Source organism: Bradyrhizobium sp. SZCCHNR1015, assembly GCF_032489875.1.
Taxonomy (GTDB): domain Bacteria; phylum Pseudomonadota; class Alphaproteobacteria; order Rhizobiales; family Xanthobacteraceae; genus Bradyrhizobium.
Genome location: NZ_JAUEYW010000027.1, coordinates 1 through 82,423, shown reverse-complemented (window position 1 = coordinate 82,423; position 82,423 = coordinate 1). Strand labels below are relative to the sequence as shown.

The 82,423-nt window shown below is 64.8% G+C and carries 86 protein-coding genes, 1 tRNA gene and 1 pseudogene; 46 read left to right on the top strand and 42 right to left on the bottom strand.

Annotated elements, in window-relative coordinates:
* The first annotated feature begins 659 nt into the window (after window positions 1-659).
* The 9 genes and pseudogenes from QX128_RS32285 to QX128_RS32250 all read left to right on the top strand — a co-directional run bounded on the left by QX128_RS32285 (window position 660) and on the right by QX128_RS32250 (window position 8,214).
* Window positions 660-785 carry a hypothetical protein gene (locus QX128_RS32285; RefSeq protein ID WP_315803769.1) on the top strand — a complete coding sequence of 42 codons (126 nt, stop codon included), beginning with the start codon at window positions 660-662 and terminating at the stop codon, window positions 783-785.
* Window positions 786-912: 127 nt separating this feature from the next.
* Window positions 913-2,487 (top strand): 2-isopropylmalate synthase, encoded by a 1,575-nt coding sequence (locus tag QX128_RS32280; RefSeq protein ID WP_316239565.1) that lies wholly within the window; start codon window positions 913-915, stop codon window positions 2,485-2,487.
* Window positions 2,488-2,777: 290 nt separating this feature from the next.
* Window positions 2,778-3,794 (top strand): TRAP transporter substrate-binding protein, encoded by a 1,017-nt coding sequence (locus QX128_RS32275; RefSeq protein WP_316179869.1) that lies wholly within the window; start codon window positions 2,778-2,780, stop codon window positions 3,792-3,794.
* 121 nt (window positions 3,795-3,915) lie between these two features.
* Complete coding sequence (locus tag QX128_RS32270) at window positions 3,916-4,482, top strand: TRAP transporter small permease (RefSeq protein WP_315752772.1); 567 nt, start codon at window positions 3,916-3,918, stop codon at window positions 4,480-4,482.
* Window positions 4,479-5,804, top strand: a complete 1,326-nt coding sequence (locus QX128_RS32265) for a TRAP transporter large permease subunit (protein WP_315825214.1) — start codon at window positions 4,479-4,481, stop codon at window positions 5,802-5,804. The genes QX128_RS32270 and QX128_RS32265 overlap by 4 nt, the downstream gene beginning before the upstream one ends.
* Before the next feature lie 149 nt (window positions 5,805-5,953).
* The gene (locus QX128_RS32260; protein WP_316217029.1) at window positions 5,954-6,553 is read left to right on the top strand and encodes a Spy/CpxP family protein refolding chaperone; all 600 of its coding nucleotides are present in this window, start codon (window positions 5,954-5,956) and stop codon (window positions 6,551-6,553) included.
* Window positions 6,554-6,718: 165 nt separating this feature from the next.
* A tRNA-Lys gene (locus QX128_RS32255) sits at window positions 6,719-6,794 on the top strand.
* A 281-nt stretch (window positions 6,795-7,075) separates the two neighbouring features.
* Window positions 7,076-7,201, top strand: a pseudogene (locus tag QX128_RS33280) (IS256 family transposase); the annotation flags it as partial.
* A 500-nt stretch (window positions 7,202-7,701) separates the two neighbouring features.
* Window positions 7,702-8,214, top strand: a complete 513-nt coding sequence (locus QX128_RS32250; protein ID WP_316239564.1) for a glycosyltransferase — start codon at window positions 7,702-7,704, stop codon at window positions 8,212-8,214.
* Between the two features lie 160 nt (window positions 8,215-8,374).
* On the opposite strand, the gene QX128_RS32245 is transcribed toward QX128_RS32250, so the two are convergent.
* Together QX128_RS32245 and QX128_RS32240 are read right to left on the bottom strand one after the other, a co-directional pair.
* Entirely contained in the window at window positions 8,375-9,700 is a 1,326-nt protein-coding gene (locus QX128_RS32245) for an ATP-binding protein (protein WP_316179876.1), read from the bottom strand.
* Complete coding sequence (locus tag QX128_RS32240) at window positions 9,697-10,359, bottom strand: response regulator transcription factor (RefSeq protein WP_315803763.1); 663 nt, start codon at window positions 10,357-10,359, stop codon at window positions 9,697-9,699. The genes QX128_RS32245 and QX128_RS32240 overlap by 4 nt, the downstream gene beginning before the upstream one ends.
* A 168-nt stretch (window positions 10,360-10,527) precedes the next feature.
* Here QX128_RS32240 and QX128_RS32235 point away from each other — a divergent pair, with 168 nt between their 5' ends.
* The 4 genes from QX128_RS32235 to QX128_RS32220 all read left to right on the top strand — a co-directional run bounded on the left by QX128_RS32235 (window position 10,528) and on the right by QX128_RS32220 (window position 14,850).
* Window positions 10,528-10,932 carry a PepSY domain-containing protein gene (locus QX128_RS32235; RefSeq protein WP_316179878.1) on the top strand — a complete coding sequence of 135 codons (405 nt, stop codon included), beginning with the start codon at window positions 10,528-10,530 and terminating at the stop codon, window positions 10,930-10,932.
* Window positions 10,933-11,170: 238 nt separating this feature from the next.
* Window positions 11,171-11,641 carry a DUF2271 domain-containing protein gene (locus tag QX128_RS32230; RefSeq protein WP_315803761.1) on the top strand — a complete coding sequence of 157 codons (471 nt, stop codon included), beginning with the start codon at window positions 11,171-11,173 and terminating at the stop codon, window positions 11,639-11,641.
* 7 nt (window positions 11,642-11,648) lie between these two features.
* Window positions 11,649-13,862, top strand: a complete 2,214-nt coding sequence (locus QX128_RS32225; protein ID WP_316239563.1) for a PepSY domain-containing protein — start codon at window positions 11,649-11,651, stop codon at window positions 13,860-13,862.
* Entirely contained in the window at window positions 13,843-14,850 is a 1,008-nt protein-coding gene (locus tag QX128_RS32220) for an FAD:protein FMN transferase (protein ID WP_410053201.1), read from the top strand. Before QX128_RS32225 ends, QX128_RS32220 begins: the two co-directional genes overlap by 20 nt.
* Window positions 14,851-15,009: 159 nt before the next feature.
* Here QX128_RS32220 and QX128_RS32215 read toward each other — a convergent pair whose 3' ends face one another.
* From QX128_RS32215 to QX128_RS32170, 10 genes are all read right to left on the bottom strand, one after another.
* Window positions 15,010-15,861, bottom strand: coding sequence for a F0F1 ATP synthase subunit gamma (locus QX128_RS32215; RefSeq protein WP_316179881.1), 852 nt, complete (start codon window positions 15,859-15,861; stop codon window positions 15,010-15,012).
* A gap of 3 nt (window positions 15,862-15,864) precedes the next feature.
* On the bottom strand, window positions 15,865-17,397 hold the full coding sequence (locus QX128_RS32210; protein WP_316239561.1) for a F0F1 ATP synthase subunit alpha: 1,533 nt from the start codon (window positions 17,395-17,397) through the stop codon (window positions 15,865-15,867).
* Window positions 17,394-18,110 (bottom strand): ATP synthase F0 subunit B, encoded by a 717-nt coding sequence (locus QX128_RS32205; RefSeq protein ID WP_315803756.1) that lies wholly within the window; start codon window positions 18,108-18,110, stop codon window positions 17,394-17,396. The genes QX128_RS32210 and QX128_RS32205 overlap by 4 nt, the downstream gene beginning before the upstream one ends.
* A 27-nt stretch (window positions 18,111-18,137) precedes the next feature.
* Entirely contained in the window at window positions 18,138-18,383 is a 246-nt protein-coding gene (locus tag QX128_RS32200; RefSeq protein WP_315803755.1) for a F0F1 ATP synthase subunit C, read from the bottom strand.
* Entirely contained in the window at window positions 18,380-19,066 is a 687-nt protein-coding gene (locus tag QX128_RS32195; protein WP_410053202.1) for a F0F1 ATP synthase subunit A, read from the bottom strand. Before QX128_RS32195 ends, QX128_RS32200 begins: the two co-directional genes overlap by 4 nt.
* The gene (locus QX128_RS32190; RefSeq protein WP_315803753.1) at window positions 19,066-19,356 is read right to left on the bottom strand and encodes an ATP synthase subunit I; all 291 of its coding nucleotides are present in this window, start codon (window positions 19,354-19,356) and stop codon (window positions 19,066-19,068) included. Before QX128_RS32190 ends, QX128_RS32195 begins: the two co-directional genes overlap by 1 nt.
* The gene (locus QX128_RS32185; protein WP_316217026.1) at window positions 19,353-19,649 is read right to left on the bottom strand and encodes an AtpZ/AtpI family protein; all 297 of its coding nucleotides are present in this window, start codon (window positions 19,647-19,649) and stop codon (window positions 19,353-19,355) included. Before QX128_RS32185 ends, QX128_RS32190 begins: the two co-directional genes overlap by 4 nt.
* Entirely contained in the window at window positions 19,649-20,071 is a 423-nt protein-coding gene (locus QX128_RS32180) for a F0F1 ATP synthase subunit epsilon (protein WP_316179884.1), read from the bottom strand. Before QX128_RS32180 ends, QX128_RS32185 begins: the two co-directional genes overlap by 1 nt.
* Window positions 20,068-21,495, bottom strand: a complete 1,428-nt coding sequence (atpD, locus tag QX128_RS32175; RefSeq protein ID WP_316239559.1) for a F0F1 ATP synthase subunit beta — start codon at window positions 21,493-21,495, stop codon at window positions 20,068-20,070. Before atpD ends, QX128_RS32180 begins: the two co-directional genes overlap by 4 nt.
* A 255-nt stretch (window positions 21,496-21,750) precedes the next feature.
* Window positions 21,751-22,674: a LysR substrate-binding domain-containing protein gene (locus QX128_RS32170; RefSeq protein ID WP_316179886.1), complete on the bottom strand. Its 924-nt coding sequence runs from the start codon at window positions 22,672-22,674 to the stop codon at window positions 21,751-21,753.
* 221 nt (window positions 22,675-22,895) lie between these two features.
* On the opposite strand from QX128_RS32170, the gene QX128_RS32165 reads away from it, so the two are divergent.
* The 10 genes from QX128_RS32165 to QX128_RS32120 all read left to right on the top strand — a co-directional run bounded on the left by QX128_RS32165 (window position 22,896) and on the right by QX128_RS32120 (window position 32,658).
* Entirely contained in the window at window positions 22,896-23,927 is a 1,032-nt protein-coding gene (locus tag QX128_RS32165) for an ABC transporter substrate-binding protein (RefSeq protein WP_316239558.1), read from the top strand.
* A 117-nt stretch (window positions 23,928-24,044) separates the two neighbouring features.
* The gene (locus QX128_RS32160) at window positions 24,045-25,088 is read left to right on the top strand and encodes an ABC transporter ATP-binding protein (protein WP_316239557.1); all 1,044 of its coding nucleotides are present in this window, start codon (window positions 24,045-24,047) and stop codon (window positions 25,086-25,088) included.
* The gene (locus tag QX128_RS32155; protein WP_316179888.1) at window positions 25,085-25,966 is read left to right on the top strand and encodes an ABC transporter permease; all 882 of its coding nucleotides are present in this window, start codon (window positions 25,085-25,087) and stop codon (window positions 25,964-25,966) included. The genes QX128_RS32160 and QX128_RS32155 overlap by 4 nt, the downstream gene beginning before the upstream one ends.
* Window positions 25,963-26,772, top strand: a complete 810-nt coding sequence (locus QX128_RS32150) for an ABC transporter permease (protein ID WP_316239556.1) — start codon at window positions 25,963-25,965, stop codon at window positions 26,770-26,772. Before QX128_RS32155 ends, QX128_RS32150 begins: the two co-directional genes overlap by 4 nt.
* Window positions 26,773-26,780: 8 nt before the next feature.
* Entirely contained in the window at window positions 26,781-27,920 is a 1,140-nt protein-coding gene (locus QX128_RS32145) for an FAD-dependent oxidoreductase (protein WP_316239555.1), read from the top strand.
* Window positions 27,921-27,953: 33 nt separating this feature from the next.
* Window positions 27,954-28,250, top strand: a complete 297-nt coding sequence (locus QX128_RS32140; RefSeq protein WP_316239554.1) for a (2Fe-2S)-binding protein — start codon at window positions 27,954-27,956, stop codon at window positions 28,248-28,250.
* Window positions 28,247-29,653 carry an FAD-dependent oxidoreductase gene (locus QX128_RS32135; RefSeq protein ID WP_316239553.1) on the top strand — a complete coding sequence of 469 codons (1,407 nt, stop codon included), beginning with the start codon at window positions 28,247-28,249 and terminating at the stop codon, window positions 29,651-29,653. The genes QX128_RS32140 and QX128_RS32135 overlap by 4 nt, the downstream gene beginning before the upstream one ends.
* Window positions 29,650-30,783: an FAD-dependent oxidoreductase gene (locus QX128_RS32130; RefSeq protein WP_316239552.1), complete on the top strand. Its 1,134-nt coding sequence runs from the start codon at window positions 29,650-29,652 to the stop codon at window positions 30,781-30,783. Before QX128_RS32135 ends, QX128_RS32130 begins: the two co-directional genes overlap by 4 nt.
* Before the next feature lie 7 nt (window positions 30,784-30,790).
* Window positions 30,791-31,138, top strand: a complete 348-nt coding sequence (locus QX128_RS32125; protein ID WP_315752792.1) for a RidA family protein — start codon at window positions 30,791-30,793, stop codon at window positions 31,136-31,138.
* Between the two features lie 128 nt (window positions 31,139-31,266).
* Window positions 31,267-32,658, top strand: a complete 1,392-nt coding sequence (locus QX128_RS32120) for a M20/M25/M40 family metallo-hydrolase (protein ID WP_316239551.1) — start codon at window positions 31,267-31,269, stop codon at window positions 32,656-32,658.
* Window positions 32,659-33,067: 409 nt separating this feature from the next.
* On the opposite strand, the gene QX128_RS32115 is transcribed toward QX128_RS32120, so the two are convergent.
* Window positions 33,068-33,193, bottom strand: a complete 126-nt coding sequence (locus tag QX128_RS32115) for a hypothetical protein (RefSeq protein WP_315803740.1) — start codon at window positions 33,191-33,193, stop codon at window positions 33,068-33,070.
* Window positions 33,194-33,581: 388 nt separating this feature from the next.
* On the opposite strand from QX128_RS32115, the gene QX128_RS32110 reads away from it, so the two are divergent.
* Together QX128_RS32110 and QX128_RS32105 are read left to right on the top strand one after the other, a co-directional pair.
* Window positions 33,582-33,827: a fumarylacetoacetate hydrolase family protein gene (locus QX128_RS32110; RefSeq protein ID WP_410051426.1), complete on the top strand. Its 246-nt coding sequence runs from the start codon at window positions 33,582-33,584 to the stop codon at window positions 33,825-33,827.
* Window positions 33,812-34,588, top strand: a complete 777-nt coding sequence (locus QX128_RS32105) for a cyclase family protein (RefSeq protein WP_316239550.1) — start codon at window positions 33,812-33,814, stop codon at window positions 34,586-34,588. The genes QX128_RS32110 and QX128_RS32105 overlap by 16 nt, the downstream gene beginning before the upstream one ends.
* 20 nt (window positions 34,589-34,608) lie before the next feature.
* Here QX128_RS32105 and QX128_RS32100 read toward each other — a convergent pair whose 3' ends face one another.
* Entirely contained in the window at window positions 34,609-35,220 is a 612-nt protein-coding gene (locus QX128_RS32100) for a heme-binding protein (protein ID WP_316239549.1), read from the bottom strand.
* Between the two features lie 950 nt (window positions 35,221-36,170).
* Here QX128_RS32100 and QX128_RS32095 point away from each other — a divergent pair.
* Together QX128_RS32095 and ccoG are read left to right on the top strand one after the other, a co-directional pair.
* Window positions 36,171-36,965 (top strand): fumarylacetoacetate hydrolase family protein, encoded by a 795-nt coding sequence (locus tag QX128_RS32095; protein WP_316239548.1) that lies wholly within the window; start codon window positions 36,171-36,173, stop codon window positions 36,963-36,965.
* 533 nt (window positions 36,966-37,498) lie between these two features.
* Complete coding sequence (ccoG, locus tag QX128_RS32090; RefSeq protein WP_316239547.1) at window positions 37,499-38,980, top strand: cytochrome c oxidase accessory protein CcoG; 1,482 nt, start codon at window positions 37,499-37,501, stop codon at window positions 38,978-38,980.
* Window positions 38,981-38,987: 7 nt separating this feature from the next.
* Here ccoG and QX128_RS32085 read toward each other — a convergent pair whose 3' ends face one another.
* Window positions 38,988-39,926 (bottom strand): acetamidase/formamidase family protein, encoded by a 939-nt coding sequence (locus QX128_RS32085; RefSeq protein ID WP_316239546.1) that lies wholly within the window; start codon window positions 39,924-39,926, stop codon window positions 38,988-38,990.
* A 307-nt stretch (window positions 39,927-40,233) separates the two neighbouring features.
* Here QX128_RS32085 and QX128_RS32080 point away from each other — a divergent pair, with 307 nt between their 5' ends.
* On the top strand, window positions 40,234-40,608 hold the full coding sequence (locus QX128_RS32080) for a transposase (RefSeq protein WP_316179899.1): 375 nt from the start codon (window positions 40,234-40,236) through the stop codon (window positions 40,606-40,608).
* Window positions 40,609-40,679: 71 nt separating this feature from the next.
* On the opposite strand, the gene QX128_RS32075 is transcribed toward QX128_RS32080, so the two are convergent.
* The 6 genes from QX128_RS32075 to xoxF5 all read right to left on the bottom strand — a co-directional run bounded on the left by QX128_RS32075 (window position 40,680) and on the right by xoxF5 (window position 48,043).
* Window positions 40,680-43,013 carry a xanthine dehydrogenase family protein molybdopterin-binding subunit gene (locus QX128_RS32075; RefSeq protein WP_316239545.1) on the bottom strand — a complete coding sequence of 778 codons (2,334 nt, stop codon included), beginning with the start codon at window positions 43,011-43,013 and terminating at the stop codon, window positions 40,680-40,682.
* Window positions 43,014-43,015: 2 nt separating this feature from the next.
* On the bottom strand, window positions 43,016-43,468 hold the full coding sequence (locus QX128_RS32070) for a (2Fe-2S)-binding protein (protein WP_316217015.1): 453 nt from the start codon (window positions 43,466-43,468) through the stop codon (window positions 43,016-43,018).
* A 374-nt stretch (window positions 43,469-43,842) separates the two neighbouring features.
* On the bottom strand, window positions 43,843-44,406 hold the full coding sequence (gene gfa / locus QX128_RS32065) for an S-(hydroxymethyl)glutathione synthase (RefSeq protein ID WP_315713222.1): 564 nt from the start codon (window positions 44,404-44,406) through the stop codon (window positions 43,843-43,845).
* 33 nt (window positions 44,407-44,439) lie between these two features.
* Window positions 44,440-45,549: an S-(hydroxymethyl)glutathione dehydrogenase/class III alcohol dehydrogenase gene (locus QX128_RS32060; protein ID WP_316192879.1), complete on the bottom strand. Its 1,110-nt coding sequence runs from the start codon at window positions 45,547-45,549 to the stop codon at window positions 44,440-44,442.
* 78 nt (window positions 45,550-45,627) lie between these two features.
* Window positions 45,628-46,107 carry a c-type cytochrome, methanol metabolism-related gene (locus tag QX128_RS32055; RefSeq protein ID WP_316179903.1) on the bottom strand — a complete coding sequence of 160 codons (480 nt, stop codon included), beginning with the start codon at window positions 46,105-46,107 and terminating at the stop codon, window positions 45,628-45,630.
* A 133-nt stretch (window positions 46,108-46,240) separates the two neighbouring features.
* Window positions 46,241-48,043, bottom strand: coding sequence for a lanthanide-dependent methanol dehydrogenase XoxF5 (gene xoxF5 / locus QX128_RS32050; RefSeq protein WP_316179904.1), 1,803 nt, complete (start codon window positions 48,041-48,043; stop codon window positions 46,241-46,243).
* A gap of 406 nt (window positions 48,044-48,449) precedes the next feature.
* On the opposite strand from xoxF5, the gene QX128_RS32045 reads away from it, so the two are divergent.
* Window positions 48,450-49,397, top strand: a complete 948-nt coding sequence (locus QX128_RS32045; RefSeq protein ID WP_315803728.1) for a helix-turn-helix domain-containing protein — start codon at window positions 48,450-48,452, stop codon at window positions 49,395-49,397.
* A gap of 20 nt (window positions 49,398-49,417) precedes the next feature.
* On the opposite strand, the gene QX128_RS32040 is transcribed toward QX128_RS32045, so the two are convergent.
* Genes QX128_RS32040 through QX128_RS32030 form a run of 3 tightly spaced genes read right to left on the bottom strand, consistent with a single transcriptional unit; the run spans window position 49,418 to window position 52,384 of the window.
* Entirely contained in the window at window positions 49,418-50,353 is a 936-nt protein-coding gene (locus QX128_RS32040) for a transporter substrate-binding domain-containing protein (protein WP_316239544.1), read from the bottom strand.
* On the bottom strand, window positions 50,353-50,688 hold the full coding sequence (locus QX128_RS32035; protein ID WP_315803726.1) for a cytochrome c: 336 nt from the start codon (window positions 50,686-50,688) through the stop codon (window positions 50,353-50,355). The genes QX128_RS32040 and QX128_RS32035 overlap by 1 nt, the downstream gene beginning before the upstream one ends.
* Window positions 50,689-50,719: 31 nt before the next feature.
* Window positions 50,720-52,384 carry a methanol/ethanol family PQQ-dependent dehydrogenase gene (locus QX128_RS32030; protein WP_315803725.1) on the bottom strand — a complete coding sequence of 555 codons (1,665 nt, stop codon included), beginning with the start codon at window positions 52,382-52,384 and terminating at the stop codon, window positions 50,720-50,722.
* A gap of 260 nt (window positions 52,385-52,644) precedes the next feature.
* Here QX128_RS32030 and QX128_RS32025 point away from each other — a divergent pair, with 260 nt between their 5' ends.
* Together QX128_RS32025 and pqqA are read left to right on the top strand one after the other, a co-directional pair.
* Window positions 52,645-53,037, top strand: coding sequence for a hypothetical protein (locus QX128_RS32025; RefSeq protein WP_315803724.1), 393 nt, complete (start codon window positions 52,645-52,647; stop codon window positions 53,035-53,037).
* 223 nt (window positions 53,038-53,260) lie between these two features.
* Window positions 53,261-53,341 (top strand): pyrroloquinoline quinone precursor peptide PqqA, encoded by an 81-nt coding sequence (pqqA, locus tag QX128_RS32020; protein ID WP_009031067.1) that lies wholly within the window; start codon window positions 53,261-53,263, stop codon window positions 53,339-53,341.
* Window positions 53,342-53,509: 168 nt separating this feature from the next.
* Here pqqA and QX128_RS32015 read toward each other — a convergent pair whose 3' ends face one another.
* Window positions 53,510-53,818, bottom strand: a complete 309-nt coding sequence (locus QX128_RS32015; protein WP_316239543.1) for an EthD family reductase — start codon at window positions 53,816-53,818, stop codon at window positions 53,510-53,512.
* Between the two features lie 214 nt (window positions 53,819-54,032).
* On the opposite strand from QX128_RS32015, the gene QX128_RS32010 reads away from it, so the two are divergent.
* Window positions 54,033-54,245, top strand: coding sequence for a hypothetical protein (locus QX128_RS32010; protein WP_315713207.1), 213 nt, complete (start codon window positions 54,033-54,035; stop codon window positions 54,243-54,245).
* Window positions 54,246-54,275: 30 nt separating this feature from the next.
* Here the strand turns inward: QX128_RS32010 and QX128_RS32005 are convergent, their stop codons facing one another.
* From QX128_RS32005 to QX128_RS31990, 4 genes are read right to left on the bottom strand one after another with little or no spacing between them, the layout of a single operon-like run.
* Window positions 54,276-54,623: a hypothetical protein gene (locus QX128_RS32005; RefSeq protein WP_316179906.1), complete on the bottom strand. Its 348-nt coding sequence runs from the start codon at window positions 54,621-54,623 to the stop codon at window positions 54,276-54,278.
* Between the two features lie 36 nt (window positions 54,624-54,659).
* Window positions 54,660-55,370, bottom strand: coding sequence for an ABC transporter ATP-binding protein (locus QX128_RS32000; protein ID WP_315803721.1), 711 nt, complete (start codon window positions 55,368-55,370; stop codon window positions 54,660-54,662).
* A complete protein-coding gene (locus QX128_RS31995) occupies window positions 55,360-56,097 on the bottom strand; it encodes an ABC transporter permease (RefSeq protein WP_315803720.1) in 738 nt (245 codons plus the stop codon). The genes QX128_RS32000 and QX128_RS31995 overlap by 11 nt, the downstream gene beginning before the upstream one ends.
* Window positions 56,097-57,077, bottom strand: coding sequence for an ABC transporter substrate-binding protein (locus QX128_RS31990; protein WP_316179907.1), 981 nt, complete (start codon window positions 57,075-57,077; stop codon window positions 56,097-56,099). Before QX128_RS31990 ends, QX128_RS31995 begins: the two co-directional genes overlap by 1 nt.
* 86 nt (window positions 57,078-57,163) lie before the next feature.
* Between QX128_RS31990 and QX128_RS31985 the strand changes: the two genes are divergently transcribed.
* Window positions 57,164-57,523, top strand: a complete 360-nt coding sequence (locus QX128_RS31985; protein ID WP_316179908.1) for a hypothetical protein — start codon at window positions 57,164-57,166, stop codon at window positions 57,521-57,523.
* Between the two features lie 20 nt (window positions 57,524-57,543).
* Here the strand turns inward: QX128_RS31985 and QX128_RS31980 are convergent, their stop codons facing one another.
* Both QX128_RS31980 and QX128_RS31975 read right to left on the bottom strand, forming a co-directional pair.
* Window positions 57,544-58,365, bottom strand: coding sequence for a quinoprotein dehydrogenase-associated SoxYZ-like carrier (locus tag QX128_RS31980; RefSeq protein WP_315803717.1), 822 nt, complete (start codon window positions 58,363-58,365; stop codon window positions 57,544-57,546).
* 56 nt (window positions 58,366-58,421) lie between these two features.
* On the bottom strand, window positions 58,422-59,348 hold the full coding sequence (locus tag QX128_RS31975) for a quinoprotein relay system zinc metallohydrolase 2 (RefSeq protein WP_316239542.1): 927 nt from the start codon (window positions 59,346-59,348) through the stop codon (window positions 58,422-58,424).
* A gap of 161 nt (window positions 59,349-59,509) precedes the next feature.
* Here QX128_RS31975 and QX128_RS31970 point away from each other — a divergent pair, with 161 nt between their 5' ends.
* Entirely contained in the window at window positions 59,510-60,385 is an 876-nt protein-coding gene (locus tag QX128_RS31970; RefSeq protein WP_316239541.1) for a substrate-binding domain-containing protein, read from the top strand.
* Window positions 60,382-60,942 (top strand): PQQ-dependent catabolism-associated CXXCW motif protein, encoded by a 561-nt coding sequence (locus QX128_RS31965; RefSeq protein ID WP_315803714.1) that lies wholly within the window; start codon window positions 60,382-60,384, stop codon window positions 60,940-60,942. Before QX128_RS31970 ends, QX128_RS31965 begins: the two co-directional genes overlap by 4 nt.
* A gap of 32 nt (window positions 60,943-60,974) precedes the next feature.
* Here QX128_RS31965 and QX128_RS31960 read toward each other — a convergent pair whose 3' ends face one another.
* The 5 genes from QX128_RS31960 to QX128_RS31940 form a co-directional block, all read right to left on the bottom strand.
* Window positions 60,975-61,586, bottom strand: a complete 612-nt coding sequence (locus QX128_RS31960) for a hypothetical protein (RefSeq protein ID WP_316239540.1) — start codon at window positions 61,584-61,586, stop codon at window positions 60,975-60,977.
* Entirely contained in the window at window positions 61,583-62,437 is an 855-nt protein-coding gene (locus tag QX128_RS31955; protein WP_316179911.1) for an ABC transporter permease, read from the bottom strand. The genes QX128_RS31960 and QX128_RS31955 overlap by 4 nt, the downstream gene beginning before the upstream one ends.
* On the bottom strand, window positions 62,434-63,246 hold the full coding sequence (locus QX128_RS31950; RefSeq protein ID WP_410053200.1) for an ABC transporter ATP-binding protein: 813 nt from the start codon (window positions 63,244-63,246) through the stop codon (window positions 62,434-62,436). Before QX128_RS31950 ends, QX128_RS31955 begins: the two co-directional genes overlap by 4 nt.
* The gene (locus tag QX128_RS31945) at window positions 63,243-64,208 is read right to left on the bottom strand and encodes a YVTN family beta-propeller repeat protein (RefSeq protein ID WP_316239539.1); all 966 of its coding nucleotides are present in this window, start codon (window positions 64,206-64,208) and stop codon (window positions 63,243-63,245) included. The genes QX128_RS31950 and QX128_RS31945 overlap by 4 nt, the downstream gene beginning before the upstream one ends.
* A gap of 251 nt (window positions 64,209-64,459) precedes the next feature.
* Window positions 64,460-65,641, bottom strand: coding sequence for an ABC transporter substrate-binding protein (locus QX128_RS31940; RefSeq protein ID WP_316239567.1), 1,182 nt, complete (start codon window positions 65,639-65,641; stop codon window positions 64,460-64,462).
* Window positions 65,642-65,810: 169 nt separating this feature from the next.
* On the opposite strand from QX128_RS31940, the gene QX128_RS31935 reads away from it, so the two are divergent.
* Complete coding sequence (locus tag QX128_RS31935; protein WP_316239566.1) at window positions 65,811-66,290, top strand: DUF3280 domain-containing protein; 480 nt, start codon at window positions 65,811-65,813, stop codon at window positions 66,288-66,290.
* Window positions 66,291-66,922: 632 nt separating this feature from the next.
* On the opposite strand, the gene fghA is transcribed toward QX128_RS31935, so the two are convergent.
* Both fghA and QX128_RS31925 read right to left on the bottom strand, forming a co-directional pair.
* Window positions 66,923-67,768, bottom strand: a complete 846-nt coding sequence (gene fghA, locus QX128_RS31930; RefSeq protein ID WP_315803710.1) for an S-formylglutathione hydrolase — start codon at window positions 67,766-67,768, stop codon at window positions 66,923-66,925.
* Window positions 67,769-67,853: 85 nt separating this feature from the next.
* Complete coding sequence (locus QX128_RS31925; RefSeq protein ID WP_315803709.1) at window positions 67,854-68,474, bottom strand: response regulator transcription factor; 621 nt, start codon at window positions 68,472-68,474, stop codon at window positions 67,854-67,856.
* A gap of 154 nt (window positions 68,475-68,628) precedes the next feature.
* Between QX128_RS31925 and QX128_RS31920 the strand changes: the two genes are divergently transcribed.
* Together QX128_RS31920 and QX128_RS31915 are read left to right on the top strand one after the other, a co-directional pair.
* On the top strand, window positions 68,629-69,975 hold the full coding sequence (locus tag QX128_RS31920; RefSeq protein WP_315803708.1) for an ATP-binding protein: 1,347 nt from the start codon (window positions 68,629-68,631) through the stop codon (window positions 69,973-69,975).
* 200 nt (window positions 69,976-70,175) lie between these two features.
* Window positions 70,176-70,331, top strand: a complete 156-nt coding sequence (locus QX128_RS31915) for a hypothetical protein (RefSeq protein WP_315803707.1) — start codon at window positions 70,176-70,178, stop codon at window positions 70,329-70,331.
* 81 nt (window positions 70,332-70,412) lie between these two features.
* On the opposite strand, the gene QX128_RS31910 is transcribed toward QX128_RS31915, so the two are convergent.
* Both QX128_RS31910 and QX128_RS31905 read right to left on the bottom strand, forming a co-directional pair.
* Window positions 70,413-70,655: a bacterioferritin-associated ferredoxin gene (locus QX128_RS31910; protein WP_316179915.1), complete on the bottom strand. Its 243-nt coding sequence runs from the start codon at window positions 70,653-70,655 to the stop codon at window positions 70,413-70,415.
* A 65-nt stretch (window positions 70,656-70,720) separates the two neighbouring features.
* Window positions 70,721-71,587 carry a xanthine dehydrogenase gene (locus QX128_RS31905; RefSeq protein ID WP_315803705.1) on the bottom strand — a complete coding sequence of 289 codons (867 nt, stop codon included), beginning with the start codon at window positions 71,585-71,587 and terminating at the stop codon, window positions 70,721-70,723.
* A gap of 397 nt (window positions 71,588-71,984) precedes the next feature.
* On the opposite strand from QX128_RS31905, the gene QX128_RS31900 reads away from it, so the two are divergent.
* The 7 genes from QX128_RS31900 (at window position 71,985) to QX128_RS31870 (ending at window position 80,696) form a co-directional block, all read left to right on the top strand.
* On the top strand, window positions 71,985-72,833 hold the full coding sequence (locus QX128_RS31900) for an SDR family oxidoreductase (RefSeq protein WP_316239538.1): 849 nt from the start codon (window positions 71,985-71,987) through the stop codon (window positions 72,831-72,833).
* 425 nt (window positions 72,834-73,258) lie between these two features.
* Window positions 73,259-74,998: a nif-specific transcriptional activator NifA gene (gene nifA / locus QX128_RS31895; RefSeq protein ID WP_316239537.1), complete on the top strand. Its 1,740-nt coding sequence runs from the start codon at window positions 73,259-73,261 to the stop codon at window positions 74,996-74,998.
* Between the two features lie 558 nt (window positions 74,999-75,556).
* Window positions 75,557-75,751 (top strand): 4Fe-4S dicluster domain-containing protein, encoded by a 195-nt coding sequence (locus QX128_RS31890; protein ID WP_006609648.1) that lies wholly within the window; start codon window positions 75,557-75,559, stop codon window positions 75,749-75,751.
* Between the two features lie 38 nt (window positions 75,752-75,789).
* Window positions 75,790-77,307 carry a Fe-S cluster assembly protein SufB gene (sufB, locus tag QX128_RS31885; protein WP_316239536.1) on the top strand — a complete coding sequence of 506 codons (1,518 nt, stop codon included), beginning with the start codon at window positions 75,790-75,792 and terminating at the stop codon, window positions 77,305-77,307.
* A 37-nt stretch (window positions 77,308-77,344) separates the two neighbouring features.
* Window positions 77,345-78,106, top strand: a complete 762-nt coding sequence (gene sufC, locus QX128_RS31880; protein WP_315803701.1) for a Fe-S cluster assembly ATPase SufC — start codon at window positions 77,345-77,347, stop codon at window positions 78,104-78,106.
* 19 nt (window positions 78,107-78,125) lie between these two features.
* Window positions 78,126-79,451, top strand: a complete 1,326-nt coding sequence (gene sufD / locus QX128_RS31875; protein WP_316216998.1) for a Fe-S cluster assembly protein SufD — start codon at window positions 78,126-78,128, stop codon at window positions 79,449-79,451.
* A gap of 3 nt (window positions 79,452-79,454) precedes the next feature.
* The gene (locus tag QX128_RS31870; protein WP_315803801.1) at window positions 79,455-80,696 is read left to right on the top strand and encodes a cysteine desulfurase; all 1,242 of its coding nucleotides are present in this window, start codon (window positions 79,455-79,457) and stop codon (window positions 80,694-80,696) included.
* A gap of 289 nt (window positions 80,697-80,985) precedes the next feature.
* On the opposite strand, the gene QX128_RS31865 is transcribed toward QX128_RS31870, so the two are convergent.
* Complete coding sequence (locus QX128_RS31865) at window positions 80,986-81,447, bottom strand: SufE family protein (protein ID WP_316239535.1); 462 nt, start codon at window positions 81,445-81,447, stop codon at window positions 80,986-80,988.
* Between the two features lie 13 nt (window positions 81,448-81,460).
* Complete coding sequence (locus QX128_RS31860; protein WP_315803698.1) at window positions 81,461-81,886, bottom strand: response regulator; 426 nt, start codon at window positions 81,884-81,886, stop codon at window positions 81,461-81,463.
* A gap of 448 nt (window positions 81,887-82,334) precedes the next feature.
* On the opposite strand from QX128_RS31860, the gene QX128_RS33275 reads away from it, so the two are divergent.
* Window positions 82,335-82,423: hypothetical protein (locus QX128_RS33275; RefSeq protein WP_410051481.1), on the top strand; the 89-nt coding region annotated here is incomplete at its 3' end.

Genomic DNA, 82,423 nt, shown 5'->3' with positions numbered 1-82,423 from the left:
CAGCGACGGGCGGTTGGTCAGAACCGCCCGTTCGCACATTCTGGCAGGTTTCGAACACACAAGAGCGCGAAGTAAGCCGTAAAGCCGTTTTGCGCAGGGAAGGCCGGGTTGTCCTGGCCGAGCCTGTGGTTCCTGCCCCGTGCACTTCTTTCCGCACGGGGGCCGCGGGTGTCGGCAGACGCCCGGCCTTCCCTGCACCCTCGATTGGCGAGGGGCGATGCTGATGATCAGCCTGGGCACGATGGTGTCGCGGGAATGATGAGGTGCGTGCCGATGCAGATGTTGACGCCGCCAACCACACCCTCACCGTCATCCCGGACAAGCGCGCGGTCACGCGCGCGCAGATCCGGGATCCATAACCCCAGGGAGACCTGTGAGGCACAATGGCCGCTCCATCCCGCCCAGCCAGATCCGCCGCGGCGTATGGATCCCGGGTCAGCGGCCACCAACGCTAGCGCGTTGGCGGCCTTGCCCGGGATGACATCGTTGATGTGGGGAGCAGCATGGGCAGAAGTCCCCAATACGTCACCCCTTCTGACCCTTATTCGGCGTTGCGAGGCCCTCCCATTCCCGGTAAAAGTGCTGTCGAGGGCACCTCGGCAACACTCCATCAATGGTTTTGCCGCACCATTTTCGTGTCTTCGCAAAAGGGTTTGGCAATGCTGATTCGCAGCGCAGAGATCGAGGCCATCGCCGGGGCAGACGCCCGGTCGATCGCGCTCGCCCCGCTGCCGGCTCGCGGCCTGACCGGCGCGCTCGAGCTTCTGCTTCTTAGCTGCCCCTGAGGGCCGGCTGGGCGGGATGCGCCTGGGCACTCAGGGGGCTGCTTCGACACCGAAACACCCTTCAGCGCCCAATGTTCAGAGATCCTGACCGACAAGCGCACCACCCGACAAAATTCGAGGAAAGCCAATGTCCGATCCCGTTCAGTCCGACAAGGACCGCGTCGTCATTTTCGACACCACCCTGCGCGACGGCGAGCAGTGCCCCGGCGCCACCATGACGTTCGAGGAGAAGCTCAACATCGCGGCGATGCTGGACGACATGGGTGTCGACATCATCGAGGCCGGCTTCCCGATCGCCTCCGACGGCGACTTCGAGGCCGTCAACGAGATCGCGAAGCGCTCGAAGAACGCGGTGATCTGCGGCCTGTCGCGCGCCGGCGCCAAGGACATCGACCGCTGCGCCGAGGCGATCCGCCCGGCCAAGCGCGGCCGCATCCACACCTTCCTGTCCACCTCGCCGGTGCACATGAAGTACAAGCTGCAGATGGACCCGCAGCAGGTGTTCGAGCTGGTGGTCTCCTCGGTGACGCGCGCGCGCAATCACACCGACGACGTCGAGTGGTCGTCCGAGGACGGCACCCGCACCGAGTTCGACTTCCTGTGCCGCTGCGTCGAGGCCGCGATCAAGGCCGGCGCCACCACCATCAACATCCCGGACACCGTCGGCTACGCCGTGCCGGAAGAGTATTACGACCTGTTCAAGCGTGTGCGCGAGAGCGTGCCGAACTCCGACAAGGCGGTGTTCTCGGTCCACTGCCACAACGACCTGGGCATGGCGGTCGCCAACTCGATGGCCGGCGTGCGCGCCGGCGCCCGCCAGATCGAATGCACCATCAACGGCATCGGCGAGCGCGCCGGCAACGCGGCCCTGGAAGAGGTCGTGATGGCGATGCGCGTGCGCAACGACAAGCTGCCGTTCTGGAACAAGATCGACACCACGCAGCTGACCCACGCCTCGAAGGTGGTGTCGGCGGCGACCTCGTTTCCGGTGCAATACAACAAGGCGATTGTCGGCCGCAACGCGTTCGCGCATGAGAGCGGCATCCATCAGGACGGCATGCTGAAGAACGCGCAGACCTACGAGATCATGCTGCCGGAGACGGTCGGCGTGAAGCAGACCTCGCTGGTGATGGGCAAGCATTCCGGCCGCCACGCCTTCGTCCACAAGCTGGAGGAGATGGGCCACAAGCTGTCGAGCAATCAGGTCGAGGACGCCTTCGTCCGCTTCAAGGCGCTGGCCGACCGCAAGAAGCAGATCTACGACGAGGACATCGAGGCGCTGATCGACGAGGGCATGGTGAGCGCCCATGACCGCATCAAGCTGTTGTCGCTGTCGGTCATCGCCGGCACCCGCGGTCCGCAGCGCGCCACCATGAAGCTCGACGTCGACGGCGTGACCAAGATCGAGGAGAGCGAAGGCAACGGGCCGGTCGATGCCGTGTTCAACTGCATCAAGTCGCTGGTGCCGCACGAGGCCAAGCTGGACTTGTACCAGGTCCATGCCGTGACCGAGGGCACCGACGCGCAGGCCGAGGTCTCGGTGCGGCTGTCGCAGGACGGCCGCTCGATGACCGCGCGCGCGGCGGATCCGGATACGCTGGTGGCCTCGGCCAAGGCCTATCTGGGGGCGCTCAACAAGCTGGTCATGAAGCGCCAGCGCGACGTGGCGCAGGGGCAGGGCGCGACGGCGGCGGCGGGCTGATCGACAACGTCATTCCGGGGCAGCCGCGAGAGCGGCTGAACCCGGAATCCGGAGCTTGGTTTGCATCCTGCTCTGGCCATATCGAGGTTCCCCGATGCGCAAATTGCGCATCTGAGGTTCGGCGCTTCGCGCCGCCCCGGACGACGCGAGGATGGTGCGTTGCAGCACGGGAATCCCCGGCTCTGCGGCTAACGGTCAATGGCATTCCGGCCGGCGACCCGCTAACAATGTCCCTGGCATACAAAGCGGGGGCATCATTGCAATGTCCCCCGAAACGTCGGGAGGACACCTTGCACTTCAAGTTTCGCCATGTGATCGCCACCGCCGCCTCGCTCGCGGTGTTCGCGCTGGCCGGCCCGGCCCTGGCCGCCGACAATCCGATCGTGATCAAGTTCAGCCATGTGGTGGCCTCGAACACCCCGAAGGGCCTCGCCGCCGACAAGTTCAAGGAGCTGGCCGAGAAGTACACCGACGGCAAGGTCAAGGTCGAAGTCTACCCGAACTCGCAGCTCTATAAGGACAAGGAAGAGCTCGAGGCGCTGCAGCTCGGCGCGGTGCAGATGCTGGCGCCGTCGAATTCCAAGTTCGGCCCGATCGGCATCAAGGAATTCGAGGTGTTCGATCTGCCCTACATCCTGCCCGACCTCGCCACCCTGCGGAAGGTCACGGACGGCCCGCTCGGCGCCAGGCTGCTGAAGCTGCTCGAGCCCAAGGGAATGATCGGGCTGGCCTACTGGGACAACGGCTTCAAGCAGATGAGCGCCAACAAGAAGCTCGTCGATCCCGCTGACTACAAGGGCCTGAAGTTCCGCATCCAGTCCTCGAAGGTGCTGGATGCGCAGTTCCGCACGCTCGGCGCGATCCCGCAGGTGATGGCGTTCTCGGAAGTCTACCAGGCGCTGCAGACCGGCGTCGTCGACGGCCAGGAGAATACGCCCTCGAACATCTATACCCAGAAGATGCACGAGGTGCAGAAGTACATCACGCTGACCAATCATGGCTACATCGGCTACGTCGTGGTCGTGAACAAGAAGTTCTGGGACGGCCTGCCGCCGGATATCCGTGCCGCCTGCGAGAAGGCGATGAAGGAAGCGACCGCCTACGGCAACAGCCAGTCGGCGAAGGAGAACGACGACGCGCTCGAGGAGATCCGCAAGTCCGGCAAGAGCGAGCTGGTCAAGCTGACGCCGGCCCAGGACGAGGCGATGCGCAAGGCGATGATGCCGGTGTACAAGGACGTCGCGGGGCGCGTCGGCCAGCCGCTGATCGACGAGTTCCTGAAGGAGACGCGCGGCTCGACCAACTGATGGCGTGAGGCGAGCGGTGCGCGGGCCATGGTCCGCGCACCGAGGGGGCGACGCACTCGGCGCGCAAGAAGGCAGACGGCGCAGCCAAGCGCCGCGGACGTTTGATTGTGGGGGAGGGGACTTGGGCTTTCTATTGCGCATCCTCGATCGGCTCGAGGAGATCCTGATCGCATTTCTGATCGCGGCGGCGACCTCGATCATCTTCGTGGCCGTGCTGCACCGCTATCTGGTCGGCGTGCCCTTCCTCTATCCCATCCTGTTTCCGATCGACCTGTCCTGGGCGCAGGAGCTCTGCATCTACATGTTCGTGTGGATGGCGAAGTTCGGCGCCGCCTATGGCGTGCGCACCGGCATCCATGTCGGCGTCGACGTCGTGGTGAACATGATGCGGCCGTCGCTGCGCAAGGTGACGATCCTGTTCGGCCTGCTCTGCGGCGCGCTGTTCACCTCCATCATCGGCACCATGGGCGCCAAGTTCGTCTACGGCCTGTCGCAGACCGACCAGGTGACGCCGGACATGGAGCTGCCGAGCTGGCTGGTCTATCTCTGCATCCCGCTCGGCTCCTATCTGATGTGCTTCCGCTTCCTGCAGGTCGCCTGGCACTATCTCCGCCATGACGAGCTGCCGCATCACGACCACGCCTATGTCGAAGGCGTCGACCCGACGGCGACGGAGGCGCTGCGATGAGCAGCCTCCTCATCTTCAGCCTGCTCATCTTCCTGATGCTGACGGGCATGCCGATCTCGATCGCGCTCGGCCTCACCGTGCTGTCGTTCGTGTTCTTCATGACCAACGTGCCGACCGAATCGGTCGCGCTGAAGCTGTTCACCGGCATCGACAATTTCGAGATCATGGCGATCCCGTTCTTCATCCTCGCCGGCAATTTCCTGACCCATGGCGGCGTCGCCCGGCGAATGATCAACTTCGCGACCTCGATGGTCGGGCACTGGTATGGCGGCCTGGGGCTCGCCGGCGTCATGGCGTGCGCGCTGTTCGCCGCGGTGTCCGGCTCGTCGCCGGCGACCGTGATCGCGATCGGCTCGATCATGCTGCCGGCGATGGTCAAGCAGGGCTTTCCCAAGCGCTTTGGCGCCGGCGTCATCACGACGTCAGGCGCGCTCGGTATCCTGATCCCGCCTTCGATCGTGATGGTGGTCTATGCGGTGGCGACCGGCGGCAGCATCGCGCTCGATCCGGCCGGCCACCGCGTGTCATCGGCCTCGGTCGGCCAGCTCTTCATCGCCGGCGTCATCCCCGGCCTGATGCTGGCGAGCCTGCTCGGCTTCACCACCTTCTACCGGGCCTGGAAGAACGACTACCCCCGGATGCCACGGGCAAGCTGGGCCGAGCGCTTCACGGCCTTCCGCAAGTGCGTGTGGGGTCTGCTGCTGATCGTGATCGTGCTCGGCGGCATCTACACCGGCAAGTTCACGCCGACCGAGGCCGCGGCCGTCAGCGCCGTCTATGCCTTCGTCATCGCGGTGTTCGTGTATCGCGATATGTCGCTGAAGGACGTGCCGAAGGTCTTGCTCGGCTCGGCCAACATGAGCGCGATGATCCTCTACATCATCACCAACGCCGTGCTGTTCTCGTTCCTGATGGCGAACGAGAACATCCCGCAGCAGATCGCCAACTGGATGGCGGCGGCCGGCGTCAACTGGATCGTGTTCCTCCTGGTCGTCAACATCCTCCTGCTGCTCGCCGGCAACGTGATGGAGGCGACCTCGATCGTCTTGATCATGGCGCCGATCCTGTTCCCGGTGGCGGTCAAGCTCGGCATCCATCCGGTGCATCTGGGCATCCTGATGGTGGTCAACATGGAGGTCGGCATGTGTCACCCGCCCGTCGGGCTCAACCTCTACGTCGCCTCGGGCATCGCCAAGATGGGCATCACCGAGCTGACCATCGCCGTCATGCCCTGGCTGCTGACGATGCTGGGCTTCCTCGCGCTCGTCACCTACGTGCCGGAAATCTCGCTGTGGTTGCCGCGCATGCTGGGGATGCTTTGAGGCGCAGACATGAAATGACACCGAATTGCAAAAACAGAAAGGTATTTGAAGCAATTACATCTTCGTAAGGTCGTACACTCTGTCCAAACTGTAAGTTGAAGGTGCGGAACGGCGGGCTCATGCTGATCCGACTTTCCAAGGAGGTTGGCATGAGAAGGTTCACCATCGCCGCTGTCGCCGTGCTCGCCATCGCCGGCTCGACCGCGGTCTACGCCCAGCGCGGCTGGTTTCATGATCACATGCATCATGCGCGCATGAATCCGGAAGATCGCGCCGCCATGCTGGATGCGCGCATCGCTTCCGTCCATGCCGGCCTGAAGCTGACGGCGGACCAGGAGAAATTGTGGCCGCCGGTCGAGAGCGCGGTGCGCGATCTCGCCAAGCTGCGGTTCGACCGCGCCAATGCGCGGATGACCGACGCAGCCCAGGACAAGGACATCGATCCCGTGGCGCGGCTGCGCGAGCGTGCCGATACGATGGCGGTCACCGCGGATGCGATGAAGAAGGTCGCCGACGCTGCCGACCCGCTCTACAAGACGCTCGACGACGGCCAGAAGCGCCGGCTGTCGATGCTCACCCGGCCGATGGGGCGCATGATGGGAACGGACGGTCCGCGCCATCACCGCTGGATGGAGCGCGGCGAGGGCGGCATGGAGGACGGTCCGCGCTTCGGCGGGCATCGCTTCGGCCCGGGACCGATGGGCCACATGGGCTGGTCCGAGGAGGAACGCGAGTCCGGACGGCTCTGAGCGCCGGTTAACGATCCTTCTGATTTCACTTGGGGAAAACCGCCGCCCGCCGGCGGTGTTTCTGCATCGAAAGTGACGAAAAATCGTCATGGATCGCTGGACATCCCGGAATCGCTTTGCTAAACGACCGGCTCTCGCGGAAGGCTTTCTCCGGATGCAAGATCCGGGCGCATAGCTCAGTTGGTAGAGCAGCTGACTCTTAATCAGCGGGTCCTAGGTTCGAGCCCTAGTGCGCCCACCAAGCCTTCCAAAGATGTATGGCAAATCTGCAAAGCCATTCCGACAAGCGGGTCAGCGGCTATTCCGACACGCCGGCTGCTTCTGTTTGCTCCTGCCGCCGCTTCTTCGACCTGAGATCAACTGCTTGCGGGTCCGTTCTGGATAGGTCGGTAGCTGTCGACTTGAGCAGTGGCGGCCCGCGACACGCAGCTCGGCGTCTGTCAGATCGTGGATTGCGGTCGGGTCCCCGGGCGTGGTGTAACTCGGTAGAGCAAAGCCGTTCGCCCGCGCGCTCCCCTTCGCGTGCTCGCGGAGAAGGCCCCGGACACCGATCTTCTGCGCGAGATGATCGGCTTTGCTGCCCATCGCTTGATGGAGATGGAGGACGCCGGGCTGACCGGAGCGGCCAACGCCACGCCGGATGGTCGAGGCGCTGACGGCCGTTGTCCAGGAGGCCTGCGTACACGAGGGCGTTCGACCCGCTCGCGTTCACTTCGTCACATGTATGGCCCAACGCGTCCTGTTGGACGATATCGTTCGGCTCGCGCACGCCGGTGTACGCGGATGGTTGCGAGCCGCCGGCGCCGAGTGATCCTGAGCGGTACGACCTATCAGGAGCTGGCCGCCAACGCGGCCGAGGCCCAGGGGGTGCCGCTTGCCGCCCTGCATTACTTCCCCGTCAGGGCGAACAACCACATCCTGCCGATTCGATTGCCCCCGAGTTTGGTCGAGTCCTTGTGGTCAGTCGCCAAGTGGTCGCACTGGCGCCTATTGAGGCCGGCCTATGATGAACAGCGCCGGGTTCTGCGGCTTCCGGACTCCAGAATTAGCGCCGTGCGCCGTATCGTCGAATCGGGCGCGCTGGAGATTCAAGCCTATGACAAGGTGTTTTTCCCGGACTCGAGGCGCGATGGGGCTGGGAGAGACCATTGGTCGGCACCATGACCTTGGAATCAGCCACCGGCTTCGATGAGTCCGTGATTTCCTGGATCGGCGCCGGCCGCCCCCCAATCTACTTCGGGTTCGGCAGCATGCCGGTCGACAGACCGACGGAGACCGTTGCGATGATCGCAAATGTTTGCCGCGAACTCAGCGAGCGTGCGCTGATCTGTTCGGGAGTCCTGCGGCTTGAAGACACGGTCCCCACGCAGGACGTCATGATCGTGCCTGCGACCGATCACGCCGCTGTCCTGCCGCGCTGCCGGGCCATCGTTCACCATGGCGGCTCCGGCACCACGGCCGCGAGTGTTCGCTCCGGCGTCCCAACTCTTGTCCTCTGGATCGGCGCCGACCAGCCGGTATGGGCGACACGGATCAGACGCCTGGGTATCGGCACCTCGCGTCGTTTTTCGGCAACGACGCAAGCGACCCTTCGCCATGAACTGCGGACCGTTCTGGAGCCGGGATGCCCACTCGGGCGCGCGAGGTGGCCAATCAGATGACGCCGCCGAGCCGAAGCCTAGCGGCTACCGTAGCGCTTCTCGAAGAGCTGGTCGCCACGCGCTCATGATTCGCCCCCCCCGGCCTGCTAATTGGCCGCAATTGCCACGTCCCAATCTGCTCCCAATTTCTCAAAAAATCATCGACTGGCCGCCGATGAACTCACTGCGCGGAAAACCTCGCCTGGAAGCCGCCCTGCGCTCCAGGCAAAGGCGACGTCAGGACGAGCTCGGCACCAACTCCGGAGGCGATGGCTTTTGCGATGGCGAGGCCCAACCCCGAGCCGTCAGCATCAGTGCTGCCGCGCTCGAACGGACGAGACAAGCGTTCCAGCAACTCCGGCGGAACGGCTGTTCCCTCATTTGTAACGGTCAGCACGCCAGTGTTGGAAAGAGTTACAACGACTGGTGCGTGGGACGCTCCGTGCTTGAGGCCGTTCTCAATGAGATTGCGCGCTAGAATGGCAAAGGCATCCGTATCAATATCGAAGAGAACCGGCGTCGCAGGAATGTTGACAGCGAGTCGACCGGCCGCAGCCGGATCGCGCATCATCTCCCCGATGACCAGTTTCAGCACCGATGCTATGTCAGTCGTCTCCTTGCCCTGAAGCCGTCCACCCTCCGCCTTCGCGAGTTGCATCAACTTTTCAGACAATTGCGAAAGCCGCCGCAGCGCCACCTCGATCTGCTGGGCCCGGGTTCGGGCCGCGGTGTCCCTGGTCTCGGCGATGAGGCGTTGCGTCTGCGCGAGCGCGGCAGCCACCGGCGTACGTAGTTCGTGCGCGGAATTGGCCGTGAAACTTCGCTCGGCTTCCAGGGCGCGCCGAAGCTTCTCCAGCAGGCCGTTCACGGCGTCGGCGATCGGCCCGATCTCGGAGGGCAGTCCCGCGGCTGGAACCGGAGACAGGTCGCCGGTGCCGCGCGCTTCAATGTCGCCTCGCAGGCGCCTGACCGGGGTCATCGAAACGCGCACGACGCCCCATACGGCGAGAAGACTGAGGGGAATGAGCAATCCCAGCGGCCAGGCAAGCCCGAGGAGCGCCTGGTTCGCGACCTCGCGACGATGTGTCAGCAGCTCCGCCACCGCGATCGTCATCGTGCCTCGCACTGCAGTGTCGAAGTAGATTCGATGGGTTGGGGTGTCGACAAACCCCATTCTGGAGAAAGGAGGAAAGATCGCGTCATCGGCGCCGTGCGAGCGCAGCAGGACGGTGCCGCGGTCGTCGCGGACCACATAGGTGAAGTACTCGTCGTGCTGCCTGAGCGTGGCGATACGCTGAGACGTGCCGTCTGCCTCACGGCCGAGGATATCGAGCACCGCAAGCGGAAGAATCCGCTGAGCCGTCTCCTCAAGCGCGCTATCGAATACCTCGTTCATTTCGTGACGCAGCCTTTGGCCGGTCACGACGGCTGCAACAATCCAAAGGAGCGCGACGCCAAGCCCGAGCCACAGCGAGATCTGCCACTGCAGACTACGCGGTCCTTTCATGAGGCGATTCCCAGCCGATAGCCGAGACCTCGCACGGTCTCAATGACGGCGTGTCCGAGCTTCTTGCGAAGCCGGCTGACATGTACCTCGATGGTGTTGCTCTCGATCTCTTCGCCGAAGGAATAGAGCCGTTCCTCGAGCAGCGACTTGGACAAAACCTGTCGCGGACGCTGCAAGAAAGTCTCGAGCAGCACCCATTCCCGCGCCGTCAGGGCGATGTTCTTTCCTGCACGCGCAATCGACCGAGCGGCCAGATCGATCTGAAGATCGCCAATTCGGATCAGCGGGTTCGGATTGCCGGCATAGCGGCGAGCGACGGCATTCAGCCGCGCCGTAAGCTCCGAAAGATCGAAGGGCTTGATCATGTAATCGTCTGCGCCGGCGTTGAGCCCTTCGATCCGGTCGGACAATTGATCGAGCGCCGTCAGGATGATGACCGGCGTCACGTCGCCCTTGGCGCGTCGATCCCGCAGCAGTCCGATACCGCGGCCATCCGGCAGCATCAGATCCAGGAGCAAGAGGTCATAGGCCGCGGTGTCAAGATATTCCCTTGCCGCATCCAGGCGGGTCACCCAGTCCACGGAATGGCCATCCGACACAATCTGGTCGCGTACTGCCGCCCCCAGAATCGTGTCGTCTTCGATCAGCAATATCCGCATCGGGTCATTCCGCCCAGCCCGTCGACCTGTAAGCGATAATCATAGAGGAGATCCTGACGTTGACCTGAAGCAAAAGTCGCGGCGTCTTCAGGTCAACGTCAGGAAACCGGCTCAAGAAGAAGACGGGCAGGAGCCTTGAAGCGGGAGCAAGAGAACGTGAACAGGACAATGTTGATTGCCGCCATTCTGCTGGGGGCGCTGACGCCCGGCATGGCGCTGGCCGATGATGACGATTGCAACGTGCCCATGGCGCAGTGGCAGCCGCGCGAAGCGGTCGAGCAGATGGCGAAGGCGCGCGGCTGGACCGTGCGCAGAATCAAGATCGACGATGGATGCTATGAGATCAGGGGACAGGACGAAGCCGGTCGCGCCATCGAGGCAAAGATTGATCCTGCATCTCTGGCTGTGATCCGCGTGAAGCAAAAGCGCGGAGAGCACGACAAGGATCATGATCAAGGTGACCGAGAGCGGCGAGGCGATCAGTCGGGACCAGGACGAGCAGCCGCGCCTACGGCGCCGCCCACCAACGGACTTATTCAGGGCGGCGCGGCTCCCAAGGTCCAGGTTCAATAACGGTCCGGAAGCCGCGAGCATCCTGGGACGCAAAAGGCCGGCCTGACTGACGGACGTCGCCTGAATCGAGTGAACGCGACATCGCGTTCAAGCGCGCCCCGCCTCGTGCGGGGCGTTTTCTTTTGGGGAGAGCGCCAACCTGACGACAACCTGAAGCAGAATCGGATCGACCTTCAGGAGCACGTCAGCCGCGCCATTCAGTTAGGGCGCGATAGAAGCGCCACTGTCGGAGACAAAAATGAAATCGATGATTGCCGCCCTTGCCGTGACCACCGCGCTGACCGCCCCCGGGCTGGCCATGGCGCGACCTGTCACGTTGACCACGACGCTTAATAACTACGGCGGGAACGGCGCGTATTTGGCGCTTTACGTCACCGACGCGACCGGAGCTTACAAAGGCACGCTGTGGATGGCTGGCTCCAAGTCCAAATATTACAGCCATCTCAGCGGCTGGGAGCGCAGTTCTCGTGGAAACCTTGCAGATATCAACGGCATCACCGGCGCAAGCGTCGGAGCCGGCCGTACGCTGAAGATCACGCTCGATCTTGCGGATGCGCTCTTCGATGCGGGCTACAAGCTGCATATCGACGCCGCCGCCGAGGACATGCGCGACAGCCCGTCCGAGGTGGTGGTTCCGCTGACATCCGCGGGCGCGGGCCGGCCGCTGGCAGGGCGCAGCTACATCCGCTCGTTCACTTACGACAAGTAGCCTTGGGATGGGTGTGATGCTGCGCTTGATTCATAGGGGCCTGGCCCTTGCCGTCGTCCTGCCGCTGATGGTGCTTGTCCTAAGCGGCGCGGTGCTGTCGGTGATCCCGGCTTGGGAAAGAGCTGGGGCGATATCGCCAGACAGCATGAGCGTCGCCGACCTCGCCGGCCGGATCGCCCACAGATATCCTGGCGTCGAGCAGATCAAGCGACTGACCTCCGGCAAAATCATCGCCTTCTACTCCGGAACAGCCGGCCCGGCCGCGAGCGTGGTGGACCCTTCCAGCGGCAAGCCGGTTTCGGACTACGTGCGCTCCCCGTTCGAGCGCTGGATGACAAACCTGCACCGCTCGTTCTTTCTGAGCGATGGCGGACGCATGGCCGCAGGCGCGAGCGCATTCGCCATGCTTGTCCTGGCGCTGTCCGGTCTGCAGATGACGGCCCGGCGCATGGGAGGGTGGCGGCATGTTCTCGGCCGCTCCCGTGGCGGCGGCATGCAACGCCTGCATACCGATCTCGGTCGGCTGGCGGCCGTCGGGCTCGTGCTGTCGGCGATGACAGCGCTTTATCTGTCGCTCACGACGTTCGGACTGATCCCGGACGGCACGGCGCAGCTGTCCGCATTCCCGAGCGTGACAAGCAGCGGCCCGGCTCTTCCGGTCGAGCAAATCGAGGCTTTGCGTGGCATCGATCTTTCTCAACTGCGTGAATTGACGTTTCCCAACGCCGCGAATCCGAACGATCTCTTCCATCTGGTCACCGCTGCAGGCGAGGGCTACGTCGACCCGGCCAGCGGAGAGATGCTGGGCTGGCAGGACAATTCGGTCGCCCGGCAGATCTACGAATTCATCTACATGCTGCACACCGGCCAAGGGCTCTGGTGGCTTGGGTTGCTGCTCGGCGTCAGTGCCCTCGGTGTGCCGGTGCTCGGGTTGAGCGGAGCCGTGGTGTGGTCGAGCAGGAAGCACGCTCACGCTCCCATCACCGACAACGTTCCCGCCAAGGAAGCCGACACCGTGATCCTGGTCGGCAGCGAAGGCGGCAGCACATGGGGCTTCGCCCGCACGCTGCATGCCGCGCTGACGGCCAACGGGCACAGGGTTCACGCTGCTCCAATGGACAGCTTGTTGCGATCCTATCCGTCGACCCAGCGCATGTTCGTGCTGACGGCAACCTATGGCGACGGCGCAGCGCCGGCGACAGCCGGCGCATTCCTCAAACGCCTCGACGCGATCACCACGCCACCGCCGTTTCCGGTCGCAGTCCTCGGCTTCGGTGATCGGCAGTTCCCGCAATTCTGTCAATTCGCCCGCGACGTCGAGGCGGCCCTGGCGCGTAAAGGCTCGCGATCGTTGATTCCGCTGGACACGATCGACCGCCAGTCTGCGCAAGAGTTTGCGCGGTGGGGCAAGGCCCTGTCGGACGTCATGGGTGAGGACCTTGTGCTGATCCATGTGCCGGAGCGGCCGCGTACTGATATGCTGACGCTCATCGAACGCATCGATTACGGCGCGGAGGTGCAGGCGCCCACCTGCGTGCTGCGCTTCGCGCTGCCAGGACGCGGCATGTTCGCGCGCCTCATGGGGCATGGCTGGCCGCGCTTCGCCGCAGGCGACCTGATCGCGGTTCTGCCGCCAGACTGCAACTTGCCGCGCTACTATTCGTTGGCAAGTTCGACCCGTGATGGCTTCGTCGAGATCTGCGTCCGCAAGCATCCGGGCGGACTTTGCTCTGGTCTGCTTCACGGCCTTCAGCCGGGCGACAAGATCGAGGCCTTCGTGAAGGCAAATCCCGCTTTCCGTCCGGCACATGGACGAAAGCCGGTGATCCTGATCGGCGCTGGCACCGGCATAGGTCCGCTGGCAGGATTTGTTCGTGCCAACGGCGGGTGCCAGCCGATGCATCTGTATTTCGGCGGGCGCGATCCAGCCTCTGACTTTCTCTATGAGCGCGAAATCGATGACTGGCTCGGTGAGAAACGATTGACGAGCCTCACCACTGCCTTCTCGCGCGTGAAGGGCGGCGGCTATGTGCAGGATCGCCTGCGCGGTGACGCGGATCGCCTGCGCGCGCTCATCACCAACGGAGCACAGATCATGGTCTGTGGCGGGCGCGACATGGCAGCGGACGTCATGCAGGCGGTGGCGGAGGTATTGGCGCCCCTGGGTCTGACGCCTGTCGCACTCAAAGCCCAAGGGAGGTATGTTGAAGATGTCTACTGACCTGCACCGTCATGTATTGAGCGGCGCCACCATGGGAACGCGCTGGTCGGCGCTGCTCTATGCACCGCCGTCGACCAATCTTGCCGCGCTGGAAACCGCATTGGCTCACGCCGTCGATTGCGTCGACCATCAGATGTCCACATGGAAGCCGGACAGCGACCTGATGCGTTTCAATGCAGCGTCGCCGGGCACCTGGGAATCCTTGCCGATTGAACTCATGCGGGTCTTGGAGCGGGGAGTTGCAATCGGACGCGCCTCGGACGGAGCCTTTGACGTCGGGCTCGGAACTCTCGTGAATGCCTGGGGTTTCGGACCTCCCTGTTCGGCGACAGACGCGCAAGCGCTTCGCGCGGCTCTTCGCGAGCGGCTGCCACCAACCCACACTGTTCTTGAACTGGATGTGCCGGAACGAAGGGCGCGCAAGCACAGCCACTTCGCCCTCGATCTTTCGGGTATCGCCAAGGGTTTCGCCGTGGACGAGATGATGCGCGTGGTCGAGTGCTTCGGCGTCTCCAATGCGCTGCTCGGTCTCGATGGAGAGTTGAGAGCGCGAGGCGCCAAGGCAGACGGATCCTCGTGGCGAGTAGCGGTGGAAGCGCCTGACTATGAACTACGCGGTCCGCTCGGCGTGATCGAATTGCGTGATGCGGCGGTCGCGACCTCGGGCGACTATCGGCGCTGGGTCGATATCGGGCGAAAGCGCCTCTCTCACGCGATGGACCGATCGCGCGGCGGCCCGGTAGACAATGGAATTGCGTCGGTTTCAGTCGTTGCCGCCAGCTGCATGGATGCCGATGCTTGGGCCACTGCGCTCATGGTTCTCGGTCCGGAGCGAGGCAAGGCCCTGGCGCTGAAGCAAGGCCTCGATGCGCTGCTGATCCAGCGGCAAAACGAGACGTTCTCGGAGATTCCTGTCGGTCCCTTGTTCCATGAGCCTCGGGGCGCGCGGCAGGAAATGAGCCGGCACGAACGAGTGCCGGCTTTCTGAAACGGCCGGACGGTGGCGCCGATGTCCCGCCACAAGGATCTCCCGGTGCGCATGGTGGCCATTGCGGGCGAGAGCTCAGGCCGGCCGCCATCTCCACGATGCCAAAGGGGGCCGTTTGATCGCGGGGCCAGTTGTCCCTTTCAAAATGCGTCGTTCATTTCAGCGATCCGCCAGCGCCTCGGCTCCGGCGGCGAGCTCGACGATCTCATTTGTTATCTCTTCCTGCCGGAGCTGCTGCTCACGCTGTCCAAGCGTGACGAGGCGGGTCCCGATGTTGTGCCGGGCTGCCGTCATCGTCATCATGCGTGCCTGGTTTTCGGCTTCATAGGAATGCATGGCTGCCTCGCAAAGCCGGGCATAGACATACTCGGCCGTGAGTCGTTCGAGCAATTCCCGCGGCTCGAGTGTTGTCAACGGCGGCAGAGTCTCGGAGTCACTGGCAAAGCGCGCAAGATCAAGTGGAAGCAGCGAGTAGCGTTCAATCTGGACGCCGACGCCGGAGATTGATCGCGGCACGATCATTTGAACGGTTGATGGCGTACCGCTTGCGATCTGCGCGTACAAGGCGTCGGCGATGTTGTTCGCAAGTGAAGGAACAGCATCCACGTGGCTGGCCATCGGAGTCGACCAGGACGGGTTCAACCCACGCTCGCGGGCGATGACAAGGCCACGCGTTCCAATCAGGAATGTCGTTGCGTTTGCGAGATCGCCCCCTGCAGCGTTCAAAACACGTTCGCTGAATGCGCCGGCGAAGCCCTGTTCCGCGCAAAAGAGGATCACGCCGGTTGTCGCTCTTCTTCTTTCCGGCAGATGTCGAAAATCTGCCGGCAGCAGCGTCAGGGCCTGTCCGATGGCCCGGGAAACGACAGCGCTGTAGGAATCGATGCCGTCAAGGAGGGAGCGTGCTCGCTGCGCGCGCGACGCGGCGATGCCGCGCAAGGCAGTGACCACGGCCTCCAGTTGGCGGACGTTCTGGATTTGGACCGAGATCTCAGCGAGCCGTTCCACCATCATTCAGATCCGATCGGCGCGCGGTCGCGCACACTTGGCGGCAAGCCCCGTGAGCGCCGCTGTCATGGCTGCTCTCTGCGGGTCATCGAGTTCGCCTGTCCGCTCGATGGCCGCCACGGCCTCCTTTGCCTCCTTGTCGATCCAGGACGAGAGTTCGGTGCGAAACCTTGCGATGTCGTCCAACGCCACGCGGTCAAGAATGCCGGTCTGCAGCGCCGTGACGAGCGCTACCTCGTCCGCCAAACGAACCGGCGAATATTGTGGCTGGGCCAGGATGCTCCGGATGTGTCGCCCGCGAGCGATCTTGTCCTTGACTTGGGTGTCGGTCACTCCGCCAAAGCGCGTGAACATTTCCAGTTCCAGAAATTGCGCGTAGTCGAGGCGCAGAGCGTGTGCGGCTTCGCGCAAGGCTGGAGCCTGAGTCTTTCCACCCACTCGGCTGACGCTTGTGCCGACATCGACGGCCGGCTTGTGACCTTCGTGGAAAAGACGCGCATCGAGAACGATCTGGCCGTCGGTAATCGATATCAGGTTGGTCGGAATGTAGGCGCTGAGATTCCCACCATCGAGTTCAGCGATGGGCAGCGCGGTCAGCGAACCTCCCCCGGCCGCCTTGGAAAGCTTTGCCGCCCGCTCCAGCAGCCTGGCATGAACATAGAATACGTCGCCGGGGTAGGCCTCGCGACCGGGCGGTTGGCGCGTCAGCAAGGCGATTTCCCGATGGGTGGCCGCATGTTTCGTCAGATCGTCGATGGCCACCAGCGCATGCTGGCCACGGTCGCGGAAGTATTCGGCGATGGTGAAAGCGGCGAAAGGGGCGATCCATTGCAGGCCGGGCGAAGCGGAAGCGCCGGCAACGACGAAAATGCATCGCTCGGGAGCGCCGTGTGTCTGTATCGCCTGTATCGCCCGCTTCACGGTCGACGACTTCTGACCGATAGCGACGTAGACACAAACGATGTCGCTGAACTTCTGATTGATGATGCAGTCGATCGCTATTGCCGTCTTGCCGATTGCGCGATCGCCGATAATGAGCTCGCGCTGGCCGCGGCCGAGCGCGAACATCGAATCCAGCACAAGAATTCCGGTCTGCAGGGGCTCGCTGACAAGGTCGCGATCGATGATCGACGGTGCCGGCCGTTCGATCGGCTCATATGCGCCCGACTCGATCGGTGCTCCGCCGTCCAGAGGACGCCCCAGCGGATCGATCGTCCGGCCGAGCAGAGAAGGTCCGACGGGGACGCGGACCACTTCGCCGCTGCCGTGCACCTGATGGCCCGCCTTGAGGCCTGTGGGGTCGTCGAGCAGGACGCATCCCAGCAGATCGCGGTCGAGCGTGGTGGCGTAGCCGACCTGTCCGTGCTCGAAGCGTACGAGCTCATCAAGACGCACATCGGGCAGGCCTGACACCAATGCGATCCCATCGGCAACGGATTCCACGCAGCCAATCTGCTCGGTTGCCGGTGCAAGCGTCGCAGCATCAACGCGCGCCTCGGCTTCCCGTAGCCAGCTGTCGAGAGGGGCGATGGCCGTCATCGGTCCAGCTCTCTTCGAATGATCTCGAGGTCGGCCTGCCAGTTGTTGCGCACGACGATATTCCGGCCTCTGATTTCGAAACCAGCGATGAGCCTGGAATCGCACGAGAGACGTATCGGTGGCTCACTGCCGAACGCTGCGTGGATCGTCTCCCGCAAGCTGGCCGCCTGCTCGTCATCCAGTTTCGCCGCTGCGACGACGTCGAGCGGGTGAGCCGGATCCGATCCCGCAAGGCGATTGCGCGAGTCCACCGTCAGCCGGCCCAGTTCAGCACCAAGACCATCGAGAAAAGCGGAGAATGCAGCGCTTGCTGGAAGCCGTTCTAGTAGTCGGCGTGCAATCCGCACCGAGAGCTCGCTCGCTCGATCGAGCACAGCGTGCTGCATGGCGATGCGCTCTTTTTCGATCGCGACTGCCGCATCCTTTCGGTGCTGATCGAGCTCGCTCGACAGTTGGGCGAGCGCGGACGCTTTCTCCGCCTCCGCGTCCTTGCGGGCCTGTGCGAGCAAGCGATCGCGCTGCGCGTCGATCCCGGCGCGGAGTGTCGTTGCTTCGGCGCGAAGGTCCCCGGCCTCCTTTCGAGCCGCGTCGGCGTCCGCAAGGAGCTTAGCCGCCTCTTCTCGCCGTTTCGCTACGAGATCGGCGACCGGACGAAAGAAGAACCGGCCCAGGATCCAGATGAGGATGAGGACATTGACGGTCTGGAGCGCCAACGTCCACCAGTCGATATGCATATCGGCCTAATGGATGAAGGGGTTGGCGAACAACACGAGCAGCGCGATGACGAGACAGTAGATTGCCATGGTTTCGATCATGGCAAGACCGACGAAGAGGGTGCGCGAGATCGTCCCCGCCGCCTCGGGCTGCCGGGCGATGGCATCCATTGCTGCGGCGACCGCGCGACCTTCGCCAAGTGCCGGCCCAATCGCTCCAAAAGAGACCGCCATGGCCGCTGCAAAGATGCTGACAATCTCGATCCAGTTCATGATGACTTCCCTTTCGTGGGAGCGCGTCCCTCGTTCAACGCGCTGCCGATGAATACCATGGCGAGAACGGTGAAAATGTATGCCTGAACCGCGCCGGTCAGGAGATCGAGCGCCATGAGCGGAATAGGCACGAGTAGACCGGCAAGGGACAGAACAATGCCGACGACAAAAACACCGCTCATCACGTTTCCGAACAGGCGCACGATCAGCGAAAACGTTCGCGTGAACGTTTCGACGATGTTCAGGGGAACCATGATGAAGGTGGGCTCGGCGAAGGTCTTGAGATATCCGACCAGCCCCCGTGCCCGAACACCGAAGTAGAAGATGGCGACGAACACGATGAGCCCCAGCGCCGCATCTGTTTCAATGTGCGCAGTTGGCGGCTCGACACCGGGGATCAGCGAGCACCAATTTGCCGTCAGAATGAAGAGAAAGAGCGTACCGATCATCGGGACATATGGCGCCGGCGCCACGCGCATGGTCTCGTGGACTTGATTTTCGATGACGTCGACAACCGTCTCGACGATCGCCTGGGCAGCGGTGGGCCGCAGCGAGAGCGAGCGCGTGGCGAGCCAGCCACCCACGCCGAGGATGGCCATGAGCCCCCAGGTCACGACGACGGGCTCGGTGACTGCGACTGGCCCAATCGTGAACACGACCTTTGCGGTCAGGGGTGAACCGATCATCGTCGCGTCTCCGGCCGAAGAAGTCCGTTCCGCGCGGTCAGGAGGCCGAGGGTCCCGGCAAGGAGGGGCATCGCTCCAAACGATTTGGTGACGAGCACCATGGCTCCACCTGTCGCAGCGAAACGAAGCAATTGCAGTCCGAGCGAAGAGAATGGCTGGCCACCGATGAGGAAGCGTACGTTCCATCGCAAGGAGGCGAAATGCAGCAGCCCCAGCAGGCCACCAGCACCAATCCAGCCAGCTGCCTCAGCAATGAAGAGATAGTCGTGCATGACGGCATGGCTCATTGCTGATGCATCCATCGCCAGGCCGACCAGCAGCCGGCCGCCACCCCGAGCAAAAGGAGCGGCGCGCTCCAGAAGATGCCTGTCCCGAGCCAACGGTCGATCCAGCGGCCGACGAACAGGCCAATCAGCGCAGGTGCGACGATGATCCAGCCGAGCACGCCGATCTGGCCGACAAATCGCACCACCGATGAGTCGCCATCGCTACGCCAAGACTCCCATCGCGCGCGTCGGTCGCGGACCGCCTTGGTCAATCCATCAGGAGTGGGATCGCCGTTCGGCTTCGAACCGACCATCACGAGCCGCCCTCCATCAAACTGCGCTTGTCGGGACGCAGGTAGTGGACGATCTGCCGGATGGCCTTCATCTGCAGTTGGAGATTCTCCGTTCGGGACGCGCGCTCGGTTTCGCTTCGTTTGCGAAATTCATCGAGCACGATCACTTCAAGGCGATCGAGATCGTCGCCGGCAATCGCCTCACGTGTGGCGATGGCGATCTCGGCGCCGCCGGTCACGGAAAGCACGCCCCGCCGCACCGCACAGTAGCGTAGGCGCCTGTCGGCGCCTTGCCAACTGACCACCGAGATGTTCAGAGCAGTAAGAAGGTCGGCATGACCTGCGAGAATTCCAAAGCTGCCGCTGTCGTCCTCGGCGCGGACGCTCGAAACGTTTGCTTCGTCGATCACGATTGCAGTCGGTGTGGTGATCAGGAGCCTCATCTCGCCGGCTCCTCGGACTTTTCCTGAGGCTGCCTGGCCCTCGCGTCGTCGATGCCGCCGATCATATAGAACGAGCTCTCTGTCCACTGATCGCAGTCACCGCCAAGGATCGCCTGACAGCCCTTGAGCGTCTCTGCCAGGGGAACCGAGCGGCCAGGCACACCCGTAAACGCCTCGGTCACGGAAAACGGTTGAGTGAGAAAACGCTGCAGGCGTCGGGCACGTGCAACAGCCAGCCGGTCCTGAGCGCTGAGCTCTTCGATTCCGAGCAGCGAGATGATGTCCTGAAGTTCTCGATAGTGTGCAATCGTCTCGCGCACCTCTTCGGCGATCCGATAGTGCTCGTCGCCAACCACAGTCGGATCAAGCAGGATGGAGGACGAGTTCAAGGGATCGACGGCGGGATACATGCCCTCGGCGGCCATCGTTCTCGACAGCACGATCATGCTGTCGAGATGACTTGAGATCGCGGTCACCGCCGGATCGGTGAAGTCGTCGGCCGGAACGTAGACCGCTTCGATGGCGGTCACCGAGACGCCCGAAACCGAGGCGATGCGTTCGTGCAACGCGGCGACTTCCGTGGCAAGGGTCGGCTGATAACCGACGCGCGACGGCAAGCGCCCGAGCAGGCCGGACACCTCGCTCCCGGCCTGCACGAACCGGAACACGTTGTCCATGAGAAGCAGAACGTTCTGACGCTTCGTGTCGCGGAAGTATTCGGCGATCGTCAGCGCCGTCAGCCCGACACGCCAGCGGGCACCCGGCGGCTCATTCATCTGGCCGTAAACCAGCACGCTGCGATCGAGCACCCCGGATCGGCGCATTTCCAACAGCAGCTCATGCCCCTCGCGGGAGCGCTCGCCGATCCCGGCAAACACGGAAATGCCCTGGTAACTCTGAACCATGGCGTGGATCAATTCCATCACCACCACGGTCTTGCCGACGCCGGCGCCGCCAAACATTGCGGCTTTACCACCCTGCGGAAGCGGCGCCAGAAGATCGATGACCTTGATGCCCGTTTCGAAGATCGCCGTGGCCGGGCTCCGTTCGCCGAGTGGCGGTGCGGGATTGTGAATCGGCGCGCGCGCCAGATCGTCGGGCAATGCGGGGCCGTTGTCCCGCGTGCGCCCGGTCACGTCGAGCAGGCGCCCGAGCACTGCGTCGCCGACGGGAACGCTGATCGGTCCACCTGTCGATTGCACCCGCGCACCCCGTTTCAGACCGGCAGTTGCCTGTAAGGCGACGCCGCGCACCGTCGTCTCGTCCAGGTGGGCCTGAACCTCAACGATCAGGATTTCGGGCAGGTCCCAATCCACCAGAAGCGCGTCGCCTAGCTTGGGGAGCTCGGCGGCGGGGAACTCCACGTCAACCACGGCGCCGCGGACCGCAAGGACCCGGCCTTCTGATTGCAAAGGAAGCGCCATGGTGATCCGTCGGAAAATGTCAGTCTTGCACGTTGCTACCGCGCTGACGGCTCTCAGCCTTGATCAGAATCAACGAGCGACTCCCCCTTTCTTGGGCACACATGATCTTGATCGAACTGCGTCGAACAACGTCAGGGCGTACAACTAGAAGCATCATGACAGAGCTGACGAAGATTCCGATGCAATCAAATCCTGCCGTCAAACCGGCAGAACTCTCGATCACAATCCGCGGGTCCTAGGTTCGCCCACCAGGCCTCACCCGGTTTCTCCAGGGATCGACGACCGGCCGAGCTCTTCCAGGGCCTGTCGCACCGACTGGACAAGGTCCAGCGCCACCGGCGAGGGGCTGCGCTGCGGCGGAAACACCGCGGCAAATTCGAAGTCGATGCGCGGCGCGAAGGGCCGCATCACCACGCCACGGCCGTCGAATTCGCGCGCGGTGAACGGATCGCAAATCGAGACGCCCAGTCCCGACGACACCATCCCGCACATGATTTCCGACAGGGTCGTCTCGACCCGCAGCACGCGCCTGACATCCTCGCGATGGAAGATCTGATCGATCAGATGCCGGCTGGTGGAGCCAGACGACAGCGAGATGAAGGTCTCCCCATCGAAGTCGCGCGGCACCAAGATCGTCTTCGCGCAAAGCCGGTGGCCTGCCGGGAGAACGGCGACGCGCGGCAGCGCCGGCAGCTTGATGCTCGGCAGCCCGGCATGGGCGATCGGCACCTCGGCAAAGCCGACGTCGCATTGCGCGTTCAGCACCCAGTCGATCACGATCGGCGAGATCACGCCGAAGAAGGCGAGGTTGAGGTTCGGGCGCTCCTGCAGGAAGTGGCCTGCGAGCCGCGGCAGATAGCCATTGGCAAGCGCGGGGAGCGCGGCAATGCGCAGCGTCCCGGTGCGCCGGCCACGGATCTCCTCAGCGGCCGCGGTGATGCGATCGAGCCCGACGAAGGAGCGCTCGACCTCCATGTAGAGCGCCGTCGCTGCCGCGGTCGGCACCAGGCCGGTGCCGCGCCGCTCGAACAGCTCCATCTTGAGCAGCGCCTGCAGGTCGCGCAGCAGCCGGCTGACCGCCGGCTGCGTCACCGCCATCAGCTTGGCTGCCTCGGTGACGCTGCCGCTCAGCATCATCGCCCGGAAGGCTTCGACCTGCCGCGAGTTGATCCGCGCCATACGTCCTTACATCCATAACATTTACGTATGAATAGGGTGCCATTATTCATTGGACGATCAAAGCCTCTGCTGCGATCTTTTTTGGCAGGGTGAGGGAAGGCTCGTTTTTTAGGCTCTTCAGCTCCGGGTTTCCTGGATCTGCGGATGCCATCGGGCAAGCCGATCTCCCTGGGGCGGTTTTTTTATACCGTCTCGTATCCAAGATGATGGAGATCGGTCCAATGAAGCACCCTAAACTCCTGATGGCGGTCAGCGTCGCCGTCCTGGCCTCGGCCTCGCAGGTCTGGGCTCAGCAGAAGACGCTCTATGTCGCCGGTTATGGCGGCTCGTTCGAGAAGACGATCCGCGAGGAGGTGATCCCGCCGTTCGAGCAGGCCAACGGCGTCAAGGTCGAATACGTCGCCGGCAACTCCACCGACACCCTCGCCAAGCTGCAGGCGCAGAAGGGCAACCAGCAGATCGACGTCGCGATCGTCGATGACGGCCCGATGTACCAGGCGATCCAGCTCGGCTTCTGCGACAAGGTCACCGGACTGCCCGGCGATCTGCTGGAGGTCGCGCGCTTCAAGGATGACAAGGCGGTCGCCATCGGCCTCGTCGCCACCGGCCTGATGTACAACAAGAAGGTGTTTGCCGAGAAAGGCTGGGCCGCGCCGACCTCGTGGAACGATCTCAAGGATCCGAAATACAAGCAACTGCTCGTCATTCCGCCGATTAACAACACCTACGGCCTCAACGTGCTTCTGATGCTGGCGAAGATGAACGGCGGCAGCGAGAGCAATGTCGATGCCGGTTTCAAGATCTTCAAGAATGACATCAATCCCAACGTATTGGCCTACGAGCCGTCGCCCGGCAAGATGACCGAGCTGTTCCAATCGGGGCAGGCGGTCATCGCGGTGTGGGGCAGCGGTCGCGTGCAGAGCTTCGCCAACACCGGCTTTCCGGTCGATTTCGTCTATCCGAAAGAAGGTGCCGTGAGCCTGCTGACGACGGCGTGTCCGATCACCAAGCCGTCGGTCTCGCCGCTGGCCTCGAGCTTCATCAAGCTGCTGCTCGATCCGAAGATCCAGCTCACGATGCTGAAGGAATATGGCTACGGCCCGGTCGTGAAATCCGTCGTGATCCCCGAGGGCGTGGGCGCGATGGCGCCCATCGGCGAACGCGCCGCCAAGGTCTATGCGCCCGATTGGAGCGTGGTCAACGAGAAGCGCGAGGAATGGACCAAGCGCTGGAATCGCGAGGTCGAGCGCTAACCGGTTGCTTGTTGCGAGCCTCTCTCGTTGACGGCGGTGTTCTCCCTTCCCCTAAAGGGGAAGGGAGGTGCACCGTGCGCGGAGCGCCAGTATTCCTCGCCCATCTGGATCCAAAGCATGTCCCTCCTCGAACTCGACCGCGTCGGCAAGTCCTTCGGCCCCAACACGGCCGTCGAAGAGTTCAGCCTCGGCGTCGCCAAGGGCGAGTTCATCTCGTTCCTCGGCCCGTCGGGCTGCGGCAAGACCACCACGTTGCAGATGATCGCGGGCTTCCTCGATCCCTCACATGGTGCGATCCGCCTCGAGGGCAGGGATCTCGTCGCGGTGCCACCGGCGAAGCGCGGCCTCGGCATCGTGTTCCAGAGCTACGCGCTGTTTCCTCACATGACCGCCGCCGAGAACGTCGCGTTCGGTCTGGAGATGCGCAAAGTCGCGCGCAAGGAACGCGAGGAGCGCGTACGATCGGCGCTCGCGCTGGTCGGCCTTGCCGGCTATGAGGACCGTCATCCCCGCCGCATGTCCGGCGGCCAGCAGCAGCGCGTGGCGCTCGCGCGCGCGCTGGTGATCCGGCCGAGCCTGCTGCTGCTCGATGAGCCCCTGTCCAATCTCGATGCGCGCCTACGCGAGGACATGCAGATCGAGCTGCGCCAGATCCAGCGCGACCTCGGCACTACGACCATCCTCGTTACCCATGATCAGATCGAGGCGATGTCGCTGTCCGACCGCATCGTGGTGATGAGCAAGGGCAGGATCGAGCAGATCGGCACGCCGCAGCAGGTCTACGAGCAGCCGGCCTCGGTCTTCGTCGCGCAGTTTCTCGGCAAGACCAACGAGTTTGCCGCGACGGTGGATTGCGCCTCCGGGCAGGCCAGGCTGGTCGCGGGATCGTGGAGCGCGCCGGCGCCGGCCGGCGTGGCCGGCTCCGTCGCCGTCAGCGTCCGGCCCGAGCGTATCGGCTTCGGCGACGCCGGTCTTGCGGGGCGCATCACGAGCCGCATCTTCCAGGGCAATCACTGGCTGTTCCAATGCGACACCGAATGCGGGCCGGCGATCGTGATCCGCCAGAATGACGGCCTGCCGCAGCCGGAGCAGGGCGCCGCGGTGCATCTCGTCTGGCAGGTCTCGGACATGAGCCTGCGCGCCGCGAAGGCTGCAGCATGAGCGCGACCATCGCGTCCAACCCGTCGGAGACGCGGGCCGGGCTTTCCCTGGCGCTGCCGGCCTTGATGCTGTTCCTGGGCGTCGTCGTGATCCCGCTGGCGATGACCGTGATGCTGTCGTTCCACGATTGGGGCCAGTACAAGGGCATCGAGCCGGTGTTCATCCTGAAGAACTGGCGCGAGATCGTGGACGATCCCTACTACGCGGAGATGTTCTGGCGCACCTTCCGCGTCGCGGTGCTGGCGACCTCGATCACGGCGGTGTTCGGCGTGCCGGAGGCCTACATCCTCAACCGCATGCAGGGGCCGTGGAAGGGCCTCTTCCTGCTGGTGATCATCGGCCCGCTGCTGATCTCGGTCGTTGCGCGCACCCTCGGCTGGGCGCTCCTGTTCGGCGGCAACAACGGGCTTGCCAACAAGCTGCTGATGACGCTCGGCCTGATCGAGTCACCCATCAGGTTCATGTTCACCGAGACCGGCATGGTGATCGCGCTGGCGCATGCGATGATGCCGTTCATGGTGCTCGCGGTATGGACCGCGCTGCAGCGGCTCGATCCGCAGGTCGAGAACGCGGCGCTGTCGCTGGGTGCAAGCTCGCTGACGGTGGTCCGCCGCATCGTGCTGCCGCAGATCATGCCGGGCGTGCTGTCGGGCGCCATCATCGTATTCTCGCTGTCCGCAAGCGCGTTTGCGACGCCGGCGATCATCGGCGGCCGCAGGCTCAAGGTCGCGGCGACGCTCGCCTATGACGAGTTCCTCAATACGCTGAACTGGCCGCTCGGCGCCGCGGTTGCCGTGCTGCTGCTGATCGCGCTCGTCCTGATCGTCGTCGGCTCCAACGCGCTGATCGAGCGCCGCTACCAGGAGGTGTTCCGATGAGCAGGAACGGCCCACTGGCGCTGATCTTCCATGCCGTCTTCGTCGTCTTCATGGTGGCGCCAATCGTCGTCGTGTGCTGGGTCGCGTTCACACCGGAAGGTTTCCTGTCGATCCCGATCACCAGCTTCTCGCTGCGCTGGTTCAGGGCGCTCGCCGACTATCCGGAATTCGTCCACGCCTTCGGCGTGAGCCTGTGGCTCGGCGCGCTGTCGTCGTGCGTGGCGCTCTTGTTCGCGGTGCCGGCGGCGCTGGCGATCAGCCGCTATCGCTTCCGCGGCCGTGACGCGCTGTCGGCGCTGTTCCTGTCACCCTTGATGATCCCGCACGTCGTGCTCGGCATCGCCTTCCTGCGCTTCTTCACCTCCGTCGGCATCGGCGGCACGTTCGTGGCGCTGGTGATCGCCCATGTCGTCGTGGTGTTTCCGTTCGCGCTGCGGCTGACGCTTGCGGCCGCGACCGGCATGGACCGGTCGATCGAGATGGCCGCGGTCTCGCTCGGCGCTGACGGCTGGACGATGTTTCGCCGCGTCACCTTGCCCGCCATCCTGCCCGGCATCGTGAGCGGCTGGATGCTCGCCTTCATCCAGTCGTTCGACGATCTGACCATGACCGTGTTCCTGGCGACGCCCGGCACAGAGACCTTGCCGGTGCGCATGTTCCTCTACATCCAGGACAACATCGATCCGCTGGTGACGTCGGTGTCGGCAAGCGTCATCGCCGTCACCATGACCGTCCTGATCCTGCTCGATCGCTTCTACGGGCTCGACCGCGTGCTGACCGCCAAAGGCGGCGACGCCGGACGATAGGAGACCTTATGACGAAAGACTATGACGTCGCCGTCGTCGGCGGCGGCCTGCTCGGCTCTGCGATTGCCTGGGGATTGGGCCGGCTCGGCCAGCGCGTCGCGGTGCTCGACGAGGGCGATATCGCCAAGCGTGCCTCGCGCGCCAACTTCGCGCTGGTGTGGGTGCAGAGCAAGGGCCTGGGCATGCCCGCCTACACCGGCTGGACGGTGCGCGGCTCCAGGGCGTGGCCGAAGCTCGCCGAGGAGCTGAAGGCGCAGACCGGGCTCGACGTGGTGCTGCAGCAGAACGGCGGCTTTCATCTCACCCTCGGCGAGGCCGAGTACGAGCAGCGCACCCAGCTCGTCGCGCGCATGCACAACCAGGTCGGTGCCGCCGACTATCAGATGGAGATGCTGCCGGCGTCCGAGGTGAAGAAGATGCTGCCGCTGATCGGCCCGGAGGTCTCCGGCGGCAGCTTCTGTCCCTATGACGGTCATGTGAATTCGCTGCGCACCTTCCGCGCCCTGCACGCCGGCATGAGGCAGTTCGGCGTCGACTATCTGCCGGAGCGCGCGGTCGGTGCGATCGCGCGGGACGGCAATGAGTTCAGGTTGACGACGGCGCAAGGCGAGATCCGCGCGACCAAGGTCGTGCTCGCGGCAGGAAATGCCAACCAGACCCTGGCGCCGATGGTCGGGCTGTCCGCGCCGATGGGGCCGACGCGCGGCCAGATCGTCGTGACCGAGCGCACGATGCCGTTCCTGCCGCATCCGCTGACCACGATCCGCCAGACAGACGAGGGCACGGTGATGATCGGCGACAGCAAGGAGGACGAGCTCGACGACCGCGTGCAGAACTTTTCCGTCAACGCGGTCATGGCCGATCGCGCCCAGCGCACCTTCCCGCATCTGGCGCGGCTCAACGTCGTCAGAAGCTGGACCGGCATCCGCGTGATGCCGAAGGACGGCTTTCCGATCTACGAGCAGTCGGAGACCCACCCGGGCGCCTTCGTCGCCTGCTGCCATTCCGGCGTGACGCTCGCGGCGAACCACGCCTTCGACATCGCGCGCATGGTCAAGGACGGCGCGCTGGAGCCGGAGCTGGTCGGCGCGTTCACAGCCCGCCGCTTCGACAGCGAAGCGGGAGCGGGCGGCAGTGGCTACTACTGAGAGATGACGGCGCAGGGCGCCATGGAGACGATGATGTTCAAACGAACTGAGGGTGATGCGAGGGGATCGGTGACGATCCACGTCGAGGGCCAGCCGATTGCCGCGCGCGAGGGTGACTCCGTGTCGGCGGCGCTGCTCGCCTCCGGCCTCGACGTCCGGCGCGCCACTGCGGTGAGCGGCGCAAGGCGGCTGCCTTATTGCATGATGGGCGTGTGTTTCGACTGCCTCGTCACCATCGATGGCGTCGGCAACCGGCAAGGCTGTCTCGTGCCGGTCGCCGAGGGCCTGCAGATCGAGATCCAGAAGGGCAAGCGGGAGATCGGCAAATGAGCGCGGCGCCGAAGCATGATGAATATGACGTCGTGGTGATCGGCGCCGGTCCTGCCGGGCTGGCCGCGACGGCCGCGACCGCCGGCGCCGGCCTGTCGACCTTGCTGCTCGACGAGAATGCGGGCCCGGGCGGGCAGGTCTGGCGCGCGATCCATTCGACGCCGGTGAAGCGCGAGGCGCTGCTCGGCACCGACTATTGGTCGGGCGCCGAGATCGCGAAAGCCGCGGAGACCAGCGGCGCCGAGATCATCCCTCGCGCCACGGTGTGGAGCCTCGATCGCAATCTCGAACTCGGTGTTTCCATCGGCGGCGGTTCGGCCTTCATCAAGGCGAGGCGAGTCATCATCGCGACCGGGGCGCAGGAGCGGCCGTTCCCGATACAAGGCTGGACCCTGCCCGGTGTGATGACGGCCGGTGCCGCGCAGACGATGCTGAAATCGTCCGGGCTGGTGCCGGATGGTCCGACCGTGATCGCCGGGCAGGGGCCGCTGCTGTGGCTGCTCGCGGCGCAGATCCTGCGCCTCGGTGGCCGCATCGACCGCATTCTCGACACCACGCCGCGTGCCAACTACATCGCGGCGCTGCCGCATGCCTTCGCGTTCCTGACCTCGCCCTATTTCGGCAAGGGGCTTGCGATGATGCGTGAGGTGCGAGCCAAGGTGCGCATCACCAGCGGTGTGACCGAGCTCGTGGCAGAGGGCGATGGCGAGCTCTCGGCGGTCAGCTACGCCACGGCGGGCGGCAAGCGCGAGACGCTGGCGGCCGAGTTGCTGCTGCTGCATCAGGGCGTGGTCCCCAATGTGAATCTCGCGATGGCCGCCGGCGTGGAGCATCGCTGGAACGAGCTGCAACTGTGCTGGACTCCGGTGCTGGATGCCCTTGGTAACAGCTCCATTCCCGGCATCGCCATTGCCGGGGATGGCGCCGGCATCGGCGGCGCGCAGGCGGCGCTGTGGCGGGGCCGTATCGCGGCAGCAAGCGCCATCAAGGCGCTGCGGCCCCAGGCACAGGTTCTGGACCATTCAGCGCAGTTGAAACGTGCCGAGCGCGCTCGCGCCTTCCTCGACGTTCTATTCCAGCCGGCAAAGCAGTTCCGTATTCCTCAAGGCGACACCATCGTGTGCCGATGCGAGGAGATCACCGCCAGAGATGTGCTCGACTCCGTCGCGATCGGCGCCACCGGACCGAACCAGCTCAAGGCCTATCGCCGCACCGGCATGGGGCCGTGCCAGGGCCGGCTGTGTGGCCTCACGGTCACCGAGCTGATGGCGCAGGCGCGCGGCAAGACCCCGCAGGAGATCGGCTACTACCGGCTGCGCGCGCCGGTGAAGCCGATCATGCTGTCCGAGCTGGCAGGCCTACCAAAGACCGAAGAGGCGACCAAGGCCGTGGTGCGCGGATGACCGTGAAGACGGATGCCATCATCGTGGGGGGCGGCATCCACGGCTGCTCCACCGCGCTGCATCTGTGTCTCGCCGGGCTGAAGCCGGTGCTGATCGAGAAGGATTATGCCGGCCGCCACGCCTCCGGTGTCAACGCCGGCGGCGTGCGGCAGCTCGCGCGCGACGTCGCGGAGATTCCGCTGTCGATCCGCTCGATGGGCATCTGGGAGACCATCAGCGACCTCGTCGACGATGATTGCGGTTTCGAGAGTTTTGGCCAGGTGCTGGTCGCCGAGAACGATTCGGAGCTCGACGCCTGCCGCGTCCGCGTCGCCGATCTCAACGCACGCGGCTTCAGCCATGAGGAGCTGATCGACGGCTCGGAATTGCGTCGCCTCGTGCCGGCCGTGGCGGAGAGCTGTCCGGGCGGCGTTGTATCTCGCCGGGACGGCGCGGCGCAGCCCGCGCGCACCACGACGGCGTTCCGCCGCAAGGCTGAGCAGCTCGGCGCGCTCATTCGCGAGGGCGTGGCTGCGACGAACATCCGCAAGGACGGCAAGCTCTGGCATGTCGACGTCGGCTCCGAGACGTTCGCCGCCCCGGTGCTGGTCAACGCCGCGGGCGCCTGGGCGGGACGGATCGCCGCGCAATTCGGCGAGCCGGTCCCGGTCGAGACCATCGCGCCGATGCTGATGATCACCTCGCCGGTGGCTCACTTCATCGATCCCGTCGTGATCCTGCGCGGCCGCAAGCTGTCGTTCAAGCAGTTCCCCAACGGCACGGTGCTGATCGGCGGTGGACACCTCGCCATCCCCGATCAGGACCGCAACGAGACCGTGCTCGACTGGCGCAAGCTGTCGGAGAGCGCGCGCACCGTCGCGGAGCTGTTCGCTGTCATGCGCAGCGCGACCATCGTGCGCGCCTGGGCCGGCATCGAGGCACGCATGCGCGACGACATTCCGGTGTTCGGGCCGAGCGCCGTTCACGACGGGCTGTATCACCAGTTCGGCTTCTCCGCGCACGGCTTCCAGCTCGGCCCCGGCGCCGGCGCCGTGATGGCCGAGCTGATCGCCCATGGCGGCACCCAGACGCGCATCGGCGGTCTCAGCGTCGCGCGCTTTCAGACTTCCACTCTTTCATCAACGACATGAGGACATGATGACGATCACCCGCAAGATCCGCTCCGCCATTCATCACCGCATCGTCGAGGCCAATGGCTTCGTCTTCATCGGCGGCACCATCGCCGACGACACCTCGGTGTCGATGGGCGAGCAGACCCGCAACATCCTCGGCAAGATCGACGGCTTCCTGAAGGAGGCCGGCACCGACCGGTCGCGCGTCGTCTCCGGCCAGATCTTCGTCACCGACCTGTCGAAGAAGAAGGAGATGGATGCGGCCTGGACCGCGTTCTTCGGTGACGACCTGCCGGTCCGCGCCACGGTCGGCGTCTCCGATCTCGGCGGCGGCGCGCTGATCGAGATCGTGGTCACGGCCGTCAAGGGTTGAGCATCGCGCCGCATCGAGCGGTCAATCGATCACGCGCGCGGGGCTCGCTCCGCGCGTGATTTGCTTTTCGGTCCAATTCGATCGAACATCAGCCTGTCCTTCCATTGCACGCGCCGAAAGCCGACATCATGAATGAAGAGCGTAGCCTGCCGCGTCCATCTGCTGGCCTGAAGGCGGTGTTCGCTCACATCGAGAATCAAAAGCAGGATTTCCTGGCTCGCGTGATGGACTATGTCCGGCATCCCTCGATCAGCGCTCACAATGTCGGCATCGCCGAGGTCGCCGCGCTGCTGGTGAGGATGCTGCGGGAGATCGGACTCGATGCCGAGACGGTGCCGACGGCAGGACATCCGATGGTGCTCGGACGCTGGCAGAAGAAGCCGGGCGCACCGACCGTGCTGCTCTACGGCCACTACGACGTGCAGCCGCCGGATCCGCTGGAGCTGTGGCTGAGCCCGCCGTTCGAGCCGACCATCCGCGACGGCCGCATCTATGCGCGCGGCATCGGCGACAACAAGGGCCAGCATTTCGCGCAGCTCATGGCGATCGAATCCCATCTCCGAGTGCATGGCGAGCTGCCCTGCAATGTGATCTTTCTGCTCGAAGGCGAGGAGGAGATCGGCAGCCCGCGCATCGCCGATTTCGTCGCCGCCAACAGGGACCGGCTGAAAGCCGACTTCGTCGTCACCGCGGACGGGCCGATGCACCCTTCGGGGCGGCCGACCATGACCTATGGCGTGCGCGGCATGTGCTCGTTCGAGCTGCGTGCCAGGCACGCCAGCCGCGACGTGCATTCCGGCAATCTCGGCGGCATCGTGCCGAATCCGATCTGGACGTTGGTCCACCTGCTCGGGACGATGAAGAATGCCGCAGGCGAGATCACCATCGACGGTCTGCATGATGCGATCGTGCCGCCGAGCGAGCTGGACATTGCGGCCGTGAAACGCCTGCCGCTGGATATCGATGCCGCCAAGGCGAGCCTCGGTCTCAGCCATCTCGATGCGCCGCCCGATCGCGGCTACTACGAACGCCTGATGTTCCATCCGACGCTGACCATCAACGGCTTGCACGGCGGCTATGGCGGACCGGGCAGCAAGACGGTGCTGCCCTGCGAGGCGTTCGTCAAATGCGACATCCGCCTGGTCGAGGCGATGACGCCGGACGACGTGCTGGCGAAGGTGGAGGCGCATGTGAAGCGCCACGCGCCGGAGGTGGAGTTCATCCGGCGCGGCGGCATGCTGCCGTCGCGCGTGCCGCTCGATTCGCCCTTTGGCGCGATCGTGCGTGATGCCATCGCGCTCGCCCAGGGCGTCACACCGCTCGAATTTCCGTGCACCGGCGGCAGTCTGCCGGACTACGTCTTCACCAAGATACTCGGCGTTCCCGCCTTCGTCGTTCCCTATGCGAATGCCGACGAGGCCAATCACGCGCCGAACGAGAACATGACGATCGACTGCTTCTACAATGGCATCCGCACCGGTGCGGCACTGCTCGACCGCGTCGGCGCGCGCGAGCGCTGATGCCGGCGGAACGTCCATCACGATCCCGCGTGCAGTGCGGGAGGCGTCATCGCGCGGCCACGAACGGATGGCAAGCACACGCTGGTCCGTCGCGTTGCGGGCGAATCGGCCGCGGCGAGATCGCGCATGGATTAACGCAGTTGATATCGCCTAGTCTCGGAAGGGATTAGTAAACGCCGCTTCAGGGCTCGGAGCTGCCACATGCACGACCCCGTTGACCAGCCGAGTGATTCGGCAAGTTCCGCTTCGCCATGCGCGCGCGATCAGCGCAGCGCTCCGGAACACCCCGCCGCGGTTGCTGTGATCCAGCTCGACCACGCGCCCGCAATCGAACCTGAGCCCAATGTCGATCAGGCTGCACAAAGCCCTGGCGCTCTCGGTCGGAAACGGTCCGATGGCGCGCATCTTGTCACACCGACGATGTGGCGTTGAGAAGGTTCCGTTCTTGGCGGAGATCGAACTTGCGCCGTTCGGCGACGAGTTCCTGAAGAACACCTTCGCCACCGACGCATTCGATCAGTTTGAGATCGCCCACTATTTGAGATCGCCACCTACAAGTCGCTGCTCGCGTTGCGCCGCGCCGACGATGTCGAGGAGGTCTGCGCGCCGCTCGATCAGTCGCCGCAGCTGGAGCAACGGATGGCAGAGTGGGTCCACTCCAATGTCGGGAAGGTCACGGAATTCGTGCGTGCGGGAGCGTCAGGCGGCGTAGTCTAACGGTATCTCGGTCGGGATATGGAACCCGGCAGCGCGATGACAACCTCCGGTATCATCCGGATACCCACGACTCTCCTGATCTAGTAAGTAAAACCTAGCCCTTCTTGGGGCGTTTCCTCCCTGGACTTGGGCCGCCTGCACTTCTTGTGTCGGCGGCCTCTTTCTTTCAGGGGCTGGTCGGGTGCTCTTGCCCCGCAATCGGCCCCATGGGTGTTCCGTCCAGATCGTCCCAGCCGTTCAACAGTTTGAGCTGGCTCCGCAACGGCTCACCGCGGCCGCGCTCGGCCGGCATGCTGTTTTCGTTCGAGGAGCTGATCGCCTATACCAGCAAGGACGAGACCCTGATGCCCGGCGAGTTCATCGGCTCGGGCACGGTCGGCAATGGCTGCGGTTGCCGACGACGACAACCAATAATGACAATCAGAGAGGACCGCCCATGGCCCGCAAGCTGATCGACATCTCCGTGCCCTTGCAGAACGATGTGCCCGCCGATCCGCCCGGCAATCATCCGACCATCACCTATATCGACCATCAGCAGGGGCTGCCGCGCATGCTGCAGTTCTTCGACGGGCTGAAGGCCGAGGACCTGCCGGATGGGCAGGGCTGGGCGGTGGAGCAGGTGAATCTTTCGACCCACAACGGCACGCATCTCGATGCGCCCTGGCATTTTCATCCGACGATGAATCGCGGCGAGCGCGCCTGGACCATCGACGAGGTGCCCCTGGAGTGGTGCCTGCAGCCGGGCGTGAAGCTCGACTTCCGTCATTTCCCCGACGGCTATGTGGTGACCGCGAGGGATGTCGAGGATGAGCTCAAGCGCATCGGCCACACGCTGTCGCCGCTGGAGATCATCGTCGTCAATACCTCGGCCGGCGCGCGCTTCGGACAGGCCAACTACGTCAATTCCGGTTGCGGCATGGGCTATGAGGCGACCATGTATCTGCTCGAGCGCGGCGTGCGCCTGACCGGCACCGACGGCTGGAGCTGGGACGCGCCGTTCGTCTTCACCGCGCAGAAATATGCCGAGACCCACGACGCCTCGCTGATCTGGGAAGGCCACAAGGCCGGCCGCCACATCGGCTATTGCCACCTGGAGAAGCTGCACAATCTGGAGCAACTGCCGTCGACAGGGTTCACCGTGTCGTGCTTCCCGGTCAAGATCGAGCGCGCCTCGGCCGGATGGACGCGGGCGGTGGCGATCATCGAGGGGTGAGGAGAGGCGATCGGGAAGAGCTAACAAATACACGCCAGCATCACCTCGTTCCGCCGCAGCATGGGCAAGGTCCAAGGCGGATTGTAGAAGGCGAGCAGCGGTGCGCCGGACACGGCCAGTCCCTTCCGTTGCGCGTAGTCGCGCAGCACGCGGGTTTTCTCGGCCAGGATGCCGTCGGAATAGGAGCCCGAGAAGGTCAACGCGACCATGCGCTGTGCCGGGACGGGCGTCAGCTTGATCCTGCGGTCGGCCGGCGGCGGCAGCGTTTCCAGCGACCAACTCGACGGCATCACGAAGCTGACGCTCCACCGGTCGCTGTTCCCGCCATCCGTCGGTGGTGTGCCGCTGGCCTGCTGCTGCACCGGCGCCGTCATCGCGATCTTCGCCTTCGCACGGTTGGCGCCGAAGATGTAGCCGGCGATGATGCGAAAGCCTTCCTCGATCGCCGGCCTGCGCGCGCCCTGCACCTCCGCCTGCGCGATGATCATCGGCGCATAGGCGCGGATCTCGAACTCGCCGTCGCGCTTCACCACGTCATACTTGGGATGTTCGACCCGGCTCATGATCGGCCCCGCGGCAATGGCGGCGCCGGCCAGGACGAGCACGAGGAGGCTGGTGAGCCCAATCAGCATGCGGCGCCTCCTTGGTGGTGTCGTTTCGGTCATGGCGGTTGCGCCGTCAGGTTTGAGTAACGAGGGAACGCGAGCAAAGGTTCGGCAGATCACGTGCCGGGTGCTTGCCTGCGGGCGATCCTTCGCGACCCCTGCCTGCGGATCCGGATCAGCGATATCTGGGATCACACGCGTTGTGGGGGAGCGCCCCGGGTGACGCTGCGCTCGTCCGTGCTGCGCCTGGGCTGCCGGCAATGCGTGCCCGTCGGGCGACTCGGACCCGGGCGCCGCCAAGAGCGCTGCCCGCAACGCCTCTCATGATCGAAGATCGCGTGTGCGCCCAAAACGAAAAATCGCCCGCGCGTTCAACACGATCACCTCAGTCCAGATCTCGGCGTAAAAATTTCCTTCTTTCGTTTTATCGGAATACATGCTCTCCTCCCTCTATCCCGTCCTCATGCTGAGGGGCGTACGCGTCGTCACGATACGTTGAGGCGGGGAGCGGTGGCCGCGAGCCTGTCAGGTGCTGTTGCGCTGGACGATTGGCAACTCGCGGACGTTCAAGCCGTGTGGTCCTGGCGCCCCGATGCTGGCGCCAAGCCTGATGCCGACCTGACGGGTTGCGCAGGTGACGGGGGCAAACAAGCCGGTCCCCGGGGAGAGCGCGGAGCAGACGTTCAACCCACCGCGCAGGGAAGGCCGGGTCTGTCCGGCTGAACCTGTGGTTCCTGCCGCCTGCATTTTTTTCGCAGGCGGGCCACGGGCCTCAGTCGAGGTCCGGCCTTCCCTGCGCCCTCGCGCTTCCGGCGAGGGTCTCGAGCATCGCTTCGGGCGCGTGTTGCGTCGCGAGAGCGACCGCGCGTGCGCGCATGGTGGCGCTGGCATACTGGATATGCTTATCAGTTGGGGCGCCGATAGCGCTCAAGAACAACAGGCCGCCAGTCGCGACGGCTGACCCCAGGAGGACCCCAATGGCAGACACCTCACGCCGCAATCTTCTCGTTGCCGGCAGCGCCGCTGCAGCGGCCGCGATCATGACGGAGACTCATCCGGCTGCGGCTCAGGCCGGACCGAAGCCGATCTTCGCCGTGCCGGCGACCACGATTCCGATCGCCGGCGAGCAGGGCGTGTTTCCGGTCCGCCGCATCTATTGCATCGGCCGCAACTACGCAGCGCATGCGATCGAGCGCGGCTCCGATCCGAACCGCGAGCCGCCGTTCTTCTTCCAGAAACCGACCGACGCGATCCAGAACGTCGCGATCGGCGAGGTCGCCGATCATCCCTATCCGTCGCTGACCAAGAACTATCATCACGAGGTCGAGCTGGTGGCGGCGCTGAAATCCGGCGGCACCAACATTCCCGCCGAGTCCGCGCTCGATCATGTCTATGGCTACGCGCTCGGCCTCGACATGACTCGCCGTGACCTGCAGAACGGCATGGCCGCCGAGAAGAAGCCATGGGAGATCGGCAAGAGCTTTGATCATGCCGCCGTGCTCGGCCCGATCCATCCGGTCTCGAAGGTCGGCCACTTCACCAAGGGCGCGATCTCGCTTGCGGTCAACGGCACGGTCCGGCAGAACTCCGACCTGACCAAGATGATCTGGAACGTCGCCGAGCAGATCGCGAAACTGTCCGAGGCGTTCGAGCTGAAGGCCGGTGACATCATCTATTCCGGCACGCCGGAGAATGTCGGCCCGGTGGTGAAGGGCGACGTGCTCTTGTGCAAGCTCGAAGGCCTGCCGGACATGTCGATCAAGATCGTCTGAGGATCGTGGATATTGTCTACGAAGACGAACTTCTCCGCAGTTCGCTTCCCGCCTGTGGCTCATGGTTCGAGACGCGCCGCGAGCGGCGCTCCTCACCATGAGGCGCAAGCGGCGGGGCGGCCGCTGCATACGGGACTATGAACACGCTGTTGGCGTGTTCATGGAGAGGATCACGACTGTGACATGAGGCTCAAGCCTTTGACCGAGCATTCCGCCCTCATCCTGAGGAGCGCGCCGAAGGCGCGCGTCTCGAAGGATGGGCCGAGCAAAGAATGCCGATGTGGCGGCAATACGCTGTCCTCCTGCGGACCGCCGCCCAAAGGGCGGCAGCCGCCATCGTCGTCCCTCCGGATGCTGCGCCCGCCTCCGTCGCGCTCGCTGCGCCGCGCCTCTTGTCGCCTGCCGAACGGGAACTATCGTTGTTCCCGCGCAAACAGTCGCTGCCACCCGTTCGCAAGTTTGTGGCCCGACAAAGAGCGTCCCGGCCTCGCCGCCTATCGTCGCCTGCAACAGGCAAGCGAACGAGGGCAGCCGTGGCCATCACCATCGAGATCGATCACGCCAGGACGCGGCGCATGGCGGAGGGACGGGGACAAAGCCAGTCCCAGGCACCAGCGCGCAGCCCGGCACGATCGCCGCGCAAGGCGGGTGGTCCTGTGGTTCCGCAGGGCGTCAAGGGCCCGATCCGCCGGCTCAAATGGCTGATCCTGGTGTTCACCCTGTCGGTCTACTACGTCACGCCGTTCATCCGCTGGAACCGCGGGCCGAATGCGCCGGGCCAGGCCGTGCTGCTCGATTTCGCCCACGGAAAACTCTATCTCGGCCCAGCCGAGATCTGGCCGCAGGACCTCTACCTCATCACCGCCGCGATGCTGCTGGCGACCTTGATCCTGGTTCTGGTCAATGCGCTGGCCGGCCGTCTGTGGTGCGGCTTCGCCTGTCCGCAGACGGTGTGGACCGACCTGTTCCTGCTGGTCGAGCGCCTGGTCGAAGGCGACCGGCGGCAGCGGCTGAAGAACATCGGCGCGCCGCTGACGGCGAAACGCATCGCGCAGATCGCGACCAAGCACGCACTTTGGATGGCGATCGCGCTTGGCACCGGCGGCACCCTGATCTTCTACTTCACCGACGCGCCGGAGCTGGTGCGCGATGTCATCCATGGCGAGATGTCGGCGACGGCGCTGACCTGGACGCTGGTGTTCGCGGGCACGACCTACGGCCTCGCCGGCTTCGCGCGCGAGCAGGTCTGCACCTTCATGTGTCCGTGGCCGCGGCTGCAGGGCGCGATCTGGGATCCCGAAGCCTTCACCGTCAACTACCGTGACTATCGCGGCGAGACCCGGATGTCCGCCAAGAAGGCCGCCGAGGCGAGGTCGCAGGGGCTGCCGGCCGGCGACTGCGTCGATTGCGGCGCCTGCGTCGCGGTCTGCCCGATCGGCATCGACATCCGGCAGGGTCCGAGCTTCGCCTGCATCAATTGCGGCCTCTGCGTCGACGCCTGCGACGGGGTGATGGCCAAGCTCGATCGTCCGCGCGGCCTCATCGACTACGAGAGCTGGCGCAACATCGAGCGCGGCCGCGTCGGCGAGCCGCGTGTGTCGCGGCTGGTGCGGCCGAAGACGATCGGACTCGCGCTGGCCTGCGTCGCGCTGGCCGGCGTCATCGCGGTGTCGTTCGTGACCAAGACCACGGCCGTGTTGTCGGTGCAGCACGATCGTGATCCCCTTGCCGTGCGGCTGTCGGATGGTTCGGTGCGCAACGCCTACACCGTCAAGCTGCTCAACAAGTCCTCGGCCGTGCAGAGCTTCAAGCTCGGGATCAGCGGCGTCGACGCGGCGCTCGCCATCGTCGGCCATGCGGCGGCGGATGCGATCGAGGTCGAGCCCGACGGCTCGGAAACGCTGCGGGTGACGCTGACCATGCCAGAGCCCGAGGATGCCGACGTCACCTTCGAGGCGGTCGATCCGAGCGGGCAGGTCGTGCTGACCGCGCACGACCGCTTCGTCAACCGGTAGAGGAGGCTCAGAGATACGCCTTCGGCAGCAGCATGTGGATGCCCTTGTTGCCGTCGACCAGCTGGGTGACGCGCAGATTGCCGGCCAGCGAGCACAGCATGTAGGCTTGGTTGCGCGACAAATTGGTGCGGGCGCAGACGTGCTTGACCATCTCGCGCACCGCCTGCTTGGCGGCGTCGTCGAGATCCTCGTCGAGGCCGATCGACATCAGGTGGGTGGCGTTCTCGGCGAACGGCCAGGTGATGTCCATGTCCTTGCGCACGGTGAGGCGGAAGCTGCCGGTGACGCCGGTCTCGAGCGCGGTGATGCAGACCTCGCCGTCGCCCTGCACGCCATGGCCGTCGCCGGCAAAGAACAGCGCACCCTCGTTGAAGACGGGCAGATACAGCGTGGTGCCGGGCCGCAGCTCCTTGTTGTCCATGTTGCCGCCAAAACTGCGCGGCACCGGCGAGCCGCACCGCCCCCACGCCGGCGGCGGCGCAGTGGCGATGATGCCGAAGAACGGATCGAGCGCGATCTCGGTGCCCCAGGGCATGATGCAGACCTGGCGGTCGTGGTCGACCTTGGGGTGGATGGTCTCGTAGTCCGTGAACTCGTCGGGCAGGGTGCCGAGCAGCGGCAGGATCGAGACGAAGCCCCAGTCCTGGCTGACCTTGACGTTGAGAATGTCGACCTGAAGCGTATCGCCTGGCTGCGCGCCCTTCACATAGACCGGACCGGTGATGAAATGCGGTCCGGGCCCCTGGATCATGGTGTCGAGCGCGGTGAGGTAGTTGGCGGGAACGATGCTACGGTCCTCGGGCAAGGTCTCCTTCCCGCCGGCCGGAAAGGAATGCAGCGTCACGGTGTCGCCGGAGGCGACCTCGAGCACCGGCGGTGTCGTGCTGTCGAGATAGCCCCAGACCATGCTGTCATGCGTCGCGGGAATCTCGTGGCGTTTGGACATGGCAGGGCTCCTCGGGTCTCGGTCTTTGCAGCTGATATCAAGGCAGGATGTCGCGGTCGGCAACGCCAAAAACTGTTCAGCCTTGCTCACACGACCGGCAGCGGGCGACGTGTCTGGCGACGCGCGTCAATTTTGCCAATTGGCGGCGAGGCGCCGGCGGCCTGCGATGAGCCCGCATCGCCGCGCTTGACCTCGATCGCGGTGCGCCCACGCGGAGCGCGGTTGCGAGACCCATGCGTTGCCGCACTACCAAGCTCATGGAATTCATGCGAGATTGACCGCGTTGGCCGCGTAGGGGTACCTGATCATGCGACGTTCCCTGCACACCGAGCACGAAATTCTGGTTCTGCTTGGCGAGGCGGAGTCGGGCGTTCCGATTGCCGAAATTTGCAGCACGGCCGGCGTGTCGCTGCGCACCTTCTATCGTTGGCGTCAGCGCTATGGCGGTCTCAGCAGTCCTGCTCTGCGTCATCTGAAAGAGCTGGAGATCGAGAATCAGCGGCTGCGCTCGCTGGTGACGAAGCTCGTCGAGGGGCAGCCGAATGCAAACACGGCCATCAAGGCTGCGCCGGTGCCGCAGCGCCAGGACTGCGGCAGCACGCCTCACGGCGTGGCCGGCGCGCCGGGGCAGGGACGTGGCGCCGTCATTGGCCGCTATGCCTCGGTGCGCTACGGGCGCTGACTGATCCTGCGTCTTCCGGTGGGATCATCGGCCGGATCGCTCCGGCCGATGATCTGCTGATTGCTGCAAGCTTACGTCGCGAGCTGATTGCCGATTGGCAGCGCCCGCAGGCGCTTGCCGGTGGCGGCGAAGATCGCATTGGCGAGCGCCGGCGCGAACGGCGGCACGCCCGGCTCGCCGACGCCGCTCGGCGGCGTGTCGGCATCGGCAGGGACGATGTGCACGTTCGTGATCAGCGGGGCCTCGTCGATCCGGACCACCGGATGGTCGTCGAAGTTGCGCTGCTGCACCCGGCCGTTCTTGAAGCTCACCTCGCCATATTTGGCGAGGCTCAGCCCCATGATCGCGGCACCTTCGAGCTGCGAGGCGATACGCTCGGGGTTGACGAAGGTGCCGCAGTCGATCGCGGTGTCGACCTGGTGCACCACAAGCTTGCCCTTGTCGTCGACCGACACCTCCACGATGGTAGCGATGTAGCTGACGAAGCTGCGATGCGCGGCGATGCCGAGACCGTGGCCCTTGGGCACCGACCGGCCCCAATTGCCTTTCTCGGCGACGAACTCGACGACGCGGCGCAGCCGTCCGGTATCGATCGGGTAGCTCTCGTAGGGCTCGCCGTAGTTCCAGAGGTCCTTCACCGAGGTGAGCTTGAGCACGCGCGGGCTGCCGATCAGATCGAGCAGCGTGTCCTTCTGGTCGCGGCCGGTGGCGTGCGCGATCTCGCCGACCATCGACTGCACGGCGAAGGCGCGCGGGATGTTCGAGACCGACCGGAACCAGCCGATGCGGGTCATCGCCTTGGCGGCCGGATTCTCGCATTGGATGTTGGCGATCTCGAACGGCATGTCGACGAGGCCCATGCCGAGCTCGAACGGCGCGGCATGGTCGGCGCCGGCGGCGAAGGTCGACAGGATGGTCGGCGCGACGCTGCGGTGACGCCACGCCACCACCTTGCCGCTCTTGTCGAGGCCGGCCTCGATGCGCTCCACCGACACCGTGTGCAGGAAATCGTGATGGATGTCGTCATCACGCGTCCACTGCACCTTGACCGGCGCGCCCACCGTCTTCGACAGCAGGGCGGCCTCGAGCGCGAAGTCGCATTTGGACTTCCGCCCGAACCCGCCGCCGAGCAGGGTGACGTTGACGGTCACGTTCTCCGGCGGAATTTGCAGCGTCTTGGCGACATCCTCGTGCGTGCCGCCGGGGCTCTGCACCGGCGCCCAGATCTCGGCCTTGTCGCCCTTGACGTCGGCGACCGCGACCGGCGGCTCCATGCTGGCATGAGCGACGTGCGGCAGGTAGTACTCACCGATGACAACCTTGTCGGCCGACTTCAGCGCGGCCTCGACGTCGCCTTCCTGTCGCACGACGAGGCCCGGCTGGCGCGCGGCGGCCTCGAGCTCGGCCCGATAGGCGACAGAGTCGTAGCTCGCATTGGCGCCGTCGTCCCACTCGACCTTGAGCACGTCGCGGCCCTTGATCGCGGCACCGGTGTTGCGTGCGATCACGGCGACGCCGCCGAGCGGCTGGAACTTCGACGGCCACGGCCAGCCCTTGACCTCGATCACCTGCTCGACGCCGGGCACCTTCAGTGCCTCGGCCGGATCGAACGACTTGACCTTGCCGCCGGTCACCGGCGGCCGGGCGATGACCGCGTATTTCATGCCGGGCAGGCGGACGTCGGCGCCGTAGCGCGCCTTGCCGACGGTGATGTCGTGCAGATCGACGATGCTGACCTGCCCCTTGCCAAGATAGCGGAAATCCCCAGGCGACTTCAGCTTGATGGTGTCGACCGCAGGCACCGGCAGACCGGCGGCATCGGCTGCGAGCTCGCCGAAACCGAGGCGGCGGCCGCTGGCGCTGTGCACGACCTCATGATTGACGGCTTTCACTTCGCTCGGCGGCACGCCGAGGCGCTTGGCCGCCGCGGCTTCGAGCATCGCCCGCGCCAGTGCGCCGATCTGGCGCATCGGCAGCAGATAGTGCCGCGTGCTGCGCGAGCCGTCAGTATCCTGGTTGCCGAACTTCACCTCGTCGCCGGGGGCCTGCACGACGCGCACGCGCGACCAGTCGGCTTCCATCTCCTCCGCGACGATCAGCGGCAGGCTGGTGCGGACGCCCGTGCCCATCTCGGAGCGATGTGCAACGATGGAGACGATGCCGTCGGGCGCGATCGAAACGAAGATCTTGGGATCGACCACGGTGCCGTGCGGCATCTTGCCGGCGCCGGTCTCATAGGCGGCAAACGCCGGGCGCGACAGCAAGGGAGCCGCGAGGACGAACCCGCCGGCAAGGCCCAGCGTCTGTAGGATGGCGCGGCGCGAGACGTTCTCGACCTTGAGATGCCGCTCGAAGCCGCGGCGCGAGGAGGACTTCGCGATGTCGGGATTTGCGATGATGCTCATGATCACACCCCCGTCGAGGCCAGATGGACCGCATTCTCGATGCGCTGATAGCAACCGCAGCGGCAGATATTGCCGGACATGGCGTCCCGGATCTGGTCATGCGACGGCTTGGGATTCTGGTTGAGCAGCGCCGCCGCCTGCATGATCTGTCCGGCCTGGCAGAAGCCGCATTGCGGCACGTTGACCTGGCGCCAAGCCTTCTGCACCGGATGATCGCCGATCGGATGCAGGCCCTCGATGGTGGTGACCTCGCGGCCCGCGACATCCGAAATCGCCGTGATGCAGGAGCGCGCGGCCTCCTTGTCGACCATCACGGTGCAGGCGCCGCACAACGCCGCGCCGCAACCATATTTCGAGCCGGTCAGGCCCAGCTCATCGCGCAGGTACCACAGCAGCGGCAGGCTCGGATCGCCATCCCAGCTCTGCTCCTGTCCGTTGATTTTCACCTTGATCATGCTCGCCCTCGTTCTGTCGGACCAATGGTCGTTGGTTCTGATCGTTGGTGGACGCGCGCGGGACCACATGTCCTGAGTACACGCGCCGGATCAATTGGAAGTTGTCGGAAAACGATTCACGATAGCAGACCGGGACAGGCATCGGTCTACACAGGCGCGTGTGTTGGCAGAGCAGGTGCACGCCGTGCGCGGCCCGCTGCAATGCAAACGCGGAACAAGGACGATGCGCCGGCGACAATGGCGGCCGCCAGATCAAAACGACGGGAAAAAAAGAAACGACGGCAAAAAAGAATGCCTCGCCAGCGTGGGGCAGGCGAGGCACCAAGTCTTCAGGAAGGAACGCTTCAGTTGTACGCTTGGTTACGTTGCGGCCGTCAGGCCGCCTTTGCTTTCGCCACGTGGGTGGCAATCGCATCCATCAGGGCTGGCGACAGGCAGTCATAGGGCTCGAGCCCCAGCTCCTTTAATCGCGCCCGAATCTCGCCCATCTGTTCCGGCTTCACGCCCGACTCGATCACCGAGGAGACGAAGGCCGCAAAGCCCGGCGCGGCCGAACCCTGCTCTTGGAACAGCTCGGGGTGAATGAAGTCGAGGCCGTAGAACGGGTGACCCGTGTTCTCGATGCGGCCATACATGTGCGTGCCGCAGCCGGTGCAGGCGTAGCGCTGGATGACGGCGGAGGGATCGACGATCTTGAGCTTGTCGCCGTTCTCCAGCACCGTGACGTTCTGCCGCGGCACCACTGCAACGACCGAGAAGGTCGCGCCGGAGGGCTTCCAGCATTTGGTGCAGCCGCACGCGTGGTTATGCGCGACATCGCCCTTGATGCCGACCTTGACCGGCCGGTCGTGGCATTTGCAGACCAGCGTGCCGCCGGCGAAATGGCCGCTTCCCTGTTTGACGCCGTTATCGACGGACGGATGGATGTGGACAGTCATGGCGCAATCCTCCTCAGTTTTGCGTGCTTGGGGTCAGAACACGACGACGGAACGGATCGATTTGCCCTCATGCATCAGGTCGAAGCCTTTGTTGATGTCTTCGAGCTTCAGCGTGTGGGTGATCATCGGGTCGATTTCGATCTTCCCGTTCATGTACCAGTCGACGATCTTGGGAACGTCGGTGCGCCCGCGCGCGCCGCCGAACGCCGTGCCCTTCCAGACGCGTCCGGTGACGAGCTGGAACGGGCGGGTCGCGATCTCCTTGCCGGCCTCGGCGACACCGATGATGATCGATTCGCCCCAGCCGCGATGGCAGGCTTCCAGCGCCTGGCGCATCACCGTGGTATTGCCGGTGCAGTCGAAGGTGTAGTCGGCACCGCCGTCGGTGAGCGCGACCAGGTGCTGGACGATGTCGCCGGTCACCTTCTTGGGGTTGACGAAATGGGTCATGCCGAAGCGGCGGCCCCATTCCTCCTTGCCGTCATTGAGGTCGACGCCGATGATCTTGTCGGCCCCCGCCATCCTGGCGCCCTGAATGACGTTGAGGCCGATGCCGCCGAGGCCGAACACCACGACGTTCGCGCCGGGCGTGACCTTCGCCGTGTTGACGACAGCGCCGACGCCGGTGGTGACGCCGCAGCCGATATAGCAGCTCTTGTCGAAGGGCGCGTCCTCGCGAATCTTCGCAACCGCGATCTCCGGCAACACGGTGAAGTTGGAGAAAGTCGAGCAGCCCATATAGTGGTAGATGGTCTGGCCCTTGTAGCTGAAGCGCGACGTGCCGTCGGGCATCAGGCCCTTGCCCTGCGTGGCGCGGATCGCGGTGCAGAGATTGGTCTTGCGGCTGAGGCAGCTCTTGCACTGGCGGCATTCCGGTGTGTAGAGCGGAATGACGTGGTCGCCGGGCTTGACCGAGGTCACGCCAGGGCCGACTTCGCGCACGATGCCGGCGCCCTCATGGCCGAGGATCGAGGGGAAGATGCCCTCGCTGTCGAAACCGTCGAGCGTGTAGGCATCGGTGTGGCAGATGCCCGTGGCCTTGATCTCGACCAGCACCTCGCCGGCCTTCGGCCCTTCGAGGTCGACCTCGACGATCTCCAGCGGCTTCTTGGCTTCGAAAGCGACCGCGGCGCGCGTCTTCATGTCTCAAACTCCTGTTTCAGTCTGTCAGGCCCGCGACCCTGTCCAGGGAAACTGTCCAGGCGCGGTCCTCGTCGTCAGTCATTTCTTGCCCATGCAGGAGTTCTCCGCTTCCGTATAGGCTGGCGGCTTGTCCTCATGCTTGGCGGGGCGAACGCGGCCCACCGCGTCATCGCCGCGGGCGCGCAGGTAGACGTAGAGATCGTCCATGTAGCAGGCCACGTTCGGATTGTCGCCGAAGGCCGGCATGACGTTCTCCTGGGACGTGCTGACATTCTTGCGGCCGCTGGCAATGGTCCCGATGAAGTCGCCGTAGCTCATGTTCTTGACCGAGTCCTTGAGCGCCGGGGCGTAAGTCGATCCCATGCCGTCGGGGCCATGGCAGACATGGCATTCGGAATGATAGCGGCGGTATCCGGAGTAGGTGTACCAGTCGACCGTTCCGTCGGCGGCCACCTTGTAGGTCGGAATGCCATCCTTATCGAAGTATTTCCCGTCCTCGGATTTGACGGCCTTGGCATCGCCGGGACCTTCGGCCCAGGCATTTTCGGCGACAGTCATCCCGCCGGTTGCCAGGCTCAGAGCCGTGGCGACCGCAAACCAGATTCTACGCAAGGGCGTTTTTCCCATAATTTTTTGGAACAGGCGAACCGGCGCATGGATGAGATCCATGCGCCGGAGGCAGGTACCTGGCTTACTGCGGCAGCGAGAACACGGTGAGCGCGCCGCCAAGAGCGGTGTAGTTGCTGAGCGCGGCGTAGCCGCCGACGGCACCGAGACCGGCGGTCGGATCGGTCAGACCCGCCGCGAGACCAATGCCGGCCCAGCCACCGACACCCGAGAGAACGGCGACGTACTGCTTGCCGTTGGCCTCGTAGGTCGTGACGTTGCCGATGATGCCGGACGGGGTCTTGAACTTGTAGAGCTCCTTGCCCGTCTTGGCATCGACCGCCTTGAGGTAGCCTTCGAGCGTTCCGTAGAACACCACGCCGCCGGCCGTCGCGAGCGCACCGGACCACACCGAGAACGGCTCCTTGTTCGACCAGGCGATCTTGCCGGTCTTGCCGTCCCAGGCGATGAAGTTGCCCATATGGGTGTCACCCGCCGGCGGGTACATCGACAGGGTCGCGCCGACATAGGGCTGACCTGCGGTGTAGCTCACCTTGAAGGGCTCGTAATCCATGCAGACATGGTTGGTGGGCACGTAGAACAGCTGCGTGTCCGGCGAGTAGGCCGCCGGCTGCTCGTCCTTGGTGCCCAGCGCCGCCGGGCAGATGCCCTTGGTATTGACGTCCTCACCCTGCTTGTCGGTCGAGTATTGATCGACAACCTTCGGACGGCCGTAGGTCGCAGAGTTCTTGTCCATGTCGACGCCGGTGGTCCAGTTCACCTTCGGGTCGTACTTCTCGGCAACGAGCAACTCGCCCGTGGCACGGTCGAGCGTATAGCCGAGGCCGTTACGATCGAAGTGCGTGAGCAGCTTGCGCGGCTGGCCGTTGATGGACTGGTCGGACAGGATCATCTCGTTGACGCCGTCATAGTCCCACTCGTCGTGGGGCGTCATCTGATAGACCCACTTCGCGACGCCGGTGTCGGCATGGCGGGCGAAGATCGTCATCGACCACTTGTTGTCGCCGGGACGCTGCTTCGGATTCCAGGTCGAGGGATTGCCCGACCCGTAATAGACCATGTCGAGCTGCGGGTCGTAGGAAATCCAGCCCCAGGTGCAGCCGCCGCCGGTCTTCCACTGATCGCCTTGCCAGGTCTTCAAGCTCGAGTCCTTGCCGACCGGCTTGCCGAGCGCGGTGGTGTTGGCGTCGAACAGGATCTGGTCATCCGGACCTTCGGAGTACGCCTTCCAGACCTGCTTGCCGCTCTTGATGTCGTAAGCGGTCATGCTGCACTGGACGCCGAACTCGCCGCCGGAGGTGCCGACCAGCACCTTGTCCTTCACCACGAGCGGAGCCGAGGTTCCGGTCTGTCCCTTGGTCGGATCGCCATTGACGGCGGTCCAGACGTGCTGGCCGGTCTTGGCGTCGATCGCCACCAGCTTGTCGTCGGCCTGATGCAGGAAGATCTTGCCGTCACCGTAGGCGACGCCGCGGTTGACGGTGTCGCAGCACATCACCGGAATGACGTTCGGATCCTGCTTGGGCTCATACTTCCAGACGATCTTGTTGTCCTGCGCGAGATCGAGCGCATAGACCTTGTTCGGGAACGGCGTGTGCACATACATCATGTTGCCGATGATGAGCGGTCCGCCTTCGTGGCCGCGCAGCACGCCGGTGGAGAAGGTCCACGCGACCTGCAGCTTGCCGACGTTCTGGGCGTTGATCTGGTTGAGCTTGGAGTAACGCGTATTGGCGTAGTCTCCCGCCGGCATCACCCAGTCCTTCGGGTTGGCCGACATCTTGACCAGCTCATCGCTGGCCCATGCGCCACCCGCGGCGAGCGCCGCGACTGACGTCAGACATGTTGCGAGTAGCACTCTTCGCATCGTCTTTCCTCCCGGGTTCAACTGAGGTTCCGCAGCACGCGGCCCAGTATTCGTTTTCGGCATCATTGAATATCCACTTCCCAACCGGGAAACTTGCCCAAAAGAGAAAAGAGCTTGCTCAAGAGTGAAGCGAATAGAAGTTTTTGAAGGAGATTTTGCTTTGCTGGTCCGCAACATGAGCGCCATTCTTGCTGCGCAGCATCAATTTGCGACACCATGGTTCCACCGAAGGTTGACGTTTCCCTTGACCTTACAGAGACGAAGGCGGAGGATCACGAAGGACGCGTTATGGAACGAAGTGCGCCGCGAAAGCCGCGGCCTTAAAATGGGAGCAATCTTGCTGCAGTCTCGTTCGCCGTCCTGCGGCGGACCCGTTGCGTTTCGATCATGAATCGGTGGATGAAACATGTCCGACACGATCCGCTCGCTTAATACTTCGGGATTCTCACCGAAGAGCCAGATCCAGCGTTGGTCAGATGCACTGACCGACCTGTGCGGACGTTTCGATGTCGATCCGCTGGAGGGGGCCTCATTCGAGGGGCGCATCAATTTCACGACGGTGTCGCGCCTGAAGCTCTGCCAGATCGAGGCCAGCCAGCATCGCATTGCGCATACCTATGCGCGTGCGCAAAAGGCGGCACATCCTTACATCAAGATCTTGTTTCAGACCTATGGAACGTCCTATTTCGAGCAGGATGGCCGCCAGATCGAGATCGGCCCGGGCGATTGCCTCGCCTATGACGTCTCGTCACCGCACACCATCATAAGCCCCGCGCTGACCCGCCATGACGTCGTGATCGTGCCGAAGGAGCTACTGCAGGAGCGCGGCTTCCGGTCGGAAAAGATGCCCGCCTACAAGCTGTCGGCGCGGAGCGGGACCGGCCGGATTGCGCATGACGTCACCCATGCCGCGTTCGACGAGGCGACCCGGCTGTCGCCCAACTCGGCGGTCAGCGTCGCCGAATCGCTGATCGATCTGTTGCTCCTGCCGCTGCGTGAGGCCGATCGCATGCTGGACCGCGCGGGACCCGAGGCGGTCTATATCCGCGCTCAAGCCTTCATCCGCGAGCATCTGCGCGATCCAGATCTTTGCATCGATCAGATTTCGGCGGCGCTCGGGTGCACCAAGCGCTACCTTCACATGGTCTTCAGCGATCGCGGCATGACGGTCAGCGACTACATCTGGCGGGCTCGGCTTCAGCATTGCCGGCAGGAGCTGGAGACGCAGAGCGGCAAGACCATCACCGATGTCGCGTTCTCGTGGGGCTTTTCTAGCTCGTCGCACTTCAGCCGCGTCTTCCGCAAATATTTCGGCGTCGTGCCGTCGTCGGTTCACAAGACGGCGGCGCGCTGAGCGCTCCTGCAGCGGCCGCGCTAGCGTGTGCCGCTCCGGATGATCCTCTGGAACGCGTCGCCCAGAATCACCGGCTGACGCGGCGGAAGGTAGGTCAGTCCGGCGGATCGGCCGAGAGTCGCAAGAGTCCCTGAGGCCTCGAGCTCCGTCAAGGCCTTGTCGACTGATGCGATGAGCTCGGCAGAGCTGGCCAGCCCGACATAACCTCGATTTGCACCGATCGGATAGCTGTACCCCGACGCGCTCAGCTTGGTGTCGGGATGAGCGGCCCGATACGCATCGAAACGTCTGCCATCGAGCAGGGTCGCGTCGAACTTGCCCTGTTCGAGCGCCCCGAGCAGATCATCCCGCGCCGGAATCAAATGCGTGATGTCGTCGATCAGCCGCCCCTTGTCGAACGTCATCAGGATTGCATCTGCCAACGTGCCGCTCTCGATTGCCAGCCGCAGCCCGGCCAGATCGCCGATGTCGGTAATCGGGCGCTGTTTCGCGGAAGGTCCGAGAACGACGGTCAGGGTCGAAAACATGTAGGGCTTGCTCGGCGTCAGCGTGCCGAGGGCAACACGGCGGCGGCGGTCGTCGCGCGTGGCGCCATCGAAGTCCGGCAGCTTGGCCGTCTTGACGCCAGGCGCGACCAGTCCGTCCTGGGTGAACGCGTAGCTGCCGAGCAGCGAGCAGCGTCCGTCCGATAGCAGCGCATTCGCCTCCAGCGCCGGACTGGAATCTTCGTCCAATTTGCTTTCGTACCACTGGATCTCGAGCTTCCTGCCAAGGCGGTCGGCGATCGCCTGACCCAGCAGGACATCGAAGCCGCCGCCGGGCTTGCCGCGATGATGGACCGAGAGCGGCGGAAGATTTTCGTCGAGACAGATGCGCAGCACGTCGTCAGCGGCTAAGGCCGCCGACGACATTGCCGACATTATCAAGGCAGCCAGCCAACAGCAGAGATGACGCATCACTGCGCTCTCCGGCTCGAGACGTAGGCCCACAGTGCGGTGATCTCGTCATCGCTGAGAATGTCGCCCCAGGGCGGCATACGGCCGTTCTTGCCCTGCTTCACCGTGGTGACGAAACGAGGCTGATCATCGGGAAACCGGCGCAGGTCTGGCGTTATAGTCCCGGAGTTCACCATGTTGGGCCCGTGGCAGTGCGAGCATTTCTGGGCGAACGTCGTCTTGCCGAGGTCCACCTGGCTGTGTGCCGCGCTGTCATCTTGTTGTTGGGCGAGGGCGGCCGTCGACAGGACGGCCAACGTCGCCACGACGGCGGCGAAGGCCGCCGCCGCTTTCATGAACGTATTCTGTCTCACGGGCGATCCGCACTCAATTCTTGACCGCGAAGACCCACAACGAGCCGCCTGCCGGAACGTTGGCGAGGCGCTCGTCACCGGAGAACAGCGAGTAGACGCCGCCGTAGCCGGAGGTGACAGCGACATACTGGACGCCATCCTGCTGCCAGGTGACGGGCTGGCCCTCGATGCCGGAGCCGGTCTGGAACTGCCACAGCTTCTTGCCACTGTCGGCGTCGAAAGCCTCGAACTCGCCGGTCAGCTTGCCTGAAAACACCACGCCGCCTGCCGTGGACAGCACGCCGGAGAAGCGCGGGATGTCGCTCGGCTGCTCCCACTTGGTCTTGCCGGTCATCGGATCGATGGCCTTGAGCTGACCGCGCGGCCCTTCCGGCCAATCCCACAGATCCGTCAGATCCATGCCGAGGTACCACTCGCCGGCCTTGTAGGTCGCAGGCTCGGTCTTGTAGTGGCCGCCGAATACGAGCGTGTTGGCGTAGGCCAATCCGGTTTGCGGATTGAACGACATCGGCTCCCAGTTCTTGCCGCCGAGAATCGACGGATAGACCGTGACCTTCTTGCCCTCGCGCGCATCACGCGTGACATCGGTCTCGACCGGCTTGCCCGTCTTCAGGTCGATGCTGGAGGCCCAGTTCACCTTCACATAGGGGTTGGCCGCGAGCAGCTTCCCATTGGTGCGATCGAGCACATAGAAGAAGCCATTGCGGTTGGCGTTCATCAGCACCTTGGTCTGCTTGCCCTCGACGTTCATGTCGGCGAGCACCATCTCCGCGACCGCGTCGTAGTCGAACGGATTGTTCGGCGAGAACTGGAAGTGCCACTTCATCTTGCCGGTCTTCGGATCGAGCGCGAGCACCGAGCAGGTGTAGAGGTTGTCGCCCGGGCGCACCGCCGCGTTGAACGGTCCGGGATTGCCGACGCCCCAGAACACGGTGTTCTGCTCGGGATCGTACGATCCTGTGATCCAGGTCGAGCCGCCGCCGAGCTTCCAGGTGTCGCCCTTCCACGTGTCGCCGCCGGGTTCATCCGGGGTTGGCACCGTATGCGTGCGCCACAAATGCTTGCCGGTCGCCGGGTCCCAGCCATCGATGAAGCCGCGCGTGCCGAACTCGGCGCCGGAGATGCCGGTCAGCACGACGCCGTCGGCGACCAGCGGCGCCACCGTCATCGAGTAGCCTTCCTTGATGTCGGCAGCCTTCTGGCGCCACAGCTCCTTGCCGGTCTTGGCATCGAGCGCAATGACGTTGGCATCGAGCGTCGTGCGGAACAGCTTGCCGTCGTACAGCGCGGCGCCGCGATTGATGATGCCGCAGCAGACCACGCGCGGCGTCTCGGCAGGATAGTCGATCTTGCTTTTCCAGATCTGCTTGCCGGTCTTGGCGTCGACGGCCATCGTCGCATTGTGGGTCGTGACGTAGAGCACGCCCTGGTAAACCAGCGGCTGCGACTCCTCGCTGCGGTCATCGGCGAAACTGTAGTTCCAGACCGGAACCAGGTTCTTGGCGTTGTCCTTATTGATCTGGTTGAGCGGACTGAACCGCTGCAGATTGTAGCCCATGCCGTAGTTGAGAACGTTCGCCGTATCAGTTGCACCCTTGACCAACTGATCGGCGCTCTGCGCGCTTGCACCATGTGATGCAAAAATGGCGAGGCCTGCGGCCAGCGCGATCCGCTTCATTCATTTCCTCCGAGATTTTTATGCGCGCCTATCCTGACGCTGCGGGAGCAACACTCCGCTCGAAATCGGGAACCGTCAATACGAAAAGCTGGCAACCGCCCTCGGCGCATCGGGAAGCCGTCCTCGTTCGATTCGGGCATAGCGCCAAGCCGTAGCGCCGCTCATTGATCGGGATCGGCAAAATGGCACCGCCGTCATGCTGCATTGCGGCACGAACATTGCTTCACTGCATCATGCCGGGATAACAGAGGAGTAGGCGGATGAGACGAACCATCCTTTGGCTCGGCATGCTTTGTTGCCTTTGGGTGAGCGCGAGTGCGCGTGATCTCGGTCAGTGGGGAGCGGTCGATCCGGCGTTGCGCCAATGGTACGAGGCGCTGATGCAGCCTGACGTGCCGACGGCATCGTGCTGCGGCGAGGCCGACGCCTACTTTGCCGATGAGATCCATGTTCGCGACGGCAAGACCTATGCGATCATCACCGACGACCGTCCCGATGAGCCGCGTGGCCGTCCGCATGTCGATGTCGGCACGGAAATCGAGGTCCCGGATCACAAGCTGAAGTGGGACAAGGGAAATCCGACGGGGCACGGCATCATTTTCCTGAGCCGCAATCGGTATGTGTTCTGCTATGTGCAGCCGGGCGGTGCGTGAGCGGATGCTGCGGGCGCTCGTCCTCGGCGGATGATGCCTGCGTCGAGCAGCCGGAGACGGGTGGGCGGCGATTGCGGCGGAACGTTGTCGGGTCAACTACGCGACATCTGCATAGGGATCCGCCGGCGACGGTCGAGCCTTGCGTTCTTCCGAACGCGATCCTAGCTTCGGCCTTGGCGCGAGCAATGCGCCAGTCAATGATAGTCGAACTTGGGAGCTTGAAATGGCCTGGAAGACACCGAAGATCGTCGAAGTGCCGGTTGGCATGGAAATCAACATGTACGCCTGTGCGGCGCGCAAGTAACGCGTAGCGATCTGCCAAGCCACGAGGTGCGCCATTCGCTTCTGACTGGCTTGGCGGATCCATTCGATGGACGATCCGCGAGATCGTCCCGGCGACCGGCCTGTCGGCCGATCGGATATGACGGGCACGCCGCCGAACGTTGGTGACGGCCTGAGGACCGTCCAAGGGTCAGACGTCCTGCGTGTCGAAGAGATACAGATCGACGCCGCCATCGGCGAAGTTGGGCAGATCGCCCGCCGCCGCCTTGCCTTCGGCAGAGCTCATCCCTGCCTGCAGTGCCGACATCGAATCGAATACCAGGGTGGCGACGAGGTGGAGGTTGGTAGGCCCCCCCGGCCCATTCACCGGACCGCGGCTGATATCGTAGCTCTTCAGACCGGGAATCTTCTTCGCCAGCGGCACATGGACGTTCATATAGTGTTTGTCGAACGCCTCGGCGCTCTTGGGGGTCTTGTAGAGTACGAGAACCTTGGGCATCTGCTTCCTCCGCATTCGCTCTTTTTGAGGTCGATCGACCGATTCCATTGCAGCCGATCTGCCGGTTCGGATCAAGCGTCAGGGCGGCTTCGCCCAGGGATCGTCGCTCCAGCCTCGGTTCCGCTGCATAATTTGTTGCGGGCGGAGAAACTGATGCAGCCGGATGTCGTAGTTTCAGATAAGCTGTTTCAGGCTTATCGAAGGACAACGAGCCATGAGCTCCATCGATCTCGTCATCACCGTCTGCGCAGTCCTGTCTCCGGCCACCTGCGAGGAGCAGCATCTCGTTTTCGCCGATGGCGGCGCCTCGCTGCAGCAATGCGCGATGAAGGCGCCGCCCTATATCGCCCAGTGGATCGGCGAGCACCCGAAATGGACTGCAGTGCGATGGCGCTGCGAATATCCGCACAGCAACGACAAGGCCTGAGGCCGGCTTTGCCGCAGGCGTGTCAGCCGCCTATTTCGTGCATTCCTTGAGGTCCTTGTCCGCCACCGAGACCACGGCGTCGGCCGTGATGTCGAGGTCGCGAACGACGCATTGGCGCTCGCCGGCATAGCTCACCTTGGCGTCGTAGCGCCCAGGCTCGACTCCGGTCAGCTTCAGCCGTTCGTCGTGATCGAGCTCCTTGTCCTTGTCGTTCAGCGTCTGATTCGGTCCCCAGTTGTTCTGGCCGGCCGGAGAGAGCTGAAAGCCGGTCATCGTTGCGGTGGTCAGATTCCAGAGCCGGATGCCCTTGCTTTGTGCGGCGGTCGCGAGCGGGATGCCGAACAGAATGATCGCCGTCACGGCGAATGCGCGTCTCATGGCGTTTTCCCTGGAGTCCGATGTCCTTTGCCGTGACTATGACACGGAAAAATCCAGTCGCGCCACATCGGCCTTGATTGCCGCGACCGCGTCGTTGTTGCGCTGCGCGCGCGGCAGGTCGATCGGGACTGAATGAAGCAGACGGGCGGGGCGCGAGGACAGCAGGAAGATCCGGTCGCCGAGCCGTGCCGCGTCGTCCATGCTGTGCGTGACCAGCAGCGTGATCATCGGGCGCGAGGCCACGAGCGTCGCGATCTCCTCGCGCAGCCGCGCGGCGAGCGCGTCGTCGAGCGAAGCCAGCGGCTCGTCGAGAATCAGGAAGTCCGGCTCCACTGCAAACGCCCGCGCCAGCGCGACGCGGCGGGCGAGGCCGAGCGACAGCTCGCCGGGAAAATGGCTGCGATGTCCCTCGAGCTCGAGCACGCCGAAGATGGCGGCCAGCCTGTCCTCGGCGACACCGGGCGCTGCCAGCCGGACATTGTCCTCGACGGAGCGCCACGGCAGCAGCCGCGGCTCCTGGAACACCATCGCCAGCCGGGCGCCGGCGGGTTGTGCGACGTGGCCCTCATAGTCGTTGTCCAGACCGGCGAGGATCCGCAGCATCGTGCTCTTGCCGCAGCCCGAGGGACCGACGACGACGCCGACCTCGCCCCGCTGCAGCGCAAAGGCAATGCCCGCAATCACCTCCTGGCGCTTGCCATTGGCGCTGGTGTAGCTCTTGGACCTGATATCGACCTCAAGCCGCACGGAGCCGCCACCTCGATGCGCGCAGCTCGAACGGCTGGACGATGACGGCCTCGATCACCAGCACCACGGCGGCAAAGCTGAGCGAGTAGGCGAGCAGCAGCGGAATGTCGAACAGCTGGAAGGCGACGCCGATCTCGAAGCCGATGCCGTTGGGCCTCCCGAGCAGCTCGGCGACCAGCACGATCTTCCAGACCAATGACAGGCCGGAGCGCGCGGCCGCCGCAATATAAGGCGCAAGTTGCGGCAGCAGGACATGGCGGAGGATGCGTCCGCGCGGGAAGGCGAACACCTTGGCCATCTCGTCGAGCGATGGATCGAGCGCGCGGGCGCCTTCGCGCAAGGTGACGACGGCGGTCGGCAGCTTGTTGATCGCGATCGCCGCGATCGCTGCGACCTCGGTGAGACCGGCCCAGATATAGGCGAGCACGATCACCACCAGCGCGGGCAGATTGAGCAGCAGGATCAGCCAGGGATCGCCCAGGCGGTTGGCGAGCTGGCTGCGCCCCATCAAAAAGCCGATCGCCGAGCCGAGTGCCATCGACAGCGTGAAAGCGAGGGCGACGCGGGCGAGCGTAGCGCCGAGATGCAGAAACAGCGCGCCGGACCGCGCTTCCGCCACCGCAACCGCAAGCACGGCCGATGGCAATGGCAGCTTGGCGCTGCCGGCGACAGCCGCGGCAATCCACCAGGTGGCCAGCAGGAGCGCAAAGGACAACAAGCGCAGCACTAATCCCTCGCATCCGCCCTGTAATAGGTGCCGGGACTGAGCTCCGGAGACGGGCCGACCAGATCGCGGCCGCCGATCGAAGCGAGCACGCCGTAGAGGATACGCGCGTCGGCCTCTTCCTCGGCGATCGGCCGGCGCGGAATGCCCTCGCGATAGCGGTCGCGATAGGCGCGCAAGGTAGCGTCGTCCTGCGCGCCGGTCAGCGGGGCGATCGTCTGCCAGTCGGCGTCGGATGTCGCCAGGATCTCCTTGGCCTTGGCCGTGACGGACAGGAAGCGTGCCACGAGATCGCGGTGCTTGGCGGCCCAGTCCTCGTCGAAGACGTAGCCGATCATCGCGGTGCGGCCCTTGGCACCGAACGGCGGCAGCAGGTCCTCGACCCCGGCGAGACGGCGGAAGCCCTTGGCCTCCAGCGCCGCGCAGAAATTCCAGTAGTTCAAGCCCGCATCCATCTCGCCGTCGGCCAGCTTGGCGGCCAGCAGCGGCGGCGCGCCGTAGGTAATGGTCGCCTGCGATTTCAGGTCGACGCCGTCGCGCTTGAGCGTGGCCTGCAGCAGCAACCAGCTCTTGTCGAGCGGGCCGCCGGCCACCGCCAGCTTGCGTCCCTTCAGATCGGCAAGCGTCTTGATCGGCGAGGCCGCCGGCACCATCACGGCGCCGAGCGCGCTCGAATAGGGATAGAAGGTCAGCTTGGCGCCGAGCGCACGCTCGCGCGACACCCAGAGCCAATCCGATACCATGATGTCGGCGTTGCCGGCACGCAGCGCGATCTTGCCGGCCTCCGGGCTCGCCAGCTCGACCGCATCGATCGCGATATCCGCCTGCTTGTCGAGCTGGTGGGCGCGGATCACCCCCAGCTCCCAGGCGAAGGTCCCGGTCTTCTGCACCGCAACCTTGACGGTCTCGGCGGCGCAGCATGCCGTGACCGGCAGCAGGGCGCAGGCGACAATCGCCATCAACAAACGACCGATCTGCGTCATGAGCCCGTCTGCAATTCCTCGAGATGTGTTCTTTTCAGCCTCATTCCCTTAGCATAGCTTCGGCTGCGATGCCGTGGAGGACTGTGATGCGTAGTGCTGTTCCGGTAGGACCGATTGTCGCCGCTCTCGTTGCCATGATCGCGGTCGCCGGGCCGGCTCGTGCCGAGGAGCTCAACGACTATCCGACCTCGGCGCGGGCCGAATATGTGTTCGGCTGCATGAAGGCGAATGGCGAGACCCGTGAGGCGATCGCGCAATGCTCCTGCTCGATCGACGTGATCGCCTCGATCATCCCCTATGAGCGCTACGTCACGGCCGAGACCGTCCTCAGCATGTCCCAGGTGCACAGCAATCTCGGCACCCAGTTCCGCACGTCCGAGCAGGCCGCCAACGCGCTGAACGATCTTCGCCGGGCGCAGGCCGAAGCCGAAGTGAGATGCTTCTGAAGCGCTGCCGCTCTGCCGCATCAGGTTCCTGAACCGTCGGCCGGCCAATCGTGCTCGAACACGTGGCCCTGCGTATCCTTCGCTTCCGCATGGAATTGCTTGGCGCCGTTCGACACGTAGGTGAAGCGGATATTGGGATCCTCCGAGATCGAGATGCCGCCTTCGACCGACAGCACCAGGCTGCCATCCTGCGACAGCGTCAGCCGGTCGATGAAGAAGGCCGGGATGTAGAGCTGCGTCACCTGGTCCATCTGGAGCCCGGAATTGTTGGGATGCCCGATCATGACCTGCGCTTCGCGGATGCCGCTCGTGGCGCCGTCGCTGCTTTGCGTGAACTGCCGATAGCGCATCTGGCCGATGCGCGCCTTGGCCTCGTCCGGATTCTTCGCCGCCGGCGCCGAGCAGCCTCCGGACGCCTTGACGAAGGTCTTGACCACATAGAGCTGACCATCCGTCAGCTCGGCCACGGCATGCACGTCCGTGTAGTTGTTGACGCGCACCCGCGTCGAGATCGCAGTCACATTGGCGTCCGCGCCGAGCGTGAACTTGGCGGCCATCGGCGCAGGATTCTGGTCGATCACCAGCGTGATGGTCTTGATGCGGCGCTCGTCGGCGGGCGACAGCTTGCTACGCAGGGTGACCGGGACCACCGAGGCATCCTCGGCGCGCGTCGGCATCTCGATCGACAGCACATTGGTGCCGTCCTGCATCGCCTTGTTGTTGAAGATGTCCTGGACGAGTCCCGGCCATGGATCATAACCATCAGCGGCTTTCGCAGGTGCGAAGGCAAACGCGAGGCATACCCCGAGAAGCAATGTGGACGGCAAGCGGAGCCCGATCATGGCGCAGTCCTCCCAAGGCAGTCTGGTGGATTAACGATCATAGCGCGTCACCCGCCTCATTCCCATTCCATTTCCGAAAATGCTGCAGTTGCGTTGCGGGCATTGTAGTCGTCGAACAGCTCCCATTTGCCGCGCTCCGATCCGGCGGCCCCAGCGGCGTCGGCGATCGGCCTGCCCGCCTTGATCAGCCCGCGAACGTCGTGGGCCAATGTGTCGAGGTAGCGACGCTCGTCACTGAGCGCCAGTGGCCAGGGGCTGACAGGGCCATGGCCCGGGACGACGCGCTCGGCCGGAATGGCCGCGAGTGCGGCTATGTCGGCGATCCAGCCGCGCAGGCTGCCATCCATCACTGGGATGTGACGCAGGAATACGAGATCGCCGGCGAACAAGGTCCGGCTCCGGTCATCATAGACGGACAGGTCGCAGTCGCTATGCGCGGTGCTCCAGGCCTTGAGCGTGAGGGTGCGGCCGCCGAGGTCGAGCGCCATCTCGTCATCGACGAGGATCGACGGAGCGACGAGGCGGACCTCGTCGATCAGTTCGGCGCCCATCAGGCGCCGGAACGCCTCGATGTAGTGCGGTCCGCGCAATGCAAGCGCGCGCGGCAGGTTCTTGGAGCCGACGAAGCGCGTGCCATCGCTCTCGAATGCCGCGTTGCCGAAGGCGTGATCCGGATGGGCGTGGGTGTTGATGACGTAGCGCACGGGCTTGTCGGTACGGGCGCGGATCGCGGCCAGCAGAGCGCGGCCCTCGCGGACGCTGCCGCCGGTGTCGATCACGGCAACCGCGTCATTGCCGACGATGAAACCGACATTGGCGATGGCCCCTTCGTTTGCCGCGTTCATCAGCGCGGTCTGGCCGATGTGAACGAACACGCCGGGCGCGATCTCGCTCACCTCGAGTTCCGGGGGCATGGCAAGAGCGGCGCCGCCGAGCGCCAGCGCACACCAGGCGATGATCGCAATGATCGGATGCCTCACCATCGGCTTGCCTTGCTCGCGTGGGACCTGTGCATCAGGCCATGGACGCTGCGGCGCAGCACTGGGTCAACTCTTCGCGATGACGGCGACTGTTGCACCCGCGCGGCCGGCGGCCTAGCATTTTCAAAAATACCGCGATGCGTTCGATAGGGATGGAAATACGGATGACGAAGCGTCACAAACTTGCTTGCTCGCTGGCTGTTGCCGCGGGGCTCACTCTGCTCAGACCGGCCGCCGCTTTCGCGCAGAGCAACGACGGCCTGGACCTGTCGATCGAGCTGGTCGATCCCAAGGTGCTCAGGGTCTGCGCCGATCCGCGCAACCTGCCGTTCTCGAACGAGAAGGGCGACGGCTTCGAGAACAAGCTGGCCGAACTCTTTGCGGCCAAGCTGCAGAAGAAGGTGGACTACACGTTCTTCCCGCAGGCCACCGGATTCGTGCGCATGACGCTCGGCTCGCACCGTTGCGACGTGATCATGGGCTTTCCGCAAGGGGACGACCTGGTGCAGAGCACCAGTCCCTATTACCGGACGGCCTACGCGATCGTGACCAAGCCGGGCTCCGATCTCGCCGATGTGACGACGCTGGAGGACGCCAAGCTGAAGGGCAAGCACATCGGCATCGTGGCGGGCACGCCGCCGGCGACCAACATGGCGCTGGCCGGGCTGATGCCGACCGCAAAGCCCTATCCGCTGATGATCGACACCCGCGTCGATTCCTCGGCGGAGGCGATGATCAACGATCTGAAGTCCGGCGAGATCGATGCCGGCGTGCTGTGGGGGCCGATGGCCGGCTACTATGCCAAGCAGGCGAGCCCGCAACTGCACGTCACGCCGCTGGTGAAAGAGACCAGCGGGCCGAAGCTGATCTACCGCATCGCCATGGGCGTCCGTGGCGCGGACCAGAACTGGCGTCGCCAGCTCAACAAGCTGATCCAGGAGAACCAGGGTGAGATCAACAAGATCCTGCTGGACTTCGGGGTGCCGCTGCTGGACGAGAGCAATCATCTGATCACCGCCGAGGCTGCAGCGAAGCCATGATCGGTCGGCTCACCGCTGCGGCATTGGCAGGCGTGCTGCTGATCGCCGTGGCGGTGCGGGCCGATGATCTCGTGCCGGAGCCGGACAGCTATCGCACCGAGAACTATCGCGCGCCGGTGCCGACGACCCTGAGCGGAGCGCGCGTGCTGTCGACGCGGGAGACCGAGGCGATCTGGCGCGCAAAATCGGCCGCCTTCGTCGATGTGCTGCCGCGGCCGCCCAAGCCGAAGAACCTGCCGGCCGGGACGGTGTGGCGCGAGCAGCCGCGCCTGGACATTCCCGGCAGCATCTGGCTGCCCGATACCGGCTACGGCGTGCTGGCACCCCAGACTGAGGACTATCTGAAGCGTGGCCTCGCCCATGCATCGGGTGGCGATTTCGGTCGTCTGCTCGTGTTCTATTGCCTCGAAGATTGCTGGATGTCGTGGAATGCCGCGCGGCGCGCGCTGACTTACGGCTATCGCAACATCGCCTGGTACCCCGACGGGACCGACGGCTGGAGCCGCGCCGACCTGCCGCTGCAGCAGACGCAGCCCGAGCCGCGGCCTGAGGAGTGAGCGGAGAGGGCGGCGAGAGCGCTTCAAATCAGCTACTCCATGTCCTGCTGGATCTCGCGGGCCAGGGCGAACAGGCGCTGGTCGATCGCGGTCGGGACCTCGCAGACGAACTTCATCACGCGACGCCGGTCCTCGAAGATGCGCGTCTCCCAGTTCAACTGGTTGGTCATCTCCTCGACCTTGGCCTGATCCGGGTTGGGCCCGCTGTGCATCTCCTGCAACGCGATGGTGTCGCCGCGCACCTTCTCGACCGCTTCGCGCTGCTTGCGCATGACGCGCTCGAGGCCGTTCATGACCGACGTCCGCTGGGCGTTCAGCGTATCGAAAAGGCCGGCAAACAGCAGCTTGCCCTTGCGGGTCTTCTCCTCGGGCGTACCGGTCAGGAAATCGGCGACGTCCTTCTGCGCCTGCTCCAGCGGGATGCGGCGCGCCGCCAGCCTGGCGACCAGCTCCGCGATCTTGGCGTCGTCCTTCCAGCTCGCGCCGACATCGTCGATCGCAGGGCCGGACCACACGGCCGCGATGGAGATTTCCGGCACCTTGGCCTGCGGGCAGGGCCAATCCGGATAGCGCGGATCGGCGGCCATCGCAGCGCCTGCTGACGCTGCGATGGCAAGGGCCGCCAGGATCGTTCTCAACCTCATGCCTCGCCTCCGGGACCACGCCTGACAAGACCCCGCGACGGATCGTAGGCCAGGATCGCGCCGATCATGAACACGGCGGTACAGCCGCCGACCACCGCGAGCGAAACCCAGTTCAGCTTGCCATACAGCGCGAAGCGGATGAGCTCGACCGCGTGGGTGAAGGGGTTGGCCTCGCAGAGATAAGCGAGCCATGGGCTGCCTTCCTCGACGCGCCACAGCGGGTAGAGCGCCGACGAGGCGAAGAACATCGGGAAGATCACGAAGTTCATGACGCCGGCAAAGTTCTCGAGCTGCTTGATGCCGGAGGAGATCAGCATGCCCAGCGCGCCGAGCATCAGCCCGGAGAGGACCAGCGCCGGCAGCACGGTGAGATAGCCCATCGGCGGCGGGGTGATGTCCCAGAACCAGGCGATCGCGAGAAACGCATAGACCTGCAGCACCGAGACGGCGGTGCCGGCGAGCAGCTTGCAGAACAGGAGATAGCCGCGCGGCAGCGGGCTCACCAGCAAGGTGCGCATGTTGCCCATCTCGCGGTCGTAGACCATCGATAGCGACGACTGCATGCCGTTGAACAGCTGGATCATCGCCATCAGGCCGGGCGCGATATAGACCTCGTAGGGGATGTAGGTCTCGTAGGGCGGGATGATCGAGATGCCGAGCACCTGGCGGAAGCCGGCAGCGAAGATGAACAGCCAGACCAGCGGCCGCACCAGCGCCGAGATGAAGCGCTCGCGCTGATGCAGGAAGCGCAGCCCCTCGCGCCAGACGATGCCGGTGAGGCAGGTGATGTACTCACCGGCCGAGAAGCCGCTGCGTGGTGTGGCAGGAGCGTGAACTGTCGTGACGGTCATGGCTCGCTCCGCGCCGGGCTGGCCTGCGTCGTCAGCCGCGCGAACGCCGCGTTGACGTCGGATGCGCCGGCTTCGGCAATGACCTGCGGGACAGGCCCGCGCGCCAGCACGCGGCCTTGATGCAGCACCACGAGATCGTCGGTCGGCGCGATCTCGTCGAACAGATGCGTGGCCCAGAGCACGCCGATGCCCTGCTCGGCGACGAGCTGGCGGACATGACCGACGATGTCGGCGCGCGCCTTGACGTCGAGCCCGACGGTGGCTTCGTCGAGCAGCAGGAGGCGCGGCCGGTGCAGCAGGGCGCGGGCGATTTCCAGGCGGCGCATCTGGCCGCCGGAGAGGTCGCGCACCTTGTTGCCGGCGCGGTCGGCGAGACCGATCCGGGTCAGCAGCTCCTCGCTGCGGGCGCGGGCCTCGCGGCGCGAGATGCCGTGCAGGGCGGCGTGATAGAGCAGGTTCTGAGTCAGCGACAGATCGAGATCGAGCGTGCGCGGCTGGAACACGACGCCGAGCAGCCGCAGCGCCTCGCCCGGCGTACGGCCGATGTCATGGCCGAAGATGCCGATCCGGCCGGTCTGCACCGCGAACAGCCGCGTGATCAGCGAGAACAAGGTGCTCTTGCCGGCGCCGTTGAGGCCGAGCAGGGCGGTGAAGCTCGCAGACCTCACGGCGAAGCTGACGTCGTTGAGCGCCTTGCGTGCGCCATAGGAATGGCTGACGCCGGCGACCGACAGTGCCGGCACCTGGTCGGGAGCCGTTTGCGGCGTGGCGCCTGTCGCGTCGAGAGCGGGTGCGTTCTGCGTCGTCATGGCTGTGCGATCGTGATGCCCCAGGGCAGCTCGCCGACCTGGATGGTCTTGATCACCTTCTGCGCCGCGACGTCGATCACCGAGACGTCGTTGGAGACGCCGTTGGTGACCAGAAGATATCTCTCATCCGGCGTGAATTCCATGTGCCAGACGCGCTGGCCGACCAGGAGATATTTCTTCACCTCGTGGGTGGTGCCGTCGACGACCGCGACGCGGTTGGCGGGGCCGAGTGCGACGAAGCCGGTCTTGCCATCCTTGGTCAGGGCGATGCCGACCGGCTGGATGGCCTCGCTGCGCAGCCCGGGCACGGCGAACTTGATCTTGCCGGTGACCTCGCGTTTGGCGGGATCGATGATCGACACCGTGCCGCCGATCTCCGCCGACACCCACAGTTCCGAGCCGTCGGTCTTGAACTCGGCATAGCGTGGCCGCGCATCGACCAGCACGTTGGCGACGATCTGGCGCGTCGACGTGTCGATGAAATGCGCCATGTTGGTGGTCTCGGAGGTGCAGATCAGGATCTTGCCGTCCGGGCTGAGCATCATGCCCTCGGGCTCGACGCCGACCTGGACATCGCCGATGCGCACGCGCTTTTCGAGGTCGAGCACGGTGACGGTGTTGTCATTCTCGTTGGCGACATAGAGCGTCTTGCCGGCGGCGTCCTGCGCGAACAGCTCGGGATCCGGGCCGGAGGGCAGGGTGTCCACCACCTCCATCTTCCTGGCGTCGATCACCTGGATGGTGTCGTCATCGCCGACGGCGACCATCACGAACTTGCCGTCGCGCGTGAACGCGATGCCGCGCGGCCGCTGGCCGACCTTGATGGTCTTGGTGACGGTCCATGTGTCGGTATCGATGACGGAGACGGTGTTGCCTTTTTCGTTGGAGACGAAGGCGACGTAGGCGGAGGCGGGCGACGCGTGGGCCAGCCACAGCGCGGCGGTGAGCAGGCTGGCTGCCATGCCGACATACCTGCGAAGCCGTGGCCGTCCTTCGAGACGCCCGCCTCCGGCGGGCTCCTCAGGACGAGGCCGGTGTGCGCGGTTAGATCCAAGCCATGCGCGCTCGAGACCTTGCTGCTGAACCTCCCCGTGATCTCGCCCCTCATGGTGAGGAGCGCCGTCTTGGGCGCGTCTCGAACCATGAGGCCCCAGACCGATAGCCACATTGGTTGTCGGACTGCGCATCGTCATCAACATCTTCCAATCCGACATCATTGCAGCTTGCACTTGGTTTCGGGGCGGTCGACGCCGAGGGTGTCGAGCTCGGAGACTTGATGCAGGAAACCCTCCTGCGGCGAGACCGAGACGATCATGCGGCCGTCGGCCAGCAGGATCGGCTGGCGCAGTTGCAGGTTCCAGTCGCGCAGCGAGAGCCTCGTGCCCTTGAAGGCGGCGATGGTGAAGTTCGGGCCCTTGAGATAGTCGGTCAACGTCTTTGCGTCGCCGGAGTTGGTGCGCGAGGCAGCCTCGCCGATCATGCGCACGGCCATCCAGGCCTGCATGTCCAAGGCGTCCATGCGGCGTGATGCCAGCTTCATGAAGCGGTTCTGCAATTGCGTCGCGCCCCACTGGTCCTGCGCCGGATCCCAGCTGGTCGGACGCAGGCCGGCGGAGCCCGCGACGGGGCGCGGATCCCAGGTGCGATAGGGCAGGTAGTTGGCGAACACCTCGCTCTCGTCGGCGGCGACCAGCACGTCATAGGCCGGCGCCTTCTGCGTGAACACCGGCATCTGGCGCTGGATCAGGGTCACGCCAGAGTCAGTGCGCCGCGCGCCGCCGGTGTCCTCGAAGGTGCGCTCCTCGACGATTCTAGCGCCGAAACGGGTGGCGGCGCGACGCAGCGCGTCGGCGAACAGCTTGTCGTTGTCGTGCGAGCCGGTGACCAGCAACCAGCGCTTCCACTGCTTCCATACCAGATACTGCCCAAGCCCATCGGCCAGCATCGAGCGTGTCGGGGCGACATGGATGACGTTGGCGCGGCAGTCCTGCTCGCGCAGGCGGTCGTCCGTGGCGCCGACATTGAGCAGGGTGGTGCCACGTCCGCGCAGGGCGTCTGCGACCTTCAGCAGCGCATCCGCCGGAAGGTCGGCGAGAATGAAGCCGGCCTTTCCCGCGAGCTCATTGGCGGCCTGCGCCGCGTCCTCTTCGTCCTTGATGCGGCGCTCGATCAAAGTGAAGCGCTGGTTGAGGAACTTGCCGGTGGTGTTGTTGTCCTCGATCGCGAGCTTCGCGCCGGCCACGCCATCATCGGCCGCCGGCTGGTCGAGCGGCGACAACGTCTGCGGCACGCCGCTACGGCCGAGATAGCCGATCGCGATGTCGACCGGCTCCGCCGCGACGGCGGCGGTTGCGGCGGCGATGAGGCCGATCGCGCCGATCAGAGATCGGGCCAGAACTCCCAGGACCACATGTCCTCCCACTGTTCCCTCGTCCTTTTCCGGCGAGGTTTCGTCTTGCAAGATGAACGAATTGGCCTAGCTTTCAACCCCACTTTTGGCCGCTGTCGCGTCATTTCGGATCACGACCTTGAAACCTGCCGTTCTCTTCGCGTTCCTGATCCTGATGTCTGCGACATCAGTGCATGCCGAGCCGACCAAGGTGGCGGTGTTCGACTTCGAACTGATCGACACCAGCCTGCAGGGCGAGGTGCAGGGCCCGCGCCAGGACGAGCAGACCAGGCTGGCGCACGCCGCCGAGCAGTTGCGATCGGCGCTGCAGGATTCCGGACGTTTTCGCGTCCTTGACATCGCCCCCGTCAACGATGCGGCGCACCACAGCAATCTGCAGGCCTGCGGCGGCTGCGACGTCAAGCTCGCGGGCGACATCGGTGCCGATCTCGCCATCACCGGGACGGTGCAGAAGGTCTCCAATCTCATCCTCAACATGAACATCTATCTGCGCGACGCGCATACCGGGAAGCCGGTCGCGGCTGTTACCGCCGACATGCGCGGCAACACCGACGAATCCTGGACCCGCACCATGGCCTGGCTGATCCGCAACCGCCTGCTGGCGCCGAACTACGGCGCGCCGCAGGCGCAATAGCCGGCGAGATATGACGGTGCGTTCTCGCGGCGGATGACGCCCGAGCTGTGCATGTCGATCGCCCCTCGAAAAGTAGAGAGGCGCAGGGAAGGCCGGGAGCCTGCCGCCCCCATGGCCCGCCTGCAGAAGAAAATGCAGGCGGCAGGTACCACAGGTTCGGCTGGGACATCCCGGCCCTCCCTGCGCGGATGGTCTTAACGGTTGCTTCGCGTTCTCCCCGGTGCGCCGGGCTTTCTGGTCACCGTGCGCGACGACACGCTTCTCACGCGCCGCCACGGGGGCATCGGCATCGGGATGCCAGGACCACGCGACTTGGCCGTACGCCGCGGCGCGTTCGTCCGCATGCTCTCGCGAGCATGCTGCGCGCCGCCGGCGTCCACCGCATCCCGCCTCCACGTTCGTGACGACCGCGATACGCCCTCTCGACGAGGCGGGATGGCGCGATACAATCATGTATTCTGGAAAAGCGAAAGCAGAATCTTTTTCCCCGACGCACTGGACACGGTGATCGCCTTGCGCGGCCTGCGGAAATCGGCCTGCGCGCGCAGCAGATGATCGGGCGGTGAAGATCATGACATTGCCTCGACGGCGCGCGATCGCGCCCGTCGGGCAAATCAAGGCCGCGGCTGATGTCAGCGGCCGAGCCGCGCGGCGTGCCAGCGCAGATGATCGGCCATGTAGGTCGAGATGAAGTAGTAGCTGTGGTCGTAGCCCTCCTGCTTGCGCAGCAGCAGCGGGATGTGGGCCTTGTCGCAAGCGGCCTTGAGCAACTCCGGGCGCAACTGCTGGGTCAGGAACTGATCGGCGGTGCCGACATCGACCAGCAGGTCGGAGACGCGCGCGCCGTCCTCGATCAGCGCCACCGCATCGTGCTTGCGCCACGCCGCCTTGTCGGCGCCGAGATAGCCGCCCAGGGCCTTCTCGCCCCACGGCACCTGCGACGGCGCGACGATCGGCGAGAACGCGCTGGCCGCGCGGTAGCGGTCGGGGTTGCGCAACGCCACCGTGAGCGCGCCATGGCCGCCCATCGAGTGGCCCATCACCGACTGCCGGCGCGGATCGACCGGGAAGTTTGCCGCGACCACGCTCGGCAGCTCCTCGGTGACGTAGCTCCACATCCGGTAGTTCTTCGCGAACGGTGCCTCGGTCGCGTCGACATAGAAGCCGGCGCCGAGGCCGAAATCATAGGCGTTGTTGGGATCGCCGGGCACGCCGTCGCCGCGCGGCGAAGTGTCGGGCGCCACAAAGACCAGGCCGAGCTCGGCGCAGGCGGCGCGAAACTCGCCCTTCTCGGTGACGTTGGCGTGGGTGCAGGTCAGGCCGGAGAGATACCAGACGACCGGCAGCTTCGCGCCGTCGGCATGCGGCGGCACGAACACCGAGAACGTCATCTCGGTCCTGGTCTCCTGGCTGGCGTGGCGGTAGACGCCCTGGACGCCGCCATGGGATTTGTTCTGGGAGACGGTCGTGAGCGTCATGGGATCACCTGTTCGGCAATGATGTCGGGCTGTTGGCGTGGCTATCGCCAACGCGTGTCAGGCTGCGTCGTTCAATCGGGACGAGTCAAGCAACGCCGTTCTCGATCGCCAAACGCACCAGCTCGCCGGATGTTCGCACGCCGAGCTTCTGGCGGATGATCGAGGAGGTGTTGGCGACGGTCTTGTAGGACGAGTGGATCAGCCAGGCAATCTCGGACAGGCTCTTGCCGGCGCTGAGCAGGCGCAGGATCTCGAGCTCGCGCGAGGTCAGTTTCGCCAGCGGGCTCTGCGCGACGGCGGCGCCCGCGAACGCGATGCTGCGCGCGATCGCCGGCGGCAGATAGCTGCCGCCGCGGGCGACCTCGCGGATCGCCTCGGCGAGATCGTTCGGATCGCCGCTCTTGGAGACGTAGCCCTTGGCGCCGATGTCGATGGCGCGCGCCGCGAACACCGGATCGTCGTTCATGCTGAACATGATCAGCCGGGCATTGCCGTCGTGGGCGAGGATGCGCCGCGCCAGCTCGAAGCCGGAGACGGTCGGCAGGTTGATGTCGACGACGCAGACGTCCGGCCGGCGCGCGATGAAGCCGGCTTCGCCGCTCTCGGCGTCCGCGGCTTCGATCAGCTCGAGCTCCGGATCGGTCGAGAGCAGGGCCCGGCAGCCTGATGCCACAATGGGATGGTCATCGACGATCAGTACGCGCATGGCCTTGGGGTCCCGGACTTCCAACTCGCGTCATTGTTGCGATGCATCATTAATGCATGCTGCGCGGTATTGCATGATGTTGCAATTAGATCGCCGGCGGATTTGTCTGTCAATGTGAGTGCGCATGAAACCCGGTGGCGGTGAGGCGGAGAGAATGTGGCAGAATTGGTCGTTGCGGACCCGCATCAACGTGCTGCTGGCGCTGCTGCTGACGCTGGGCCTCGCCATCAACATCGGCCGTCTCGTGCTGGAGGCGGCGCCGCGCGTGCTGGCGGAGGACCAGAGCGTCATCCGCCTGACGCGGGCCTTCGTCGAGACCATCATGGACGAGGTCAACGACGCGCCGGATCCGAACGCGCGGCTGGACCGGATCGTCGGCGATCTCCGACAGCTTCGTCACGTCAGCGTGAGACGGCAGGGAATGCCGGCGCAGACTCCGCCCTCTCCCGGCGTCGGCCGCGCGGCACCGGCGTGGTTCATCGCACTGGTGCATCCCGACAAGACCTCGGTCAGCATGCCGGTCATCGTCGCCGGCCAAAGTGACTCGCTGGTGATCACCTCGCATCCCGACGACGAGATCGCGGAGATCTGGGACGGCATCGTCACCCAGCTCGTCGTCGGCTCGCTGGTCGGGCTGGCGTTGTTCGCGATCACCATGCTCGTCGTCGGCCGCGCGCTGGCGCCGCTTTCGGATCTGTCGGACGCGATGAGCCGGATCGAGGCCGGCGCCTACGATACCCGCGTCAAGCCGGGCGGCGCGCCCGAGCTCGCGGCGCTCTGCGCCAAGCTCAACCATCTCGCCGGCGCGCTCGGCGAGGCGGTGGAGGAGAAGCGCCGCCTCGCCGAGCGCACGGTGTCGCTGCAGGACCACGAGCGCAAGGAAATCGCGCGCGAGCTGCATGACGAGTTCGGGCCGCATTTGTTCGCGCTGCGCGCCCATGCCAGCGCGCTGATGCGATTGCCGGAGGCTGCGACGCTCGACGTCGCCGCGATGCGCCGGCACGGCCAGGCGATCCTCGACCAGGTCAACGCCGTGCAGCAGTTCAACCGCCGCATCCTGGAGCGGCTGCGGCCCGTCGGCCTCGCCGAGCTTGGCTTACGCGAGGCGCTCGGCGCTTTGGTGCGGCTGTGGCGGGAGTCGCGCCCGGAGGTCGCGATCGAGACCAGCTTCACCGACACGGTCGTGCGCAGCAACGAGACGGCGGAGCTGACGATCTACCGGGTGGTGCAGGAGGCGCTGACCAACGTGTTCCGCCACGCCGAGGCCACCGCGGTCGACGTCACCATCGAGCCGCTGCAGCAGACGACGGCCGGCCATCGCCGCAGCTACACGCGGGTGCGCGTCCGCGACGATGGCCGCGGGTTCAGCCCGGAGCACAAGCTCGGCTTCGGCCTCACCGGCATGCGCGAGCGGCTGCTGGCGCTGGGGGGCACCCTGACGGTGGCCTCCACCGGCGCCGGCGTCACGATCGAGGCGATGGTGCCGGCCGACGCGGCGTGAGTCCGGCCGCAACGAACCATCCGACCGGCTATTCGCAATTTGCAGCGCGGAGCACGCGGCGGCAGCTCCGCGGCAGATCGCCTATGGCGAGCATGCCTTGGAACTTCGTCTCGTCCCGATGATTGCCACGCAGGTCACACCGTCGAGGCGTGCCACCGAGGATCCCGCCGGGTGAGCGCGAGCGGACAAGGAGCGAGCTGATGAGCAAGGAAACGCCGAAGGACGATCCGCGCCAGAAAAGCGACTGGGGCTCGATGAAGCAGACCGACAAGCCCTGGGCCGAGAAGCCGGAGAAGGAGCAGCGCTCGGAGGCGGCCAAGGACCTGGAGACGTGGAGCGAGAGCAACACGCATTGAGGTGACGGACTGCGATGCGGATAGACGTGTGCAGCTCGGCGTTGTCGCCTTTGTCCGACATCCGACAAATCCGTGTCGGAGCTACGCGGCGGACATCATCGCGCACGGCGCCGGCTCGGGCTGCACCGGCCACACCGCCGCGACGGCCGTGTCAGCCTGCCGCTCGTCGAGAATCCGTTTCACCGAGCGCGAGCAGAGGCCGCATTGGACCGTGCAGCCGAGACAATCATACACTTGCGCCGGCGAGCCGAAGGTGATGTCGGCCGCCGTGACGACGTCGCGAATGGCCGTGTCGCTGATGACGTTGCAGGAACAGATGATCATGGCTGTTGCTCGCTCCTGCAAACGATAAGCAACCGGGATGCCAAGGCCGGCGCGCAGGGCGCGGGCTAATCAGAATCGTTCGAAACGATCTGATCCGCGGGCAGGTCCGCGGGCAGGCTCGCGCTCGTCCTGATGCAGTGCGCGACATGCAGCCGCATGGCGGCCAGCGTCGCCTGGGCGAGTGCCTGTCCCTGCGCATCGATCCCGGTCCACTGCGCATGACGGCCGCGTGGATCGATCTCGGCGAGCGCGATGCCGGCCGGCAGGTCGCTGCCGTCGCGGACGATGCCGCGCAGGATGCCGTCATGGGGGGCCGTGACCGGCGCGCCGGAGAGATGGCCGATCACGAAGCCCTTGTAGATGCGCGTGCCGATCTCGATCGGAGTATGCCATCGGCCCTCATGCGGCGAATGCACCAGGCACTCGACGCCGACGAGCGCGCCGACATCATCCGTTGCCAGCGTCCAGCCCTGGCGTACGATCTGGCCGACCCGGTCCGGCCGGGTCTCGATCGCGATATCGCAATTGGCCGACGGCGAGAAACCCGGACCGATGCCGATCGAGAGCCGCGTCATGCCGCGCAGGTCCGGGGTCACTTCGCGCCTCTGCATCCGCGCGTCGATCAGGACGTCGATGGTACGGACCGGCAGGAGATCGAGCAATCCAAGTGGGGTGACGAGGACGTGCCGGGGATTGCCGAGCGCCTTGAACACCTCCATCGTGCTCTCGATGCGCTCGCCGGTCACGTTCTCGACGCGGACCGTGTCGCCGAACAGGGCGTCGTGAAACGCCATCTTGCGGCGCATGACCGGCGGATTGGGATCATGCGACAGCACCACGCAGAAGCCGGCACGATGCAGATGCACGCCGATCGCCGACGCGACGTCGTTGGTCCCGAGGACCACGGCGAAGCGCACTGCATTCGTCCCCATGTCCTGGTCCATACGCTGTTGGCGTCTCGTGGCTGTCCGTCGTTCGACTGACAAGCGGTCTTCCAGTTCGAATGATCGGTTCCGTCGAGCAAGAGTTGGACCATCGGCCATCGTTCTGAAAACGATCGCGCTTTGACGGTCTTGCGAAGGACGCGGTCCAAAGCCGACGCGAGATGTGTCCAGAACCCGCCAATCTGTCGCGAACCCGACAGGAAAAGGCTGCTTTGCCCGCTGTTTTCGCTGGCCCGGAATCTGCACAGCCGGAGCATGGCGATACCACTGGTATTTCCGATCGTCGCGGAGCCTGCGCCCAGACCACGTCTGAGGCAAAGGCAGCAGCCGAAGCTCGGTAGCCGGCGTCCTGGTGGCGTTGCGGCGCAGGATCAGGACGGATGAGGTGAGCCTCGATCTCGACCAGGACGTCCGCGAACCCGTCATCGAGGCGGCCGAGACCATCACGGCGTGCCCGTTCCATCGAGACATGGCCGCCGCCGAGCGGCCCGCGCGCACCGAGCAGAAAACGCTCGTGCTGACCGGCGGCTCGCGCGGCATCGGTCATGCGACCGCAAAGCTGTTCTCCGACGCCGGCTGGCGCATCATCACCTGCTCGCGCCAGCCTTTCGATGGCGGCCGCTGTCCGTGGGACGCCGGTCCCGACAATCACGTCCAGGTCGATCTCAGCGATCGCAAGGCGATCCCGCGTGCGATTGCCGACATCAAGCAGCGGCTCGACGGCGCGCCGCTGCATGCCTTGATCAACAATGCCGCGATCTCTCCGAAGGCCGGCGACGGCGGCCGGCTGGATTCGCTGTCGACCTCGGTCGAAACCTGGATGACCGTCTTTCACGTCAATTTTCTCGGACCGATCCTGCTGGCGCGCGGGCTGTTCGAGGAGCTGAAGCGCGGGCAGGGCGCGGTCGTCAACGTGACCTCGATCGTCGGCACACGCGTCCATCCGTTTGCGGGCACAGCCTATGCGACCTCGAAGGCGGCGCTCGCCTGCCTGACTCGCGAGATGGCGCACGACTTCGCGCCGCATGGCATCCGCGTCAACGCCATCGCGCCGGGCGAGATCAAGACCGAGATGGTGTCGCCGGAGACCGAGGCGCGGTTCTCGCCGCTGATTCCGATGCGCCGGATCGGCGCGCCGGAAGAGGTCGCCAAGGTGCTGTTCTTTTTGTGCTCGGATGCGGCGAGCTACGTGACCGGCGAGGAGATTCAGATCAACGGGGGGCAGCACCTCTAGGTTGATCACAGCCGCGCGCGGCCGACACGCGGATGTGAACGCGTCATGCCGCGGCTGGCAGCCGAAGGAGTCGAGCGGCGGGCCGGACGTGGAAAGTTGGTGTTCAGGTGTTGTCCGTTGCGATCCGGTCGCAAACATGCCGGCGGATACGCGAATACTAGATGTCGAGAAGACAACGCGAAATCGTCAGGCGCATCGTCTTTGCCGCCCGGGCGGACGTGCAATGCACGCATCGTCACGGGTGCAAACTAATTTGTTAACATCATGAAAGCCTGCAGCTTTTCTGATCTGTCCGTTGCACACTACTTCTGCGGCAATGCAGCAAAGTTAGGCACGACAATCATCTGCGGTTAAGGGAGGATGTTAGAACACCTACAATCACGGGCGGCTTCACCAAGGCGTTCGTGACGATCAGAGAAGCGACGATGGTCCAAACGGAAACACGTCAGGTCGAAGCTCAGGACGTCAGGTCCAACGCCGCGCCGATCCCGCTCAGCGAGATCGCGCTGACCGGAATTTTCGAAATCTCGAAAATTCTCGCCGCGCCGACGCGGCTGGAGATCACCCTCGCCAATGTCGTCAACCTGTTGCAGTCCTTCATGCAGATGCGCCACGGCGTGGTGTCGCTGCTCGCCGATGACGGCATTCCCGATCTCGCAGTCGGGGCCGGGTGGAGCGAAGGCAGCGACCAGCGTTATCGCGAGCGCCTGCCGCAGAAGGCCATTGACCAGATCGTCGCCACCGCCGTGCCGCTGATCGCCGAGAACGTCGCCGATCATCCCGCCTTCAGCGATGCGGATGCGGCCACGCTCGGCGCCGGCGCCGACACCCGTGTGTCCTTCCTCGGTGTTCCCATCCGCATCGACCAGCGCGTCGTCGGCACCCTGACGATCGACCGGGTCTGGGACGGCCGCGCCGTCTTCCGGCTGGATTCCGATGTGCGCTTCCTGACCATGGTCGCCAATCTGATCGGCCAGACCATCAAGCTGCATCGCGTCGTGGCGCGCGACCGCGAGCGGTTGATGGCGGAAAGCCACCGGCTGCAGAAGGAGCTCTCGGAACTGAAGCCGGTGTCGAAGGATCGCAAGAGGGTGCTGGTCGACGGCATCGTCGGCGACAGCCCGGCGCTGCGCGCGCTGCTGGAGAAGATCAACGTCGTCGCCAAGTCGAATGCGCCGGTGCTGCTGCGCGGGGAATCCGGCACCGGCAAGGAGCTGGTGGCGAAGGCGATCCATGAACTGTCCAATCGCGCGAAGCGGCCGTTCATCAAGATCAACTGCGCCGCATTGCCGGAGACGGTGCTGGAGTCGGAGCTGTTCGGCCACGAGAAGGGCGCCTTCACGGGCGCGATCAACGCTCGCAAGGGCCGCTTCGAACTGGCCGACAAGGGCACATTGTTCCTCGACGAGATCGGCGAGATCTCCCCGGCGTTCCAGGCCAAGCTGCTGCGCGTGCTGCAGGAGCAGGAGTTCGAGCGCGTCGGCGGCAACCAGACCATCAAGGTCGACGTCCGCATCGTCACCGCCACCAACCGCAATCTCGAGGAGGCGGTGTCGCGCAACGAGTTCCGCGCCGACCTCTACTACCGCATCAGCGTGGTGCCGATCAAATTGCCGCCGCTGCGCGAGCGGCGCAGCGACATCCCGCAGTTGGCGCGCGAGTTCCTGCGCCGCTTCAATTGCGAGAACGAGCGCGATCTCACCTTCGACGTCAGCGCCATCGAGGTGCTGATGCATTGCGGCTTTCCTGGCAATGTGCGCGAGCTGGAGAACTGCGTGCAGCGGACCGCGACCATGGCGACGGGCTCGGCGATCGGCATGGACGACTTCGCCTGCAGTCGCAACGAGTGCATGTCGGCGATCCTGTGGAAGGGCAATACGGTGACGCCTCCGCCGCCGCGCGGCCAGCCGATGGTGCCGCTGCCGATCCTGCCGCGGACGTCGGCGCCGGTCGAGGCTCCCGTCGAGCTGCCGGCGATCGATGCCGATGACGGCGAGTATTCCGATAGCATGGAGGGCGGCGCTGTGCCGGAGCGCGACCGCATCGTGCAGGCGATGGAGCGGTCCGGCTGGGTCCAGGCCAAGGCCGCGCGCCTGCTCGGCCTCACGCCGCGCCAGATCGGCTACGCGCTGAAGAAGCACAACATCGAGGTCAAGCGGTTCTGAGCGGCCTGGCTTCGGCTCTTTGAAGGGCGCGCGGCTGGCGCGCCCTTTTGTTTGGGCGCACGCTGCGGTCGACCGCTGCAGTCATCGTGAGAGTCGAGCTTTCAACCACGGTGGCGGTCGGCTCCCCTCCCCCTTGCGGGGAGGGGTTGGGGGTGGGGGTCTCCGAACGCAAATCGTTGTGAGTGCATTCGATCGTTATGCAGGTCTTGCCGCGGCTTACGCTCGGTTGCTCAGCGGTTCGATGTATCAACGATGGCCGGTGTCCTCGACATCAGCGCGCATCACATGCCGCGTGCGCGTGGACCCACACCCCCGACCCCTCCCCGCAAGGGGGAGGGGAGCGCACCGTCGTCGCGGTTGGCAGTCCGATTTCGGAGACTACCGCTTACCTCGCGTCCTGTCGCACTTGCGACATGCTGTCGGGAGAGCGACAGCTCGCCGTGACCGGTGAACTTTAGAATCCTCCTTAGAAATCAACCAAATGCTCTCTGGCACGGCGCTTGAAAGATAACGCGCGAATGACATCGCTCGATGTCGCAGGAATCGCGGGAGCTGCACATGACCTACAAGATCATCGCCTCACAATGCACGGTCTGCGGGGCATGCGAGTTCGAGTGCCCGAACGCAGCCATTCGGCTCAAGAACGACATGTACATCATCGATCCGAAGAAGTGCACGGAGTGCGAAGGCCATTTCGACGCGCCGCAATGCGCTGCTGTCTGTCCGGTGCCGGACACCTGCGTCCCTGCCTGACGCGGGCCGCGGCGGAAACATTGCAAGCGGAGTGAGCGATGGCAGCAATTCAGGAGACCATTGATCGGGTCAAGGGCATTGACGTCGATCAATATCGCTACGGATTCGAGACCGTCATCGAATCCGAGAAGGCTCCGAAGGGGCTGTCGGAAGACACCATCCGCTTCATCTCGGCCAAGAAGAACGAGCCGGCCTGGATGCTGGAATGGCGGCTGGAGGCCTATCGCCGCTGGCTGACCATGACCGAGCCGACCTGGGCACGGGTCGGCTATCCCAGGATCGACTATCAGGATCTCTATTATTACGCCGCGCCGAAGCCGAAGAAGAAGGTGGCCTCGCTCGACGAGATCGATCCGGAAATCCTGAAAACCTACGAAAAGCTCGGCATTCCCCTGCGCGAGGTCGAAATCCTCGAGGGCGTCGAGCGGCCTGCGGCGGCGGAAGCCAATGTCGACGGCGAGGCGGCTGCGCCGCGCAGCAGGATCGCGGTCGATGCCGTGTTCGACTCGGTGTCGGTGGCGACGACGTTCAAGGAGGAGCTGAAAAAGGCCGGCGTGATCTTCATGCCGATCTCCGAGGCGCTGCGCGAGCACCCGGACCTCGTGCAGAAATATCTCGGCACGGTGGTGCCGACCACCGACAATTATTTCGCCACGCTCAATTCGGCGGTCTTCTCCGACGGTTCGTTCGTCTACATCCCGCCGGGCGTGCGCTGTCCGATGGAGCTGTCGACCTATTTCCGCATCAACGAGCGCAACACCGGCCAGTTCGAGCGCACCCTGATCATCGCCGACAAGGGCGCCTACGTCTCCTATCTCGAAGGCTGCACCGCGCCGCAGCGCGACGAGAACCAGCTCCATGCCGCCGTGGTCGAGCTGGTCGCGCTCGATGATGCCGAGATCAAATATTCGACGGTGCAGAACTGGTACCCCGGCAATTCGGAAGGGGTCGGCGGCATCTACAATTTCGTCACCAAGCGTGGCGACTGCCGCGGCACCAATTCCAAGATCTCCTGGACCCAGGTCGAGACGGGATCGGCGATCACCTGGAAATATCCGAGCTGCATCCTGCGTGGCGACAATTCCAGCGGCGAGTTCTACTCGATCGCGATCTCCAACGGCTTCCAGCAGGTCGACAGCGGCACCAAGATGATCCATCTCGGCAAGAACACGTCGAGCCGGATCATCTCCAAGGGCATCGCCGCCGGAACGTCGCAGAACACCTATCGCGGCCTCGTCAGCGCGCATCGCAAGGCGTCGGGGGCGCGCAACTTCACCGCCTGCGACTCGCTCTTGATCGGCGACAAATGCGGCGCACACACCGTGCCCTACATCGAGGCGAAGAATTCCTCGGCGGTGTTCGAGCACGAGGCAACCACGTCCAAGATCTCCGAGGACGTGCTGTTCTACTGCATCCAGCGCGGCCTTAGCCAAGAGGAAGCGGTCGGCCTCGTCGTCAACGGCTTCGTCAAGGACGTGCTGCAGCAATTGCCGATGGAATTCGCCGTCGAGGCGCAGAAGCTGATCTCGATCTCGCTCGAAGGTTCGGTTGGATGACGGCGTCGCGCGGCGACAACATCAGAAGGAGTGTTCGATGACGGCCCTGCTCGAAATCAAGGGACTCCACGCCGAGATCGCCGGCGGACGGAAGATCATCCAGGGCCTGGACCTGACCGTGAACAAGGGCGAGATCCACGCCATCATGGGGCCGAACGGTGCCGGCAAGTCGACGCTGTCCTACGTGCTCGCCGGCAAGCCCGGCTACGAGGTCACCGCCGGTGAGGTCTATCTCAACGGCGAGGACCTGCTGGCGATGGCTGCCGACGAGCGCGCCGCCAAGGGTGTGTTCCTCGCGTTCCAATACCCGCTGGAGATCCCCGGCGTTGCCACCCTGACGTTCCTGCGCGCCGCCTTCAATGCCCAGCGCAAGGCGCGCGGCGAGGAGGAGCTGTCGTCGCCCGACCTGATCAAGCGCGTGCGCGAGATCGCCAAGACCCTGAACATCGACGCCGACATGCTGAAGCGGCCGCTCAATGTCGGCTTCTCCGGCGGCGAGAAGAAGCGCAACGAGACCCTGCAGATGGCGCTGCTGCAGCCCTCGCTCTGCGTGCTCGACGAAACCGATTCCGGTCTCGACATCGATGCGCTGAAGGTCGTCGCCAACGGCGTCAACGCGCTGCGCTCCGCTGAGCGCGGCATGATCGTGATCACCCATTATCAGCGGCTGCTCGACTACATCGTGCCCGACATCGTCCACGTGTTCGCGGCAGGGCGCATCGTCCGCACCGGGACCGCGGACCTCGCGCGCGAGCTCGAGGCGACCGGTTACGCCCAGTATCAGAGCGAAGCGGCGTAAGAGCGCGAGGAGCACGAGCATGGGCGTCGCGATCCGCAAGACCAAGGCCGAGCTCGGACTGGCCGATCTGTATCAGGGCGCCCGCCGCTATCTGCCGGGTGGCGAGGAGATCACGGCGGTGCGCGCCGCCGCATTCGACCGCTTCAACGCGGTCGGCCTGCCGCATCGGCGCGTCGAAGCCTGGCGCTACACCGATCTTCGCACGCAGATGAAGGAGGCGAAGCGTCTCGCTTCGCTTCCGGACGATGCTGCGAAGGCCAAGGCGCGCGAGGCGCGCGACTTGTTCGCCGGCGCCGGCTTTCGCAAGCTGATGGTCGTCGACGGCGCCTTCGTGCCCGAGCTGTCGGACCTCGCCGATCTCGAGACTGGCCTCACCATCCAGCCGATGGCCGACGCGCTCGCCGCCGACAAGCCGCTGCTGTCGCAGCGTCTCGGCCCGATGGTGCCGGACGACGATCCGGCGCTGGCGCTCAACACCGCGCTGGCCGCCAATGGGGTCGTGATCCTGGTCGCACCGGGCACCGTGCTGAGCCGGCCGATCCATGTCGCCTTCGTCACGACCAACTGGGTCGCGACCTCGATGTTCACGCGGTCGCTGGTCAATATCGGTGCCGGCGCCAGCGCCACCATAGTCGAGACGCATCAGGGACCCGACGGCAGCGAGTATCAGGTGAACGCCGCAATGCAACTCGTCGTCGGCGACGAGGCGCGGATCGATCACGTCAAGGTCGTCAGCGAGGGCAACAGCGCGCTGCATATCGGCTCGCTGCTCGCCAATATCGGCGCGCGCGCGACCTTCAACCAGCTCGGCTTCGTTGCCGGCGGCGGCCTGGTGCGCAATCAGCTGTTCGTCCGCCTTGCGGGTGAGGGCACCGTCGCCGATATCCGCGGCGGCGCGCTGCTGTCGGGCACGCAGCATGCCGATGCCACGCTCGCTATCGAGCACGCCGCCGAGAACGGCCAGAGCCGCGAGACCTTCAAGGCCGTCGTCGGCGATACCGCGCGCGCGGTGTTCCAGGGCAAGATCACCGTCAGCCCCGGCGCGCAGAAGACCGACGCCAAGATGATGTCGCGGGCGCTGCTGTTGTCCGACGAGGCCGAGGCCGACAGCAAGCCGGAGCTCGAGATCTTCGCCGACGACGTGCAGTGTGGTCACGGCACGACCACCGGCGCCATCGACGATGAGCTGTTGTTCTACTTGATGGCGCGCGGCATTCCGCCCAAGGAGGCCAAGGCGCTGCTGATCCAGGCCTTCATCGGCGAGATCATCGAAGGCGCGGCCAATGAGAGCGTGCGGGCGGCGCTGACCGAGGCGATGCTGGGCTGGCTCGGACGACGGGAGTAGATGATGCATGCAGCGGTGCAGGGAAGCGGCTACGACGTCGGCCGCATCCGGGCGGATTTTCCCATCCTCGGCATGCAGGTGCACGGCAAGCCGCTGGTCTATCTCGACAACGCCGCCTCGGCGCAGAAGCCGCAGGCGGTGCTCGACCGGATGAACCAGGTCTATACGTCCGAATATGCCAACGTGCATCGCGGCCTGCATCATCTCGCCAACGCCGCCACCGAGGCCTATGAGGGCGCCCGTGCCAAGGTCGCGGCGTTCCTCAATGCTGAGAGCCCGGAGCAGATCATCTTCACCCGCGGCGCCACCGAGGCGGTGAACCTGGTGGCGCAGACCTTCGGGCGCGAGCGCATCGGGCCCGGTGACGAGATCGTGCTCTCGATCATGGAGCACCACGCCAATATCATTCCCTGGCATTTCCTCAGGGAGCGCCAGGGTGCTGTCATCAAATGGGCTCCGGTCGATGACGATGGCAACTTCCTGCTCGACGAATTCGAGAAGCTCCTGAGCCCGCGCACCAGGATGGTGGCGATGACGCAGATGTCGAACGTGCTCGGCACCGTCGTTCCGGTCAAGGAGGTCATCCGCATCGCGCACGCCCGCGGCATTCCCGTGCTGGTCGACGGCTCGCAGGCCGCCGTGCACATGGAGGTCGACGTCCGCGATCTCGACGCCGACTTCTACTGCGTCACCGGGCACAAGATCTATGGTCCGACCGGCATTGGCGCGCTCTACGGCAAGCGCGAGCTCCTGGCCGCGATGCCGCCGTTCAACGGCGGCGGCGAGATGATCCGCGAGGTCTCGCGGGACTTTGTCACCTATGGCGACCCGCCGCATCGCTTCGAGGCCGGCACGCCGCCGATCGTTGAAGCGGCTGGGCTCGGCGCGGCGATCGATTACGTCGCCTCGATCGGCAAGCAGCGCATCGCGGCGCACGAGCATGATCTCGTCGCCTATGCCACCGAGCAGCTGCGCGAGATCAACTCGCTGCGCATCATCGGCAATGCCGCCGACAAGGGCGCGATCGTCTCGTTCGAGATGCAGGGCGCCCACGCCCACGACTTCGCCACCGTCATCGACCGCTCCGGCGTCGCGGTCCGCGCCGGCACCCATTGCGCCATGCCGCTGCTGGAACGCTTCGGCGTGACGGCGACCTGCCGTGCCTCGTTCGCGATGTACAACACGCGGGAAGAGGTCGATGTCCTCGTGCGCGCGCTGAGGAAGGCGCAGGAGTTTTTCGCGTAGAGACGACTTGCCCTACGCTTGATGATCGCAAAGAGACGGTGCCGATTGATGCGCCCTCTCCCCTTGTGGGAGAGGGCAGCACCGCTGTGAGTCCCAGGCAAACTCGGGTGAGGGGTTGTCTCCGCGAGCCACGACCGTCTGAATATGCCGAGACAACCCCTCACCCGGCGGCCCAGGGCGATGCTTCGCATCGCCAGGGGCCGCCACCCTCTCCCACAAGGGGAGAGGGTGCACCACCGCTGCCGCGACAAGCTGTACTAATCAACGAAACGAATTGAAAAGCGGGATCTCATGCCGCCGCCGCGAGCGCCGCCTGCGCATCCGCCTTGATGCGGCTGACCATCGAGCGGAAGCCGTTGGAGCGCTGGGGCGTGAGATGCTCGCGTAGGCCGAGCTTCTCGAACAGGGCGATCGGATCGGCGGCCAGGATCTCGCTTGCCGTGCGGCCCGACACCATGGCCAGGAGGATCGCGACCAGGCCGCGAACGATGTGGGCGTCGCTGTCGCCGATGAAGTGGAGCGCCGGTGCTGCGGCGTCGTGCCGCACGGTGGTGGCGAGCCAGACCTGGCTGGTGCAGCCCTGCACCTTGTTGCCATCATTGCGGTCGGCGTCGGGCAGCGGCGGGAGGCCGCGGCCGAGCTCAATCACATAGCGGTAGCGGTCGTCCCAGTCGTCGAGCAGCGCGAAATTCTCGACGATGTCCTCGATGTCCGGCGCCCCCGGCGCCGTGGTCTGGGTCATCTTCAACATCAGGCTCTCCGTGTCACCGGCTGATCTCCGTGGATATGCGGGCCGGCGATGCCGTCGGGCCCGGTTCGCTCCCGCGCCGTGCCAGCACGGAATCGACCGCGTGCGTGACGCCGTCGAAAGTGATCGGCTTGGCGATGATGGCTTCCGCGCCCTGCTGCAGGCCGGCCAACGCGAGCGGCGATCGGGTCGATCCCGCGACCACGATGATGCCAGCCTGATGCATCTTCCGGGCAAGCATGCCGACGGTCTCGGCGCCGTCGTCCTCCAGGATGCTGCTCCCGACCAGGACGGCATCGGGTGTGGCCCGCACGGCCTTGCTCAGTGCATCCGCGGTCTCCGCGAAGGTGAAGGTCTCGTGACGCTCGCTGAGAATGTAGCCGAGCGCCGAGCGGATCACCTGATCGGCTTCAATGACAAAGACGCGCGCCTTGCTCGCCATCAAAAGTACTCCTGCTGGCCCGTTCGAAAGCGGGTTTGATCTACATCAAGCAAACTCCGTACCGCCGCTCCTGGCCGGCCTCGGCGAGCGTTCCGCGGTGTTCTCTACGGAAGCGTCGCTCGGAGCCGCGGCGGCATGTGTCGTTTCGGACAGCACGGCGCGGGAGCGTCGGGTGAAAACCCCCGATGTCGGATTTGCAACAAGTACATCCTAGCGCCGAGCTTGGCCGCATCTCTTTCAAAACATGGCCTTTTTAACGATTCCAAAGCTCTGGCACATCAGTTGCAAAACTGGGCTCAGGCAAAGGTTGAGGGCTGAGTGCACGCCGACGCTTCGGACGAGCGATGCTCTCCTTCCCAATAACCCGTCTGCCGGTTCTGGAGAGAGGACGCGGTCTCGTCATGCAAGGCGCATGCGGGACATTGGCAATCGGTTGATGGAGAGCAGAATGTCATCACTTCGACAAATCGCATTCTACGGCAAAGGCGGCATCGGCAAATCGACGACGTCGCAGAACACGCTCGCGGCGCTCGCCGA

Coding starts and splice junctions, on each gene's coding strand:
- QX128_RS32285 (WP_315803769.1), top strand. CDS start 660: ATGCTGATTCGCAGCGCAGAGATCGAGGCCATCGCCGGGGCAGACGCC.
- QX128_RS32280 (WP_316239565.1), top strand. CDS start 913: ATGTCCGATCCCGTTCAGTCCGACAAGGACCGCGTCGTCATTTTCGAC.
- QX128_RS32265 (WP_315825214.1), top strand. CDS start 4,479: ATGAGCAGCCTCCTCATCTTCAGCCTGCTCATCTTCCTGATGCTGACG.
- QX128_RS32260 (WP_316217029.1), top strand. CDS start 5,954: ATGAGAAGGTTCACCATCGCCGCTGTCGCCGTGCTCGCCATCGCCGGC.
- QX128_RS32245 (WP_316179876.1), bottom strand. CDS start 9,700: ATGAAAGGACCGCGTAGTCTGCAGTGGCAGATCTCGCTGTGGCTCGGG.
- QX128_RS32240 (WP_315803763.1), bottom strand. CDS start 10,359: ATGCGGATATTGCTGATCGAAGACGACACGATTCTGGGGGCGGCAGTA.
- QX128_RS32235 (WP_316179878.1), top strand. CDS start 10,528: ATGTTGATTGCCGCCATTCTGCTGGGGGCGCTGACGCCCGGCATGGCG.
- QX128_RS32230 (WP_315803761.1), top strand. CDS start 11,171: ATGAAATCGATGATTGCCGCCCTTGCCGTGACCACCGCGCTGACCGCC.
- QX128_RS32225 (WP_316239563.1), top strand. CDS start 11,649: ATGGGTGTGATGCTGCGCTTGATTCATAGGGGCCTGGCCCTTGCCGTC.
- QX128_RS32220 (WP_410053201.1), top strand. CDS start 13,843: ATGTTGAAGATGTCTACTGACCTGCACCGTCATGTATTGAGCGGCGCC.
- QX128_RS32215 (WP_316179881.1), bottom strand. CDS start 15,861: ATGGTGGAACGGCTCGCTGAGATCTCGGTCCAAATCCAGAACGTCCGC.
- QX128_RS32210 (WP_316239561.1), bottom strand. CDS start 17,397: ATGACGGCCATCGCCCCTCTCGACAGCTGGCTACGGGAAGCCGAGGCG.
- QX128_RS32200 (WP_315803755.1), bottom strand. CDS start 18,383: ATGAACTGGATCGAGATTGTCAGCATCTTTGCAGCGGCCATGGCGGTC.
- QX128_RS32190 (WP_315803753.1), bottom strand. CDS start 19,356: ATGAGCCATGCCGTCATGCACGACTATCTCTTCATTGCTGAGGCAGCT.
- QX128_RS32185 (WP_316217026.1), bottom strand. CDS start 19,649: ATGGTCGGTTCGAAGCCGAACGGCGATCCCACTCCTGATGGATTGACC.
- QX128_RS32180 (WP_316179884.1), bottom strand. CDS start 20,071: ATGAGGCTCCTGATCACCACACCGACTGCAATCGTGATCGACGAAGCA.
- atpD (WP_316239559.1), bottom strand. CDS start 21,495: ATGGCGCTTCCTTTGCAATCAGAAGGCCGGGTCCTTGCGGTCCGCGGC.
- QX128_RS32170 (WP_316179886.1), bottom strand. CDS start 22,674: ATGGCGCGGATCAACTCGCGGCAGGTCGAAGCCTTCCGGGCGATGATG.
- QX128_RS32165 (WP_316239558.1), top strand. CDS start 22,896: ATGAAGCACCCTAAACTCCTGATGGCGGTCAGCGTCGCCGTCCTGGCC.
- QX128_RS32160 (WP_316239557.1), top strand. CDS start 24,045: ATGTCCCTCCTCGAACTCGACCGCGTCGGCAAGTCCTTCGGCCCCAAC.
- QX128_RS32155 (WP_316179888.1), top strand. CDS start 25,085: ATGAGCGCGACCATCGCGTCCAACCCGTCGGAGACGCGGGCCGGGCTT.
- QX128_RS32150 (WP_316239556.1), top strand. CDS start 25,963: ATGAGCAGGAACGGCCCACTGGCGCTGATCTTCCATGCCGTCTTCGTC.
- QX128_RS32145 (WP_316239555.1), top strand. CDS start 26,781: ATGACGAAAGACTATGACGTCGCCGTCGTCGGCGGCGGCCTGCTCGGC.
- QX128_RS32140 (WP_316239554.1), top strand. CDS start 27,954: ATGTTCAAACGAACTGAGGGTGATGCGAGGGGATCGGTGACGATCCAC.
- QX128_RS32135 (WP_316239553.1), top strand. CDS start 28,247: ATGAGCGCGGCGCCGAAGCATGATGAATATGACGTCGTGGTGATCGGC.
- QX128_RS32130 (WP_316239552.1), top strand. CDS start 29,650: ATGACCGTGAAGACGGATGCCATCATCGTGGGGGGCGGCATCCACGGC.
- QX128_RS32125 (WP_315752792.1), top strand. CDS start 30,791: ATGACGATCACCCGCAAGATCCGCTCCGCCATTCATCACCGCATCGTC.
- QX128_RS32120 (WP_316239551.1), top strand. CDS start 31,267: ATGAATGAAGAGCGTAGCCTGCCGCGTCCATCTGCTGGCCTGAAGGCG.
- QX128_RS32110 (WP_410051426.1), top strand. CDS start 33,582: ATGGGTGTTCCGTCCAGATCGTCCCAGCCGTTCAACAGTTTGAGCTGG.
- QX128_RS32105 (WP_316239550.1), top strand. CDS start 33,812: ATGGCCCGCAAGCTGATCGACATCTCCGTGCCCTTGCAGAACGATGTG.
- QX128_RS32100 (WP_316239549.1), bottom strand. CDS start 35,220: ATGCTGATTGGGCTCACCAGCCTCCTCGTGCTCGTCCTGGCCGGCGCC.
- QX128_RS32095 (WP_316239548.1), top strand. CDS start 36,171: ATGGCAGACACCTCACGCCGCAATCTTCTCGTTGCCGGCAGCGCCGCT.
- QX128_RS32085 (WP_316239546.1), bottom strand. CDS start 39,926: ATGTCCAAACGCCACGAGATTCCCGCGACGCATGACAGCATGGTCTGG.
- QX128_RS32080 (WP_316179899.1), top strand. CDS start 40,234: ATGCGACGTTCCCTGCACACCGAGCACGAAATTCTGGTTCTGCTTGGC.
- QX128_RS32075 (WP_316239545.1), bottom strand. CDS start 43,013: ATGAGCATCATCGCAAATCCCGACATCGCGAAGTCCTCCTCGCGCCGC.
- QX128_RS32070 (WP_316217015.1), bottom strand. CDS start 43,468: ATGATCAAGGTGAAAATCAACGGACAGGAGCAGAGCTGGGATGGCGAT.
- gfa (WP_315713222.1), bottom strand. CDS start 44,406: ATGACTGTCCACATCCATCCGTCCGTCGATAACGGCGTCAAACAGGGA.
- QX128_RS32060 (WP_316192879.1), bottom strand. CDS start 45,549: ATGAAGACGCGCGCCGCGGTCGCTTTCGAAGCCAAGAAGCCGCTGGAG.
- QX128_RS32055 (WP_316179903.1), bottom strand. CDS start 46,107: ATGACTGTCGCCGAAAATGCCTGGGCCGAAGGTCCCGGCGATGCCAAG.
- xoxF5 (WP_316179904.1), bottom strand. CDS start 48,043: ATGCGAAGAGTGCTACTCGCAACATGTCTGACGTCAGTCGCGGCGCTC.
- QX128_RS32045 (WP_315803728.1), top strand. CDS start 48,450: ATGTCCGACACGATCCGCTCGCTTAATACTTCGGGATTCTCACCGAAG.
- QX128_RS32040 (WP_316239544.1), bottom strand. CDS start 50,353: ATGCGTCATCTCTGCTGTTGGCTGGCTGCCTTGATAATGTCGGCAATG.
- QX128_RS32035 (WP_315803726.1), bottom strand. CDS start 50,688: ATGAAAGCGGCGGCGGCCTTCGCCGCCGTCGTGGCGACGTTGGCCGTC.
- QX128_RS32030 (WP_315803725.1), bottom strand. CDS start 52,384: ATGAAGCGGATCGCGCTGGCCGCAGGCCTCGCCATTTTTGCATCACAT.
- QX128_RS32025 (WP_315803724.1), top strand. CDS start 52,645: ATGAGACGAACCATCCTTTGGCTCGGCATGCTTTGTTGCCTTTGGGTG.
- pqqA (WP_009031067.1), top strand. CDS start 53,261: ATGGCCTGGAAGACACCGAAGATCGTCGAAGTGCCGGTTGGCATGGAA.
- QX128_RS32015 (WP_316239543.1), bottom strand. CDS start 53,818: ATGCCCAAGGTTCTCGTACTCTACAAGACCCCCAAGAGCGCCGAGGCG.
- QX128_RS32010 (WP_315713207.1), top strand. CDS start 54,033: ATGAGCTCCATCGATCTCGTCATCACCGTCTGCGCAGTCCTGTCTCCG.
- QX128_RS32005 (WP_316179906.1), bottom strand. CDS start 54,623: ATGAGACGCGCATTCGCCGTGACGGCGATCATTCTGTTCGGCATCCCG.
- QX128_RS31990 (WP_316179907.1), bottom strand. CDS start 57,077: ATGACGCAGATCGGTCGTTTGTTGATGGCGATTGTCGCCTGCGCCCTG.
- QX128_RS31985 (WP_316179908.1), top strand. CDS start 57,164: ATGCGTAGTGCTGTTCCGGTAGGACCGATTGTCGCCGCTCTCGTTGCC.
- QX128_RS31980 (WP_315803717.1), bottom strand. CDS start 58,365: ATGATCGGGCTCCGCTTGCCGTCCACATTGCTTCTCGGGGTATGCCTC.
- QX128_RS31975 (WP_316239542.1), bottom strand. CDS start 59,348: ATGGTGAGGCATCCGATCATTGCGATCATCGCCTGGTGTGCGCTGGCG.
- QX128_RS31970 (WP_316239541.1), top strand. CDS start 59,510: ATGACGAAGCGTCACAAACTTGCTTGCTCGCTGGCTGTTGCCGCGGGG.
- QX128_RS31965 (WP_315803714.1), top strand. CDS start 60,382: ATGATCGGTCGGCTCACCGCTGCGGCATTGGCAGGCGTGCTGCTGATC.
- QX128_RS31960 (WP_316239540.1), bottom strand. CDS start 61,586: ATGAGGTTGAGAACGATCCTGGCGGCCCTTGCCATCGCAGCGTCAGCA.
- QX128_RS31955 (WP_316179911.1), bottom strand. CDS start 62,437: ATGACCGTCACGACAGTTCACGCTCCTGCCACACCACGCAGCGGCTTC.
- QX128_RS31950 (WP_410053200.1), bottom strand. CDS start 63,246: ATGACGACGCAGAACGCACCCGCTCTCGACGCGACAGGCGCCACGCCG.
- QX128_RS31945 (WP_316239539.1), bottom strand. CDS start 64,208: ATGGCAGCCAGCCTGCTCACCGCCGCGCTGTGGCTGGCCCACGCGTCG.
- QX128_RS31935 (WP_316239566.1), top strand. CDS start 65,811: ATGTCTGCGACATCAGTGCATGCCGAGCCGACCAAGGTGGCGGTGTTC.
- fghA (WP_315803710.1), bottom strand. CDS start 67,768: ATGACGCTCACGACCGTCTCCCAGAACAAATCCCATGGCGGCGTCCAG.
- QX128_RS31925 (WP_315803709.1), bottom strand. CDS start 68,474: ATGCGCGTACTGATCGTCGATGACCATCCCATTGTGGCATCAGGCTGC.
- QX128_RS31920 (WP_315803708.1), top strand. CDS start 68,629: ATGTGGCAGAATTGGTCGTTGCGGACCCGCATCAACGTGCTGCTGGCG.
- QX128_RS31915 (WP_315803707.1), top strand. CDS start 70,176: ATGAGCAAGGAAACGCCGAAGGACGATCCGCGCCAGAAAAGCGACTGG.
- QX128_RS31910 (WP_316179915.1), bottom strand. CDS start 70,655: ATGATCATCTGTTCCTGCAACGTCATCAGCGACACGGCCATTCGCGAC.
- QX128_RS31905 (WP_315803705.1), bottom strand. CDS start 71,587: ATGGGGACGAATGCAGTGCGCTTCGCCGTGGTCCTCGGGACCAACGAC.
- nifA (WP_316239537.1), top strand. CDS start 73,259: ATGGTCCAAACGGAAACACGTCAGGTCGAAGCTCAGGACGTCAGGTCC.
- QX128_RS31890 (WP_006609648.1), top strand. CDS start 75,557: ATGACCTACAAGATCATCGCCTCACAATGCACGGTCTGCGGGGCATGC.
- sufB (WP_316239536.1), top strand. CDS start 75,790: ATGGCAGCAATTCAGGAGACCATTGATCGGGTCAAGGGCATTGACGTC.
- sufC (WP_315803701.1), top strand. CDS start 77,345: ATGACGGCCCTGCTCGAAATCAAGGGACTCCACGCCGAGATCGCCGGC.
- sufD (WP_316216998.1), top strand. CDS start 78,126: ATGGGCGTCGCGATCCGCAAGACCAAGGCCGAGCTCGGACTGGCCGAT.
- QX128_RS31870 (WP_315803801.1), top strand. CDS start 79,455: ATGCATGCAGCGGTGCAGGGAAGCGGCTACGACGTCGGCCGCATCCGG.
- QX128_RS31865 (WP_316239535.1), bottom strand. CDS start 81,447: ATGTTGAAGATGACCCAGACCACGGCGCCGGGGGCGCCGGACATCGAG.
- QX128_RS31860 (WP_315803698.1), bottom strand. CDS start 81,886: ATGGCGAGCAAGGCGCGCGTCTTTGTCATTGAAGCCGATCAGGTGATC.